General features: G+C 45.2%; 97 protein-coding genes and 16 pseudogenes (1 of these 113 running past the window's edge). 75 read left to right on the forward strand and 38 right to left on the reverse strand.

The features are described 5' to 3' along the window. Window positions 1-147 precede the first annotated feature (147 nt). Window positions 148-819 carry a phosphatase PAP2 family protein gene (locus ACWGOO_RS10160; protein ID WP_452483016.1) on the forward strand — a complete coding sequence of 224 codons (672 nt, stop codon included), beginning with the start codon at window positions 148-150 and terminating at the stop codon, window positions 817-819. Between the two features lie 119 nt (window positions 820-938). On the opposite strand, the gene ACWGOO_RS10165 is transcribed toward ACWGOO_RS10160, so the two are convergent. After that, window positions 939-1,544 carry an undecaprenyl-diphosphatase gene (locus ACWGOO_RS10165; protein ID WP_452483018.1) on the reverse strand — a complete coding sequence of 202 codons (606 nt, stop codon included), beginning with the start codon at window positions 1,542-1,544 and terminating at the stop codon, window positions 939-941. Between the two features lie 146 nt (window positions 1,545-1,690). Between ACWGOO_RS10165 and ACWGOO_RS10170 the strand changes: the two genes are divergently transcribed. Then, window positions 1,691-2,404, forward strand: a complete 714-nt coding sequence (locus ACWGOO_RS10170) for a response regulator transcription factor (protein WP_452483497.1) — start codon at window positions 1,691-1,693, stop codon at window positions 2,402-2,404. Next, window positions 2,401-3,777, forward strand: a complete 1,377-nt coding sequence (locus tag ACWGOO_RS10175) for an ATP-binding protein (protein WP_452483020.1) — start codon at window positions 2,401-2,403, stop codon at window positions 3,775-3,777. The genes ACWGOO_RS10170 and ACWGOO_RS10175 overlap by 4 nt, the downstream gene beginning before the upstream one ends. 82 nt (window positions 3,778-3,859) lie before the next feature. On the opposite strand, the gene ACWGOO_RS10180 is transcribed toward ACWGOO_RS10175, so the two are convergent. Beyond that, on the reverse strand, window positions 3,860-4,336 hold the full coding sequence (locus ACWGOO_RS10180) for a C40 family peptidase (protein WP_452483022.1): 477 nt from the start codon (window positions 4,334-4,336) through the stop codon (window positions 3,860-3,862). A gap of 350 nt (window positions 4,337-4,686) precedes the next feature. Here ACWGOO_RS10180 and ACWGOO_RS10185 point away from each other — a divergent pair, with 350 nt between their 5' ends. Beyond that, entirely contained in the window at window positions 4,687-5,712 is a 1,026-nt protein-coding gene (locus ACWGOO_RS10185; protein WP_452483024.1) for a glycosyltransferase, read from the forward strand. 15 nt (window positions 5,713-5,727) lie between these two features. Continuing rightward, entirely contained in the window at window positions 5,728-6,450 is a 723-nt protein-coding gene (locus ACWGOO_RS10190; RefSeq protein ID WP_452483026.1) for a succinylglutamate desuccinylase/aspartoacylase family protein, read from the forward strand. Between the two features lie 132 nt (window positions 6,451-6,582). Here the strand turns inward: ACWGOO_RS10190 and ACWGOO_RS10195 are convergent, their stop codons facing one another. Both ACWGOO_RS10195 and ACWGOO_RS10200 read right to left on the reverse strand, forming a co-directional pair. Then, on the reverse strand, window positions 6,583-7,926 hold the full coding sequence (locus tag ACWGOO_RS10195) for a sugar phosphate nucleotidyltransferase (RefSeq protein WP_452483028.1): 1,344 nt from the start codon (window positions 7,924-7,926) through the stop codon (window positions 6,583-6,585). 20 nt (window positions 7,927-7,946) lie between these two features. Continuing rightward, complete coding sequence (locus ACWGOO_RS10200; RefSeq protein ID WP_452483030.1) at window positions 7,947-8,828, reverse strand: DUF6492 family protein; 882 nt, start codon at window positions 8,826-8,828, stop codon at window positions 7,947-7,949. Between the two features lie 210 nt (window positions 8,829-9,038). On the opposite strand from ACWGOO_RS10200, the gene ACWGOO_RS10205 reads away from it, so the two are divergent. From ACWGOO_RS10205 to ytfJ, 3 genes are all read left to right on the forward strand, one after another. Further along, on the forward strand, window positions 9,039-9,872 hold the full coding sequence (locus ACWGOO_RS10205) for a YheC/YheD family protein (protein WP_452483032.1): 834 nt from the start codon (window positions 9,039-9,041) through the stop codon (window positions 9,870-9,872). A gap of 118 nt (window positions 9,873-9,990) precedes the next feature. After that, window positions 9,991-10,698 carry a DUF421 domain-containing protein gene (locus ACWGOO_RS10210; protein ID WP_452483034.1) on the forward strand — a complete coding sequence of 236 codons (708 nt, stop codon included), beginning with the start codon at window positions 9,991-9,993 and terminating at the stop codon, window positions 10,696-10,698. A 233-nt stretch (window positions 10,699-10,931) separates the two neighbouring features. Beyond that, window positions 10,932-11,336, forward strand: coding sequence for a GerW family sporulation protein (gene ytfJ / locus ACWGOO_RS10215; RefSeq protein ID WP_452483036.1), 405 nt, complete (start codon window positions 10,932-10,934; stop codon window positions 11,334-11,336). Window position 11,337: 1 nt separating this feature from the next. Here the strand turns inward: ytfJ and ACWGOO_RS10220 are convergent, their stop codons facing one another. The 3 genes from ACWGOO_RS10220 to ACWGOO_RS10230 form a co-directional block, all read right to left on the reverse strand. Then, window positions 11,338-11,622 carry a hypothetical protein gene (locus ACWGOO_RS10220; RefSeq protein WP_452483038.1) on the reverse strand — a complete coding sequence of 95 codons (285 nt, stop codon included), beginning with the start codon at window positions 11,620-11,622 and terminating at the stop codon, window positions 11,338-11,340. A 138-nt stretch (window positions 11,623-11,760) separates the two neighbouring features. Continuing rightward, window positions 11,761-12,081 carry a hypothetical protein gene (locus ACWGOO_RS10225; protein ID WP_452483039.1) on the reverse strand — a complete coding sequence of 107 codons (321 nt, stop codon included), beginning with the start codon at window positions 12,079-12,081 and terminating at the stop codon, window positions 11,761-11,763. A 161-nt stretch (window positions 12,082-12,242) separates the two neighbouring features. Continuing rightward, a complete protein-coding gene (locus ACWGOO_RS10230; RefSeq protein ID WP_452483041.1) occupies window positions 12,243-12,458 on the reverse strand; it encodes a hypothetical protein in 216 nt (71 codons plus the stop codon). 158 nt (window positions 12,459-12,616) lie between these two features. On the opposite strand from ACWGOO_RS10230, the gene ACWGOO_RS10235 reads away from it, so the two are divergent. The 3 genes from ACWGOO_RS10235 to ACWGOO_RS10245 are packed head-to-tail and all read left to right on the forward strand — an operon-like array spanning window position 12,617 to window position 17,832. Beyond that, window positions 12,617-17,293 carry an HAD-IC family P-type ATPase gene (locus ACWGOO_RS10235; protein WP_452483043.1) on the forward strand — a complete coding sequence of 1,559 codons (4,677 nt, stop codon included), beginning with the start codon at window positions 12,617-12,619 and terminating at the stop codon, window positions 17,291-17,293. Between the two features lie 37 nt (window positions 17,294-17,330). Continuing rightward, on the forward strand, window positions 17,331-17,594 hold the full coding sequence (locus ACWGOO_RS10240; protein ID WP_452483045.1) for a DUF5132 domain-containing protein: 264 nt from the start codon (window positions 17,331-17,333) through the stop codon (window positions 17,592-17,594). 13 nt (window positions 17,595-17,607) lie between these two features. After that, complete coding sequence (locus ACWGOO_RS10245) at window positions 17,608-17,832, forward strand: hypothetical protein (RefSeq protein WP_025686429.1); 225 nt, start codon at window positions 17,608-17,610, stop codon at window positions 17,830-17,832. A 68-nt stretch (window positions 17,833-17,900) separates the two neighbouring features. On the opposite strand, the pseudogene ACWGOO_RS10250 reads toward ACWGOO_RS10245, so the two are convergent. Both ACWGOO_RS10250 and trhO read right to left on the reverse strand, forming a co-directional pair. Then, window positions 17,901-18,064: pseudogene (locus tag ACWGOO_RS10250) on the reverse strand (AEC family transporter); the annotation flags it as partial. A 191-nt stretch (window positions 18,065-18,255) separates the two neighbouring features. Then, a complete protein-coding gene (gene trhO / locus ACWGOO_RS10255; RefSeq protein WP_452483047.1) occupies window positions 18,256-19,149 on the reverse strand; it encodes an oxygen-dependent tRNA uridine(34) hydroxylase TrhO in 894 nt (297 codons plus the stop codon). 841 nt (window positions 19,150-19,990) lie between these two features. On the opposite strand from trhO, the gene ACWGOO_RS10260 reads away from it, so the two are divergent. From ACWGOO_RS10260 to ACWGOO_RS10270, 3 genes and pseudogenes are all read left to right on the forward strand, one after another. Next, window positions 19,991-20,092: a hypothetical protein gene (locus ACWGOO_RS10260; protein ID WP_452483049.1), complete on the forward strand. Its 102-nt coding sequence runs from the start codon at window positions 19,991-19,993 to the stop codon at window positions 20,090-20,092. Window positions 20,093-20,145: 53 nt separating this feature from the next. Next, window positions 20,146-20,826: an adenylate kinase gene (locus ACWGOO_RS10265; protein WP_452483051.1), complete on the forward strand. Its 681-nt coding sequence runs from the start codon at window positions 20,146-20,148 to the stop codon at window positions 20,824-20,826. 345 nt (window positions 20,827-21,171) lie between these two features. Beyond that, window positions 21,172-21,435, forward strand: a pseudogene (locus ACWGOO_RS10270) (proline--tRNA ligase); the annotation flags it as partial. Window positions 21,436-21,574: 139 nt separating this feature from the next. On the opposite strand, the gene ACWGOO_RS10275 reads toward ACWGOO_RS10270, so the two are convergent. After that, window positions 21,575-22,339 (reverse strand): spermidine synthase, encoded by a 765-nt coding sequence (locus tag ACWGOO_RS10275; RefSeq protein ID WP_452483499.1) that lies wholly within the window; start codon window positions 22,337-22,339, stop codon window positions 21,575-21,577. 27 nt (window positions 22,340-22,366) lie between these two features. After that, the gene (locus ACWGOO_RS10280; RefSeq protein ID WP_452483052.1) at window positions 22,367-22,741 is read right to left on the reverse strand and encodes an alkaline phosphatase family protein; all 375 of its coding nucleotides are present in this window, start codon (window positions 22,739-22,741) and stop codon (window positions 22,367-22,369) included. A gap of 378 nt (window positions 22,742-23,119) precedes the next feature. Here ACWGOO_RS10280 and ACWGOO_RS10285 point away from each other — a divergent pair, with 378 nt between their 5' ends. Both ACWGOO_RS10285 and ACWGOO_RS10290 read left to right on the forward strand, forming a co-directional pair. Beyond that, entirely contained in the window at window positions 23,120-23,788 is a 669-nt protein-coding gene (locus tag ACWGOO_RS10285) for a response regulator transcription factor (RefSeq protein WP_452483054.1), read from the forward strand. Continuing rightward, on the forward strand, window positions 23,788-25,194 hold the full coding sequence (locus tag ACWGOO_RS10290) for a HAMP domain-containing sensor histidine kinase (RefSeq protein WP_452483056.1): 1,407 nt from the start codon (window positions 23,788-23,790) through the stop codon (window positions 25,192-25,194). Before ACWGOO_RS10285 ends, ACWGOO_RS10290 begins: the two co-directional genes overlap by 1 nt. 65 nt (window positions 25,195-25,259) lie before the next feature. Here the strand turns inward: ACWGOO_RS10290 and ACWGOO_RS10295 are convergent, their stop codons facing one another. Next, window positions 25,260-25,871 (reverse strand): undecaprenyl-diphosphatase, encoded by a 612-nt coding sequence (locus ACWGOO_RS10295; protein ID WP_452483058.1) that lies wholly within the window; start codon window positions 25,869-25,871, stop codon window positions 25,260-25,262. A gap of 226 nt (window positions 25,872-26,097) precedes the next feature. Here ACWGOO_RS10295 and ACWGOO_RS10300 point away from each other — a divergent pair, with 226 nt between their 5' ends. Further along, the gene (locus tag ACWGOO_RS10300; RefSeq protein WP_452483501.1) at window positions 26,098-26,817 is read left to right on the forward strand and encodes a YebC/PmpR family DNA-binding transcriptional regulator; all 720 of its coding nucleotides are present in this window, start codon (window positions 26,098-26,100) and stop codon (window positions 26,815-26,817) included. Window positions 26,818-27,151: 334 nt separating this feature from the next. On the opposite strand, the gene ACWGOO_RS10305 is transcribed toward ACWGOO_RS10300, so the two are convergent. Beyond that, the gene (locus ACWGOO_RS10305) at window positions 27,152-28,873 is read right to left on the reverse strand and encodes a hypothetical protein (RefSeq protein ID WP_452483060.1); all 1,722 of its coding nucleotides are present in this window, start codon (window positions 28,871-28,873) and stop codon (window positions 27,152-27,154) included. Window positions 28,874-29,150: 277 nt separating this feature from the next. Next, window positions 29,151-29,813 (reverse strand): annotated as a pseudogene (locus tag ACWGOO_RS10310) (hypothetical protein). A gap of 322 nt (window positions 29,814-30,135) precedes the next feature. Between ACWGOO_RS10310 and ACWGOO_RS10315 the strand changes: the two are divergent. The 3 genes and pseudogenes from ACWGOO_RS10315 to ACWGOO_RS10325 all read left to right on the forward strand — a co-directional run. After that, a pseudogene (locus ACWGOO_RS10315) lies at window positions 30,136-30,522 on the forward strand (sensor histidine kinase). After that, window positions 30,471-30,860: a sensor histidine kinase gene (locus tag ACWGOO_RS10320; protein ID WP_452483062.1), complete on the forward strand. Its 390-nt coding sequence runs from the start codon at window positions 30,471-30,473 to the stop codon at window positions 30,858-30,860. Before ACWGOO_RS10315 ends, ACWGOO_RS10320 begins: the two are co-directional and overlap by 52 nt. Before the next feature lie 12 nt (window positions 30,861-30,872). Continuing rightward, window positions 30,873-30,971, forward strand: a pseudogene (locus ACWGOO_RS10325) (DNA-binding response regulator); the annotation flags it as partial. A 137-nt stretch (window positions 30,972-31,108) separates the two neighbouring features. Here ACWGOO_RS10325 and ACWGOO_RS10330 read toward each other — a convergent pair. From ACWGOO_RS10330 to ACWGOO_RS10350, 5 genes are all read right to left on the reverse strand, one after another. Next, window positions 31,109-32,077 carry an NlpC/P60 family protein gene (locus ACWGOO_RS10330; RefSeq protein ID WP_452483064.1) on the reverse strand — a complete coding sequence of 323 codons (969 nt, stop codon included), beginning with the start codon at window positions 32,075-32,077 and terminating at the stop codon, window positions 31,109-31,111. Between the two features lie 161 nt (window positions 32,078-32,238). After that, window positions 32,239-32,838 carry a COG4705 family protein gene (locus ACWGOO_RS10335; RefSeq protein ID WP_452483503.1) on the reverse strand — a complete coding sequence of 200 codons (600 nt, stop codon included), beginning with the start codon at window positions 32,836-32,838 and terminating at the stop codon, window positions 32,239-32,241. 165 nt (window positions 32,839-33,003) lie between these two features. Beyond that, window positions 33,004-34,197 carry an oxalate decarboxylase family bicupin gene (locus ACWGOO_RS10340; RefSeq protein ID WP_452483066.1) on the reverse strand — a complete coding sequence of 398 codons (1,194 nt, stop codon included), beginning with the start codon at window positions 34,195-34,197 and terminating at the stop codon, window positions 33,004-33,006. A gap of 88 nt (window positions 34,198-34,285) precedes the next feature. Beyond that, window positions 34,286-34,765, reverse strand: a complete 480-nt coding sequence (gene ybaK / locus ACWGOO_RS10345; protein ID WP_452483068.1) for a Cys-tRNA(Pro) deacylase — start codon at window positions 34,763-34,765, stop codon at window positions 34,286-34,288. Between the two features lie 82 nt (window positions 34,766-34,847). Beyond that, entirely contained in the window at window positions 34,848-35,183 is a 336-nt protein-coding gene (locus ACWGOO_RS10350; RefSeq protein ID WP_452483070.1) for a ribosomal protein L7/L12, read from the reverse strand. A gap of 382 nt (window positions 35,184-35,565) precedes the next feature. On the opposite strand from ACWGOO_RS10350, the pseudogene ACWGOO_RS10355 reads away from it, so the two are divergent. The 6 genes and pseudogenes from ACWGOO_RS10355 (at window position 35,566) to aguB (ending at window position 41,789) form a co-directional block, all read left to right on the forward strand. Then, window positions 35,566-36,461: pseudogene (locus tag ACWGOO_RS10355) on the forward strand (ROK family protein). Window positions 36,462-36,496: 35 nt separating this feature from the next. Continuing rightward, the gene (locus ACWGOO_RS10360) at window positions 36,497-37,105 is read left to right on the forward strand and encodes a DUF1349 domain-containing protein (protein ID WP_452483072.1); all 609 of its coding nucleotides are present in this window, start codon (window positions 36,497-36,499) and stop codon (window positions 37,103-37,105) included. Window positions 37,106-37,506: 401 nt separating this feature from the next. Then, window positions 37,507-38,925 (forward strand): glycoside hydrolase family 1 protein, encoded by a 1,419-nt coding sequence (locus ACWGOO_RS10365; RefSeq protein WP_452483074.1) that lies wholly within the window; start codon window positions 37,507-37,509, stop codon window positions 38,923-38,925. A gap of 203 nt (window positions 38,926-39,128) precedes the next feature. Continuing rightward, the gene (gene yfcE / locus ACWGOO_RS10370; protein WP_452483076.1) at window positions 39,129-39,680 is read left to right on the forward strand and encodes a phosphodiesterase; all 552 of its coding nucleotides are present in this window, start codon (window positions 39,129-39,131) and stop codon (window positions 39,678-39,680) included. Window positions 39,681-39,851: 171 nt separating this feature from the next. After that, a complete protein-coding gene (locus ACWGOO_RS10375) occupies window positions 39,852-40,883 on the forward strand; it encodes an agmatine deiminase family protein (RefSeq protein ID WP_452483078.1) in 1,032 nt (343 codons plus the stop codon). Window positions 40,884-40,913: 30 nt separating this feature from the next. Continuing rightward, complete coding sequence (gene aguB / locus ACWGOO_RS10380; RefSeq protein WP_452483080.1) at window positions 40,914-41,789, forward strand: N-carbamoylputrescine amidase; 876 nt, start codon at window positions 40,914-40,916, stop codon at window positions 41,787-41,789. Between the two features lie 102 nt (window positions 41,790-41,891). Here aguB and ACWGOO_RS10385 read toward each other — a convergent pair whose 3' ends face one another. Next, entirely contained in the window at window positions 41,892-42,368 is a 477-nt protein-coding gene (locus ACWGOO_RS10385) for an ATP-binding protein (RefSeq protein ID WP_452483082.1), read from the reverse strand. A gap of 86 nt (window positions 42,369-42,454) precedes the next feature. Beyond that, window positions 42,455-42,598: pseudogene (locus ACWGOO_RS10390) on the reverse strand (IS5/IS1182 family transposase); the annotation flags it as partial. Between the two features lie 216 nt (window positions 42,599-42,814). Here ACWGOO_RS10390 and ACWGOO_RS10395 point away from each other — a divergent pair. Next, window positions 42,815-43,405, forward strand: a complete 591-nt coding sequence (locus tag ACWGOO_RS10395) for a hypothetical protein (RefSeq protein WP_452483085.1) — start codon at window positions 42,815-42,817, stop codon at window positions 43,403-43,405. Window positions 43,406-43,749: 344 nt separating this feature from the next. Further along, window positions 43,750-43,995: pseudogene (locus ACWGOO_RS10400) on the forward strand (4'-phosphopantetheinyl transferase superfamily protein); the annotation flags it as partial. Window positions 43,996-44,013: 18 nt separating this feature from the next. Here the strand turns inward: ACWGOO_RS10400 and ACWGOO_RS10405 are convergent. Continuing rightward, window positions 44,014-44,747, reverse strand: a pseudogene (locus ACWGOO_RS10405) (IS5 family transposase). A 355-nt stretch (window positions 44,748-45,102) separates the two neighbouring features. Between ACWGOO_RS10405 and ACWGOO_RS10410 the strand changes: the two are divergent. Next, window positions 45,103-46,695, forward strand: a complete 1,593-nt coding sequence (locus tag ACWGOO_RS10410) for a sensor domain-containing diguanylate cyclase (RefSeq protein ID WP_452483087.1) — start codon at window positions 45,103-45,105, stop codon at window positions 46,693-46,695. A gap of 412 nt (window positions 46,696-47,107) precedes the next feature. On the opposite strand, the gene ACWGOO_RS10415 is transcribed toward ACWGOO_RS10410, so the two are convergent. Beyond that, on the reverse strand, window positions 47,108-47,527 hold the full coding sequence (locus tag ACWGOO_RS10415) for a VOC family protein (RefSeq protein ID WP_452483089.1): 420 nt from the start codon (window positions 47,525-47,527) through the stop codon (window positions 47,108-47,110). Between the two features lie 269 nt (window positions 47,528-47,796). On the opposite strand from ACWGOO_RS10415, the gene ACWGOO_RS10420 reads away from it, so the two are divergent. Beyond that, window positions 47,797-47,994, forward strand: a complete 198-nt coding sequence (locus ACWGOO_RS10420; protein ID WP_134914697.1) for a DUF3934 family protein — start codon at window positions 47,797-47,799, stop codon at window positions 47,992-47,994. A gap of 139 nt (window positions 47,995-48,133) precedes the next feature. Further along, the gene (locus ACWGOO_RS10425; RefSeq protein ID WP_452483091.1) at window positions 48,134-48,826 is read left to right on the forward strand and encodes a pseudouridine synthase; all 693 of its coding nucleotides are present in this window, start codon (window positions 48,134-48,136) and stop codon (window positions 48,824-48,826) included. A 126-nt stretch (window positions 48,827-48,952) separates the two neighbouring features. Here ACWGOO_RS10425 and ACWGOO_RS10430 read toward each other — a convergent pair whose 3' ends face one another. From ACWGOO_RS10430 to ACWGOO_RS10450, 5 genes and pseudogenes are all read right to left on the reverse strand, one after another. Beyond that, entirely contained in the window at window positions 48,953-49,210 is a 258-nt protein-coding gene (locus ACWGOO_RS10430; protein WP_452483093.1) for a hypothetical protein, read from the reverse strand. A gap of 66 nt (window positions 49,211-49,276) precedes the next feature. Then, complete coding sequence (locus tag ACWGOO_RS10435; protein WP_452483095.1) at window positions 49,277-49,579, reverse strand: helix-turn-helix domain-containing protein; 303 nt, start codon at window positions 49,577-49,579, stop codon at window positions 49,277-49,279. 550 nt (window positions 49,580-50,129) lie between these two features. Next, window positions 50,130-50,787: pseudogene (locus ACWGOO_RS10440) on the reverse strand (MBL fold metallo-hydrolase). A 161-nt stretch (window positions 50,788-50,948) separates the two neighbouring features. Continuing rightward, a complete protein-coding gene (locus ACWGOO_RS10445; protein ID WP_134914815.1) occupies window positions 50,949-51,155 on the reverse strand; it encodes a hypothetical protein in 207 nt (68 codons plus the stop codon). A 57-nt stretch (window positions 51,156-51,212) separates the two neighbouring features. After that, window positions 51,213-51,701 carry an ATP-dependent Clp protease proteolytic subunit gene (locus ACWGOO_RS10450; RefSeq protein ID WP_452483097.1) on the reverse strand — a complete coding sequence of 163 codons (489 nt, stop codon included), beginning with the start codon at window positions 51,699-51,701 and terminating at the stop codon, window positions 51,213-51,215. A gap of 200 nt (window positions 51,702-51,901) precedes the next feature. Between ACWGOO_RS10450 and ACWGOO_RS10455 the strand changes: the two genes are divergently transcribed. Together ACWGOO_RS10455 and ACWGOO_RS10460 are read left to right on the forward strand one after the other, a co-directional pair. Further along, window positions 51,902-52,627: an RNA polymerase sigma factor gene (locus tag ACWGOO_RS10455; protein WP_452483099.1), complete on the forward strand. Its 726-nt coding sequence runs from the start codon at window positions 51,902-51,904 to the stop codon at window positions 52,625-52,627. A 43-nt stretch (window positions 52,628-52,670) separates the two neighbouring features. Then, the gene (locus tag ACWGOO_RS10460; RefSeq protein ID WP_452483101.1) at window positions 52,671-52,865 is read left to right on the forward strand and encodes a hypothetical protein; all 195 of its coding nucleotides are present in this window, start codon (window positions 52,671-52,673) and stop codon (window positions 52,863-52,865) included. A gap of 296 nt (window positions 52,866-53,161) precedes the next feature. Here the strand turns inward: ACWGOO_RS10460 and ACWGOO_RS10465 are convergent, their stop codons facing one another. After that, window positions 53,162-54,274, reverse strand: coding sequence for an alpha/beta fold hydrolase (locus ACWGOO_RS10465; protein ID WP_452483103.1), 1,113 nt, complete (start codon window positions 54,272-54,274; stop codon window positions 53,162-53,164). A gap of 146 nt (window positions 54,275-54,420) precedes the next feature. Here ACWGOO_RS10465 and ACWGOO_RS10470 point away from each other — a divergent pair, with 146 nt between their 5' ends. The 9 genes and pseudogenes from ACWGOO_RS10470 to ACWGOO_RS10510 form a co-directional block, all read left to right on the forward strand. Continuing rightward, window positions 54,421-54,996: a TetR/AcrR family transcriptional regulator gene (locus tag ACWGOO_RS10470; protein WP_452483105.1), complete on the forward strand. Its 576-nt coding sequence runs from the start codon at window positions 54,421-54,423 to the stop codon at window positions 54,994-54,996. Between the two features lie 133 nt (window positions 54,997-55,129). Then, the gene (locus ACWGOO_RS10475; RefSeq protein WP_452483107.1) at window positions 55,130-55,567 is read left to right on the forward strand and encodes a MarR family winged helix-turn-helix transcriptional regulator; all 438 of its coding nucleotides are present in this window, start codon (window positions 55,130-55,132) and stop codon (window positions 55,565-55,567) included. 67 nt (window positions 55,568-55,634) lie between these two features. Continuing rightward, entirely contained in the window at window positions 55,635-55,940 is a 306-nt protein-coding gene (locus tag ACWGOO_RS10480; protein WP_452483109.1) for a hypothetical protein, read from the forward strand. A 181-nt stretch (window positions 55,941-56,121) separates the two neighbouring features. After that, on the forward strand, window positions 56,122-56,751 hold the full coding sequence (locus tag ACWGOO_RS10485; protein ID WP_452483111.1) for an alpha/beta hydrolase family protein: 630 nt from the start codon (window positions 56,122-56,124) through the stop codon (window positions 56,749-56,751). A gap of 48 nt (window positions 56,752-56,799) precedes the next feature. Then, on the forward strand, window positions 56,800-57,867 hold the full coding sequence (locus ACWGOO_RS10490) for an alpha/beta hydrolase family protein (RefSeq protein ID WP_452483113.1): 1,068 nt from the start codon (window positions 56,800-56,802) through the stop codon (window positions 57,865-57,867). Between the two features lie 314 nt (window positions 57,868-58,181). Further along, window positions 58,182-59,657 (forward strand): protein adenylyltransferase SelO, encoded by a 1,476-nt coding sequence (locus ACWGOO_RS10495; protein WP_452483115.1) that lies wholly within the window; start codon window positions 58,182-58,184, stop codon window positions 59,655-59,657. A 226-nt stretch (window positions 59,658-59,883) separates the two neighbouring features. Then, complete coding sequence (locus ACWGOO_RS10500; RefSeq protein ID WP_452483117.1) at window positions 59,884-60,321, forward strand: GNAT family N-acetyltransferase; 438 nt, start codon at window positions 59,884-59,886, stop codon at window positions 60,319-60,321. 98 nt (window positions 60,322-60,419) lie between these two features. Continuing rightward, window positions 60,420-60,836 (forward strand): Rrf2 family transcriptional regulator, encoded by a 417-nt coding sequence (locus ACWGOO_RS10505; RefSeq protein WP_452483119.1) that lies wholly within the window; start codon window positions 60,420-60,422, stop codon window positions 60,834-60,836. Window positions 60,837-61,229: 393 nt separating this feature from the next. Further along, a pseudogene (locus ACWGOO_RS10510) lies at window positions 61,230-61,448 on the forward strand (transposase); the annotation flags it as partial. A gap of 633 nt (window positions 61,449-62,081) precedes the next feature. Here the strand turns inward: ACWGOO_RS10510 and ACWGOO_RS10515 are convergent. Further along, window positions 62,082-63,237 (reverse strand): annotated as a pseudogene (locus tag ACWGOO_RS10515) (IS110 family transposase). Between the two features lie 394 nt (window positions 63,238-63,631). Between ACWGOO_RS10515 and ACWGOO_RS10520 the strand changes: the two are divergent. The 3 genes and pseudogenes from ACWGOO_RS10520 (at window position 63,632) to ACWGOO_RS10530 (ending at window position 64,538) form a co-directional block, all read left to right on the forward strand. Further along, entirely contained in the window at window positions 63,632-63,760 is a 129-nt protein-coding gene (locus ACWGOO_RS10520) for a hypothetical protein (RefSeq protein WP_452483505.1), read from the forward strand. Window positions 63,761-63,765: 5 nt separating this feature from the next. Beyond that, window positions 63,766-63,915 (forward strand): annotated as a pseudogene (locus tag ACWGOO_RS10525) (hypothetical protein); the annotation flags it as partial. Window positions 63,916-64,061: 146 nt separating this feature from the next. Further along, window positions 64,062-64,538 (forward strand): L,D-transpeptidase, encoded by a 477-nt coding sequence (locus ACWGOO_RS10530; protein WP_452483121.1) that lies wholly within the window; start codon window positions 64,062-64,064, stop codon window positions 64,536-64,538. Window positions 64,539-64,575: 37 nt separating this feature from the next. On the opposite strand, the gene ACWGOO_RS10535 is transcribed toward ACWGOO_RS10530, so the two are convergent. The 4 genes and pseudogenes from ACWGOO_RS10535 to ACWGOO_RS10550 form a co-directional block, all read right to left on the reverse strand. Continuing rightward, complete coding sequence (locus tag ACWGOO_RS10535; protein ID WP_452483123.1) at window positions 64,576-65,433, reverse strand: hypothetical protein; 858 nt, start codon at window positions 65,431-65,433, stop codon at window positions 64,576-64,578. A 430-nt stretch (window positions 65,434-65,863) separates the two neighbouring features. Continuing rightward, on the reverse strand, window positions 65,864-66,529 hold the full coding sequence (locus tag ACWGOO_RS10540; protein ID WP_452483506.1) for an MBL fold metallo-hydrolase: 666 nt from the start codon (window positions 66,527-66,529) through the stop codon (window positions 65,864-65,866). Then, a pseudogene (locus tag ACWGOO_RS10545) lies at window positions 66,527-66,819 on the reverse strand (ATP-dependent Clp protease proteolytic subunit); the annotation flags it as partial. The gene ACWGOO_RS10540 and the pseudogene ACWGOO_RS10545, both read right to left, overlap by 3 nt. Before the next feature lie 1,800 nt (window positions 66,820-68,619). Next, entirely contained in the window at window positions 68,620-68,964 is a 345-nt protein-coding gene (locus ACWGOO_RS10550) for a DUF6713 family protein (RefSeq protein WP_452483508.1), read from the reverse strand. 195 nt (window positions 68,965-69,159) lie between these two features. Here ACWGOO_RS10550 and ACWGOO_RS10555 point away from each other — a divergent pair, with 195 nt between their 5' ends. After that, the gene (locus ACWGOO_RS10555) at window positions 69,160-69,357 is read left to right on the forward strand and encodes a hypothetical protein (protein ID WP_452483125.1); all 198 of its coding nucleotides are present in this window, start codon (window positions 69,160-69,162) and stop codon (window positions 69,355-69,357) included. A 62-nt stretch (window positions 69,358-69,419) separates the two neighbouring features. On the opposite strand, the pseudogene ACWGOO_RS10560 reads toward ACWGOO_RS10555, so the two are convergent. Further along, a pseudogene (locus ACWGOO_RS10560) lies at window positions 69,420-69,695 on the reverse strand (stalk domain-containing protein); the annotation flags it as partial. 32 nt (window positions 69,696-69,727) lie between these two features. Beyond that, entirely contained in the window at window positions 69,728-69,901 is a 174-nt protein-coding gene (locus tag ACWGOO_RS10565; RefSeq protein WP_452483127.1) for a hypothetical protein, read from the reverse strand. 289 nt (window positions 69,902-70,190) lie between these two features. Here ACWGOO_RS10565 and leuC point away from each other — a divergent pair, with 289 nt between their 5' ends. The 20 genes from leuC to ACWGOO_RS10665 all read left to right on the forward strand — a co-directional run bounded on the left by leuC (window position 70,191) and on the right by ACWGOO_RS10665 (window position 95,391). Then, complete coding sequence (gene leuC, locus ACWGOO_RS10570; RefSeq protein WP_452483129.1) at window positions 70,191-71,615, forward strand: 3-isopropylmalate dehydratase large subunit; 1,425 nt, start codon at window positions 70,191-70,193, stop codon at window positions 71,613-71,615. 21 nt (window positions 71,616-71,636) lie between these two features. Continuing rightward, window positions 71,637-72,239, forward strand: coding sequence for a 3-isopropylmalate dehydratase small subunit (gene leuD / locus ACWGOO_RS10575; protein WP_452483131.1), 603 nt, complete (start codon window positions 71,637-71,639; stop codon window positions 72,237-72,239). A gap of 226 nt (window positions 72,240-72,465) precedes the next feature. Then, window positions 72,466-74,043 (forward strand): N-acetylmuramoyl-L-alanine amidase, encoded by a 1,578-nt coding sequence (locus ACWGOO_RS10580; protein ID WP_452483133.1) that lies wholly within the window; start codon window positions 72,466-72,468, stop codon window positions 74,041-74,043. Between the two features lie 315 nt (window positions 74,044-74,358). After that, window positions 74,359-75,858 (forward strand): N-acetylmuramoyl-L-alanine amidase, encoded by a 1,500-nt coding sequence (locus tag ACWGOO_RS10585; protein ID WP_452483135.1) that lies wholly within the window; start codon window positions 74,359-74,361, stop codon window positions 75,856-75,858. A 44-nt stretch (window positions 75,859-75,902) separates the two neighbouring features. Beyond that, window positions 75,903-76,553, forward strand: a complete 651-nt coding sequence (locus tag ACWGOO_RS10590) for a GerMN domain-containing protein (RefSeq protein ID WP_452483137.1) — start codon at window positions 75,903-75,905, stop codon at window positions 76,551-76,553. A gap of 214 nt (window positions 76,554-76,767) precedes the next feature. Then, on the forward strand, window positions 76,768-77,436 hold the full coding sequence (gene nth, locus ACWGOO_RS10595) for an endonuclease III (RefSeq protein ID WP_452483139.1): 669 nt from the start codon (window positions 76,768-76,770) through the stop codon (window positions 77,434-77,436). A gap of 64 nt (window positions 77,437-77,500) precedes the next feature. Continuing rightward, complete coding sequence (locus ACWGOO_RS10600) at window positions 77,501-77,773, forward strand: NAD/NADP transhydrogenase alpha subunit (RefSeq protein ID WP_452483141.1); 273 nt, start codon at window positions 77,501-77,503, stop codon at window positions 77,771-77,773. A gap of 102 nt (window positions 77,774-77,875) precedes the next feature. Further along, window positions 77,876-78,421: a glutathione peroxidase gene (locus ACWGOO_RS10605; protein WP_452483143.1), complete on the forward strand. Its 546-nt coding sequence runs from the start codon at window positions 77,876-77,878 to the stop codon at window positions 78,419-78,421. A gap of 193 nt (window positions 78,422-78,614) precedes the next feature. Further along, complete coding sequence (locus ACWGOO_RS10610; RefSeq protein ID WP_452483145.1) at window positions 78,615-82,298, forward strand: dynamin family protein; 3,684 nt, start codon at window positions 78,615-78,617, stop codon at window positions 82,296-82,298. A gap of 240 nt (window positions 82,299-82,538) precedes the next feature. Further along, entirely contained in the window at window positions 82,539-82,727 is a 189-nt protein-coding gene (locus ACWGOO_RS10615) for a hypothetical protein (protein ID WP_452483529.1), read from the forward strand. 184 nt (window positions 82,728-82,911) lie between these two features. Further along, window positions 82,912-84,096, forward strand: a complete 1,185-nt coding sequence (gene purT, locus ACWGOO_RS10620; protein ID WP_452483147.1) for a formate-dependent phosphoribosylglycinamide formyltransferase — start codon at window positions 82,912-82,914, stop codon at window positions 84,094-84,096. Beyond that, window positions 84,089-84,550: a GNAT family N-acetyltransferase gene (locus tag ACWGOO_RS10625; protein ID WP_452483149.1), complete on the forward strand. Its 462-nt coding sequence runs from the start codon at window positions 84,089-84,091 to the stop codon at window positions 84,548-84,550. The genes purT and ACWGOO_RS10625 overlap by 8 nt, the downstream gene beginning before the upstream one ends. 617 nt (window positions 84,551-85,167) lie before the next feature. Continuing rightward, window positions 85,168-85,905: a CAP domain-containing protein gene (locus ACWGOO_RS10630; protein WP_452483151.1), complete on the forward strand. Its 738-nt coding sequence runs from the start codon at window positions 85,168-85,170 to the stop codon at window positions 85,903-85,905. 250 nt (window positions 85,906-86,155) lie between these two features. Beyond that, a complete protein-coding gene (locus tag ACWGOO_RS10635) occupies window positions 86,156-86,836 on the forward strand; it encodes a TIGR00266 family protein (RefSeq protein WP_452483510.1) in 681 nt (226 codons plus the stop codon). Window positions 86,837-87,076: 240 nt separating this feature from the next. Further along, entirely contained in the window at window positions 87,077-88,024 is a 948-nt protein-coding gene (locus ACWGOO_RS10640) for a GDSL-type esterase/lipase family protein (RefSeq protein WP_452483153.1), read from the forward strand. Further along, window positions 88,024-89,100, forward strand: a complete 1,077-nt coding sequence (locus tag ACWGOO_RS10645) for an ABC transporter ATP-binding protein (protein WP_452483155.1) — start codon at window positions 88,024-88,026, stop codon at window positions 89,098-89,100. The genes ACWGOO_RS10640 and ACWGOO_RS10645 overlap by 1 nt, the downstream gene beginning before the upstream one ends. Beyond that, window positions 89,093-90,082, forward strand: coding sequence for an ABC transporter permease (locus ACWGOO_RS10650; protein WP_452483157.1), 990 nt, complete (start codon window positions 89,093-89,095; stop codon window positions 90,080-90,082). Before ACWGOO_RS10645 ends, ACWGOO_RS10650 begins: the two co-directional genes overlap by 8 nt. Before the next feature lie 99 nt (window positions 90,083-90,181). Beyond that, complete coding sequence (parE, locus tag ACWGOO_RS10655) at window positions 90,182-92,161, forward strand: DNA topoisomerase IV subunit B (protein ID WP_452483159.1); 1,980 nt, start codon at window positions 90,182-90,184, stop codon at window positions 92,159-92,161. A gap of 22 nt (window positions 92,162-92,183) precedes the next feature. Next, window positions 92,184-94,646 carry a DNA gyrase subunit A gene (gyrA, locus tag ACWGOO_RS10660; RefSeq protein WP_452483161.1) on the forward strand — a complete coding sequence of 821 codons (2,463 nt, stop codon included), beginning with the start codon at window positions 92,184-92,186 and terminating at the stop codon, window positions 94,644-94,646. Window positions 94,647-94,920: 274 nt separating this feature from the next. Next, entirely contained in the window at window positions 94,921-95,391 is a 471-nt protein-coding gene (locus ACWGOO_RS10665; protein ID WP_452483163.1) for a MarR family winged helix-turn-helix transcriptional regulator, read from the forward strand. Between the two features lie 228 nt (window positions 95,392-95,619). On the opposite strand, the gene ACWGOO_RS10670 is transcribed toward ACWGOO_RS10665, so the two are convergent. Then, entirely contained in the window at window positions 95,620-96,366 is a 747-nt protein-coding gene (locus ACWGOO_RS10670; RefSeq protein WP_452483165.1) for an RluA family pseudouridine synthase, read from the reverse strand. Between the two features lie 8 nt (window positions 96,367-96,374). Next, complete coding sequence (locus ACWGOO_RS10675; RefSeq protein WP_452483167.1) at window positions 96,375-97,238, reverse strand: class I SAM-dependent methyltransferase; 864 nt, start codon at window positions 97,236-97,238, stop codon at window positions 96,375-96,377. Between the two features lie 763 nt (window positions 97,239-98,001). Here ACWGOO_RS10675 and ACWGOO_RS10680 point away from each other — a divergent pair. From ACWGOO_RS10680 to ACWGOO_RS10720, 9 genes and pseudogenes are all read left to right on the forward strand, one after another. Further along, window positions 98,002-106,875: pseudogene (locus tag ACWGOO_RS10680) on the forward strand (amino acid adenylation domain-containing protein); the annotation flags it as partial. Window positions 106,876-107,262: 387 nt separating this feature from the next. Further along, on the forward strand, window positions 107,263-107,721 hold the full coding sequence (locus ACWGOO_RS10685; RefSeq protein WP_452483169.1) for a flavodoxin: 459 nt from the start codon (window positions 107,263-107,265) through the stop codon (window positions 107,719-107,721). Window positions 107,722-107,741: 20 nt separating this feature from the next. Beyond that, window positions 107,742-108,560 (forward strand): hypothetical protein, encoded by an 819-nt coding sequence (locus tag ACWGOO_RS10690; RefSeq protein ID WP_452483171.1) that lies wholly within the window; start codon window positions 107,742-107,744, stop codon window positions 108,558-108,560. Between the two features lie 361 nt (window positions 108,561-108,921). Continuing rightward, window positions 108,922-109,575 (forward strand): HlyD family efflux transporter periplasmic adaptor subunit, encoded by a 654-nt coding sequence (locus ACWGOO_RS10695; protein ID WP_452483173.1) that lies wholly within the window; start codon window positions 108,922-108,924, stop codon window positions 109,573-109,575. Window positions 109,576-109,590: 15 nt separating this feature from the next. After that, window positions 109,591-111,111: a DHA2 family efflux MFS transporter permease subunit gene (locus tag ACWGOO_RS10700; protein ID WP_452483175.1), complete on the forward strand. Its 1,521-nt coding sequence runs from the start codon at window positions 109,591-109,593 to the stop codon at window positions 111,109-111,111. A 65-nt stretch (window positions 111,112-111,176) separates the two neighbouring features. Beyond that, a complete protein-coding gene (locus ACWGOO_RS10705) occupies window positions 111,177-112,643 on the forward strand; it encodes an efflux RND transporter periplasmic adaptor subunit (RefSeq protein WP_354453139.1) in 1,467 nt (488 codons plus the stop codon). Window positions 112,644-112,892: 249 nt separating this feature from the next. Beyond that, complete coding sequence (locus ACWGOO_RS10710; protein WP_452483177.1) at window positions 112,893-113,735, forward strand: STM4015 family protein; 843 nt, start codon at window positions 112,893-112,895, stop codon at window positions 113,733-113,735. Window positions 113,736-113,753: 18 nt separating this feature from the next. Then, on the forward strand, window positions 113,754-115,091 hold the full coding sequence (locus ACWGOO_RS10715) for an STM4014 family protein (RefSeq protein WP_452483179.1): 1,338 nt from the start codon (window positions 113,754-113,756) through the stop codon (window positions 115,089-115,091). Beyond that, a protein-coding gene (locus ACWGOO_RS10720) for an STM4013/SEN3800 family hydrolase (RefSeq protein WP_452483181.1) crosses the window boundary here: on the forward strand, window positions 115,088-115,343 show its 5' end (the start). It continues 527 nt past the right edge of the window; 256 of the gene's 783 nt are visible here — the first part of the coding sequence; it begins with the start codon at window positions 115,088-115,090; the stop codon falls past the right edge of the window. Before ACWGOO_RS10715 ends, ACWGOO_RS10720 begins: the two co-directional genes overlap by 4 nt.

Here is a 115,343-nt window from a genome sequence, read left to right on the forward strand (position 1 = left end):
CTAGCGACTCGCTTTGATAAATTGACATGCACCTTCAAGGCTTTTTTGACGTTGGCCTCGATTATGATCTGGCTTGCTTAGGTTTGAATACACGCCCTAATACGCCGTTTTATCACGAAATGAATATTACGGAGGATAAATAACATCATGAAGCAAACGCAAACGAAGCTGCCTGTTTCCTTGGCATTACTTACCTGCGCAGTATGTGCGCTCGTTTTCAGTTTAATCGCATTGTGGGTCAGTGATCAACAAGTGCGGTATTTTGACCTTAGAATTATTACGGTCGTGCAACAGCTGGAATCGCCTGCTATGACTCGCTTCATGGAATTTTTCACCACCATAGGGAGTGAGGCTCCGGTTATTATCATTCTGCTGATCGCCATGTTTGTACTGTACAGATTATTGGGACATCGTAGAGAGCTGCTATTTTTATCCATTGCTGTGTTGGGCTCGGTGCTGCTGAATACGGTACTAAAAATACTATTTCGGCGCGAACGCCCCGAGATTAACCGTATTATTGAAGCCAATGGCTACAGCTTTCCCAGTGGACACTCCATGACTGCATTCACAATGTACGTAGCGCTCACTTTCCTCATCTGGAAGCATATCCCTTCCAGGCTGGGCTGCATCCTGCTTGTTGCGGTCAGCACGCTACTGATTGTAACTATCGGGACAAGCCGTATATATCTTGGGGTGCATTATCCGAGTGACGTACTGGGAGGCTATTTTATGAGCGGCAGCTGGATGGCGGCTTGTATCTGGTTTTATCAGCGTTATGAGCAACGTATGCCTCCGCTTCGCTCCAAATCTACAGCATAGCTGGAATTGCAAGCGTACGAACAGGTATGGAAAAAACAAACGAGTCGACCAAGAAATAAGTTCTTGGAACGACCCGTTTGTTTAAGGTGAGTTAGATATTGAATCCAGAATCATGTCAGCTAGCCTCTGACTTGCTTGGCAGGTTTGAGCCCTAGCTTTTGCTCCCATTTTTCATAAAAAATAATGGCCGCCTGTATGAAGATGGCAGGAAGCTTTCGTTTTCGAATGAATGCATGCACGCCGATGGCGCATCCTGTTCCAATGAGTGCGCCTGCCAAAATATCCGAAGGATAATGTACTCCCGTCCACACTCGGGACACCGCAATGAGTACAGCCAGTATAACCCAGAGAACGCGATATTTTTGATAATGAAGCCACAATATAGAAGCCAGAGCAAAAGCCCCAAGTGCATGATTGCTCGGAAATGAAGCGTTGGCATCATGATGGATAAGCTGGATCACAGAATGTCCGACAAAAGGCCGATCTCTGTAAAACAAATGTCCAAGCCCCCAACTGATCACAAAGCCGATACATACAGTTACAACAGCCTCTAACACCATCATCCGGTTGGGCATTTTAAAGGTGAACCAGTATATGAGTAATGCCACCCCAAATAAATATGGTGCATATTGCGCCATAAAACGCATCAATCCATTCAAAAAGGCAAGGTGTTCGGCCAACTCATTGATCCAGTGAAACAATGCATAGTCCACATTAATTAACATGAATAAATTACTCCTTAATATCAAAAAATTGAATTACAAAGTTATATTATATAGGGACCAGACGGCTAAAAGCTTAAAATCAAATAAAAAATAAATGTCATTTCCATTTCCCATTTATTTTTTCTATGAAAAAAGGTGATCTTGCGGTGGAGAAGTCGGTGCTGGTGATCGATGATGAAGAGAAAATTTCCAGACTGCTTCAATTGGAGCTATCCCATGAAGGCTATATGGTCGAAATTGCCCAAAACGGCAGAGAAGGACTGGATAAGGCTTTAACACGCACCTGGGACATTATTATTCTGGATGTGATGCTGCCTGAGATGAACGGGGTTAAGGTGTTAAGGGAGATACGGAAAGTCGACACACTTACACCTGTCATTATGGTGACAGCGCGTAACACAACACCTGATAAGGTTTCCGGTTTGGACGAGGGAGCGAATGATTATATTACGAAACCCTTTGAAATTGAGGAGCTGTTGGCGCGGATGCGGGCGAGCATGAGACATCAACCGGAGCCAGGGGCTATTCCACCGCATGAAGAGAACAAGCCCCCGTCCCGGCTTCAGGTCGGTGGTCTGGTGTTAGACCGCAAGACACGATCTGTGATGCGTGAAGGGAACCATATGGAGTTAACGCCCAAAGAGTTTGACCTGCTTCTCTACCTCATGGAGCATCAAAACCAGGTATTGCAGCGGGATCAGATTATTCAGGACGTGTGGGGCTTTGAGTTTGTCGGCGATACGAATGTCGTTGATGTGTATATCCGGTATGTCCGCAAAAAAATCGACCATGGCTACAAAAAGAAGCTGATCAAAACCGTACGTGGTGTAGGATATTGCATCAGGGAGGAAGACCATTGAAGCTGCGGACGAAAATTACTTGGCTTGCTTCTATTTTAGTCCTCTCCATTCTCCTATTTGTAGACGTAACGGTTCATCTGCTGTTTGTCAAAATTGCGACCCGAAATGAAAGAGAAGTGCTGCAAAATAAATGGACTGAAATCATTGCCGAGGCCGGTCCGACCATGATTCTGAAAAATGCATGGAGCCCCGAGCTAAAGGACGAGCTTTCAGGGGATACGATCCTGAGAGTTTTTGATCAGAAATCCCGCTTATTGTATGAAGTCAGCCGCCAGTCCCACTTCAAGCTGGGTAATATACGTTTTAACCCTTCGCAAAGCTCGGAGCTGACGGATGTACAAGGTCATAAAATTTTGGTCATCCATCTCCCGGTTCTCTCCCCGGAGGGCAATCAGTGGGGAACGCTGGAAATCGTGGAAAAATGGGATGCGCTCGAGACCAATCTCGATATTCTGAATACGATCCTAATCACATCGACCGTAGGTGCTATGTTACTTAGTTTGGTAGGCAGCAAGATTTTAGCGAACGCCATATTGCTGCCTATTTCGAGCAGCATTCAGACGATGCAGGAGATTGAAAGAAGTCTGAAGTTTAAAAAAATCCCTGTTCGCAGTCATAATCATGACGAATTGTCCCAAATGACCGCTACTTTCAACCGAATGATGGGCAGGCTGGAGGAAAGCTTTCAAAGCCAGCAGCAATTTGTCTCGGATGCCTCGCATGAGCTGAATACGACACTTATGATTATCGAGGGCTACGCCAATATGCTGCGGCGGTGGGGCACGCGTGATGAGGATATTTATAAAGAATCCATTCAATCCATCTATGAAGAAACACAGCGGATGCGCACCATGACACAGCAATTGCTGGCCTTGGCTTCCTCACAGCAGGGAAATCCCGAACCGCATGAACGAATGGAGCTAGTTGGCTGCTGTCAGCAGGTAGTGGCTCATCTCAAGACAGTACATGATCGGCAAATTAACATTGTTATGGATGAACCGGAAATCTGGTTGAATGCCAATCTTTCCAAAATCAAGCAGTTGCTGGTTATCTTGCTCGACAATGCGCTAAAATACAGCTCGAATGCAATTGAAATTATTTTGTCCACAGAAGCAAATCATGTCCACATTCGAGTCAAGGATGCTGGAATCGGGATACCTGAGGGAGAGGTCAAGCGGGTGTTTGAACGATTTTACCGGGTAGACAGCTCCCGACACCGTAAAACCGGAGGAACGGGGCTTGGGTTGCCTATTGCCAAGGCAATTACAGATGCCCATCAGGGCACGATACGTATGGCGAGTGTGGAGGGAAAAGGAACCGAGGTCATCGTCACACTGCCACAGAGGCAACAGCAAGGGCTGTCCCTCCAGTAGACATATCTACTCGCGGAACAGCCCTTTTGTTGATCCTAGTATAGTGTAAGTGAATGAATAAACAGCCTTTCGAGTGCTTGTCCTAGAGGACACGGCGTGCTGTAGTGTAATGAGAATTCCACCATCCTGAATTCAGATCGGTAATCGTTACGCCGCCTTTACCAAACGTGTGCAGAATCTTGCCATCTCCCATATATATCGCTACATGGTGAATGGGCGAATAGAAAAAGACCAGATCGCCTTTTTGAAGCTGGCTGCGTGGCACAAAGGTACCAACGGTCGATTGTTGTCTGGATGAGCGTGGAAGATTGATGCCATTTTGTCCAAAAGCATATTGAGTGAAGGAAGAGCAGTCAAAAGAATTTGTGTTGCCTGCTGGCGCTCCATGCTGATAACGTACGCCCATGAACTCGGAACCCGTAGCAATAACCCGATCAGCTGTGTTCGCGGAAGCCGCATGAGTGGTATCCGGTCCTACAACAAAGCTCCCTGCACTGAAAACCAAAGTCATAGTAAAGCAAATGCCCATCCATAATTTTTTAGTAGTATGTTTTTTCATGATGTTCCTCCGTTGTTTCGTATTTTGGTGATGTCCTGAAATGACAATAACATAAATAAAATATCCGCAATTTACCATTCAAGGTTACAATCCTGTTACGCCAACGCTTTGTCCTGATTTATTAGAAAACGATGAGAATTTTCTCCTTAATTCTGGATTGACAAAATACACAGCTTCCCCTTATCACTGGGCCTGTATGACAAAAAGCGACTTGCAGATGATTCGCACAAGCAATGATGCAAAATATACATATCTATATACTACATTTATAACTTGTACGGGAGTAGGCTCAAGCTCCCGTCTTATTGTAAATAGTCACACTGTATTTCCGGTCAGGAAGGGGAATTCACATGGCTCCAAAGCAGGATAAAAAGATCAAAGGCCAACGTCTGACCATTGTTCAGGTCATTTCTAACTTTCCAAATGCACAGCCAGTGCCCTCCATTAAGGGAGGTACGGAAAAGGTTGTGTATGAATTAACAGAGGAACTGGTAAAACGGGGGCATCATGTATCTCTTTTTGCCGCCCGTAGGAGTAAGAGCAGCGCCCGGTTGATTACCTATCCCAAGGGCTTGAAGCATGTTCAAATCCCCCAATTCGTACTCCGGCACATGCCTCCCGGAACGCAAATGATTCATGATCATACCTTTCGTTCGGCTATGAAAAACAGGAAGTTACCTTGTCCAACGGTATGCACGGTTCATCTCCCTGTGAAGAAGCACGGCAACAATCCGGTATATGTCAGCAAGCGGGCACGGCAGTTGATGGGCAAGGGCAAAGGCTATTATGTATATAACGGCATCAATACACATGATTACGAGTTTAGCAGCGAGAAGCGCGGCTACTTGCTGTTCATGGGCAGAATTATACGAGATAAAGGCGTTTTGCAAGCCATTCAGGTTGCTGAACAAACCGGAAAAAGGCTGCTGATTGCCGGGCCGATCAAAGCCCCGGTTTTTTTCCGTCAAAAGATTCAAAAACGAATTCAGCGCAATCCCAATATCCGTTATGTGGGAGCAGTGGGGGGCCAACAGAAGCAAAAACTGCTCAAGCACGCGGAATGTTTGTTGTTTCCGACATTGTGGGAAGAGCCGTTTGGACTCGTAATGGTGGAGGCGATGGCCTGCGGTACACCCGTGCTGGCTTTGAAAAACGGTTCGGTTCCCGAGGTGCTGGCAGGCTTTCCACAACTGATCTGCAAATCGGTTGGCCAGATGGTACGAAAGGCGCGGCAAAAAAACTATCCGTCTCCAGCCAAGCTTCGCTTGTATGTCACGCAAAGATTTACAAACAAGCAGATGACCGATAAATATTTGAAACTGTACCGTGAAATCATCCGCCGGGAAGGAAAGAAGAACAGGGCACCGAGAGCCTAAAATGAGGTGGAGGGAATGAAGGTCAAAAAGCATATACTCGGGAAGGGTTCCTCCTGGGCTACTCCTTATTATATAGCCACAGAGGGACAAGTCGGGCCGCATGTGATGGTGGTTGCGGGCATACACGGCAAGGAAATCGCAAGCATCCGGGCGGCTGAGAGGCTGGTAGAGCTGTTGAATCAACAGAAGCTACAGATCAACCAAGGTAAGCTCATTATCATACCCATTGTGAACCAGGAGGCTTACTGCAAGCGGATCAGAGGGGTGCCTGATCTGAACCGGACCTTTCCGCGTACAAAAAAGCAGGTGGGCACGCATTCGCTGGCAGCGGCTGTTTTCGAATTGGCACAAAAGCATCGACCCGAGTGGTACCTGGATCTGCATGAAGCCAACGGATTATCTCAAAAGGATGTGAAGGTACTTGGTCAGACGTTGATTACCAATAGCGGCAATCCGGCGGTCCCTACGGTGCACCGGATTATAAAGCGAATGAATTGTTCCATCAAGGTGAAAGACCAACATTTCAACATTCGGCTGCGCGAGCTTCCAGGTTCTTCTCGAACAGCGGTAGCCCGTATTTTAGGATCACGCTCGGTTACCGTGGAAACAGGCTGGAGTCTGCCCAAGAAAGTACGCATAAACTATCAAATGCAGATCGTACAGCATTTTTTGAGAGAAGCCGGAATGATGAAAACTAACGAAGTATATTTATCCGCTCAGGTCAGAGGTGTAACCTAGCCAAATAAACGTTACAACACAAAATCGCTCCTGAAGCAAGGGAAGTTCGGTTCCCCTTACTACAGAAGCGATTTTTGGTATGTCATTTTGGTGAAGGAGTAGTGACGTTACGCAAGTTGTTTTTTAGTGCCGTCAGGAGTCAGATTTATAGAAGGCATTCACCAGGCTGTTGCCCAAACGTACCTCAACCAGTTCCAGTGACGTATCCAGATTGGCCCTGATGGTGTGATGCGTATCTGTCGGGATACTGAAAACGGAGCCGCTTGCTGCCGAAAACCGTTCTCCATTTAGCATGACTTCTCCCCGGCCGGAAACAATCGTCCACACTTTAAGCCCGCTGCCGTGGATACGGCCGTTCAAGCGTTGATCTGGCAGTACCGTCAAGCGTATAGCCAGGATATCGTTCAGGCTGCGGTGATCGAACTCGTCCAGCACGCGGTAGCTGCCCCAAGCGGTTTCACCATGCAGAGGATGTAGCGGAAGCGTCCCTAGCTGCTCCTTGATCGCATGGGCATGGCCCTTGGCGGCAATGAGGATGCCATCAGGACTGGCAGCAGCGATAATATTCTTCACGCCAATAACGTGAAGCGGATAGGGAAGCTCATTGACGATATGCGTCCCATCAGCGAGACCGCTGATTTTCCCACGCCCGATCACCCGGCTGCCGAGCTGCTCTGTTAACGCCTGCCAGCTACCGATATCGCGCCATTCACCATCGTAAGGCAGGACAACGGCATGTTCGGCACGCTCCGCGACCTCCTCGTCGAAGCTGCGGACCGGAAGGTCGTCGTACATTGCGCATAGCGCCTTATCATTCAGCGGCAAATCGCAGCGCTTCATACAGGACAGCATATACCGCAGCGTAAAAGCGTAGATGCCACAGTTCCACAACGCTCCTTGGCTAATAAGCTGCTTAGCCCCGGCAAGATTCGGCTTTTCCGTAAAGCGGGCAACCGACGCATAAGAAGCCTTATGCATCCGTGTCATCTCCTGATCCGGCACGATATAGCCGTATTGGTCAGAGGGATGGGTGGGCCTTGTCCCAAGCATGGCCAGATCGGCTCCACTATCAAGCAACAGGTCAGGAAGCGCCGCTACACTGTGGAAGAAATCCTCTCCTGCAAACATATCCGCCGGAGCGATACAGAGAATTTCGTCCAGTCCTGTGCCTCTGGTGTGGTAATAAGCTGCTGCCAGCGCAGCAACGGTGAAGGTTCCCCGTTTGGCAGGCTCGCCCAGAACAGGCAGACGGTCTTCCGTATGGCGAAAGGCCAGATTTACCTGATTCCGGTGAGCCAGCAGCAGGGCAGAGGCATCCAGTCCGGCCACAGCAAGCTGACGATACACTCGGCCAAGCATGGATTCTTTCTGCCCGTCCGGGGCAGGCAACAGCCGGAGAAACAGCTTCGAGCGGATATCGTTGGACAACGGCCACAGCCGTTTTCCAGCACCGCCACATAACAGTACGATGCGCACAGGCGCTTCCTCCTTCGATTTCAGATCCATCTTGGATCATGATTTGCAATCCTGATGAGCGCTATCGTCTTCATAGATGCTTCGTTTTTTGTTTTAGCTGCCCGTTGGTACACCTTGCGTTGATGAAAAGATAAGGAACGATAGCTCTTAGCAAATGCATCCAGTTGTTTTTGTGACAGGGAGGTCGCTCGATTATGAAGCGATGTATTGAGTGACTTGCGTAAAATCATTCGGGAGGGTTCACTGCTGTAGAGGTGGTTGGCATATGTTTCATATTCGGAAAATCCAAACTGCTTCGTCCGGTCTATACTGCGGATAATCGCTTTGTACCAGGGAATCCCGTGTCGGGCTTCAATGACTTGTTTGAGCCGGGTGAGCCGCGCTTTTTCAAACAGCATATAGTGGGTAACAAAAGACTTTGGTGAAGGGGCCTTAACGCCCATCAGCTTGTGGTAGGTGCGGAAATACTCTGGCTGACTCCAGCTGCGATAGTAAAATATCGTTTTGCCGTCTTTGCGGAACACATGTGGACGAATCAGGACGGTATCTGCGTCAATGACAAGGAAAAAAGAAGCTTTGCTGATTTTGTCACCGTTCATTTTAAGCAATTGCTGATACAGCCAGCCTGAGCGATCCCAGCGCGCTGTTCCGTAGCGAATATCCTTTTTCGTGATGGGCAGAACGGTCTTTTCGTCTACAAACGTACACTTCTTGCGTGTACACAGCTGGCGGAGTCCGGCACTTTGCGGTGAAATGATATAAATGGTTCCAATCCGGTGCTGCACGTGACGGCGCAGGCTATCAATCACCAGTGGAAGCGTGGCGATATCCTTATCAATTGCAGGAATCAGAACATCTATCGTTAGGGAAACTTTCCGTTGCCCATCCGATTGCGCTGACATGTTATTCACTCCCTATTTATGCAAAATGTACGCGTTCGCGTCTTATTTTATTGTATGTACGGACAGGCGCTTTCGACCGGGCAAGGTCAGTAGCCCATTTATACGCGGGATAGGGCGAATGGAGCTTTCGGATGGGAATTTGGTGCATACGATGGATTGATCTTTTCATACAGGAGCGTTCTACCCTGACAGCAGAGAGGAGAGGGGCAAGTGAAATTTTCACAAGCGCAGACATTGTGCAGCAAGTGGCACAAAACCAAATTGCTGCTCCAGCATCGCGGCATCAAGCCTTTTATACCGGATACCCGCAAATACAACAAAGCAAATTTGAAGTCGATGCTAGAGCAATACGGCATGGTTTATGTAAAACCTGAGCGAGGCACGTTTGGCAAAGGTGTGATGAGAGTAGAGCAGGAGGAAGGACAGCGTTTTGCCTATCAGTATGAGGAAAAGCGTCTGGAGTTCAAAAGTTTGGATGGCCTGTTTACCAGTTTGTCGAAGAAGTCGGGAAAGCAAAGCTATCTCATTCAAAAAGGCATCCATTTACTTCGGCATCAGAAGCGTTATTCTGATATCCGGGTGATGGTGCAGCGCAATGCCAAAGGGAGATGGGAATCTACCGGAATTATTGGTCGGCTCGGTCATCCCCGCAAAATCGTGACAAATTATCATAGCGGCGGCACGCCGATGGCACTGGAGCAGCTACTGGAATCCCATTTAACCAAAAGCAAGCAGGCTGAACTGATAAAAAAATTGAATGAACTGGGCATCACCATTGCGACACATCTACAAAAAACATATCCAAATTTCCGGCAAATTGGAGTGGATATCGGGCTGGATCGTGGCTTTACCCCGTGGATTATTGAGGTGAATACGAAGCCGGACCCGTATATTTTTAACCAATTAAAAGATAAGTCTATGTATCGGAAAGTGTTAAGTTATTGGCGACTTGCCAATGAAAAGAAGAAAATCACAGTCCCGGTCAAAGACAAAGACGAAATTAAAATCAAAGATAAAGACCTTAAGAAAGCAAAAACTTCATGACGAAGAATGAATTTCTTAAATAACATAGCTTAAAAAAACAACTCAACGAATTCGATGTAATGAAAAAAGTGGAATTGGAAAAGCTATATGAAAACAATGAGAACTGAGGTCTCGGTGTATGGAATTATGGGAAACAATGTTAAGGTCTGTATTAGCATTTACCATCATGATGCTTATAGCACGTATATTGGGGAAACCCACCATTGCGCAAATGACCTATCATGATTTTGTAGCTGCCATTACATTGGGCGCGATCACCGCGAATATTTCCTTTAATGACAAAATAAGCATTTGGATCTTGCTAACAGCCACACTCACCTTTACCGGAATTGCTTATTTGCTGATGGTTTTTGCAATGAAGAACCGGAAATTGCGAAATTGGTTTTCGGGAAAACCAACCGTGTTGATTCAAGAAGGAAAAATTTTGGAGAACAACATGAGAAAACTTAAGATTACGCTGGATACACTGAATCAGGAGTTAAGAGAAAAAAATATATTTAATATTCAAGATGTCCAGTATGCCGTGCTTGAACTGAACGGGAACATTTCTGTGTTACCAACACCGGATAGTATGCCTGTAACCAGAAAAGACTTGCATTTGAACGTTCGTTCCGAACAGACTTTTCCCATTGAATTAGTCATGGACGGGAACATCATTGATGCCAATTTGAAGCAGAATGACATAACAACAGAGTGGCTACTTTCGCAGGTAAAAAAGAAGGGATTCTCTATTGAAAATATCAATTATGCCGTAATCAGTTCTGATGGAAATATATATTTTGATGAGTATAAGGATCAAATCAGAAATCCTATTGATAGAGAATGATGTATTAGCGACGAACCTGAGCCTTCCTCGGGAAATAGCGAACAAGCTGTCGCATAAATCGGTGTTCATCTCTCCAAAATCCTAATAGCATAACAACTAAACAGCCCGTCCCTGCTCCCGTATGTAGAAGGGGAGCAGAACGGGCTATTATGATCCTTATACCGAACGCGGTTTATTCTTTTTCAATCCTGACTACAATGACATAAGAGAATCATTGTAGAGAGGTGAATGGAATGTCAGAGTCCCCATTACAATCTTTTGTCAAAACGGCGATGGATCATTTAAAGGGCATGGTAGACGTTAATACGACCATTGGAGAACCGATTGCCGCGTCTGACGGCACCACTATCATACCTGTTTGCAAAGTAAGCTATGGTTTTGCGGCAGGTGGAAGCGATTTGGACAGGCACAATCAGGAATCCGCAAGGGTGATGCCATCATTCGGCGGAGGTATGGGCGGAGGGATGTCTGTAACACCTCTCGCAATTTTAATTATCGGCAAAATGGGCATTCAAACGATCTACCTGGATAACTCTCCTACTGTATACGACAAGATTTTGGATATAGCACCACATATTTTGGATAAATTGCACAATTTTATGAAGCAATATCAAACAGGAGGAGATAACAGTCAGTGAATCAGGGCAGCTGTCGGGCTTTCTTATTATCGTTTAGCAATGGCAATAAATATTGGATGACGACAGATTGATGTTCTTCATTCAATAGCGGGCACCTTAATTCAATCCGCTTGTCCATATTTCTAGTCATCCAGTCCGCACTGGATAGCCACAATTGGGGCGTGCCGGCATTCTCAAAATAAAAAATTCGGGAATGCTCCAAAAATCGCCGACACGGCGCACGCCTCCATCTGCTTATCCTTTTTTTCTGAATAATAAATACCGTATTTTTTGGAACAATTGCCATGTGGCGCTGAGGCGAATCGTGATCATGTCGGGAATACTCTCATGTTCGTTCTTAGTCATGATTGTCAGGTTCCTCTTATTATTAAAATGGGGAAAACTCGCTAAACGAAGTTAGCGAGCTATATGGATATTTTTTTATTTATTCGTGAGATGTTGTCGTCTGCATTGCATCCGCGACCGGGCTCGTTATGGACTCGGTTAGTTTCGCTGCAGATTGTGTAATGTTGCTGACCAAAGGGTTGTTAGTAAGCACACTGCCTACTTGCATTCCAACGGTTTGGCCCACACTGTTCCCTAACAACCCACCAACAACGGACCCAAGGACTGTCCCTACTCCTGGTAGCAACGAAGTTCCAAGGATAGCCCCATACTCAATACCGGCCATGACGCCGAGTGCTCCTGTCAGATTCCCCGATGTATGAACCATATATTCTTTGTTATCCATTTCTCCTTTCGTCAAGCTAATGGTCTTCTGCAGTTGGGTTATACCTCCGGAGATAAGACCTCCCCATAATGAACCACCTTGAAGCATGCTGATCTCTCCTTTGTTTATTTTTTTGTTACTCCGGGATAGTAGTTCCCGATTATGCATTTTCTAAATCATCAAAGATTTACCCATTGTTACGGAAGAAAAGGGTGTTCTGTATTCTTTTCTTCATTTTTCGCTGTTTCTACGGATTGTAGCTCTCTAGTGCCGTCTTTGACTTGATCCGCGAGATCAAGCACTATTCCTGCCCCTTTAACGGCAAGTTTGCGTGCGGCTTTTCGGGCCTCGGGGGACACGGCAAGTGCTATGGCCGCCGCAGCGAAAATAACACCAAGCGGTGATTTGACCACAATACCCTCTCCTTAAAAAAGTTGTTAATAAATTAATTCCATTATATGAATTTTTTATACCAGGTTACATCAAGGAAATAAAACGCATATTTTGGTCAATATTGCTAACCATAAGCAAAGTCGTTTTTTGATTTTTAATATGAAGAGGGAGGTTAAAGATGTTAGCGCTGCGAAACAAAAACAGATTTCTTCATGTCCTTCCGGGAAGGATACGGATGGAAATTTACGGCTTGCAGGGAAGCAAATCTGCCGCCGAGCTTTTAGCCAAAAGCCTAACCACTTGCAGTGGAATTTACAGAGCGGAACCCTGTACAGTGACTGGCAGAGTGCTGCTCCTTTACGATGTAAAGCTTGTTTCTGAGCAGCACATTTTGCATATACTACGCGCAACAGAAGAACGGATTTGTTCGCCTAATCTAACAGCCCACCCGGATATCAGGAACCAGGCTACCGGGTCAAAGGAAGCGAAGCGGGAAGCTGCCGCTACCCAAGCTGTATCGGATACTCCTGACGATCTGTGGAGTACCCCTACAACGTCCAGTGCCAATACAGGAAATTCCTGTGAAAAAATTCCTGTATCACTGGCTATTTCCATGGGCGGCTTGGCCGTGCTGGGAATCAAGCAGGTCTTTTTCGGACGTTCGGCACTGGCAAGAAGTCCAGCGCCTTTCTTTTTATCGGCGCTCGTATCTGTCGTAACCGGCTACCCTTTTCTCAAACGAGGCATTCAGACCTATTCGGAAAAGAAAAAAATAAACTCCGATCTTATTTTAGGTACAAGCGCTTTCGCCCTTGCGCTTATGCGCGAGAATCTTGTAGTGCTTGCGGGACTCAGCATTTTGCAATATGTGAACTGGAAGCGAAGCCGCTCTGTTTTAAATGGACAGCAAGAGGCTTCTTTGTCACCGGAAATTCAAGCATATAGCGAAAAAGCAGGCAGATTAGGATTTATTGGAGCCGGAATGACTTGGGCCGTTACGCGGAATCCGCTTCGAGCAATCGCCGTGCTTCTGGCTGCAAATCCGCGGGTGATGACCGTACCTGCACAGTATGCCTGGAAACAGGCCGAGCTCGTTTCAGGAGAAAGAAAATACGTCGTTCCCGAAAAAGGATCATTATCCCAACTTGCTCGAACGAAAATAATTGTATTCGAAGATTCGTCACTCCTGTTTAACCGTCCAGAGATTGAAGAAATTCAATGCATTGTGGAGAAGGAGCAAGATGCGGATAGAGCGATATGTTTGGCAGCTTCATTAATGGAAAAAACAGAACATCAATGGAAAAAAGAGGTGTTCAGCAAGGCGAAACGAACTTGCCGGACGATCCGCACTGCTTTTCATGTGGAAGAAGAGCTTGAGGGTATAAAAGGAAAGGTGAATGATAGGCAAGTTGTCATAGGCAGCTATAAATATATGCAGGAGCACGGTGTGGATTGTAGTGCCTATGAGTTGAAATCAAAGAGGCTTACAAGAAAAGGATACGAAGTTCTTTTGGTTGGAAATCAGGGGAACGCAAGAGGCGAATGTCTTGGGTTAATTGCCAAACATCGTCAATCACTGGTCAATGAAAACGGCGTTTCCGCGTCTTTATTACGCGAAAAAGGCTGGCAGCTCGGTCTGCTGGATAACAGCTTGCATATCAGTGCTGAAGAACTTGCCCAATACCGCATGGATACTAGCTGGTCTTCTTTTGAGCAAGGCGAAGTGGTTGAACGGATTGCAGTGCTCAAGCAGCAAGGCGAAGAGGTTTTATTTGTCACCGGTCTGGAGCAAAATCCGCTCCATGAGTTTTATAAAGAAGCCGGAATCCAGACGATTTCCATTCATGAGCTGCAACATATTCAGGAAAGCGCTCTGTATGCCGAGAAAACAGAGCAAATCGTAAACGAGCATGTTTCAATTGCTAGAAAATGGAATATTGTAGGGTCCGCTTTTGCTACGTTAGGTATGATCAGTGCCCCAGTGGCCAATTTGATCGGAGATGCTTTATCGCTTGTGTTTATATCCAGAACGAAAAACAGAAGTGAAGCCTTGCCCTCTCCACGGGAAATAGCGTATAAGGACGAGGTTGCGGTCGCTTCCGAAGCTTTTACCTGGCATCAACTGCTTAACGAACAGATCATCGCGAGGTTTCAAACCAACCTGCAAAGTGGGTTAACCTCTGATCAGGTACTTTCTATAAGAAACCAATATGGTTCAAATCGGCTTGAGAGTAAAAAACCTACTCCTTGGCTCATTTCATATTTGGGCCAATTCAAGGAATTCACAACTCTGATCCTCCTTGGGACAAGTGGACTGGCCTTTCTTACGGGTGGAATGTTCGATGGACTTGCAATGGGGGCAATCCTGCTCGCGAATGCTGCAATTGGCACGATTCAGGAACGCAAAGCGGAAAAAGTTGTGGACAAGCTGAATCAATTCCAACCCCCGATATGCAAAGTCATCAGACAAGGCCAGCACGTAGAGCTAAACGCTGTGGAATTAGTGCCTGGCGATATCGTTTCGCTGGAAGCAGGGGACCGCGTTCCAGCCGATATCCGGTTGATCAGCTCATGGAACATACGAGTCAACGAGTCGGCCCTGACGGGGGAATCTCTTCCCGTCGAAAAGAATGAGTCCCCTTTGCCAGAGGATTGTGCTTTATCTGAGAGAACCAATATGCTCTTCATGGGAACCGACATATGCGGAGGCAAGGGAACTGGTATTGTTGTACAAACCGGGATGAATACCGAGATGGGGCATTTAATGTCGCTTCTGAAGCAACAGGAAAAAGAAGTGACCCCTTTACAGGAAAAAGTAACGTCAATTAGCAAAAAATTTGTGAAAGGCGCTCTCATTGTGGGTGGACTTGTATTCGCAATTGGTATGCTCCGGGGCATCCCTTTTCCACAAATGATTTCGACTTCGATCACACTGGCGGCTTCTGCCATCCCTGAAGGACTTCCGGTTACCATCACCATTGCCCTCAGCGCAGGCATCTTCCGTATGGCGAAGAAAAACGCGCTGATTCGAAAGCTTTCCTCATTGGAAACATTAGGAAGGACCACGGTTATTTGCACGGACAAGACAGGGACGTTAACCAAAAATGAAATGACGGTAAAAGCGCTTTCTACCGCCGATCGCGCGTGGATTGTAACAGGCGAAGGCTACGAACCGACGGGAGCATTGGAGGAGTTGGCTCCCGAGGTTGCTGCTACAGCGGCAGGACTCAAAAATGCAGGAAGTTACGAAAACCCCTCAACCCATCCTGATTTGACTCGATTGCTGCAAATCTGCTTGCTATGCAATAACAGCAAGCTTGAACAGCAGGAAGGACAGTGGGTGACTAAAGGCGATCCGACTGAGGGAGCGCTTTTGACGCTCGCAGCCAAAAATGGACTGTGGCTTAACGATATGACCCATTGGCATCGAGGGCATGAAATTCCATTTGATTCTAAAACCGCGAAAATGAGCGTGGTTTGCAAGGACGTTCAGACGGAGCAGGAATGCTATCTCTTTTCCAAAGGAGCCGTTGAGACGATTCTCCGCCATTGCAATCGATATCAAAAAAACGGGGAAATATTGCCTCTATCCGAAGAACAGAAGCAGCACATTATGCAGCAAAATGAAAAATTTTCAGCCGCAGCGTTGCGCGTGCTTGCTTTTGCGTATCGACCTTTGGATGGGAGCGTCGACAACGAGTCCATTAATGACGAACGTGAGTTAATTTATGTCGGCATGACCGGTATGATGGACCCTCCCAAACCTGAAGTGGAACAAAATATTCAGGAAGCTTTTGCACTCGGGTTAAAACCTGTGATGATCACAGGCGATCACCCGATTACCGCCATTGCCATCGCGAAGCAACTCGGAATTTACAGTGATGCACAGAGTGTTGTAACGGGACATGAGCTTGACCGTTTATCGGATGAAGAGTTGAGCCAGATTGTGGAGCAAGTATCCATATTTGCTAGAGTCACGCCTGAGCACAAGCTTCGGATTGTAATAGCGCTGCAAAAAAGCGGACAAATTGTTGCCATGACTGGCGATGGCGTCAACGATACGCCTGCTATCAAACAAGCCAACGTTGGTATCGCAATGGGAAGAACAGGAACGGAGGTAACGAAAGAAACGGCGGATATGGTGCTGACGGAAGATCAATTTGGCACGATTCTGGAGGGGGTTAAGGAAGGACGAACCATTATCAGCAATATTCGTAAAGCACTCGGCTGTTTATTAACCGGAAATCTGGCCGAGATTATCGTAACCAGCGTCGCCGTGATGGTGGGATTGCCGATTCCTTTGGTTCCTATTCAAATTCTGCTGATGAATTTGTTGACTGATGCTTTGCCAGCAATGGTTCTTGCTGTAAATCCGGGCCAGAAAACGAAGCAGCAGAAACGAACGGATTTCATTGATAAAGACCTGTACCAGAAAGTGATTACCAGAGGGGTTCTGCTGGGATTGGGATCGCTCGGCTTATATGCCGCAAGCCTTGCAGTCGGTGCGCCCATGCCTGTGGCTCAAAGCGTTGCTTTTGCAACATTGGTCGTGGGGCAATTAATACAAACCTTTTCGTGGCGGCAGGAAGGCTCTGAAGAAACGGTGCGCGATTGGACAAAAGATCGCTTCTTGATCGGGGCACTTTGCGTTTCCTGGCTTGCTCTACTAGGAGCCCTATATGTCCCACCATTGACCGGGTTTTTCCATACCGCCCGTCTGCCGCTGCGATATTGGGTTCCCATCCTTGGCGTAGCCGGCTCGGTATCTCTTTTGTCCAAACCGATTTTGGCTCTGATTTCAAAAAAGCAAGCAATCAGGGCTATTCCTGCAAACGGCACCTACGCTGTGGCTTAAACGGTCGCAGTAACACTCAATTACAAGGAGGATCACGATGCTGCAAAATAACTTTGACAAAATTGTAATCGGCACTGCGCTCGCCTTTGCCGCTTCCGCTTTGCTTCCCATTGCTAAAACTACTTTTCGCCCTCTTGCCGAAGCAGGTATGCAAGGAGGAGCCAACTGGGTCAATCGGGGCAAATCTTACATTCAATTAGCGCGGCAGGAAGTGGAAGATATCATTGCCGAAGCCCAATTTGAAAGAATGAAAAAGCAGCTTGACCAAGAAATCGCATTGCTTGACGATACCCAAAAGTGAGGAGAACGGATAGATGAGCGAACAAAATATAGATAATCATTTACGCGAAGCTTTAACGCACCTGGAATCGGCCTTAAACCAAAGCGTAAGATGCGTGCTTGAAAACGATAGCGCGAAAAAAGAAATAGGCTTAAAGTGGGAACGATTTCTTGGGGAATTTATGGGACAAATCCGGGAAAAGGGGAAAAAATCAAGATTAAATCTGCTGGGCTGGATCAGTTTTCCTCGAATACGCTAACCAATTGTTTGCAGCCTGAGGTCGACAGCAGGCTGCATATTGGATTCTCTACACCGTAGAGAGTCTTTTTTTGGTGATGCATTGAATTTTTCTGCTAAAATGACGGCATTCACCGCAACGGCATCGAGGCCAGTATGAAAAGGACGGAGATCAAAAGTCCCGAAATCCCGAGTACCAGCATGGCGAGACAAGCCGCGAGCGGGGAGAGCAGCAGTTGGATCGTCAGTCCTGCGTTGGTATTGACCAAAATCATCTGCAGCTTTCAAGCCCGTCCAAGATGAAAATACGATCAAGGCCATAGGAATACGCTATGAAGCTTTCCGCAACTGTTTTGAGCACAACAAAAGGGATGTCCACAGCCATGTCGAAAGGCTAGTAGGAACATCCCTTTTTTACGATGAAACCAATTATCTGCTGATATGCTTATGCAGAAGCTACGGTTTCTGCTTTGGTCCGGCAATCGTCAGAGCAATAATGTTGATGCTGCTCTTCGCAGTCTGGACATACGATATGCTGGAGATTGCACACCGGACAGTTGATATAATGATCGCTCGGCGTTTCACAATGGAAGCACTTGCCGACAATGACATCTCCATCTGTATGGTTGATCGGGATCGAGATGCGTTCATCAAACACATAGCATTTACCGTCAAACAAACGTCCTTGGACCTCCGGGTCCTTGCTGTAAGTTACAATACCGCCATCCAGTTGGCCTACATCGTTAAAACCTTCTTTTATCAGAAGACCGGACAGCTTCTCGCAGCGGATGCCGCCCGTACAATACGTCAGTATTTTCTTGTCCTTGAACTGGCTCATATTGTCGCGAATCCACTGTGGAAATTCACGGAAAGATTCGACTTCCGGACGAATGGCGCCACGGAAATGACCGATGTCATATTCATAGTCGTTACGTCCATCCAACACAACCACATCTTCACCTTGAAGCTGCTCATAAAACTCCTTCGGTGATAGACGCTTGCCACTGATTACGTTAGGGTCCAGCTCATCCTCATGGCGCAACGTAACAAGCTCCTGACGATGGCGTACAAATATTTTCTTAAACGCATGACCGTCAGACTCATCTATTTTAATAACGATATCGTGGAATTTCGGATTGGCGCGCAAATTGCGGATATATTGCTCGGTTTGCTCTACCGTACCAGACAGTGTTCCATTGATTCCTTCCTGAGCGATCAAAATTCTTCCTTTGACGCCCAACTCCTTGCAGTAAGCCAGATGCTCTGCCGTAAAGGTGGCAGGATCTTCAATATTGACATATTTGTAAAACAACAAAATTCGATAAGCATGCTCGCACACGTAAAATCACCCTCTGATTCAAGTCAAAGTTTTTTAACATACAATTTTAAATGTACCACATTCTTTAAGTTAGTCAACTTATTTGTATAAAAAGTGGGAATGGAAAATAAAGAGGAAGGTAACGAGCGACAAAAGTAAGGGCTTACATTATAATAGTACCTTAGTGACGAGGTGGATTTTGGCAACGCATACACCGCCCATGGGTGGAATAGCTGGGATTGCTACGGCGCAGCAGTGTGTGAGGAGGAAGTTACAATGATTGATCTGAAATATACTCTAAATGAAATCGCTTTTAAAGTAGATAGTAGCGCCTCCAAGTTCCCATATGCATCTTAAGGACTAATTTGATGGACTCGACATTATTCTCAGGAATTTGACATTCGAAACGTTAATTTTATAAAGCGACAATTTCAACACTAATAATTCTAATAAAAGGAAATTCATGATAAGTAGATCATATAATGCGAACAGACTCACGAAAGGAATCAAGTAATGAGTATATTCAACTGGAAACAGCCTATTCGCAGCTAATGCGAACGGCGTAACAGTTTGATCAGGAGAAGGCTGGCAGGCTGTCTGAGGATCTGTATAACAAAACCTTGATTACCAAGCAGTTTGTGACAAATCATTTGGAATGTGATGTAAATTCAAGGACCTCTTCTTTGAACAAAGGGGGGACTGCTGGGACGGCTGTATCGGGATGTCCGGGCAGGTACATTCCACCCGCCGCAGGAAGATTTGCTAAAAGAAATGCTGGCAGAGCGATAGCTGGGCGTCATGAGAACTAAATCCAGATGGCTGTAGCTCAAGAGATAGGGAGGGATGCACATGCAGAGTTGGATTGGATTCCATCAAGGCAGTGTCGATGATCGTGGAGCTGGAAGAACGGCTTAATATTATGTTCGAAGAAGAATTGCCAGAGCTTGATGTCCGAACATCATAATATGCGCAAATGTTTGAGGCCCAATCAGAATGGTATAAGGAGCAGGTCGCCTGATGAATAACGCAAGAAATGTCGTCGTTTTTCTGCTGCTGTTTCTGCTGTATTTTCTTTTAAAAGTAGGGTCTTTCGTAGCAGGCTTACTTTATCGACTGATCCACCAAATGTTGCCCTTACATCCGGAGTTTCGTAAGAAGCTTCTTGCCGTGAAGCACGCCAAACGCATTATGGTGATCGGCTCGCCGGGGAGTGGCAAGACCCATTTAGCCAAGCGTCTCTCTTTATGGACTCATATGCCGTTCATATCTCTGGATGATATGTATTGGGGGCCGGAGTGGAAGCGGAGCACGGATGAACAATTTTTTAAACAGCTGGGCGAAGTGCTTCATAGAGACGAGTGGATCATTGAAGGGAATTATCATGATCGTTATTTTACCGAGCGGCTCCAGCGGTCCGATACCATCATTGTGATGGATGTCAGCACGTTGGAGGCGATTACGGGGGTGATGACACGTTCGCTTAACCGTTTTCTATTCTCTAAGGAACTGCCCAAAGGAGTAAAGCAGAAGGAGGTTCGTATTTGGGATATTTCGCCCCGGTTTGTCCGCTTTGTTCTGGGCTTTCGCAGGCGTGTCCGTCCTAAAATCTGGCCTGTAATTAAGCAATATGGCAACCACCGGAATTTGATTATTTTAAAATCTAAATATTGTTCAAGTTCCTGGATGAATTCCAGATAGGAGGTTTGTATGAAAGTTGATCTGAATTTCGATTCATTATCCGCCGAGCATCAGCTCATTCTATAAGGGATTCAAAAGCAACTGGATGCATCGCAAATACAGCTCCTCGACAAGTTGCTATAGTAGGATTTGAACTGGATGGAAGTGATGGGGCAATTATTTGCGCATCGAATATCCGGTTATTTTATAGTCATCTGACTCACGGAGCAAAGGGATTCCCTTCAGAAAAGAAGCGATTGCTCTGCGTATTAACGACTTAGCATAGGTGGTACCACGACACTTTCGTTCCTGACGGATGTGTCTTTTTGCGTACTTTTTATCGTCTATACAAGGAGGTAGCCACACATGCGCCAAAGTCGATTATTACTGACAATATTACGTGAATCGCCCACAGAAGCCGAAGTGATCAGTCATCATCTTATGTTACGGGCAGGATTTATCCGACAACTCGCAGCCGGAGGTATAGCTACATGCCACTCGGAAGACGTGTTTTCCGAAAAGTGGAGCAAATCGTACGGGATGAAATGGATCGTACAGGGGCTGGGGAGCTGGTTAATGCCTGCATTGCAGCCTGCCGAGCTGTGGCAAGAATCAGGGAGATACGATGTGTAGTGGATTTACGCAACGTCATGGAAGGAGAACCATGTCCTCGCTGTGACAAAGGGAAGTTGAAGTTTCATCATGGAATTGAGATTGGACACGTGTTTAAACTGGGCGGCGTATCTTTAACAACAATTACTGTATAACATCAAGTATCTGTGTCTTGTAGAATGTGACCTTCTCCAAGTGCAATCTCATAAAAGCCTGCCATATGACGTGCCTGAAACCGGATTGGCTTGTCCCGGCCTATCATAATGATATTTTGAATGTCGGCAGCGCCTTCCGAGGGGAGGGAGAAAGCTGTGATATAAGCGAATTCCTCACGCAACGTTGTATGAATGGCATTCATCAGATGATCGTGCTCACTTTTGCCCATTAAGTTCATAATCATGGAGCCTTCGGAATCCAGTTTTTCTTTGACCAACCTGAAAAATTCCCGGGATATTAAATGCGGCGGCGTTCCCTGATCTGTGAAGGCGTCCAAAATAATATAATCATAAGCATCTGGCGCTTCCTTCTCCAACAAGCGGCGTCCATCACCAACAGTCACATTGTCCTTGTCGTATCCAAAGAATGTTCGACTGAACTCCACGACTTGTGCATCTAGCTCGGCAATCTTAAAGCGTTTTTCTGTAAAATGACCCGCAATCGTACCTATACCATGCCCAATCACAAACACGTCTTCAAATGACGGATCGTTCAGCTCCATCAGATGGATGATTGCTCTCGGATATTCGAACAGAATGCGTTGCGGATGATTCAAATCCACCGCGCCTTGTACGGCTGCATTTGAAAACTGCATCACCCGGAATAATCCCTTTTCACCATACAACTCTGTGGTGTCGTATACCGTTATTTCATGATGATTGCTCAACTTTTTATATAGTACATCCAAGTGATCTATCTCCTTCAAGTCATACTCCACCACCATATTAGACATTTATGAGCCTGTTGTCCATATATTAAGCGGCGGGGCCGTTCTGCTCTTGCCAAGCAGCTCCAATCCGTATAATTGTTCAATCATGCGCAGCATGGAGAAATGATTGCTTTTCTCGTTGTAGGGGCCGTTTTTCAAATGAGGACCTATGATCATAGTCGGGATTTTGTTGTTACTGCTCATGTCATCTTCGTCCCATGTTACGACTAAAAGACTGTTATGCTGCGGTGCCCAGCGGGCATAAGAGGACAAGTGGGCTTGCAACCATTGATCCGCTTCCCGGATCGTGCCGTCGTGCATATCGTGGTTCATGTTGGGAATGACAAAAGAAACAGTCGGCAACTGATTAAAATTTTGCGGAAAGCTGGTTAAAGGCATATTGATCGAGGCAGGCAGGTGGCGGCATTGGACTGCGTTGTTTCAGACTTGACGGGTGTGACCGCCAAAGCCGAGGGTTGAACGCCCTTAGCATCAGAACGGTTCGTAAACCAGTCGGAATGAGACATTATACAAAAGGCTGCCGTTAGAGCGATGGCGGTCAACAGTATTTTCATTTTCAACAGAAGAACCTCATTTCATGATAAATTGATCACAGAACTGTGTTCATAGATTCATGATTAAGCTTACTCAGGACACATTAAAATATCATGAGAAAAATAAAACGAAAAGATCATTATTTTTTAATGTACATAGAGTAAACTGGTTTCTATATCAAGCATACTAGGAAAAGACGCCCCAAGCATAGAAAGGATAGCTATGAAGAAGATACTGCTGATCGAAGATGAGAAAAATTTGGCCCGTTTCATTGAGCTGGAACTAAAGCATGAATCTTACGAGGTAACCGTCAAGTATGAAGGGCGGAAGGGGCTGGAGTCTGCGTTAAGTGAGGAATGGGACATCATTCTGCTGGATTTAATGCTCCCAGGCCTCAACGGAATCGAAGTATGTCGACGGATTCGCAAAACGAAACAAACTCCGATCATTATGCTGACCGCCAGAGACGGTGTGATGGACAAAGTGATGGGACTGGACAGCGGCGCAGATGACTATATCCCCAAGCCTTTTGCCATTGAAGAGTTGCTGGCACGGATGCGTTCTTTGCTGCGACGCAGTGGCTCTGTGGAAGAAACCAATCAAATTATCTACAATGGACTAGTACTGGACAGCGAGGCCCGCATTTTGACCAAAGACCAGCAGATTATTGAATTGACGAAGCGTGAATTTGATCTGCTGTCCATATTAATGCAGAATATTGGGCGCGTCATGACCCGGGAGAGATTACTGGAACTCATATGGGGCTATGATTCGGAGGTGGAGACGAATGTCGTCGACGTGTATATTCGTTACCTGCGAAGCAAAATCGACGAGCCTGGGGAACCGAGCTTTATTCAGACACTACGCGGATTGGGGTACGTAATTCGATAATGGAAACGGTAAAATCCATATTCTCCCGGCTACCCATTCGTTGGAAATTGGCGGTGTGGTCTTCGTTGCTGCTATGTATTTTGTTTGTTTTATACAACGGCGTCCAATATTTTACGATTAACCAATGGATGGTCAGTGAGGGAGAAGTGAGTATCCGCAAGAGTATGAATGAAATCCAAAACTTTTTTCAGCAAAAACAGATGTCCGCGCAGGAAATAGTAAACAGTCGACGCTTTGTTGAGGATATGAATGATCCGCATCAAATGATCCGCATTTTGAACCAGCAAGGAACCCCACTATTGAGCGTCAGCGACAAAATGCCTGAGGATTGGTTTCCGCCGCAAACGGTGCAAAGCACCCGGATTATGACTGCATGGCATCTGGAAGATCAGGTCTTGATCATGCGTAGTCCGTTGAATTCAGGTCGCTTTAAGGGAACGATTGAAATCATCAACAATATGGAAAATTTAGAGAAGGTAAGTGACAAAATAAAAGGTGTCATGATTGCGGGTGGTATAGGAGCTATTATTTTAAGCGCCTTAGGAGGAATTTTTCTTTCACGCCAGTTAATCCGGCCGATTCAGTCCATGACAGACACGATGACAAGAATACGGAAAAAAGGGCTGCATGAGGAACGTGTGCAAGTATCCGACAATAATGACGAGCTGTCAAATCTGGGAAGAGTGTTTAATGGGCTGATGGATCAATTGGAGCGATCTTTCCAACAGCAAAAGCAGTTTGTTGAGGATGCCTCACATGAATTACGCACACCCATTTCGATTATTGAAGGCCATATCTCCTTATTGAACCGCTGGGGCAAACATGATACGGCTATATTGGACGAGTCGCTCAGTGTGTCCGTTCAGGAGCTTGAGCGTTTGAAAGGCATTGTAAACGATCTTCTGGAGTTAACCAGGGCCGAATCGGGAACTTTTGAACAAAATGTGCCTGCAATAGATATCCGTCACACCGTTCAGTATACGCTTACCAACTTTGCCATGCTGCATCCTGATATGATATTCCGGGAGGAACTGACTCCCCTCGAAAAGTTACAGATTCACATCACGCCTCAGCATCTGGAACAGTTGTTACTGATCGTGCTGGATAACGCCGTTAAATATGCGGGCTCTTCGAAAGAAATCCTTGTAACGGGGACGCTGGAACGAAACGAGGTTTATATTCATATTACCGATTACGGAATCGGAATTCCGGCGGAGGACTTGCCATATTTATTCGACCGATTTTATCGGGTGGATAAGGCCAGAAGCCGCGAGCAGGGCGGGACAGGTTTGGGCCTTGCGATAGCCAAGCAACTGGTCAAGCGATATAACGGTGACATTAGAGTAAGCAGTATTGAACATATCGGGACAACCGTAACGCTTTGTTTTCCAATATATAGAGTCTAAATAGGTTAGATAAATCAAAGAAGCTCCGTAAGCCATATCCATGGTTTATGGAGCTTCATTCACACTCAAGCATCGTCAGCTTGTGGTTTGTTTGATCTGTTCCAGATTTTATGTTCCATTTTTTCGTACAGGTTCAAGCAAGAGTTTACCAGTTTCCGAGGACGTTTGAAGCGCTGGAGCAGATATCGGGTACTAATTGCACACAAGGTGCCGATCAGCGCACCAGCCGCAATATCTGACGGGTAATGGACGCCAGCCCAAATACGGGAAAAACCGATAAGTAAAGCTGCGGAGAGCCAGAACAATCTAAACCTCTTACCGTATAGCCAAAACGTGGCCGCCAGCCCAAAAGCTCCAATGGCGTGGTCGCTCGGGAAAGAGGCGTTGGCCGGATGCTTGATTAGCTGAATGACGGCGTGAGTAACGAAGGGACGATCCCGGTTCACAAGATGCCCGATGATAAAGCTGATCCCCATGCCCAGACATACGGATACCACCGCTGATATGACCATTTTCCGGTTGAGTTTATTTCTTGAAAACCAGTACAGGAGCAAGGCCAAAGCGAACACATATTGGGCATCTTCGGCGAAAAAACGCATCAGCCCATTCAGAACAGAAAAGCTGTTCGCTTGTTCATTAATGAGGTGAAAAATCTGATAGTCCAGGTTAGATAACATATTAGGGATTACTCCTTTTCTTATGTGATTCAAAAGTAGAAAGTAACATGATCTTAACTCTTGAACATGGGAGCACCTTTAGATGAAAATTAGAATTCCATGAGAAAAGGACATTTTTTTATCACTAAATCCTTTGAACTTGTTCAAGCTTCCTTTAGGAGATATAATATACAAGGATATAATGAATACCGTTGTGTATATTCATATAGAAAGAGAGCGGGATATTATGGGACGTAAGTGGAACAATATTAAAGAAAAAAAGGCATCCAAGGATGCAAATACGAGTCGTATATATGCTAAATTTGGCGTAGAAATTTATGTAGCAGCCAAACAGGGCGAGCCTGATCCTGAATCCAATCGGGTTCTCAGAGTCGTGCTAGAACGTGCAAAAACGTACAATGTGCCGAAAGCGATCATTGACCGGGCAATTGAAAAAGCAAAAGGCGCAGGAGATGAAAACTATGTTGAACTTCGCTATGAAGGCTTCGGACCCAACGGTTCCATGGTCATTGTAGATGCACTCACCAATAACGTAAACCGTACGGCATCTGATGTACGTTCTGCTTTTACTAAAAATGGCGGTAGTCTGGGTGTAAGCGGATCTGTAGCCTATATGTTTGATTCGACGGCGGTTATTGGTCTGGTAGGTAAAACTGCAGATGAAGGGTTGGAGCTGTTGATGGAGGCAGATGTAGAGGTGCGTGATATCATCGAAGAGGATGAGGCTGTTATCGTGTATGCTGAGCCTGACCAGTTTCATGCTGTGCAGGAAGCTTTCAAGCAGGCGGGAGTTACAGAATTTACAGTGGCTGAACTTACCATGCTTGCCCAAAATGATATTACTCTTCCAGAAGATGCACAGCTTCAATTTGACAAATTGATTGATGCACTAGAAGATTTGGAGGACGTTCAGCAGGTTTACCATAATGTAGATTCTGATGAATAGCTTCAAGCTGAACAACCTGAATCCGTGAATTTATAAAAACATCGTATTCCGATACGGTGTTTTTTAGCGTATTTGCAGCAAGTTTTATGTAAATATGCAACAGGCCTTCTTTTGTTGAACTACGCTGCCATGCTGGCGGAATTGGATCAAAGGATACGTGAAAATGGGAGTGAAGATCAAGTTACCAATACTGTGGAGCGTGTTCACTGGGCGCAGCCCGATCTCATTTGAGCAGTTTGTGCAAACCCATGTAGGCACCCGGAAGTACATGTAGGGGCGTCTCAATCAGATCGGATAGTCTGGTTGAGACGCCCTTGTCAGTTAGCGGCAGACTTTACATAATGCTTGATGTTACCTTCCAGCTATTGAAATTATAGGTCCGTCTCTCTCCGCCATGAACCAAATCGAGTTTACTTCCATTATAATTCTGATGCATCCACGGATTATCCAGCAGAGGCCAATTAGCATAATTGACTTCTGCACCCTGAATTTTACGTGAGGTGGCATATACGATTTCCATTTCTTTACCTGTTAATCCTTTGTAATAGACTCGTGGATTGGTATCGTTAATACCGCTGAAATCCACTACGGTTTTCGTCAGCACAGCCTCAGCAAAGTAGTCAAGCTCTCTAATGCCAGAATCGCCTGTGTAGTCCATGAGAGGTGCTGTTTCAACGATGACCGCATTTTTTGCCCCGTCACTTCGCAAGGCTCTCTGATAACCTCCGTATTTCCACGATTCCGTGTCATAAGGCCACTCGTAAGGTTGTGCCGTCCTGACAGCCATCAGCATTTTACCTGTATGGAAGAATACCCAGCCGTTCTTGTTGGATGGGTCCTGTTCGATCGTTGCTTTGATTCCGTTATATGAAACAGGGCCGTCGATCCATGTATTTGAATTTGTGATATTGTATACCGCGATGAGTGCACCGTCGTCCTGAAGCACTTCCTCCATATTCGTTCCGCCAATCCAATATTCGGAGTTCGACGGATTCAAGTTAATCGGATCACTGAGGTGTTGCTTCATGAAGAACGTATTGGGTTCGTCATTGTATGTATCTCCCACCCACTTGATGCCCCAACGATGAAGCTGGTGTTGTGCGAGCCGATTGTCCTTTTGACTAAATACGGCGTAATCCGGGGTAATGTAGCTTGTCTTATACGGTTTGTTACTGTTTCTAGGCATCCGTTCCTTATGTGTGTAAGTTGTAGAACGGGCTGTCGCTATACGCTTGAAAATGTCTGGTAACTCGTAGCCCGCAACCGTAAATGGAATCGTGCTAAATTTCAGTTTGGTTTCATTGCCGAGATATATCGGCTTACGACTGTCTCCAAACAACATCCACAGCAGCATTGCACTCTCATCGAGTGTATATCCCGGCTCTTGCTGCGCATTATATGTTCTGGCCTGACTGGTCACCCAGTACCCATGCAGCCACTCTCCTACGATACTGGCAAAATACCACTCCAATGTCATTTTGGCCATATTCTGCAATGTCTCGTCTTTCAAGTGTTCGGTAATGAACAATAGCGGTCCTACATGATGGATAAAATATGTTGGGGAGTCGTATTCAAAGTATCCCTGTTTTGTAATTGTGGGAAGTTCGGACAGCAGATAGCTTCTGGAGATGGTAGCATACTTCACCGGATAATCCGGCCATTCTTCCGCTCCGACAACCCCGACTGCGGCGTACATGAGCCGTTGATTTTCTGTATTTCCCAACAGCGCTGTCCCATCGGCATTCAAAATGTTAAAACTGAGCATTTTTGCTTTTACTTTATTCTTTAATGCGGGTGTGTAATACTCTTTATACTTCATATAAGCTTCCATTACGTTAATTCCCCAGAACATGTCTTTGCTCCGATCCAAATGAATGTTGACGTAGGCAAGTCCAGTGCTGATATCTCCTTTAGAAAATTTTGCCATAGCTGCATAACCACCGACCTTTCGCCCCTGATCGTACTCATTGTAAGGGTAGTCCAATGCTGCTACATCGTCGATTACGATCTGTTTGCGCTCCTGTAGTGAGCCTGTTAAAATCTCATTGTTAAACATAATTACATCCGCTCCTCTGATAATGGAATAATAACGAAAAAATAGTATGACTTTAGCAATTTGAGAGAAAGAAAAACCTAAACATAAATTTGGCTAGGACTTGCCGATTCTAGTTGTTAGAAGAGATTATTTTTTGTGATTATAAGGTATTTGGTTATTTATATCAATATTTAACTATATTTTTGTTGTGAAAATGTTGTATCAGAGTCAAGGTGCAATCTACACGGATCATTCCGGCTACGTCCCGGGTACGTTTTCTTCTATGCTTTTTAGCAGATTATGATGATGGTTGGGTTTGATCTATTCCGGATTTCGTCAGGTAGATCACCAAGGCTAAAATAGTCCCGAGAAAAATCACGCTGGTTCCAGCCGTACCCAGGCCGAGTCCGCCATCGGTGGAGATTGCGACAGATAATCCCCAAGTGAGGCGCCAAGAGGCCGGGTCACAATGTACGCCATCCAGAAGGACCACACGGCATTGAATTTAAATCGGTAGCGGGCAATCGTTACGATACCAATCAGTGACGCAAACATAAGCGCTGACCTCCAATAACCTAAGTCAAGGCCCTCTGATATAAGATCACCAGCCGCAGTACCCAAGGCAAAGGTAAAGAATATCGTTGCCCAGTAGAATATTTCACGCCTGGTCGTGTAAATAGAATGAATGGATAGGTGATCTAAACTGAAATAGAAGTGTGACGAGTAAGAGAACAACCGTGACCACAGTTGTACGAGTCAAGCCCCAATGTAAATTAAAGTTAAGAAAGTCGGCAGCGGTTTCTCCCACGGTAGTCGTCATAATCTTAATAATCCAAAAGAAAATGACGACCTCCGGCACCTTGTTTAGCATTTGCCAGCCTATAGATGGGTTAACCAACTCCTCTGTGGAAATGGGGATACTTTCGCTTTTCATGTTCTGATTCCGATCCTCTTGTTTCATTGATAATCCTCTTCATGTTTTGGGAACCTTCTTAAATGCTTGTCCCTCCTGAACAATGTACATAAAGAACATGAAACGATAGTGAGAATTATATGTGAAAAACCATAGAACATTTAAGCTTAGATTAGAAACTGATTAGGAATGAGGAATTTCAATGTATCCAATGCTCCATCTAGGGGAGGAGGGAGTAAATCAACCTGCAGATGGATTCTAAAGCGACTCCGAATGGCTTAAACTGGTTACATGCAGTTGAGATAAATAAGGAATGTGGGGGGATAACATGGGCAGCTATGTCATCATTTTGGTTATCGTCGTTTTTTTAATGCTGAAAGAGAAAGAAATTCGCCCGTCCCGCTTATGGATCACACCAGCGTTGTTCGCGTATCTAACTTTTTCAAGCATGACCGGAAAATATGCTGTCCTGGAAGAACGAAGCCGGATATCCCATGATCTTCATGATAGCATCGGACACGGTTTAACCTCCGTCATAGTTTAGCTTCAGGCATTGCCTTATATGATGAAAATGGATGCCGCTGAAGCCGAGACAGCTTTACGGACCGTTTTGGAGGTGGCACGTAGCTGTCTTCAGGAAGTGCGTTCCGTCGTGCACCAGATGGCCATCGATAAAACGGGGCTTGGTCTGGTTACCCTGCGAGTTTGGTTAAGCAAGTTCAAGAGCAGGTCGAATTTCATATCAGCTTCTCCGTAGATGGACGAACTGGAAGGTGGGAATCTACCATATCTGAATTACTGTATCGGATTCTTCAGGAGGCACTCACCAATGTTATTCGGCATGCACAAGCGTCCCGCGTTGATATTACAGTCTCAGAACATACAGGGAAATTGACAATGATCGTAACAGATAGTGGAGGATGGACAGGGGCCAATCAGAATCATTCAGGTTTTGGGCTTTCAGGCATGAAGGCACGATGCGAACGGGCAGGGGGATCTTTAGAGATTCTAATGGCTGAGCCGTATGGAATGCAGCTCGTGATTCAGGTGCCGACGGCCGTTGGGAAAACTGAAATGAAAGGTGAAGAGGAATGACAGGACCATTGAACGGTTAAGACACATGTTCATCGAATTCTTCAAAAATGCGCGGTCGAAGACCGCACGCAAGCGGTTGTATTTTCCATTCGTATCGGGATTGTAAAGTAGATAAACACAGAGCATTCATTGGACTCCACTCGTTGACATTACCGATATGGTGTTGCGCGTGACCAGACGTTCCCCGATATCATTGGAGCAGTTTGTTAAAACCTATGCGGACACCTGGAACTAAAGCTCATTATCCTTTACAAGATTTCTCTTGCAGTGACATACCGGGTTAACCAATAAGGATCTTTCCAAAAGGTAATTGTTACACCGGGTGGGGATTTATACGTGTTGAGCATTTGTCCATTTCCGATGTCCAAACCAACATGACCGATACGGTTATCTGAATAACGGTCTCTTCTAAAAAAGATTAGATCACCGGCCTCGATCTGGTTCTGGTTAATGCTTCTGCCTGCTCTTGCCTGGGCACGGCTTGTTCTTGGCAGCACTACACCGTTCCTTCCAAAAATATATTGTATATATGAAGAGCAATCAAACACTCTGGTCCTTGGATAGGGGCCGGCGCCGAATCTATACGGTGTTCCCCTCAGTTGTCTGCCCAAGGCAATTATGGCAGGTGCTAGTTCCTGATTCTGTTTGGTCTTCACCTTTTTCTTACGTGATGCCTGGGAAGTGAGGGTATTGTTAAAACGGATGGTAGGTATGGTTACTTTGGTTCCGGGCGTAATGGGTTCTTTCAAATTCTTGTTGACGGAGAGGAGCCGCTTGACTGTTGTGTTCAGCAATCTGGCGAGTAATTGGAGGGTATCTCCTTTGGCAGTAATTAAAAACCGCCCCGGCTGGCGAACAGTTACCTGTTTTGATTTCATGTTCAAAACAAGATCGACGTTAAATAGACGGTTGATTGAAGGGAAGCTTATAAAACGCTGCTTGTTGATGATTAAGAAAGGGTCTATTTCAAAGGAAACACCTTCCCGTCGGGCTGTAGCACCTTGTATGGGGATGGTAAGGAATTGGGAACCGTCCGTAACCGACAGGTCTTTCCGATTTGATCTTAAAACATCATACTCGAGAATCTCCAATACACTGCTAAAGGGAAGATAGTTTATTTTATTTTGGTTTATTAAGCGTACACGGTTGAACACTCTTCTTCTTCGTACAAAATAATCTCTTTGGAACAAGACGAGTTTTATTTCAAGCTGCTTCACGTCGTCTGCCACCTTTACGAAAATTTTATACAGTATATGATTAGGGAAGGGATTGAGTCCGCCCCAGTTATAATGCTACAAAGTAGCTATGGATAACTAATAACGGTACAAGGATGCAGTCGGCGGTTTGGGACAGCTCTTTATATCTGTTCGTTAAATGATTAACTTGCGTTTAACTCCGGTGTTTGTTTCATTTTAGAAGCATTTAGAGTAGTGTAGATAATTAAGGCTATAAGAATTGTAACCAGTACCAGCGAAGATCCCATAGTACCTAAATCCAATCCTCCCTTTGCGTGGGATTTGGTAAGAAGGTCTCCAAATGTCGCTCCAAAAGGACGTGTTAATACAAATGCTAGCCAGAACAGAAAAACTCGTGAAATATTTGTAAAATAAGTTAATAGCAGAATCACACCCAGCAAGCTCCCTATTAAAACCGCTCCTCCTACAAAACCAAGACCGGAGCTATCCGCCAAAAAATCACCTAAAGCAGTACCTAAAGTGTTTGAGAACAAGATGGCAATCCAATAAATCACTTCTACTTTCCGTGTAGTAATATTATTGACGTTCAATGATCGCTCACTAAAATACCAAAATGAAAAAATGGCTAACAATATGCATACTAAAATTAATGATCCCGCTGCATAACCCAACCCTAGGCTACGATCCATGTAGTCTGACATGGTCGTGCCAGCAGTACTCGTTGTAAGAATTACAGTCCAATAAAGAAATGGATGGTATTTCTTAGAAGAAAGTTGAAAAATCTTTCATTTCTCACTCCCCGAATTTTAACAGCCTTTTATTTTTATAAGTGCTATTTGCTTTAATATATCCGGAGATAATTAAATTCACATTAGAAAGCAGTAAGAAATGCATGAGGATATGCTTTTTTCTGAGTGCACGGACAAGATGCACGTTCACCGGATTCTTCAGAGTTCATCCTTTGGATAAAAAGAATAACCGGGATACTTGACGACGGGCCATTTTACCTTCCGTAAATTAGAGATAACATCAGCGCCAACATTTAAATTGCTTTGAATGAGCTCTGTGGGGGTAAGAGCCATCCATTGGTTCAGGGAAACATCAGCAAAGCGGTCACTTTTAAACATTTCAAGAAACCATAGCGTGCTCGAGCCTGTATTTTGAATGTAATGACCATAAGCAAAAGGTATATATCCAACATCCCCGGCTCTGAAATCAAACGTGCGCGCCGCGCCATTTCCGCCAAAAACAGTCATTCGGCCTTGCCCGGTAAGATAGTATTGCCATTCGTCATTATTGGGATGCCAGTGCATTTCCCTCATGGCACCAGGCTCAATCTCAACAAGAGCAGCGGCGATCGTTTGAGATATCGGAAAATTGGAAGAATCGACGATTCGTACGCTTCCACCCGGTGTTTTGATGGGGGGCTGAGCGAGTAATTCATATTTAAAGGATTGGGGCAACGTACCATAGGGAGAGGGAACCGCCTGACTTTGGATTGATCCGGGAACGGCATCCTGATATATGTATACTTGTTCTTGAGGAATGGACGAAAAATCAGCTTCAGGAACGCCGAAATTGGCAGACAGTACATCTTTTGGAGTATGTGCAAACCAATCGGAGATGGATAACGTGTTCAGATCAGAGAAGTCCCCGTCGTCAAAAACCAGCAAAAATTCGCAGCCTTCCTCAAGACCTTGTATTGAGTGTGGAATGCCGGGTGGGAAATACCAGAGATCACCAGGGCCCACATCAGCAACAAAATTTCTTCCTTCTTGGTCGACGGCTGTAATACGGGCACTCCCCAACAGCATATAAGACCATTCCGCCTGCTGGTGCCAATGAAGTTCGCGTACGCCGCCCGGTGTCAAACTCATATTAACTCCGGCAAGAGTTGTGGCAATGGGCAGCTCCCTTGCGGTTACTTCTCTTGACCATCCACCGTGATTCAACTGCATATGGGCATCTGAAAAAGAAAATCTCATGTTCGGAATGAGTCCATTATCTGTTACGGGCGGAACCAGCATGTCGGGATTTTGCAAATCCCTCATCACATCCCGGGGACCCTTGTCGATGCCTCCAGCGCCATCACTTCTGATGGGCTGCGGCACTCTGGTATTTTTCGAGCAATCATTATGCATTATTTGATCTTCCTCTCCAAGTTGTGGCTTCATCAATCTTAGAATAAGAGAAAATCCGCATAAAGATTTTATGAATTCTTGGAGGGTTTTATGCTTTCTGAGTCAGATCTGCAAACTGTGCATCCATGAGCTGGGCTAAATCCTGCGGACTTAACTCCAGTTGGGTTCCAATTTTTCCGGCGCTCACAACAATGGTTACCAACTCTACTGCGGATTGGTCAATAAAAGTAGGATAGAGCTTTTTCATTCCTATGGGAGAGCAGCCACCCCGGATATACCCGGTATGCTTTTGTAGTTCTTTGACTGGAAGCATTTCGATTTTCTTTTCTCCCGCTGATTTGGCAGCCTTTTTGAGATCAAGCTCTTTATGTACAGGAATCACAAAAACAAACAGATGTTGTTTGCTATGTGCAACCAACGTTTTGAAAACAGCTTCCGGGGCTTTTCCGATTTTCTCAGCTACGTTCATACCATCTATTTTTCCATCCTGATGATCATAACTCAGGATTTTGTAGTTTACATTCTGTCCATCCAATATTCGCATCGCGTTTGTTTTGCTCGTAATCATCTTATTTCGTCGTCCTTTCTAAGCTCTTGCCGAGGCAATTGTTGCAATCCTATACCCCGGCGGAATTATTTGGCTCTCATTATTAGAGTCGTTCCAAACCATCTACATAGTCCTTTGCTTCCTTTAAAGAGAGGTCTCTAGCTACTCTTAGCTCTTTTATCGCCTGAATCTTTTTTCCTTCCCTAATCAGCAGGAGCAGCCTTTCATTGATATCCTTCGAAACTACTGTGTTTAGCACATGTGGTGGCGCGGCAGCGGTTGTGCCTGACAGCGATATTCCCGACATTCCAGAGCGATTCTCAAGACGCTCTACATCGGATTTCAAATCATTAAGCCGAGCTTGCAAGCTATAGACTTTGATCAAAAGTATGACGGAAATAATCAACGCGATCAATGCTATAAATTCCATAGTTGCCACTAAAGTTCCCCCTTTTTCACTTGATTTTATCCCAGAGATGCCACACTGGAATCTGCTCAATATAAATAGTATAGCATGATGATTTACGTTATATTATCTGGAATCGCTGAATTTACATGAGTACGGAGTGGGGAATATTCTTGAACCTGTTGCTACTCCCAATCCATGGAAGGCTACGAATTGAATTTCTAAAGACAGAGCGTTATATTACAGCTTATTGTAATGCTTTTAATAAGTGCCGGAAAAGGAGAGGATTCAAATACTGCCAGTCTCCAATAATGCAATCCGAGTCAAACAAATTAATGTGGAGTTAGTCAAAAATACATTGAAGTCTCTTGAATATGCCACCAAATCGTCCATAGCGAGCATAACAGTACTCAGTGTGGCTACCTGCGGTAATATTCTGAAAGAGCTTCTTCTAACCGGGGAAGTGTTAGAGACAGAGCTGGAGGAAGCCCGGCAAGGCAGTATAAATATAACGCCGATTATTCCTATATTCTCTGTTTAAATGTGAAAACGGAAGGCGGAGTGGATTCTCTTACTTTATGCGGTTGCCAATTTGCTGGGCGAAATCATTGTAGAGAAGGCCTCGATTGTGCCTTATATTGATTATGAGGTCATAGAGAACCAAATTGGAGAACTCATTAACATCTATGGAAATGTCAAAGCGGTTGGCATTGGTATTCCTGGGATTGTACATCAAGGGGTTATCGGTGTGTGTGATATCGATCCGCTCATAGGAATTCCTCTCGGTCCGCAGCTTCACAACAAATACGAACTGGAAATCAACATTGAAAATGACATGCATTTAACAGTCTATGGATTTTATAAAATGCAAAATTATGATGAAGACAAAACCTTCGCGATTGTTACTTTTCCCAAGGATAATTTCCCGGGAGCGGGGTTTATTGTCGACGGACACCTGCTAAAAGGAAATACCAAATTTGCGGGGGAAGTTTCCTTTTTGCCCTTTGATACGACAAGGGAAGAACAACTACAGCAGCTCAAAAATGCTCAGGGGTTCGTTCCTTTGGTGTCAAAACGATAACTTCCATTATCGCAATTATTGATCCTGTATCTATCACTTTAACCGGAGAATTATCCAAGCCGACTCTGTTGGACGATATTTATAACGGTTGTCTAAAAGATATACCCAAGGAACATATGCCAGAGATTTTTGTGAAAAGCGATACGAATGACGAGTACATGAACGGGTTGATTTCGGTGACCCTCGAAAGTCTGACGTACAATTTGCAATTGGTGAAAAAAAGAAAATAGGGTATTGCTCCATTAAACAAGAGAGGATGAGATTAATGACTCAAAAAGCAATTTCATGGGATGCAGGAGCCTGGACTAACCCTCCTGTGTCATCCCTGCAAGAAGGCCAATTCCTCAAAGTTGAAGCCAGCGAAGGAAGCGATTACTGGGAAAAAACCTTATATGGATTCGAACGCAGTAGCGGGCATTCTCTGCTTGCAGCGTGGGAAGGAGATTCTGCTATAGAGGTCACGTTTCAGTTGGGCTCATTTACTGAGCTTTATGATCAGGCCGGAATGATGCTGTATCAAGGACCGGGAAAATGGATTAAAGCTGGCATTGAATTGAATGACGGAATTCCTCAACTGGCTGTCGTTGTCACAGACGGTTATTCCGATTGGTCATTATCTCCTGTGCCTGAATGGGTGGGGGATAACGTGACGATTCGTGCTTCACGGATTCATGATGCAGTGATCATTAGAGCGCGGACAGATAATGATGGCTGGCGCACCGTGCGCGTGGCACGTTTTCCTTACGAATCTGGACAACAGGCCGGTCCTTTTACGTGTGCTCCGACCCGATCCGGCTTTCAGGTTACTTTTACACGCTGGATAAGCACTGAACTGGATCTCGATATTCATACAGACCCGCCCATAGAAGAATAGTCATTTTTCTGAATTATAAGAAAGTAAAGGGGCTTATCTACTTTGGAAATATCGGAGACAATACAATCATAGGTTCTGGAAGTATAGTCACCAAGGATGTACCAGCCAACGTTATTTCATTTGGGAATACATGTAAATTTTTCGTGAGATTATGAATGAGGATAAGCAGCAATTAATTCCCCCACGCCCCAGAAATTAAGGTCTGGAAATGCTTCACGAAACTCAGTCATCATTTTCTTAACAGCTGAAAAAAGCAGCTCTTTTACGGGTCATCTCTATTTTAAGCACGAGGTCTTAATCGAGTACGAAAGATATAAAAACACTTGACATGTAACGCGTTACAAAACTTAGTATTGATATAGAGGTATTTTATAACACATTAGTAAAGGCGGAGAGAAAACATGAGTACACAGTTTCCAAAAGATTTCCTGTGGGGCGGAGCAGTTGCTGCTAACCAGCTCGAAGGCGCTTATCAAGAAGAAGGAAAAGGCTGGTCTATTCAGGATGTAACCCCTTGTGGTGGTTGGGGACCAGTTACGGATATGCCAACCGAGGATAATATGAAGTTGATCGGTATTGATTTTTATCACCAGTATAAAGAAGATATTAAACTTTTTGCAGAAATGGGTTTCAAAGTGTTCCGGACTTCCATCGCTTGGTCACGGATTTTTCCTAAAGGCGACGAACTGGAACCCAACGAACAAGGCCTGCAATTTTATGATGATTTGTTTGATGAACTTCACAAATATGGAATTGAACCACTCGTTACATTATCTCACTATGAAACACCATTACATCTGTCCAGAGAATATGATGGTTGGGTAAACCGCAAGCTTGTTGATTTTTACGAGCGTTATGCTACAACAGTATTTAACCGTTACAAAAATAAAGTGAAATACTGGTTGACTTTCAATGAAATCAACTCCATTCTGGAAGCTCCATTCATGAGCGGAGGCATTAGCACACCAAAAGACCAGCTTAGTGAACAAGATCTTTATCAAGCCATTCACCATGAGCTTGTAGCTAGTGCAAGAGCGGTAAAAATCGGTCATCAGATCAACCCGGATTTCAAAATCGGCTGTATGGTGCTGAGTATGCCTACTTATCCGCTGACACCTAATCCAGACGATGTGATTGCTGCGATGGAATTTGACCACAGAAATATGGCGTTTGCTGATATTCATGCCAGAGGTCAATACCCAGGCTACATGAAACGTTTCTTTAGAGAAAACGGAATCTCCATTCACTTTGAACCAGGCGATGCAGAAGATTTGAAGCATACGGTTGACTTTATCTCGTTCAGTTATTACATGAGCAGTTGTGAGACGGCTGATGAAGCTAAAAAAACCAAAGGTGAAGGCAACATTCTCGGCGGTGTTAGCAATCCGTATCTCGAGGCAAGCGAGTGGGGCTGGCAAATCGATCCTCAAGGATTGCGTTATGTACTCAACACGTTCTATGACCGCTTCCAAAAACCATTATTCATTGTGGAAAATGGTTTGGGTGCCGTTGACGAGCTTATCACCAACGAAAAAGGCGAGAAAACCGTTGAAGACGATTATCGGATCAACTATCTGAATGATCATCTGGTTCAAGTTGGGGAAGCCATTGACGACGGAGTAGAAGTTATGGGCTATACGTCTTGGGGTTGTATCGACGTTGTCAGTGCATCGACTGCTCAGCTTAAAAAACGCTATGGTTACATTTATGTGGATCGTCATGATGACGGTAGCGGCACACTTGAAAGATACCGTAAGAAATCGTTCTTTTGGTACAAAGATGTTATTTCGACCAATGGTGCAAGCTTGCGACGGAAATAAAATGATGCTTGCTTGATCAGGGCAGCTATTCAACGAAAAAGGATGTTATACAGCGACCGCTTCCTGCTATTGTACAGGGAAGCGTCGCTTAGTTTTTTTATCACGATCAAGCCTTTAGCTGATAATTTTATTACTGACTAATGATTGTCAGAAAGGCTATGATACGGTAAGGAGCACGTATATTGAGAAAGGAATGAACCATTATGAAACTTATGTTTGTATCGGATATTCACGGCTCGCTGCACTGGTTACAACTGGCACTGGAAAAGTTCAAGGAGGAAAAAGCGGACCGTCTTGTCCTGCTGGGGGATTATATGTACCATGGACCGCGTAATCGGCTACCGGAAGGCTATAATCCGGCGGAAGTTGCGGCTGTACTGAATCAGTACAAGTCGCATATTGCAGTAGCTGTTCGCGGTAATTGCGATTCAGAAGTGGATCAGATGCTGCTGGAGTTCCCGATGATGGGCGATTATGCTTTTTTGTACCATGAAGGCCGTCGCATCTATGTCACGCACGGACATGGCTTCAGCATCGGAAACTTACCACCACTGGAAACGGGGGATGTATTCATCCAGGGACATACTCATATTCCGGTAGCGGATGTGGAAAAGGGTGTCTTTGTGCTGAACCCCGGTTCGATAGCATTGCCGAAGGAAAACTATCCTCCATCCTATGGGTTATTAGAGGGAGTGCAATTCACGGTTAAGGATTTTGATGGCGACACAATTAAAACGATCACATTTTCAACGTGATTCATTTTTAGCTTGAATGGAATTTGTTCAAAACTTTTTCGATCTGATTGAGACTAAGATCATATTATTGTATGATAGGAACGGAGTCTGTCCGTCTTGTTTATTATTATACAAAATTTAACATTTATAGATAAGACTCAATATTATGATGAAGAAAGAGAGTTTCAACACATGCAAATTAAGGATTCACATTATAAGATGCCGCCTGAATGGGCGCCGCATGAACGTACGTATATTTCCTGGCCTGTACGGTCTTCCATGGTTTACCCGGATATGCATACCGATGTATGCAAGGGCTACGCTGGAATTGTACGCGCCATGGCTGAGTTTGAACCAGTTACCGTGGTCGTAAATCCAGCTGATCTGGAGAGTGTCCGGGCGCTTGAGCTGGGAGTACGAGTGGAACTGCTACCGATAGAGCATAACGATGCGTGGCTGCGTGACAACGGTCCTACTTTTGTAACGAATGAGCATGGACAGTTAGCAGGTGTGAACTGGAAGTTCAATGCCTGGGGCGGCAAATACGCTCCGTGGGACCTGGATGACCAGGTAGCGCCGCAAATTTTGGACAAGCTTGGATTACCGAGGTTTGATGCACCGCTTGTCATGGAAGGCGGCTCACTGCACGTAGACGGCGAAGGCACACTGATTACAACAGAAGAGTGTTTGCTGAATTCGAACCGCAATCCGGAATTAAGCAGGGAAGAAATCGAACGGTATGTGTGCGAGTATACAGGCGTTGAGAAGATTATCTGGCTGAAACGTGGACTTAGTGGCGACGAAACGGATGGGCATGTGGACAATATTGCTTGCTTTGCTGCTCCCGGTAAGGTCATTATGCAAGTATGTGATGATCCTATGGATGAAAATTACGAAATTACACAGGAAAACCTGCGTATTCTGGAGCAGGCAACGGATGCAAAAGGCCGCAAGCTGGAAGTGATCCAAATCGGGCAACCGCCGCGCGTGGATTATGACGACAGTCGGTTGACGTTGAGTTATATCAACTTCTACTTTGTGAACGGCGGCATTATTTTGCCGGTGTTTGGCGGCACTGCTACTGAAAGCGACCGCGTAGCCGAGCAGGTGCTGGCAAACGTATTTCCGGAACGTACCATTCGTACCGTGGACGGCATGGCGGTCATTCGTGAAGGCGGTAATGTACACTGCACTACCCAGCAGATGCCTGCTGTAAATAATTGAACTATATAAACATCCAAGAGGAGGACTGACGTGAGAAAAGTAAAAGTGGCGGCAACCCAAATGAGTTGCTCTACCAACATTGATGAAAATATAAGCAAAGCTGAGAAGCTGGTGCGTGAAGCGGCAGCACAAGGCGCGCAAATTATTTTACTGCAAGAATTGTTCGAGACCCCGTACTTCTGCCAGAAGGAAAAGTCCGATTATTTTGCATATGCAACCGAGTTGGAGCATAACAAGGCGGTTAACCATTTTAAAAAGATTGCCAAAGAATTGCAGGTGGTGCTGCCCATCAGCTTTTATGAGAAAAAAAACTATGCCCGCTACAACAGTCTTGCTGTGATTGATGCAGACGGTGAAGTGTTGGGTAAATACCGCAAGAGCCACATCCCGGATGGCCCCGGTTATGAGGAAAAGTTCTATTTTAATCCAGGTGATACCGGCTTTAAAGTGTGGAATACACGATATGCTAAAATTGGGATAGGCATTTGTTGGGATCAATGGTATCCTGAAGCTGCCCGCTGTATGGCGCTGATGGGTGCAGAAATTTTGTTTTATCCAACGGCAATTGGTTCGGAACCGCAGGATTCTTCCATTGACTCCAAGGATCACTGGCAGACGTGCATGCTTGGTCATGCTGCTTCCAATCTGCTGCCAGTTATTGCTTCCAATCGCATTGGAATGGAGACAGATGAGGACTCCAGTATCACGTTCTACGGCTCATCCTTTATTGCCGGGCCACAGGGTAACAAAATTGCAGAAGCGGGTCGCACCGATGAGGAAGTGCTTACTGCTGAATTTGATCTGGACGAGCTGGAAGTGGGGCGGATTGAATGGGGCATTTTCCGTGACCGCCGCCCGGAGCTATATAAAACGATTGCTACCTATGACGGTGATTTAAAAGTATAATCTTTATACGAACATAGACAAAGTTCCCCTTACTGGCAAGCCAAGGCGTTTCCCTCATTTGGATTCGCCCGGCTTTTCGGGAAGGGGATTTTAAGTTTGTAATCATAAGTTTTCATTAATGTTCATTTCTATTCCGTTTCCAGCATCATCATCATGCCAAATAAGGCGAATGACAGTGCCTTTCTCCAAAGTTGTTTCCACCGTAATTTGACCACCCAAGGCTTCGATCAGCCCTTTGGATATGGCCATGCCTAGGCCTGTTCCATTCAACGCCGCAGAGGTAGCGGTTCCACGGTAGTAACGCTCAAACAATCGGTTTACTGTATTTTCATCCATTCCCGTACCATTATCAGCGAACTGAATGGTGAGTCCCTTGCCACCTTCGCCCGGTATAACCGAGACGATAAGCACCGTATCCGGCGGATTATGCAGCAGAGCATTGGCTACCCAATTGTTAATGATTCTTTCCAGCCAAGGAGTATACAGCCTAACGGTTACGTCAAAAGGAGCGGTGCAACAAAATGACGGATTGTAATATGAAGTGCGACACCTGCTGGAAATCAATAAAAAAGGGCCCATGGCCTGATTCGTGTAGAATGAAAGTTACCACACCAGCATTCATACAAGGAGAATCGGTCCATGAGTTATTCATAGCCCATAACCGAATCGTGGTCTTGTCCTGGCGTCAATTCGAAACGTAGCGGATAGCCAATCGCATCCACCATCACATGAATTTTGGTGGTTAATCCTCCGCGCGAACGTCCGATGGCTTGCCGGTTCTGCTCCCTTTTGCGCCCACGCGGACGATGGTGGATCGATCATCACTTGTGGATCAAAAGGGATTACAACAAGATGAATTAATCAGTTTGGAGTTCTTTATGGCTGAACAAAATAAATAAAGACGTTTCTGGGAAACTGGAAATTATACTCAAGCTGAGTCTCCTATGAAGCCTCGGTCTGTGGGATGGGATTCAGCTGACAACTCGGTGTTTTTGGATACAGAAACGTTATACGAGAGTTAAATATTGAAACGTGAAGGCATGAATATGGATACAATAACCTTGGAATTTCATAAAATGAGAACTACTAAAATGCGAAATTTAAGAAATCCAGAAATATTTAAAACGTGGTATGATAATTATATTAAGGAATATGGAGGGGGGATTATGAAAGATTATGGGATTCATTTTTCTATGTTAGGTCTTTTGTTATATGCATTACAGTTGCTTCCTAATATTATATGGAAGCTTGTTCCTCCAGCAAATAATGTGCTCACGAAAAACACTTCTGCTTATAATATATTGAATGTTATAGAGGGAATGTTTGGAATGATGACAGTTATTCTAATGGTTGTTCTGATAAGTAAAGGCGAAGGAAGAAACAGTAACTTTTATATTGGACTGGCCATTCTGTTTTTGGCAATCTATTATATTTCTTGGATATTCTATTTTAATGGGGTGGTTGCTCCGTGGTTACTCATCTTAGGAATTGCTTCCATGCCGCCTTTGTATTTCTTTTTTGTCGGTCTTTGGATGAAAAACTATATCCTTCTTATTCCATGTGCTATTTTTGGAATTGCCCATATTTTGATTACGAGTATTAATTATTTGAGATGATGGATTATCAAGCCAAGTGAAACAGTTCTTCTAAGAGGGTTTCCACTCACAAACATTTTGGTGGTCTGTGGTTGATAAGATGGAACGCCTTCTCCAAGGTTTGATAATGACAAGATTAGAAGCGTTCTGGTGTACCTTTTACTGAGAATTGGTCTGTTGAAAGAGTTCTACTACAAGGACAAACCTGATCTGATACTTCATGAAAACGGAAAACCTGCATTGGCTGATGCTTCGGAAATCAAATTTAACATGTCCCATTGCAAAAAAGCCGTTGCCTGTGCCATTTCAAAATATAAGGTTGGGATTGATGTTCAGGAACTCGTTGCTACGACGAGGGGCTAGGGAAAACGGTGCTTTCTCTCCGCGAAAAAAAGTTTGTAGAACACAGTGCTGATAAGAATGCAGTTTTTACACGGCTATGGGCGCAAAAGGAAAGTTACGGCAAATATTTGGGCTGCGGGATCGTTTACGATCTGAAATCCACGGAATTTAATGATGGTAGTTGGGTTAAAAATAGCAACGAATGTGTGACAACAACAGAAGAGTTTGCGGATTTTGTGATGGTAACCTATTCACTAGGGCGTGTCTGAAAACTCCATATAAAGGAGCTATTTCAACAAGATCATGGCAGAAGCCAAAAAGGCAAAGCTCAAAAAGTTTCGAGCAAGCTTGTCATAGCGTGTTGCAATCCCGCGGAATTGTTTGAGTTTGTTGAAAAAACATTCCACAACATGCTGTTCTTTATAGTGGTACAAGTCGCAATTCCAAGGAGTTGCCGTATTCGACTTGGGAGGGATGCAGAACGTTGCGTCTTGCGATTTAATGTACGTTCGAATGTCAGTGGTTCCGTAGGCTTTATCGGCTAAAACAACGCTTTCGGACAGCGTTACGCCAGAGAGAACTTCAACCGCCACTGTGCAATCATGGATATTTCCAGGCGTTAAAAACAGGCGAACTGGATTACCCAGCGCGTCCACTACTGTGTGGATTTTGGTGTTTCGCCCCCCTCGGGAAAGTCCGATTTCTGGATTGGTTTCGGCGTTTTCAGCCCCTTTTTAGCCCCCGCCGCATGCTGATGAACTTTGCAGGAGGTGCTGTTAATCGATACATCCTGTAAGTCCGCACCCTTGCTCCACAAACGAAAACGAGAATACACGGTTTTCTAAGGACCGAATCGTTCAGGCAAATCACGCCAAGGAGCACTTGTTTTGACTTTCCAAAGCATTCCATCCAGCATCACCCGATGGGGTCTCGAGGGTCTGCCTTCTCCTCTGTTTTCAGGCGGCAATAAATCTTGTATCCGTTCCCAATCTTGGTCTTTGATTTCGTGGCGTCTTAGCATCTTTATACAAGCCCTCCGTGATTTCGTCCTTGTAAAATTAGGCTACGGTTTCACTTTTGAAGCAATATCTAGTTTTCAGACACGCCCTAATGCAAATCTACTTTTTATGATATGAAGGGCGTGGTCAGTTGAAGAAGCTAAGATTATTCATAAGAAGCCGCGTAACTCGCATTTTTTTGTTTTAAGGATATATGTTCTTGTCCAAAGGGAGAGACAAGAACATATATCCTTAGCCGAAAAGGGTAAGAACTTGTAAACATTTCCAATGTGGTTCACTGATTCATTGTCGAAGAATATCTTAAATTGCTGTATTATAGATTTGACAAGTTTATAGGAACAAAGGAGGGGGGATACTTTGCTTATACTGAGAAGGGATGAGCTTCGTCAAAGTAAAAAGCTCAGTCTCACATTGTTGCTAACGGGCTTGGTGGTGCTGATGGTTCTGCTAACCTCGAGTATTCTTCTGGTTGGCTCCTATGAGTCTCAAAAAAAATCATTGACAGAGACGACGCTTCATTTAAATTACTCCCAAGCTGACAACATTTCCAAGACGATGAATTCTTTATTTCAATCCATGCGTGGCAGCTTGGAATACAGTGCCGATAAACTCTCCAATGTCGATGCCATGACTTCGAAACAAGTGGACGATTATTTAGAGCTGATGCGCAACAGCAGCAATTTCTTCAATTCTATCATAGTGATTAATGCCAATGGGTTGATCTGCAACTTAGTACCGACTGGGTTGGGGAGAGCGGGCAAGCATATCACATCAAAAGTTGGTCTGGAAGCTTTGGCGACCCCAAAACCTTTCATTTCCTCCCCTTACATGACTTCAAGCACTAAGAGACTAATCGTGTTTATGAGTCAACCGATTTTCAGCAGAACCGGTACATATCTCGGTATTTTGGGAGGCACGCTTTATCTGCAGGAGAACAATATCCTGTCTAAGATTTTTGGCAATAACAACGTGGACAATTCGGGTTCTTATTATTATATTGTCGATTCGAAAGGACATCTGCTGTATCACCCGGACAAGCAGCTCATTGGGGCGGATGTCAGCAACAATAAGGTTGTGCAGAAGCTGATGAAGGGGGAAAGCGGGAAACAGCAAGTACGCGATATCAGTGGCGTGGAGATGCTTGCCGGTTACTCCAGTGTTCCGGCCAACGGATGGGGAATTGTGGTCGTGTCGCCGATTGGTCTAATCCATCATCAACTGATGGACCACATTCGGACAATTCTGTGGTATTCGTTGCTTCCTTTCATCATACTGCTGATGGGCGTCATACTCGTAGCATTCAGATTGGCCCGGCCTTTTGTCTATCTGGCAAATCTGGTGAGCAAGATGGGCAAGGAAAAGATTGTATTGCCAGAAGCGAAGCCAAATTGGAGCAGGGAGGCCGATTTGCTCACCAAGGCTGTATTACTTGCCGTAACAGATATTCAAAAGCAGACGGATCAACTGACTCAGGAAGCCGCGACGGACGCCCTGACCGGCTTAATGAACCGAAGATCCCTTGAATATACGATAAGTCAATGGATAGCTTCTGGTTTTCCGTTTTCGCTCATTATGCTGGATGTAGATAAATTTAAATTTATAAACGACACCTACGGCCATCTCATCGGTGACGAAGTGCTGAAACATGTTGCCGAAGTTATAGTTACCTCGCTTCGCCCGGACGATGTCTGCTATCGCTACGGCGGCGAAGAGTTCGTGATTCTGCTGGATGGCACAAGATCCGAGGAGGCCTTCAACGTAGCCGAAAGAATCCGTCGGGATTTGAAACAAAGCAGGGCTCCCATTCCGATACGAGTTACGGTTTCTCAGGGTATAGCCAATTACCCTTTGCATGCGTCAGAGCGGGAGGAGCTGCTAGAGAAGGCGGATCAGGCATTGTACCTGGCCAAGAGCAGAGGAAGGAACAGAACGATAGTTGCTGAGGGTTAAAACGATTCCTCAAATCGCTTTCAATCAGCAATTTGGGCGGATAGTTTACTTACGTGGATATCAAGGTACAACCGTCTTTTCTTCAAAAAGGAAGCTATGTTAATGATGCATCTTTGGGTTCAACAATTAGTTTTCTTGGCTTTAGAACATGTAATTGTCAAGAATACTGATAGACGTCAAGTCGAGTTTTATGGGAACAGATATTGAAAAATGTAGATCAGCTCAACCATAAATATTATACTATTTTACATCTAAGTATATTTTACCCATTCAGAATAGTGAGGAGGCAAAAATACTTCATAGAATGAGTATACAAGATGAGCTATAACATAAATCAAAGAGATGTAGGACTTTTTTATAGTAGAAGAATTCCACATCCCTTTATTTTATGATGTTCTAAAGCACTGCTTGTTCAGTTTTCGCCATCATAATTAAATAGCCATTCAATCCCAAACTTATCTTTGAGACTCCCGTAACATTTGCTCCAGAATGTTTCTTGAAGCTCCATACTCACGGTTCCCCCTTCTTTTAATTTATGAAACAGCGATCTAATTCTCTCTTCATCCTTATTGACAATGGCAAGGCTGATGTTGGTTCCAGCAACAAAAGGCATATTGGGAAAAACATCTGAAAACATAACATTACTTCCATCAATATTAAGCCGCGTGTGCATGACTAGGTTTTTCGCTTCTTCTGGAAGAGGAAACTCGGGGTTAGGCGGAGTTTGCCCAAACGTCATAATTCTTGGTTTTTCCGTACCAAAAACCTCTGCGTAAAACTCTGCTGCCTCACGACAGTTCCCATTAAAATTAAGATAAACATCAACCGACATATGCTTCGCTCCTTTAAGACTAAGTATTTTACATTCTATAGTTTCATATTTCATTATTACCTGTGCATAGGCAAAAATACTACAAACTCATGAATAAATCTAACGTGTATCGTTTAGAAGGACAGGATTATGCGTATCTTTATTGTGTACAGTCTCTGGCCAGAGGAACAAGGTTATTTGTCGCTATTTTTAAAACAAGCAGGCATTATGTCCAAAGTAATGGTATGATAGCTTAGTTAAGTCTGAACGAATACTATTGGAGTGATTATATGGGTGCAAAAAGTAAGGGCGGCGGAACAGGAAGAGGTACAGGTAGTAAGGGCTGGACACGCTGGAACAAAACAGCGAAGCCCGTCAGGGTAAAAAGCGCTTCTACAGGCGCACCGGGAAGCAAAGCGACAGGTGGCGCAAAAGGCGGTACTGTCAAACCAACCAGAAATAAAAGCGGCGGCAGCAGTAGCAAATAAGCCGGGCAAGCATAGTGCAGTCCTAAAAGGCGAACATCTGATTAAGCAAGAACAATCAGGTGTTTTTTTAGTCGGAAAAATAGTACAACCTTCATAGTTCCATTTAGAACCCAATACTACAACCATAAGCAGGTGGATTATGCGAATTAACAAGTACATAAGTGAAACCGGATTTTGCTCACGACGGGAAACCAACAGATTGATTGTAGCAGGTCGAATCACAATAAATGGCAAGGTTTGTGAAGCAGGGGCGGATGTAGAGCCACAGGATATCGTGCTTATCGACGGGAAAGCCATTCCTATTCATCATAGTGGATCTGTATATTTAGCTCTGAATAAGCCTGTCGGCATTGTTTGTACGGCAGCGGAACAGGTGGCGGGTAATATTATTACGTACGTCAACTATCCTTCACGAATTTTTGCCATCGGTAGGCTGGATAAAGCGTCGGAGGGATTGATTTTATTAACCAACGACGGAGGGATTGTGAATAAAATGATGCGTTCCGAGCATGGACATGAGAAAGAATATGTAGTAACCGTGGACAAACCCGTTACAGACGAGTTTACAGGGGCCATGTCTCGCGGTGTCGAAATATTGGACGTCATCACCAAACCCTGTGAGGTATATTGGCAAAGCGAATATGAGTTTCGAATTATTTTAACCCAGGGCCTGAATCTGCAAATCCGTAGAATGTGCAAAGCTTTGGGATATAGGGTGCTGAAGCTGGAGCGGATTCGAATCATGAATATTACCTTGGATAAGCTGGATCGGGGGCAATGGAGACACTTGGATGAGGGAGAGCTGGGATTGCTTCTTTCGAAACTGAAATAGAACTATTGCCTGGACGAAAGAACAATATAGTTGCAAAGCAAGACGATTCAGATGGAAAAGTGGCTTTGGTAACAGATGCCGCACACGTTGCGGATTGAAGAATAGCTACCACTATTTTATATCGTGTCATTTACTTTGTAGTATAACCTTGAAAAGGAGCTGATCGTCATCCATATCTCTCAACATATACTGCTTGGCGCTGTTTAGAGCCAGGATGCCGCTCGTGAAGGTGCCTGCAATCAATTCGACCTTGTTCTCATAAGCTACGAAGTCGCCTGCGGCGAAAACGCCGGGGATGTTCGTCGTCATTCCGTTTCCAACCTGCAAGTTCCACTCACCAAGGTCCAGACCCCATTCCCGTATAGCACCGTATTCGCATTTCATCGTTCGGTATCCCTCATTAATGATGATTGAAGTATTTGACGGGAAAGAGGGTTTAATATAGGCACTTCAAAAGAATGAGGAGTCGATTATAAAAATTTTAAAGGTAGCTCCTTCATGTGGAGTTACCTTTTTGTTATTTCTAAAAGGAGCTAACCTGCCGGGTAAGGCTTTTTTTTGTTTCGTTCTGTTTAACAAGTAGTCTGTGCTTGTGTTATGGAAATTAGCGAGTTTGATTAGAATCCTCGTAGGAATGTCAACGTCACCGCGTTCGTAATTGCTATATATTCGCTGACTACAATTCAAATATTGTGCCATTTGAGTTTGAGTCAAATCTCTATCTTCACGCAAATCTCGGATTCTTTGGTACATCTTACTCACCTCCAAACCAAGAATATCTCAGCGAAATAATCGCTATTTAGCCGGAGGATTACCATTTAGATTTAGAGCAAGAAGGGACGCAGTCGAGAGGGTATCCATTTATTGTTTGAAGTAATGATTTTGAAACTAAACATATTTACGAGAGATTACCTTGATAGTGAATTGACTGAAATAAGATATATTTTTCGAATATTCAACAGAAGATAAGGTTTTAAAAGGGGGGATTTTTTATAATTAAGAGGGAGCAGTATTTGATAAATATAAGTCAGAGGTCATCGGAATTAAGTCGTCTTATTCCGTATCTAAGCAATTTGAGCTTGCGCAGCAACGGCTATTCAAACGAACAGTCAGTTATTAGGGGTCACCTCACGAAACGGAAAAAAAATTTTACGCTAAGCAATTCGTTACATGAAAAAACCGGACCCTTTACGATCTACAAGGGAATCCGGTTTCGAAATCGTAGCTAGAGTGAAGTTCAACTAACGTTCTTCGTTAGCGGAACAACATCGGTTCACCAAAAGATAATTTGCTGAAACTTTAACTATAATTCTTGGCTAAGTCCTAATATCTGATCATTAACATTTACATTACTTAACCGCCCGTGATAACAAACCACGGATGCAATGTCCAGATCTAAATACTTTTTCAATGAGAGACGAGCTGCATTCATATCCGGTGTGGTCGGGACATGAATTCCCTCGAGAATCCCGTTTACACTGTACATCGAATTCCCGGCAATGAGAGTCTTACTTTGCCTTAAATAAAGGCTGATATGACCGGGAGTATGCCCAGGAGTATGGATGACGCGAATCCTGCCGCAATACGGCAGTTCCTGACCATCTATTAAGGTATCGTCCACTTTGCCCTTCGGGGGATTCTCAAGGTGACCATCTTTTAAAAGAGGTATCTCCCCCTGAATATACGGCTTATCCAGTTCGTGAGCATATACTTTAATATGATGGCCACACTCCTGCAAAATCTCGAGGATACTGCCTGTATGATCCACATCCTGATGCGTCAAAATCACAACTTTCGAACGACACGCCTACCTCTTCCATGGCCACGCGTAAATCTTCAATTTGCCCTGGGAATCCTGTGTCTATTAAAACAGCCATTTCCTGATCCCACAAAAGAATGGGGTGAATCATATTCCCATGAAAATCTAGATGAAGCATTTCTACTCCCTTTGAAATTTCCATAATATCGAGCCTCCGTAAAATGAAATTTATACATAAAATAATATTAAAGTCCTCACCCTTGAACAATCGCATGCCGGTTGAGAAAGACGCCACCCATGCGGCTCGCCGATCCGATCGCACGACTTGTTGAATCGGCGAGTGCCAGTAATGCTATAAAAGGATCATGGGGCGAATCCAACTCTGTAGCGTTGCCGTTCTTTAATGTCAATGGATACGGTGCGAATTGACGTAATAGGAATAACAAGAGTCTGATATTGCGTAAGGTATTTAACGAACTTGTCGTCAATCTGATCCAATACCCCGTCGCATACATGGGTCCCATCTATAAAATGAATAGTTACTTCCTTGCCTTGTAAGCTTGCTAACATGATATCACCTCATATTTTCTTGAAGTTTCTTGCGGATCATTAGGGTTTGAGCATACTCTATAAAGAAGTTATCACTTGATCAATAACACCATATTCCAGTGCCTCCTGAGCGGACATGTAAAAATCCCGGTCCATATCTTTTTCGACTTTTTCAAAAGATTGCCCGGTCCGTTCAGCTGTGATACGGGTTGCCTTTTCACGAGTCCATAAAATTCGTTTTGCGCTGATCGCAATATCGCTGGCCTGCCCTTGTGCGCCTCCGTGCGGCTGATGAATCATAATCTCACTGTTCGGCAGCGCCGAACGTTTCCCTTTGGCGCCCGCCAGCAACAGGATCGCGCCAAACGAAGCAGCAAATCCCGTACATATCGTGTGCACATCGGGTTTGATGTACTGCATCGTATCATAAATGGCAAATCCTGCGGAAGTAGAGTCGACGGCTGCCCCTACAAACACAATACGATCCTTTAATAGTCTGGAATAGATATCGTACGATCTTTCACCTTGAGCGGTTTGCTCGACAACATAAGGAACATAAACACTCATTTTTGATACCCCCAATTTCCTGGTTCAGTTGATTTCTCCTTGTAAACGAACCGAGACCGTAAAAAGATACGGAGGTTTCAATGGAAAAACGATTTGCGTAAATGGTGTAACTTTTACAACCACTTGTTCGTTTACATTGGAGGTAGCAAAAGGCTTTGCTCTAGCAAAGGAACAGAATAAGACCGTGGAGGAGAAGGCCTATGAGCATAGATGATTCTATACAAATGGCAGACAATATAATGAACATCGAGAACTTGGAGGAATTACAGGCGGTCCTGAAACGTTACTGTCTGTGGCTTACGAAATCAAATTGGGATGCGGAAGAACTGGCGCAGGACACTTGGGTAAAAGCATTAGGAAAGTTAAATAGCTTCGAGCATACAAATCCCAAAGCGCTTTTGCTGCGGATTGCTAAGAACACCTGGATTGATGATATACGGAGAAAAGCAGTCTTCACTCGGATATTGAATAAGGAACAAGCGAAAGTAACCGTACCGGATAATGAATCTTTTGAAATTGAGATAGCGTTGCAGTCCTTAATGAAACATTTATCTCCGCTTCAGAGAACTGTTTTTTTGCTGCGAGATGTGTTTGGATATTCGATTCGTGAGACATCCGACATGCTCGAAACAACGGAGGGAGCGGTAAAAGTTGCACTCCACCGGGCACGAAAATCGCTTGGAGCAGTCAAGGAGGATCTCCTCAAAGGAGAGTTATCCTTACCGGAAAGTGAAAACTCGAAGACTTTTCTAAGGACGTTGACGGCGGCATATCAGATGGGAGATATTGCAGCAATGGTTATGCTCTCCCATCAGGATGTAATGGAGCCGGATGTGGTGATCGGAATCGCCAATAATAAGCTGCTCTGGAGTCTCGCTTCAGTAAAACAAACGGATTCCCATACAATGAGTATGATGGCTGCATAGTTTGCGAAGAGAAATGCGGAGCTGATAATAGAGGTTGTTTCTGATGAAACAAGTTCCAGCCAATCAAATTTACGAACAGATTTATCGGGACTACAAGCAGCAGGGTGAAAATCAGGCTGCGCAGGAACAGATGCAGAGCACAGCCACTGATGGCAAAGAGTCCATTGTGGCTGTGCGGAAAAACGATGTCGGCGATCATTGCGATTGTACATGTGGACATAGTTGGACCGCTCATTAAACAGCGCAAAGAGATTGAAGCTCTCGGTTGGGATGTTCATGTTCTTGATCGGCTCGATCATACACTAGCTATGCAATCTGCCAACGTCGTGCCTATCGTACATTCTTGGTTAAACTCTAAGTTAATATGTAAAGCGCCTGGTGAATGGTCCGAAACGGCTGGCAACCCAGAATTCGAAAGCCAATGTACATCATATGATTGCAATAAAGTTAAAAATGGACCGCATAGGCGATCCATTTTATTCCTGTTTTCTTGACTATGCCACTATATCGGATGAATACTGTACTATACAGTTTTTATAAGAACTTTTTCATTTCATTAAATGCTAACTCCCTATGACCTGCTTGACAGTGTTGTTCGCCACCAGTTTCTTTCGTAAATACTTTGGTTGTAATGGAAGCAGCATTTACTAATTCTTGTTGAATTTGTGCTAGTCGGCTGATAGGTACGTATTGATCATCTTCTCCAGCTAATAAAAGAACATCTTGATTAATGAATGGTCCAATCCCGTGCATCGTGTGCTTTTCAAAATTTTTAATGAGATCAAAAGACGTTGATTCACCGGTGTTTTCCATCCCTTTGGTAATCTTCCAATGTAAATCAATATTGTGAGCCATCATCTTTTCAAGTAATGAATTCACTTGATCGACTTCATTACGATCGACTAGCTGCATCATACTCTGATAAGTTTCTTCTGGCATTCCCATTTTCAAGGCATCTAAACCACAATAGAAAATGTTAAAAGCAACTACTTTATCGATTCTCTTTTCGAAGGCTGCTGCACGCATAGCTAAATATCCTCCCCAAGAAGTACCCACGAGGCTTACACGATCTAATTTGAAATAATCAATCACCGTTGATATTGGCTTTTCCCAGTTGTGAATAAATTTAAGACCGTTTTTTAATGCAGTTCCTTGGCCTGGACCATCGAATACAATAATATTGTAATCAATTCCTTTCATAAAATTCATCATTTTAAGCATCTCTTCCATGTAAGAATCATACCCACCAAAGACAAGTAATGTTTTTGTAGCTCCAGGTGTCAATAATTTTACAGCAGGAAGATAGGAGTCCTCATAAGGAATCTTGTAGGCTTCATAATCAAAATCATGAAAGCCTTTATAGAATGTTTCTCTATATTTTTGATACATTTTTTCTTTATTGGGGTCTGTGGGTGCAAGATAAAATTCTGCAGCTTGATAGTAGACTGAGGCTAAGTCATAGTCCTTGCTATCTTCGCGTTTCTTTGCAAAATATAGCCAGGCTTCATACCAGCTATGGGTATCGTTTAATTTCGGAATCATTTTTTCCAAGTCAGCTTGTGCTCGATCATCTTCTTGATAATAATCATTGATAAAACGGTTAATTTGAAAATTGAATTGTTCGTTAGTTACATATTGTTTAAACATATATTTTCCTCCTTCAATTTGGGTATGTGCTTACTATAGAGTATAGTTACTACATAAAAAATAATTAATATCGTATAATCTGTAGGATATCTTACACGTTATACTTGAAGTGTTCGAAAACTTACACAAAAGGAGCAAATGGTTAAATGAATGAAGATATCAGAATTTATAAAACAAAAATAGCTATTGAGCGAGCTTTAATTGAATTACTCCAACAACATGATTTTAAAGATATTACGATCAAAAAAATTTGTGATCAAGCTCTTATCGGACGTTCTACTTTTTACAGTCATTATTTGGATAAGTACGACTTGCTAGAAAAAATAGTTAAACAGTATACTTCTGATTTTAAAGTTGAGATTGAACAGCGTTTTGATTCAATGGAAGAGGGCAAGGTGGCAAATGCCATAGAACTTGTAACCGATCAAATGATTAAAAATAAGTTGGAGATCTCAACATTGTTAGCAGTTCATGAAGTAACAGCTGATCTACGTAAGGAGTTTGAACAAATTTTGTTTAGAACTTGCTTAGATTATTTAAAGCAACAGAATTCTTCAACTTCGATCGCGTTGGAGTATTTAGCAGAACTATATGCTGCTAACTCCATGATGTCTATTCATTGGGTTTTGAAAAATGGCAAAGATGCAAACATCATTCTTCTTTTAGATCAAATGCAGGAATATATTTTTAACCAGATAAAGTCTGACTTGTATAAAAGCTAGTACGCGTGGAGTGAAGCTTTTATCAACATATCATTGATGGGTTACAGGAATTTTTTTGCAAAGATAAGTCTTGACAATATTAGTTGCTATAGCTATTATGGTTATGATAATAAAAATAAGGCGGGTTATACAAATGACCATTCAATATGACTACACACAATTGATCGGATTTAAAATTATTAAGGGAGAAGTTCTCATAAAGAGAAAGCTTCTAAGCGCCTTCTTGGATAATGGATATGACATCACTTTTGAGCAATGGACCGTTCTTAATGTACTGTATGCAGAGCCGGGCCTGATTCAAAGTGAAATTGCAATTAAAACGTACAAAGACAAAACAAATCTGACCAGAATTCTGGACGTTCTTTCTAAAAAAGACTATATCGTAAGGGAGACCCATGACAAAGACAGGAGAAGTATCCGCATTTACCTGACTGATGCAGGAAAAATGATGTTTCACGATCTGATTCCTTGTGTGAAGTCCATTAACGAACAATTTCGGGAAGGCATATCAGACGAAGAATTGGAAGTATTTATGAACGTCCTTAAAAGAATAAGTAGCAATGCAGAGTAATTTTTTTAACCATATAGTTGTTATAGCTATTATAGATAAAGCAAACAAATTTTGAGGAGGAATTACTTTGGTGAAGTTGTCCCTGCGAGAGAAGTTTGCATTTAAGTTTATCTTCAATGAAAAGAATGTGTATCACAGATGGTACGGAAGATTCTTATCTTTCGGAATTGATTGGGGAAGGTTGAAAAGAGTCGTCGCCAGAATTCCAAATTGGATGCAGTGGTGTGAAGAATGGACGAAGGAAGGGGATGAGCTCTATAGAAAAGCCGAACAGGCCTTAAATGAAGGGTATAGTACTAAGGCCCAGGCATTGTTTCATGCGGCAGTAGGCTGCTATCTGCTATCATGTTGGCCAACACATCTTCTTTATTGATTCCAGTCAGAAAGAAGGATCTCAAGAGAAGGCAAGAAGAAGCTACAAACAGGCAATACGTTTATATGAAGACAAAGATAAACCAATCCGGATTGAGATTCCGTTTCAAGGTGTGAAAATTCCTGCTTATTTGCGGCTTTCAGGAACTCCGAACCAACCCTTGGTTATTTTTGTGAATGGAATGGATAACATTAAGGAAGCTGAAGGCCATTCCCACGGCACCATTTACAGACAGCATGGGTTCAATTTTATTACTTTTGATGGCCCCGGGCAGGGAGAACTGTGGAAGGACATGAAATTTGATGTCAAAGAATATCACAAAGCGGTTTCAGCAATTATCGACTGGTCGGAGAAGCAGCAGGATTATCAAATCGATACTCAAAAAATCGCCCTGACAGGCTTTAGCTTAGGAGGATATTTAGCCCCGGTGTCTGCGGCATATGACAAACGAGTCAAATGCGTGGTAGGTAACAGTGGGCTGGTTTATATCGGTGGTCTCCAAGGTTTAAAGCAATTGAATCCGATCTGGCAGCGTGGCGTCACGTATATGACTGGATGTAAAGCTGTTCATACATTTGATTGGGACATTGAAATGGCTCCGAATCTGCAAGTCCCTCTATTGTTTTATCATGCAGGGATGGATGAAGTGATGCCCTCTCCAAAAATTCATTCAGCAAAGATGATGAAATGGGCACAGGGAGACAAGCAACTTAAATATTACGAAGACGGGGAACATTGCACCATGAATTATCTGGATGAAGTGTTCCTGGAAATGATTGACTGGCTTAAACACAACCTCGAAATGAACTGAACGAATACAATCGGGATGAGTTAATCAATTGCAGAGGTGGTTAATGACATGGATAAAAACCAGCAGGAACTTCATGCCACGATTCGAACTGTACCCATAGAAAGGGCAGTTACCAATGGATTTGATTTAATTGATTATTTGAAACTTATGGAAGAATGCCGGCAGGGAAGAGACTATGTTGACACATGTTTTGAGATTGCAGAGACTGCTCAATCGCTTGCGGAAAAGGCTTTAAAAGATGGCCATATTTTTACTGCAAGAACATTCTTCTTAAATGCAACAGCAGCATATAGAGTCGGACAATATACAATGATTCATGACACGGAAAAAAAGCTGGATAAGTATCGCAAATTAATCACCTGCTACAGCGAAGCGGCAAAATTATATACTCCACAAATCGAGAAAGTTGAAATTCCATACAAGGGATGCCAAATGGTAGGTTGGTTGAGAATGCCTGAAAAAGCAAACGGTCGGGTACCCATTGTTATTTCTATCGGAGGTGCTGATGGATGGCGTGAAGAGCATCACAATTACAGCCATTTTTACTCCGAACGAGGAATAGCCTATCTAATGATTGATGGTCCCGGCCAAGGTGAAACAAGATTATTCAATAAACTGTATATGGAATTGAACAATGAAGAAGCTCTAAATGCAATAATTGAGTATGCTTTCAAGGATCCACGTTTTGAGAAAATCGGGATGATCGGTTATAGCTTTGGAGGATACTTGGTTGCCAGAACTGCAGCAATTAGTGACAAACTGAATGCTTGTGTTGTTAATGGGGGCTCATACTCTCCCAAAGAAATACTGTCCTTCTTGCCACACTTTGCAAATGTATTTTCTGCTTTGACTCATAAAAAGGATCAGGGCTTGGAACGGTTTATGAATGGCATGACCATGGAAGGATACGCTAACCGGATCAAATGTCCGCTTTTTTTGAATCATGGAAAGCTTGATCCCTTATTTTCAGCCTCCGGTATCCAAAGAATTTATGATGAGTCTATTTCTGTGAATAAAACAATTAAACTATGGGATGATGGAAACCACTGTGTAACCAATCATGCAACTGAAGTTATTACAATGATAACGGACTGGTTTATAGAAGTATTGTGTTGAAAATAACCACTAACGCCTTTTTTTGCTCTGAGAAGGATTTTAAATGATTTGACCATCAGAATGAACTACAACTCTGACCAAGTTAGCGTTATTTCAATAACATCTTCGGTGTTGATAAAGTCACACTCGGATCAACGGGCTCATATTTTGGGGAGATTTGCATTAAATTTGAACATGATTTATTCTGGGAAAATAAAGTATTAGACTGATGATCCAGCATTAAGCTGCGGGCCGAATATGGATAGGTGATAATAAATGGGCAGAAGTATACACTAGAAGGACAACCAAGATACGATAAAAGAAAAGGAGATATTATGACGGAGAAAAAAGAAATAAAAGATACAGGGTGGAACTTCGACAACAGTTATACTCGTCTGCCGGAAACATTGTATACAAGGCTCAAGCCAACTCCTGTACGCTTACCGAAACTGGTCGTTCTTAATGATCCGTTGGCAAAATCTCTTGGGTTGAACGGCGCAGCGATGCGAAGCAAAGATAGCGCTGCGGTTCTTGCAGGCAACGAAGTTCCCGAAGGTGCTGAACCTCTTGCTCAGGCTTATGCAGGACATCAATTCGGGCATTTTAACATGTTAGGAGACGGCCGGGCAGTGCTGCTTGGCGAACAGATCACTCCCCTGGGCGAGCGGGTGGATATTCAGCTTAAGGGCTCAGGCAGAACGCCATACTCCCGCCGGGGCGATGGCCGGGCGGGACTTGGGCCAATGCTGCGCGAATATATCATCAGTGAAGCTATGCATGCGCTTGGCATTGCTACCACCCTCAGCTTAGCGGTGGTTACAACCGGTGAGTCATTAATCCGGGAAACCGAGCAGCCGGGTGCCGTTCTGACCCGTGTGGCGGCCAGTCATCTGCGCATCGGAACCTTTCAATACGTCGCAGCATTGGGCAATGCCCAGGATCTCCGGTCCCTGGCAGATTACACATTGCAAAGACATTATCCGGAGGCTTACGGTGACGAGAACCGTTATCTTTTCCTGCTTCAGGAAGTGATCAAACGTCAGGCAGAGCTGATTGCCCAATGGCAGCTCGTCGGCTTTATTCACGGGGTGATGAACACCGACAATATGGCCCTTAGCGGAGAAACCATTGATTATGGTCCTTGCGCCTTCCTGGATGCCTATGATCCTGAGACGGTATTCAGTTCCATTGACGTTCAGGGCCGTTATGCCTATGGCAATCAGCCCAGTATTGCCGCTTGGAATCTCGCGAGATTTGCTGAGACCCTCCTGCCGCTGCTGCATGACAACAAGGCGCAGGCTATAAAACTGGCCGAGAATGCAATTTCAGATTTTACAGAGATGTATCACCGTAATTGGCTCATGGGGATGAGGGCGAAGCTGGGTATTTTTAATGAAGAGTTGCAGGATCTATCTCTTATTGAAGGCCTTCTAGGCATCATGCAAAAGTATCGTGCGGACTACACCAATACCTTCCGTGCCTTAACTTTGGGCAAGCTTGAAGATGCAGTTCTGTATGGCACTGAGGAATTTGCCCAGTGGCATGAACAGTGGCAGGCGAGACTGGGTAGACAGCAGGAAACGAAAGCCTCTTCGCAACAACTGATGCGCAGCAGTAATCCTGCGTTAATCCCACGCAACCACCGGGTAGAAGAAGCACTGGAAGCTGTGGTGAAACAAGAAGACTACAGTGTGATGGAGCGGCTTCTTGAAGTTCTTGCGAATCCTTACGCGTACTCTCCCGAACAGGCTGATTACTCAACACTGCCTGAGGTATCCACCCTTCCTTATCGAACCTTTTGCGGTACCTGATTTGGAAACTTTAAAAGGGCATGTACTTGAGCCCTTTTTTCTTTTTGGGTATTTTTAAAGGGTATTAGACTTCTGCGGAAGGTTAATTTAATAAAGAGGTGTTCAAAACAATGACTAAGGCCCATCAGTTAACCATAAATACGCTCACTCAAGACGATATACAGTCTGTATGTCAGCTTTTTAAATATTCAATCTCAGATGCCTTGAAAACGAAGAACTGGGTCATTTGCAAGATGATATTCAAAAAGAAGTTGAAAATAAAAAACAAATGGCAAATGCTTCTCTGAACCCGGCGAATTCGGATACATACTTCCTTGTTGCTAAAATAGTTGGGGCGGTTGTCGGCACGATTTCCTTTGCACCCTGTGGTGAGGATATTCGATCATGCACCGGAAAACAGCTCAATGATGTGGGTGAGCTGGGGAGTTTATACGTTTTGCCAAGCTATCAGGGCCAAGGTGTGGGCTCGGCATTGATTAAAGAATTGATGGTATATCTAAGAAAGCAAGGGATTGATCAGTTTTGCCTGGACAGTGGTTACAAACGTGCGCAGACAAGATGGCTGCGGAAATTTGGAGAGCCCTATAAGGCAGTTAAGGACTACTGGGGACCTGATTCTGTTCACATGGTTTGGTTTTGCAAAGTGAGTGATTATATAGTATGAAGCTCGTGAGCTAACTCAGAGATTGAGTATGCGTTGAAAACTAATGATAAAAGATATATAGTATATTCAGAAAAGCTTATAGTTAGGATGAATTGAAAATGGCATACTCTACAGCCTTATCGCAAGGAATTTCAATATTACTCTATATTCACGGTATCACAGAGGAGAACTGTTATAACTTTTTATCTACCAAAGTGATTTCTGAACAATTAAATATCCCTGTTCCAACAACTGTTAAGGTAATCCGAAACTTGAACAACGCCAGGCTAACGATTGCTAAAGAAGGAGCGAAGGGGGGGATACTTCTGGCAAGGCCTCTATCAAAAATGACCTTATTGGATGTTTTTCTAGCCGTTGAACCTGGAAAAGCTCTATTCAAACTCCATACAGATGTAACACTGCAAGGAAAACAAGTTGACGAAGTAAAACAAAAGATCATCGCTAGTCTACAAACAGCTGAGCTGGCCATGCAGAATTATTTGAAAGAAGTAAGGCTAACCGATTTATTGGACTAAGAAAAACGGTTACCTTCTCTTTTTTAAACTAACTATATATAATTTATATTTAGTATATTGTGTATTGTTTGATATTCAAGAAAACGAAAGGAGCAGTCCAATGAATTTAGAGACTAAAGTAGTAGAAGCGATTAATGGCGTTAAAATCCCCAATTAGGTTTTGGGGTTTACAAAATAACTAAAGAAAGAGAGTTTTACGACATCTTTTGCATGCTGTGGATGGCATGTCGAGCATTGGTTTTACAGGAAAACTGACAGAAATTCATGCGGCCATTTTTCACACACTGAAAGTAAAAATGTCTTTGGCCATCAAGTTGTGCAACTGATGATGGCAGAGAACAGACGGCTTACCCGTATGATTTCAGCTTATATCACAAAGAAGAAGCCGTAAGTAAAATTGATTTGTCGGTAGATTTATTACGACAAGTACCGGATTTACAGCGTCCAACCTATGTGCTCTGTGATAGCTGGTACACATCCAAATCCCTTATCGAAACAGCCCTGTCACAGGGGCGGCATCTCATTGGCGCACTCAAAACAAACCGTACTCTTTATCCACAAGGCATCCGGATGCAAGCGAAACAATTCGCAGCTTTGGCATTGTTCTTCTAGAGTTATTAACATGATTATTTCGAGTTAAGCTTGTCTTTGACTGTTTAATTTTCGATCTTATTGACATGATACCACTCCTTCAATTCATGATGAAATAATATACACAAGAAATGATGAACAATTTTTAGTCAAATTTATCATTTTTGTTAATGTTTTGCTTACAAGTTGAAAATAAGAACAGAAGGGGGGGAGATTGGAACTGTAGGAGCGATAGCATGAGAGTGGGGAGAAGGTAGCTCAAACGAACTTGCCCTCAAAACAAAATTTCCAGAACAGATTACAAATTAATTGAAGAACTTTCGGATTTACATGATGTTTTAATTTCCTTATGATCCGCTTCAGCTTATATTGAGGGTTATAACATGGAAACATTAATGATGATTGAAGTATTTGACGGGGAAGAAGGTTTAATATAGGCAGTTCAGAAGAATGAGGAGTCGATTATAAAAATTTTCAAAAGGTAGCTCCTTCATGCGGAGTTACCTTTTTTTCTGTGAAAATCAAAACGCTCGCATGATCGAACTTCGTCTTTGATTAGGTAGCAGTTTTCGTAAAATGACCAATAGGATGCCCGGCCCTTTCGTTTTTAAGGGCTTATGAATACGAACGATTGAAGTTGGCTATACTGCTAAGTTAGCTTGCGGGTAGGATGGATTTTGGTCCGCCATCCATATAGGGCTGCTTGTTTTTAAGTATATGGTAAGCAATGACCAGAATCTTCCTCGCTGTAGCGATACACGCTTTTTTTTTTGCCACGCCGAGAAGCGATTTTCCAGAACTTCGTAGATAGCTCGGTGTTTCGGGAGCGAGCGATTGCCCAAGCCGCTTCGCATAAGGCTACTTTTGCATGAGAATTGCCTTTTACGCTTTTTGTGCTTTTTTTACCCGCACTTTCATGGTTTCCGGGAGCAACGCCAGCCCAGGAGGATCAATGCTCTGCAGACGGGAATTGATCCATGTCGACGCCAATCTCGGCCATGAGTGCAGCCGCCGTAATTCGGCTCACACCAGGGATCGTTTGCAGTAGTTCATATTCCTCCCGGTAGCTTTGCAGGTGTTCGTCTATTTTACCGTCCAGGCTGTCCAAGGATTTCTCCAAAAACTCAATATGCTCCCAGCAATCCCGAATCAGCTCCAGTTGGTGTGGGGTAATCGTGCCGAACAAGGAATCCTGAACTTGCTGCTTTTTGTTCTTAATGGAGCCTTTCACGCAAGCTTCGACATCTTCGGTATCCACATAACCCTGACTTACCAGACGACTCAGCAAGTTACGTCCTGATACGCCGAACACATCTGAAATGACCGTACCTAACTTGACATTGCTGGCTTCCAGGTATTTTTGAATGCAGTTCTTTTCTGCAGTTAGGTTGCCTACACGCTTTTTACGCAAGCGGCATAAATCCCGCATTTCCCGCAGATCCTCGGATGGAATGAAGCTGGCTTCAATTAAGCCAACCCGAAGTAATTTGGCAATCCATTCGGCATCGCACACGTCGGTTTTACGTCCAGGAACATTCTTAATCCGCTGCGCATTGGCCAGCGTGACGTCAAAGTATCCTTCCAGAATGTTATAAACCGATTTCCAGTAGATGCCCGTACTTTCCATCGCTACATGGGTGATGAACTTGGACTCAAGCTACCCCAGCATTTCAAATCATTGCTTGGTTAGGGTACCAAAGGTTCGAACTTCGCTTTGTACGTTGCCCTCAGCGTCGGTATTCAGCGTGCAGACAACAATGGTTTCCTGATGAACATCCATGTCTGCACAGTTTTCCAGTAATACATCCATGTTTCGTATCCTCCAATTGGAAATGTTACATGGTGATGGAGGGACTCGAGCTTTAGTATTTTTCTGTTCGCAGTCTTCGCAAATGGGCTTTGCGAGCTGCAGCGGTTTGTACACAGAGTCCATCCTTACGGTTTATTTGACGGGGTAATTCCACCATAGAAAGCAACGTACTCGTTCACCATGCTACTACCAGTATGGGGTGTTTCTTTCTCGTACAAACCTTGCTACCATTTTCATGCTAGATTTGCGAACGAGAGATCATGAATTTTTAAGCGAGCATAACAGCTTTCAAACAACATCTTTCGCTGAACATAGTGAAAATACTCTATTTATCTCTCAGTTAATTGACACACTTCCCCCTAATTTAGGTAGATCGGTTATTCAAAAAATTTATATGCAAGATAAGACGGAAGAACAAGTGGCAAAAGAATTACACATTACACAACAGGCGGTGAGCAAATGGAAAAGGAAAATACTCAAACGATTATATCAGACGCTGACTTCAAATAACTACTACATTTAGCAAAAAAAGGTCATCCTTATGCAATGTATAAGATTATTCAATTCTATAACGATGACATTAATAAGGTATGTGAGTATATTAGTATACCTCGTGAGGATGCTATTCAAAGCATCATTACTGATTTTTTAGAAGAATTGAAGAGTATCAAGGAATAAAATTAAAAAAATGGTTGTAGTTATCGACCTTAAATTACCTATATATATGAGAGTGATTGATACAAACATCAAAAGAATGTGGAGCCATTCGGATGTTTGCGACTCCATCAAATCCCTCAAATAAAAATTTACGGAGGCGTTTAACAATGGGTTATCACATTATTGCTAATTTTCCATCAAACCGAAATTACAAAGGAACACTGAACGTTTATAATGATAATGGTAGTTTGATTTTTGGGCCTGTACAAGCTTTAGGTCGCGGAACGAATGACCCAGCAAATGGTAACGATCATTCCAACTGGAGACTTAAAAATGCAGATGTTCCTACGGGTGTAGCTAGAACAGTTGTTTACGCTAAGGGTAGTTCTGATCGTTCTTACGGCCCTTATAAGCGTGTATGGCTGAATAAGGCAGTAAGTGGAAACTTCCTGACTGCCACAAACAATGGGCGCGACGAAATCATGATTCATGGTGGGGACCCTGCCACAAATAGTTCCCAGACTTGGTATCCCTTGCGTCCAACATACGGTTGCATCAGACTTTCTAATAGTGACCAAAGATCACTAATTCAGGCGCTTGAGCAAAACGGAAGCTCCGGTAAAATCACAATAAGCGAGAGCTAAAATTTAAAGGGCGGGATATATCCCGCCCTTTTTTGCATTAATTTGTTTTGTATTTATCAAGTTTGATCCATTTTTGAAATTCACTCTGGCTAATTTTCTTGACAAGTTCCACTTTTTTGCTGTCCAATGAATATCTGTATAATTTCTTTTGATCAGATGGATACTCACTTATATAGTCTAAATTTTTCCCATTTTTATGCCATAGAATCAGACCTGTACTAATATAATCCGTTTCCTTAGGGAGGTAGATAAAGGCATCCTTCTTCGTGTTATAAATAGCTATGGCACTACTGGATGTGTCACCATACGAAAAGGCAATTTGGTCTTCTTTCGGTGACCAGTTATAAGCATTAATGGATTCTATATTTTTCTTGCCTTTGCTCATCAATAAATTATTTAATATTATGGATTTCCCAGTTTTAAGATTGGCCAATAATAATGTATATCCTGCGCTACGCTGTGCCTGTATAGCCAACCAAGTATTAGAAGGAGATACTGCTACGCTTGTAATGTCCAGCAATCGACCATCAAGTTTATCCGTTGGAACTGTGAATTTTTTATCTCCTTTCGTAATAACAAATGAGTTTATAACATTTTGTTCAAAAGTAGCCGCATCTTTTAATTTTATTTTATTTGCCGTTAACGTAATATTATTCTCTTTCCAAACAATTTGGCTTTGGCTTACATTCTTTTCAAATTTGGTTATGGATTGATACAAAGAAGAATTTAATGAACTCTCTTTAGAAGGGCTTTGAACAGATACCTTGGAGTTCGGTTGACTTTTGGTGGCGGCAATCGCTAAGTTACTGATATTCCCCAGTAACGTGATACTTAACAGAAAAACAGTCGCGCACTTAATATTTACATACTTCATTCTAACAGCTCCTTTATTCATTAGTTTGGTCTTAATTTTCGCTTGACTTCTGTTACAAGCTTCTCCAAAAAATAAGCTTATAAATATATAGACGAAAAAAATGGAATTTTGTTTCTGTTTCTTCATGTTTCATAAATATAAGTCAGAGGCCATAGGAATTAAGTCGTATTATTCTTATAACTATTAAAAGTAAAGATAGTTCTCTGTAAATTTGAATGATGTTATGATGTATTAACGAATTTAAATAGAGGTAAAATATGACAACGATTAAAGTGACACTCGAATAACTTATATCCGTATCTAAGCAATTCGTTACATGAAAAAACCGGACCCTTTATGATTAACAAGGGAATTCGGTTTCGAAATCGCAGCTAGACTGAAGTTCAACTAACGTTCTTCGTTAGCGGAACAACATCGTTTCACCAAAAGATAATTTGCTGAAACTTTAACTTTATAATCCTTGGCTAAGTCCTAATATCTGATCATTAACATTTACATTACTTAAACCCCCGTGATAACAAACCACGGATGCAATGTCGAGATCTAAATACTTTTTCAATGAGAGACGAGCTGCATTCATATTCGGTGTGGTCGGGACATGAATTCCCTCGAGAATCCCGTTTACACTGTACATCGAATCCCCGGCAATGAGAGTCTTACTTTGCCTTAAATAAAGGCTGATATGACCGGGAGTATGCCCAGGAGTATGGATGACGCGAATCCTGCCGCAAAACGGCAGTTCCTGACCATCTATTAAGGTATCGTCCACTTTGCCCTTCGGGAGATTGTCAAGGTGACCATCTTTTAAAAGAGGTATCTCCCCTTGAATATACGGCTTATCCAGTTCGTGTGCATATACTTTAATATGATGGCCACACTCCTGCAGAATCTCAGGAAGATTTCCTATATGATCTACATCCTGATGCGTCAAAATCACAGCTTTTAGTTTGTCGAACGACACGCCTACCTTTTCCATGGCCACGCGTAAATCTTCAATTTGCCCTGGGAATCCTGTGTCTATTAAAACAGCCATTTCTCGATCCCACAAAAGAATGGGGTGAATCATATTCCCATGAAAATCTAGATGAAGCATTTCTACTCCCTTTGAAATTTCCATAATATCGGACCTCCGTAAAATGAAATTGCCGCCCATGCGGCTCGCCAAACTAACAAGTCACGAAAGGATTGCGCCAAATGAAGCAGCAAATCCTGTACATATCCTGTACATATCGTGTGCACATCGGGTTTGATATTCTGCATTGTATCATAAATGGAAAATCCTGCGGAAGTAGAGTCGACGGCTGCCCCTACAAACACAATACGATCCTTTAATAGTTTGGGATAGATATCGTATGATCTTTCACCTTGCAAACGAACTGAGACCGTAAAAAGATACGGAGGTTTCAATGGAAAAACTATTTGCTTGGCAAGAAGAAGCTACAAGAAGGCAGTCCGTTTATATGACGACAAAGAAAAACCAATCCGGATTGAGATTCCGTTTAAAGGTGTGAAAACTCCTGCTTATTTGCGGCTTAAGAAATTCCAAACCAACCCTTGGTCATTTTTGTGAGTGGAATGGATAGCATTAAGCTGAAGGCCATTCCCAGGGCACCATTTACAGACAGCTTGAATTCAATTTTATTACTTTTGATGGCCCCGGGCAGGGAGAACTATGGTAGAATGAAATTTGATGTCAAAGAATATCACAAAGCAGTTTCAGCAATTATCGACTGGTCGGAGAAGTAGCAGGATTATCAAATGAATACTCAAAAAAATCGCTTTGACAGGCTGTAGCTTAGGAGGATGTTTGGCCCCGGTGTCTGCGGGATATTTTCCAATAGCCTGCTTGAAGGTATTCGTGCTTCTTTTCGAACAGTAACCTTCATTTCAGGGAATGGCTTTGTCTTTTCCTTAATCTGTCGGAGCATTTGAAACTTGGCGATGCTGTATTATGAGGGATATTGTATATAGATCCAATAGCGTTGCATAAACGTAATATAATTAATTATTAATGTTCTAATAATACACTATTTATAAAATTATTACATTTACTTCAATGCTCTCAACGAAAAAAAGTAACCGGTGTTTGAGAGCAAGTAATCCAATCCATTTGCTGAAGAAGTTCTGGCGATACCTTGTTATTTTTCCGGGAAAGTTGAGAGGTGCTGATGGAGTCTATTCCAAGTTCGCTGTGGAACCCTTCATGATGCTGAATATCGGCCACAATATTTCGTAAACCCCGATGTTGCTAAAGCTGAGCGTCGATGAAAATGAGAAGATAGGCTAAGGTATCAAGCTTCTTCACATATCGATCATCACCAAATTCGAGTGTCCAATCCGAAATTAATTTACGATTTAAGGGTGCTACCCATTTACCAAATGACGAAAAAAGTGTATCCTTGTCCAAGTGTGATCTCCTATAGTTAGGGATTTGGACAGGATGACCTGCTCCCCTAATTATGGAGATTTTTTTATGGAGTGGACAACAAGTTTTTAGCATTTATAGCATGATTTACATATTTATTGATCAATAATTTTTATGCAACGCTATTCATGTTATATATAGATTCAAATCCTATATGTAAATATTATTGATAAAGTCTGGTTAGACAATGTTGAGAAAAATGGATTTTCTGATCGTCGCAGCTAGCTTTCTGTTTAACGCAAATGGGCCTAATCATGCTTATGACCAGCACCATAGTATTCAGCTTCACGATACCATTGGAGGATACTAAACAAAGAACAAAACAATCCCCGCTAACCTTAACTGGTCGAAGGGGATTGTTTTGCCTATTTAATTTAAGTTACTCAAATAGCGGTAAACTGGCAAATCGACAGAGTCGGCGTAAAGTGGATAATGTAAATTAGGTAACTTTAATTGGATACATGTAAAAAGCACTGCTAACCTTAATTGGTAGGCAGAGCTTTTTAGTTGAAGAATTGCTTATAGACGGACATTCTAGGTGGAACTGGTATGAGTTCACTTTTTAAATGTTCGTAGAAAATAAAGCTTTGTTAACTACAATAAAAGAATCAACAGTGGGCTAAGAAGGGAAAATAAAGCCCTAGACTGTCGCTGTTTCATTGAACTAACGTTTCCCGTAAGCGTAATATGAAATTAATTTTAACTGATAACAATTTAGGTTTCTTTTGCCACAAATCCAACTCGAAAGACTGGTTATTTACTCCAGTAAGAAACGGATTACGTCAATACATTATCCCAAGAAGATGTAACAAACTTAATAAGCCCATTGGATATATAATTAATCTTGAGTATGAGTTCTTAAAATTATTATTTGGATGCCTCTCAAAGAAAAAATGAGCGATCGAGTGAAAAATTAAAAATAGATCTAATATTACGAAAGATAAAAGTTGTTGATTAATAAATGAAAACAATAAAAAAGTATATAGCGGTAGATGCAAAATGGTAAATACTTTAAATGCGCGTTTATCTTCCATATCTTTTAGGATTATAAACATTCTCCATTCTTTAGCTCTTATGGCATCCATTTCGTGCAAAAGTAGTAGGGCAAAATTAATTGAAAAAATCATTAGTAAAATTGATGACAAAGTTACACCTCACTTATTGAATATACTTAGAGTTAATCATACCTCACTTTAAGTGAGTTCTGGTACAATCATTAAATAATTACGTTTCGAAACATGGAGAGTTCCATTAAACTGCCCGTTAGCTTAACGTCGTCGTTCAGTCTACAACTATTCGGTAGGCCGTAGATGGATGCCACTATGAAGGAAATGGAGATAAAAACAGGAAGGCGTACAGAGGACATTCGAGCAGAGTTACTGGCTCTTGAGAAGGATCACTATATCTCGTGGGAGGACAAGAGCCACTTGCGGGATATCGTCATCATAGAGGGCTGGGAGTGTGGACAGAGTAGACCTATGCCCACAGGAAACGATGAGAGGTATTTTAGAGAATATTAAAACTCCGGATTGCTCCGAGGATCTTAACTATTGCATTGATGTAACCTTACCTGTGCTTTTATCTACATATAGCCAGAAGTATGTTGCTGTGTGTGCGATCTCAGGTGGAAGGCTTTTATATTAATCGGTATCGCTCCAATCCAGGCGTACTGTTCTGAAGGGTTAATGCCAAATGGTCTCCCAAGCGCTTGGGAAATTGAACGTAGCGGAAGATAAGTTACCCCTTTGTATGTTTTAGAGCTAATAGGCATGCGAATTTCTTTTGCACTGATATAGATATTTTTAGCTCCGAGTGTGAAAGTGATAGTCTTCTGTCCATTTGAAATTTTTATTCGTTCGGAAAAGTTAGAATCAAGTACTACTGAATAACCTAATTGCTTAACAACGCGACGACTGGAAGCATAAGAGAACCATTTTCAATACGCGGGCCGGGCTGCAATGACTTTTCCATCGACATACGATAATTTGTTTCTTCGGCATTAATAGTCGGTATCGCTCCTAAAAACATGATGAGCGCTACAAACATGATAATGAGCCTTTTCACAATATATCCTCTTTATTAATTTTTTTAAGTAGTCTATCAGACTTAGGAATATTTTTCTCAATTAACCTCCCCAAATCACTCTATCCAGCCCCAAACTGCAAAAAATAAAACCCATATATACCAACGATTAGCCCATATCGCCTTATCCAGCCTTATAGGCCAAGACTATCACTTCTATAGATATCATATCTTGGATCAATCAAGCATGCCGTGGTATATTGTTGACATCCAAGAGAAAGCCGAACAGCCTTCTCTACACTAGATTCGAAAAACACAGGGGTGAATGTTGATGAGCAAAAAGACCATGTTCGAGAAAATTTGGGATAACCATGTCATCTATCAGGAAGAGGGAAAGCCGAGTATTTTGTACATTGACCTTCACCTAGTACATGAGGTGACCTCGCCGCAGGCGTTTGAGGGGCTTCGTCTCAGCGGACGCAAGGTGCGTCGTCCAGAGCTTACATTTGCGACGATGGATCATAATGTGCCGACGAAGGATCGTTACAATATAACGGACCCGATTTCCAAGCAGCAGATTGATACATTGACTCAAAATTGCCGTGATTTCGGCGTCACTCTGTATGATCTGGATACGATTGATCAAGGTGTCGTTCACGTTATGGGGCCGGAGCTTGGTCTGACTCATCCGGGTAAAACAATTGTTTGTGGTGACAGCCACACTTCCACGCATGGCGCGTTCGGAGCGCTCGCATTTGGTATTGGAACCAGCGAAGTAGAGCATGTAATGGCAACGCAATGTCTCCAGCAAGCCAAAGCAAAAACAATGGAAGTTCGCTTTGTGGGGCGACGCAAGCCGGGTGTGACAGCGAAGGATATGATTTTGGGTGTTATTGCTAAATACGGCACGGATTTCGCAACTGGTTATGTTATTGAGTATACAGGTGAATCCATCCGCGAATTGAGCATGGAAGAACGCATGACCGTGTGCAACATGTCCATTGAAGGCGGAGCCAGAGCGGGTATGATTGCGCCGGATGAAACAACCTTTAACTACTTGCGTGGACGTGAACATGTAGCGCAAGAAGCTGCTTTCGAGCAGGCGGTTGCTGAGTGGAAAGAGCTTGTTACAGATGAAGGCGCTGAGTTTGATATCGTGCTGAAGTTTGATGTAGATGCTTTGATTCCACAAGTAACTTGGGGTACTAGCCCCGGTATGGGTACAGATATTTCCGCTACCGTACCGATTCCGGCAGAATTGCCGACAGAGAACGAACGTAAAGCTGCTGAGAAAGCGCTTGAATATATGGATTTGAAGCCAGGCACACCGATCACGGATATTGCGATTGACTATGTGTTTATCGGCTCATGCACGAACGGGCGGATTGAAGACTTGCGTGCTGCGGCTGAGGTTGCAAGGGGCTACCAGGTATCTGACAAAATAACGGCAATCGTCGTACCAGGTTCAGGACGTGTGAAAATTCAGGCCGAGCAAGAAGGATTGGACATCATTTTCAAGGAAGCAGGCTTTGAGTGGCGTGAAGCGGGATGCAGTATGTGTCTTGCAATGAATCCGGACGTGCTTCAACCGGGGCAGCGCTGTGCGTCGACCTCCAACCGTAACTTTGAAGGACGTCAGGGACGTGGAGGACGGACTCACCTCGTATCTCCGGCAATGGCAGCCGCTGCCGCAATTCATGGACATTTTGTCGATGTACGGGACTGGAAATTCAAGCAGGAAGCAGTAGTCCGCTAGGATACGGAGGAGGAATTTACAATGGAAGCATTCACAACTTTAAAAGGGATTGTAGCACCCGTGGATCGGGTGAACGTGGATACAGATGCTATTATCCCCAAGCAGTTTTTGAAACGAATCGAGCGTACAGGATTTGGACAGTTTCTGTTTTACGAGTGGCGTTTTGATGAAGATGGACATACAAATCCTGATTTTGAACTGAACAAACCTCGCTATGCAGGGGCATCCGTTCTGGTCTCTCGTGCCAACTTTGGCTGCGGCTCCTCCCGTGAGCATGCTCCGTGGGCGATCATGGACTATGGATTTCGCTGCGTAATCGCACCGTCTTATGCGGATATCTTCTATAATAACTGTTTTAAAAATGGTATTTTGCCGATCAAGCTGTCTGAGGAGCAAGTAGAGGATTTGTTTCAACGCACGGCGAAGCATGATAACTACCAACTGAACATAGACCTAAATGAAAAAACAGTTACCGATGATTATGGTCTGCATATTGACTTTGATCTGGATGAGCATCGCCGTCAATTTTTGCTGCAAGGTCTGGATGACATTGGTCTGACGCTCCAGCATGAGTCGGAAATTCTGGCTTATGAACAGAAGCGTGCTGCGAAGCAAGGCGCATAATTCCAGCTCAGTATGAGTTTGTAGCATTAAAATGAACTGGTTTGTTGGATAGAAAGCCCGTACTGGCAATTCTTTTGCCTGCGGGCTTTCGTCATGTTCATAAGATAAATTGGTAAATAAGGGGTTGACGGTTCGACTCAGCATGGTATGGTAAATGTAAAATGGCTGAAGGACTATGCTTATGCAGTAGTACAAAAAAATACATATCTAAGTTAGGGGAATGAGGATGAAGAAATATGGTTGGTTGATACTGGCGGCTATCTTAATTTGGTTGTGGCCGTCCTCCTCTCATGTGAATGCGGCTGGAGCAGATTTATTTTTAGATGGAAAAAGGATAGAAGCGCCTGCAGATGCCAAGCCTGAAATGGTCAATGGAAAAGTGATGATTCCGCTACGAGTGGTTGGTGAACAGCTTGGCTATCAATTCAAATGGGAACCACAAGCCTATAAAATCTCAATCCAAAAAAACAGCACGGATATGTCCATGTATGTGGGCCGTACATCAGCTGATGTAAATGGAACAACGGTTAATTTGGATGCGCCTCCTGTAATGCGTGGCAACTCCACCATGGTTCCGCTGCGCTTTGTCGGGGAGCAAATGGGACTGAAGGTAGATTGGAATAATAAAAATAAATCCGTGAATCTCAGTCAGAAAGTGACAACTCAGCTGACAGAAAAACAGTCTCAATCCCAAAAATCGTCACAAACGCAGGCACAGAACACGAGTACACAAAAAACGTCTTCGTCGACAACAACGACTACAAATCTCGCTGGATCAGACAAGCTTACACAGGATGCACTCTCATCATCTAAGCAGCAGGATACAGAACAGCTAAAAGCAAATACGCTGCTACTTCAAAACATTACCTTTCAAGATGAAGCATTACAGATTTCATTGAACAGGGTTGTAACGCCTAAAGTGACCAAGATGACGGGACCTGATCGCATTGTTGTAGATCTGGCAGAAGCTGCACTGGCTTCCGAGCTTTCTCAGCAGTTTCCGGTTCGCAGCAGCGATGGATCACGAGTGCTGACGAATAGTGATAGTAAGGATGTGCAGGAAATCAGGTTTGCTCCCGCGGATGGACAAAAGGGCGGCGTTCGTATTGTTATTGCTTTAAACCAAGTACGTGATTACGAGCTTTCAACAAACAGCACAGGTAAAATCACCCTTCAATTGCGTGAACGCGGTGTTGATCAGGCTGTGACACCAACAAACAGCGACGGACGGAAAATTGTCGTCATTGATCCAGGGCATGGTGGCAAGGACGCTGGAGCAGGCAGTGTGACTGGAAGGCACGAAAAGGAGTTTACATTGGCTGTAGCGTTAAAGGTCAAGCAGCTTTTACAAAACGATCCTGATATTCAGGTGGTAATGACCCGTGATGGAGATACGTATCCTACGCTGGATGAACGTCCCCGACTTGCAAACGATCAGCGGGCAAGCGTGTTTGTTTCGATCCATGGAAACAGTATGCTAGCCTCCAATAAAGGAAAAGCCAACGGCTCCGAAACCTACTATGCACGTCAGGAAAGTCTGGGACTGGCAACGACGATGCATAAGCATCTTGTAGCAGCTACCGGATTTAAGGATAACGGTATTAAGGTGGCGAATCATGTGGTGACGAGAAAGTCCCAAATGCCAGCTGTGCTGCTGGAATGTGGTTACCTTAGTAACCCGTCTGATGAAGCGGCTATGTTCTCGGAAGAAACACAGGAAAGGGTTGCGGAAGGCATTGTTGGCGGTTTAAAGGAATATCTGAGGACTGTTACTGGCAATGACACGAGTGAATCTATCAACTGATCATTTTGAGAATTTTAAATTAGATCGTATGAAACTCAACAAAAAACTGCTTTTCATCCCTAGCTATGTTTAGGGAGAAAGCAGTTTTTTTGTAATCGGTCAATGATTTTAGCCGGTAAAGCGAATGAACTATATTTTTAGCTAAAATTCGACAAAACTAGTTCTTTGGCACGTATATTTCTGTTATGATGGGATATATTCGCAACTTTTGGTGTGGAATAACGTCTAAAAGGTTGTCTGATATTACATAAGCGCGTATATCAGTTCGCCGCACCGGAGCATGTGGCAAAAAAATTATGAATGGAAGGGTGACGAATGAAGAAATTTGGTTTTTTGTTATTATTATTTGTCTTCATGTGGGCGATTCCGGGTTATGGACATGCGGCTTCGAGTGAAACACAAATCTATCTTGACGATCAACAGTTAAGTGTCCCGAGCGGTGCTAAGGCACAAGTGATTAGTGGAAATACGATGGTTCCGCTACGCGTAATTTCTGAAAATTTAGGTTATGACGTGACATGGAAGCAGCAGGCGCGAACCATAACGATTGAGAAGGACAGTACCTCGATCCGAATGATAATCGGAAGCAAGACGGCGACTGTCAATGGAAGCGACATTAGTCTGGATGCTTCGCCTCTGCTGCGTTCCAATTATGCCCTTGTACCGCTTCGCTTTATCGGCGAGCAAATGGGACTGGACGTAAAATGGGACAGTAGCTCCAAGTCCGTAAAATTATATACCCGCAGTAGCGGGTCGGGAAACGGAGAATTTACTCCTTCTAAATCCGGGAATAGCAGCACAGGTACAGGAAGTGTAACTGTACCAATGAATAATGCCAGCTCAGGTGTAATGCAGGTACAGGGAATCAGTTTCAGCCAAAACCGCTTAACCATTACGACTACGGGTGCAGTGAAGCCAAAAGCATTTACAATGACGGCCCCTGACCGGGTAGTTGTGGATTTGCCGGCTACTGCGTTTGCTGACAACTTCGGGGCTCAGCAAAAGCTGGACAGCAATTTGAATGGTTCACTGGATATTCAGGATGAAACGGATGTATCCGGTATCCGTTATGCTTTATTCCAAAAGGAACCTTCAACGGTTCGCGTTGTGATTGATCTGAAGCATGCCATGAATTATACCACATACAATGATGGCTCAAATCGTGTTAACGTCGATCTGGCATCGAAGGATTCAGTGAATACAACATCTGATGCTACCTTGCCAAATGGTTCACAGCCGGATGATACACAGACCTCACCAGTTAACAGTAATGGCAAAAAAGTCGTTGTAATTGATGCAGGTCATGGAGCAAAAGATTCCGGAGCCGTTGGGGCTTCAAGAAAAAATTACGAGAAGACCTTCAACCTGGCGATGGCTCTGAAAGTAGAAAGTATTTTGAAGCAGAACCCTAAACTCGAGGTTGTGTTAACACGCAGCGATGATACGTTTTTGGAGCTTAAACAGCGTGTAAAAGTGGCTGAAAATCTCAATGCCAACGTATTCGTGTCCATTCACGCCAACAGCAGCGGCAGCTCTGCTTCCAACGGTACAGAGACGTATTACCAACGTAGTGCAAGCAAAGCGTTGGCCAACGTCATGCATAAGTACTTTGCTCCAGCGACAGGTTTGACAGACCGGGGCATTCGTTATGGCAATTTCCATGTCATTCGGGAAACGACGATGCCTGCTGTTTTGCTTGAGGTAGGATATCTCAGTAATGCGAAAGAGGAAGCCACACTGTTTGATGGAGATTTCCAAAACCGGGTAGCTCAAGGGATTGCAGATGGCATCACAGAGTACCTTGGTGTAAAATAAATCTTCAACAAATCGCTTGCCTACGCCAAACAAGGGGGGGACATATGAACAAGAAAATCGTAATCGCAGGTCTGCTGGCAATGTTTGCTATTGCAAGTGCAGGCTGCGCCTCCAAGCAGACAGCCGCTCCTGCGGCTCCATCTCAGGAAACAAAAACGTCTGCGGCGCAAAATAGTACACCAGAACAAACGGCCCCTGATGCATCGACTAAGTCTGCTAAAAATAACGGAGCGAGTCAGACACCTGCATCCTCGTCAACCGGGCCTACAAATACCAAGACGGATACGGTAAAATCAGGAGACCGCCAAACTCAGCAGATCACGGTGTACTATACGGATACACAAGAGACAGGCTTGAAGGAGCAGAAAAAAGAAATTACCTACCCAAGCGAGCTGGAAAAATTCCAAAAGGCGTTTGAAGCTCTGCAAAAGAGTGGGGATTCTGTTCTGATACCGTTATGGTCCGAGAAAATTTCCGTGCACAAGATCAAATTGGACAACGGAGCATTGACCTTTGATATTTCCTTGCCGGATGAGGCTCGTCTGGGTGCTGGCGGCGAGGAATTGGCTATCGACGCTTTGAAGAAAACGATGTTCCAGTTCAAGGAAGTCAAAACGCTGGATTTGCTCGTAGATGGTCAATCCCTGGAATCCTTAATGGGACATGTAGACCTGGATCATCCTATGACACGTTAACAGATCAGACTGTATGAAAATTTCTTGGAAATTACACACTTTTTACGTGCAATCTGTGATAGTTAATGATAATATAGGAGTGTATTTCTCGCCTATGCAGGCAGTCATGCACAAATAGTATTCGTTTCTTTCCGGATGATTATTTAGAGTGACCGTCTTGATGCGGGCTATCCCGTATCAAGACGTTTTTTTTGGTGGTAGGAGGTAGGATTCCGTGAATGCAGCAACCGCACGTCATATATTGGACACCATCGGTACAATGTTTCCGGATGCTCATTGTGAGTTGAACCATGACAATGCTTTTGAATTAACGATTGCTGTGTTATTGTCCGCTCAATGCTCCGATCAGATGGTGAATAAAGTAACGGCAGACCTGTTTCAAAAATACAAGACACCCGAGGATTATTTGGCTGTTCCCATTGAAGAGCTGGAGCAGGATATCCGCAGAATCGGCTTGTACCGGAACAAGGCTAAGCATATTCATAACCTGTGCCGTATATTGATAGACCAGTACGGGGGAGAAATACCATCTGAGCATGATGAGTTGGTCAAGCTTCCCGGTGTTGGACGCAAGACGGCTAATGTCGTTGTGTCCACCGCTTTTAATGTACCAGCCATTGCGGTAGATACGCATGTAGAGCGTGTCTCCAAACGACTGGGCTTTGCGGGATGGGACGACTCAGTGCTAGAGGTGGAAAAAAAGCTGATGAAAAGGGTACCTAGGGACGAATGGTCCTTGACCCATCACAGACTCATTTTTTTCGGCCGCTATCACTGCAAAGCACAAAATCCTCAATGTCAGGTATGTCCGTTGCTCGATGTATGCAGGGAAGGCAAGAAACGTATGAAAACGTCCCGGATCAGGAAAGATAAGGAACGTTGAGCTTAAAGACCCGACAGAGATTACTGAGGGTTTAACCATTTAAGTGTAGAAAAGGATGAAGAGTATGAAATGTATTTCGGTATATACAGACAATTTTGAGGATTTTTCCGATATTTTTGAGCAAATCGTAACATCGGAGTTTACTGAAAATGAAGAGCGCGAGCTTGAAGGAATCACGGTCAGCCATTCTGGTGATGTACCTGAGCATTATCTGGAGCGTATGTCTCAGAAGCCAGAAGTAGTCGTAATGAGGGACAAATCCCGCGGAATTACGATTTTACAGCATGGTCAAGTCTTTGAAATTTTGCTGCCAGTGCTTGAGGCGGCAACAAATTAAGTTCAATTAGCGGACATGCTTGCATGTTCGCTGTAGGCGGCCCGGCTGGTCTAACCAGCCTGAGCGCGCATGGTGTGTAACTTACAGAGGAGTTATTCTTAAATGAGCATTTATGATTATTCAGCCGTTGCAATGAACGGCAAGGAAATCTCCCTTAGTGATTTTAAAGATAAAGTGGTGTTGATTGTAAATACGGCCAGCCAATGTGGGTTTACATTTCAATATCAGGATTTGCAGCGTCTGTACGATCACTATAAGGATAAAGGTTTGGTGATTCTCGGCTTTCCGTGTAATCAGTTTGCCGATCAGGAGCCGGATTCCAATGACAGTGTGCATACATTTTGTACCCTGAATTATGGTGTCTCGTTCCCCATGTTCCAAAAGGTGGATGTACGTGATAAGCGGGCTCACCCGTTGTTTACATATCTTTCCTCGTCGTTGCCCTTTGAGGGCTTTAATGAAACGCATTCGGTTGCCAAAATACTTATTCCTTTAATTCATGAGCGTCATCCTGAATACTTAGCAGGAGATTCGATCAAATGGAATTTTACAAAATTCCTGATGGATCGGAACGGGAAAGTGGTCAAACGCTTTGAGGCAACGACGGATCCTCTGGATATGGAAGAGGATATTGAAGCTTTGCTGTAAGATCAGTTTTGGACAGAATGAGATGAACTTATGGGTACTATGGATAAAAAGGCGGTTTTCCAAAGTCATGTACATGGCGAGGAGCGCCTTTTTTTAACATCTTTTTTAATTGTGATGATTCTCACAGCGCCTAAGTAATGCTACAATAAAGCTATTTGAGGCAGCTAAGGGACAAGGAGTGGAAATATAACTTATGATGAAAACGATTACAGAGAATGCTCGGGAAGAAATGAACACGATAGAACAGCTACGGGATTTTTTGCGTACAGCCGGGGATGAGGAAGGAGCAAAAGCTGTAGCTGACCTGCTGGAGAAGGCGGATGCAGAGGAACTGACCATTGCATTTTGCGGGCATTTTTCCGCTGGGAAATCGAGCTTGATCAACAGTCTGTGCGGCAAAACAGTGCTGCCATCCGGGCCGGTTCCTACCAGTGCTAATGTGGTGTCCATCCGCAACGGACGTTCGAGAGCACTAATTCACCCGGCCAATACTTCAGAAAATCCGGAGCCGGAGGTGCTGGAAGCCTCTCTGTATGAGCTGGATGAATATTGTAAAAATGGCGGAGCTTACGAATCGGTTCAGGTATGGGAGGATGTCCCGATGTTAGTTGGTGGAGGGGTATTGTTGGATACACCTGGTGTCGATTCTACGGACCACGGTCATGCACTGGCGACACATTCAGCCTTACACTGGGCGGATATTGTTTTTTATGTGATGGATTATAACCATGTTCAATCGGAAAATAATTTGTCCTTTGCCAAAAGTCTGTCGGATTGGGGCAAGCCGTTATATTTGATTATTAACCAAATAGATAAGCATCGAGAGCGAGAGCTTTCATTTACACGTTATCGTAGTGAGGTGGAGGCCAGCTTTCATGCTTGGCAGGTTAATTACACGGATATACTGTTCACCTCCTTGAAAGAGCAAAACCATCCTTGGAACCAATGGGAAGAGCTGCCGTTGCTTATTAAAGCACTGTTGGAGCGAAAAACAGAGCTATTGTCGTACAGTTTGGTTTCCTCCATGCGCCATTTGGCGGATCAACATGTGGAGGTTGTACAGGCTGCCGAGGAAGAGGAACTGAACAAGTTGCTGGAAGAGGCAGGCGGGGAGGAAGCAATTTCGCGTCTGGATATGGAGATGGAAGTTCTGCAGCAAGAGGATAAACACTGGCAGATGCTACCGGAGCAGGAGCATAAACGGCTGCGGCAAGAGCTGGATCATGTACTGGAACATGCCTATTTGACACCTGCAAAGCTGCGTGAGGCGGCGGGCGAATATTTAGAGAGTCGCAAGCCGGGCTTCAGGGCTGGGCTATGGTTTGCCGGCGGGAAGACGGAGCGGGAGAAGGAAAATCGTTTGGAACGACTGACAAGTATGCTGGCTGATCAGGTAGAGGGTCAGTTGCTCCCCCATGTGCGAGAGTTGCTGCGTTCCTGGGGGGATGAGCATGGTTTGTGGTCGGCTGCGATGGAGCAGGAGCTGGACGAAATTCGCCCTGTGACGGATCGGAGACTGATTGAGCAGACGGTGAAGGAAACAGCGTTGTCGCCGGAGTATACGCTGAACTATTGTAAGGATCTGCGCAGCGCCGTCACGGCAGATTGCCGCCGTAATGCCCTGGCGCTGGCAGACCGCCTGCTGGCGCAGCTAGCTGTGCAGGCTGAAGCACGTCGCGCGGCTCTTGCGTCCGCGCGCACCGAGCTGCTGGCGCAGGCGGACGCGGCGGGCCGCTATCGCGCCCGCCTAAGCGCCTCGGCTGCGCACGCCACCGCGCTGCGCAGCTTGCTGCCGCGGGCCGCCGCATTCGGTGCGCTGCCCCGCGCGGCAGCACCTACGCCTGCGGCGGAAACCGCCGCTACGGCCTCGATGGCTTCGGCCGAGCCAGCGGTCGCTGCGCGTACCGTCGCCGCTGGCGCACACGCTGCATCGGCGCAGCCGCTTGCGGGCACGGCGGCAGCACAGCCCGCCGCCGGAGGCCGCCGCACGCGGCTGGATGCAGCAGCGTCCCGGTTGGAGGCCGCCGCTGCATTGGTGAGCCCGTACCCTGCCATGCAGGCGGCGGCACGGGATTTACGCGCTCGCGCCGCTGCGCTGGAGGGCGGGCGGTTCACGCTGGCGCTGTTCGGAGCGTTCAGCGCCGGGAAGTCCAGCTTCGCCAACGCCTTGCTGGGCGAAGCAGTGTTGCCCGTATCGCCGCATCCGACGACAGCGGCGATTAACCGGATTATGGCGCCCGCAAGCAAGGAGCGCCATGCCACCGCCGACGTCCATATGAAATCAGTGCACGCTTTGCGGGAAGATCTTAAATACTCGTTCCGGCTGCTAGGACTGGGAGAACCGGGTGCAGAGGGATGGCAGGATACCGTACATGCGTTGTCCCCGGAAGGCATTCACCCTGCCGGACGGCCCCATTTCAGCTTTTTGAAGGCTGCCGCAGCTGGATGGGAAGAAGCTGAAAGTTTGCTGGGCCAGCAGCTTCAAGTAAATCTGGAGCAATATCGTGATTTTGTCGCGTCTGAGCATAAGTCATGCTTTGTGGAGCATATTGACCTTTATTATGACTGCCCTCTGACCCGTCAGGGGATCGTGCTTGTGGATACGCCTGGAGCGGATTCAGTAAATGCGCGTCACACAGGCGTGACCTTCAATTATATGAAGCATGCGGACGCTCTTGTATTTGTCACGTACTATAATCATGCATTTACCCAGGGAGACCGTCAATTTTTGAACCAATTGGGCCGCGTGAAAGAGACGTTGGCGCTGGATCAGACCTTTTTTATCGTCAATGCAGCCGACCTAGCTTCGTCCGAAGAAGAGCTACAATCCGTGACTAGGCATGTGCAGGAGCAACTGCAAGCGAACGGGATTCGTAAGCCGCATATTTATCCGCTGTCTAGTATGCTGGCGCTAGAAGCAGCCGAGCAGGGAGAGGCTTCGCTGCGTGCAGTTTCACGTTTTGATGCGTTTGAAAATGATTTCTCAGCATTCGCAGCCGAAGAGCTGGCCGGATTATCCATTGCGTCCGCCATGCAGGAACTGGGGCGCCTGCGGAGCCGGATAGAGCAACACGCCGCCGATGCTAGATATAGCGTGGAGGAACGCGAAGGGCGGTTGGAGCGATTAACCCATATCCGCGAGGAACTGGAGCAAACGCTCCTGAGCCTGTCTGATAGCAGTGGTGCATCCGTGTTGTCTGGGGAAACCGATGAACTGCTGTTTCACGTACGTCAACGGCTGGCTTATCGGACTGGAGAGTTTATGGCGGAGGCGTTTCATCCGTCTGTCCTGCGGGAAGGCATGGGCGATCTTCGCTCAGCCTTTGCATCCTGTGGCCGTGAGCTGATGCGTCTGATCGAACTGGAACTGTCACAGGAATTGCTGGCAACCACGCTGAGGCTGGAAAAAACGGGACAAAGCCTGGTACGCAAGGTTATACAGCGGTGCGTAGAGGACGTGAACCATCAGTTGGAAGGACTGGATTGCACGATTCCTGAACCCGGAGAATGGGCTGTTCCCGAACTGATTGAAATTTCCTTGCAGGAGACCGTCCAGTGGAAGGAATATTGGAACAGTTTTAAAAATCCAAAGCTATTTTTTGAAGGAGCTGGCCGTGCAGGTCTGCAAACCAAACTGGAGTCGGTACTACGCGAGCGAATCGGGGAAGCTGTAGAGCAACAGCGAGACCGAATGTCCTCTTTTTACATTACGCAGGTACAGGAAGAACAAATGTGGCAGACGGCTCAGCTTCGGGAGCAGATGCTGGAGACGATTCGTGGTATGGAGCATGCACTTGCGGGTGGTGAACAGCCACAGGTTTGGGAAGAGCTTGCTAATCGGGTCGCTGCTTTGGAGAAGGAAGAATCGCTAACGTAATTCTTTCCACACATAGCCTAAGTTCATTTTTTCAAATACCCTAATCAGCCATCGAATAAAATTCCATCCATAGATTGCGGGCTACAGCCGCTTCATGGATCGTTTCAATTCCTTGTAATTTCTTAAGGATATAAATATGTACACAAGTATATCTTTCATCAGGACACCGGGTTGCAGGACAACCCGGTGTTTTATGCATGCTCTGCAAAGAAAGCAATACTGAGCAATTAGCCATATTCAATGATAAGAAAGAGATTTAATTTGTCTAACTACCCGCCAATTGCGAACCTTCCAATAGCACTTCAAGTGCTTTTGGAAGGCAGAACCTCTCTCATGGTTGTTCACCGTTTGTCCACCATTCGGAATGCCGATCATATCGTCGTGCTGGATCATGGTCAGATCCAAGAAGTGGGAATCATGAATAATTGATGAAAAAACATGGAATTTATCGGAAGCTGGTGGAAGCACGGTTCAGAATTTTGTAAAAAAAAGATCAAAAAATCGCGATTTTTGTAAATTTAAATGCGGAGCGCTATTGCATTCTTGGAGCTAAACCCTGAAAATAAGGATGAAATGAGATCAGAGCAATATTGTCAGAGGGGAAGAATTCAAGATGTGGGGTGCTCCTTTTTCTGCCGGGGCTAAAAAGATGCTGCTGCTGGGTAGCGGCGAATTGGGAAAAGAAGTAATTATTGAAGCTCAGCGGCTTGGCGTGGAATGTATTGCTGTAGACCGTTATGAACTGGCTCCAGCAATGCAGGTGGCCCATCGTTCTCATTGTTTGGATATGCAGGATGCTGAGGCGTTGAAAGCACTGATTCGCAAGGAAAAGCCCGACATAATTGTACCTGAAATCGAAGCTATTGCTACGGGTGCTTTGGAAGAATTGGAGCAAGAGGGATTTCACGTAGTTCCAACGGCCCGGGCCGCCCGTCTTACGATGGACCGGGAGGGCATTCGCAAGCTTGCTGCCGAGAAGCTGCAACTTCCGACCGCCGCCTACCGCTTTGCAGATCATTTTGAGCAGTTGCGGTCAGCGGTTCATGAGTTGGGCACGCCATGCGTGGTCAAACCCTTGATGAGTTCGTCGGGTAAAGGGCAATCTGTATGTCGGACACCCGAAGATGCGGAATCCTGCTGGAATACGGCGCTGGAAGGCGCACGTGCCAAAACAGCACGTGTCATTGTTGAAGCTTTTGTTCCGTTTGAAAGTGAAATTACGTTGTTGACCGTCAGATCGGTGTCGGGTACGACTTTTTGCCCACCGATTGGCCATATTCAGAAGGATGGGGATTATGTCGAATCTTGGCAGCCTCATGGCATGACGGACAAGCAGCTCTCAGACGCGGAGGACATTGCCCGTACGATTACGGATGAACTGGGTGGTTACGGATTGTTTGGCGTGGAGCTGTTTTTAACGGCTGATGGCGTCGTATTCAGTGAAGTATCCCCCCGTCCGCATGATACGGGAATGGTAACGATGATTACGCAGGATTTATCGGAATTTGCGCTTCATGTGCGGGCCATTCTCGGATTTCCGATACCGTCGGTCACGCTGCTAACCCCTGGGGCTTCGGCTACCTTGAAGGCAGAACGGGCTACACGGGATTTTGTAATCGGTGGTCTGCATGATGCATTATTGCTACCCCGGACACAGGTGCGAGTGTTCGGGAAGCCTGAAACCAAGCCGGGACGCCGGATAGCTGTGGCGCTTAGCGCTGCGGGAGATGTGGAAACAGCACGGAAGACGGCCAAAGAAGCTGCCAATATGCTGAAAGTGGAGGTAAATCATGTCTAACAATGTGATGATTCCAGTACTGACAATTCGTTCCGTAGATTTTGACGATTGCGAAGCCGTAACAGGACTGCTAAGAGAAGTCGGTTATCCGATGACTTGTGGTGTGATGAAAGAAGTTATGGGAACTACGCAGGAGGACTGTCAAGCGAATATGATGGTCGCAGAAATGGATGGTCGTGTTGTCGGCGTAATCGGCATGCATACGGCTCAAAGCCTGGCTTATCCTGATCCTGCCGTACAAATCACCATGCTGGTCGTGAGCAAGGAGTATCGCGGCGAGGGCATCGGCAAGCGCCTGGTGGCATGTGGTGAGGAGTGGGGACATGCGCAAGGAAGTCTCCATTTGTTCATTACCGGAGCGAATAACCGTATCAAACAAGTAGAGGCTCATGCATTCTACAACCGAATCGGCTTTGAAAAGCAAGGCTACCGTTTCAGCAAAAAGCTTAAATAATAGTCCTGTACAAGCCCGGATTATATCCAGAGCCTCATTACCCATAGATCAGTCCCGTCTAGGCTATTGCCGAGCGGGGCTCTTTTTTGTGCGCCATGCATGGCGCGTAACTAGGCGGTGAAAGTCCGATATGGGGGCTGACAGTTGCCAACCATTAGCCAAGAGCAAGGGTGCCCGCCGTGAGGCGGAATCTAAAGGAAGCTGGCGGCAAAATTCCGACCTGAGGAACACGAACCGCACCAGGCATCCAAAGTGGGATAAGCCTGCAAAACAGGCAAAATCCAATAAACTGTCCAGACAACATGGGGATATGCGAACACAAGAAAAGGCTACTGGAGAATATCCAATAGCCCCATCCTCTCGAAATCCCTCAGAAACAGTATCCTTAAAGACCACGGATTCTTATCCATTTCGGATTCAAAACGTAAACTTAGGAACCGCCGTATACCGAACCGTACGTACGGCGGTGTGTCAGCCAATGGGTAACCTTCCACCCGATTTCCAAATTTTATACCATTGATCCTGTTATGAAACATGATATACTGCTAGAGTAAAGATTACAAAGTTGTAACCAGGAACGTTCACAGCAAGACATTATACAACAAGGAGATGACGAAATGAAGAATATGTTGAAAAAAACACTGGTGATGGGAAGTTTAACCGCTATGTTATCCGCAGGATTCATCGTTCCGGCATCAGCTTCACCAGCCGACGATTTGTCTGCCCAACTACAGCAATGGTTCCAAGATAACGGTTATACGGTAAATACCTCTAACGGAACGACTACGGTTACAAAGACCGTCATTCAGGATTTGTCAGGACAGGATCAAGCGAAAACAAAGACAACGAATCCTTGTTCCGACAAGCAAGTGGCAAAGCCGGCTAACTCAAAGGGTTCACAGCCTGCTACCAGCAAACTGTCGAAAGCTCAAAATACGAATTCAGGAGCAGGTCAGTCCGCCGGGTCGAATGCACAACTCAGTAAGTCTCAATTTGCAGCAGAAGTAGTAAAGCTGGTGAATAACGAGCGTAGCCAAAAAGGTTTGAGCCCACTCGCTTCTAACGCGAAGCTTACCGAAGTGGCCTTGGCCAAGGCAAAGGATATGAGTACAAACAATTACTTTTCCCATACATCTCCGACTTACGGCTCACCGTTTGATATGATGAAGAAATTCGGCGTAACTTATACGTATGCGGGTGAAAATATTGCGATGGGACAACAAACACCGCAAGAAGTTATGAAAGCCTGGATGAACAGTCAGGGACACCGTGAAAATATTTTGAAGGCAGAATATACACAAATCGGTGTAGCTTACTACAATGGATATTGGGTACAGGAATTTACACGTAACTAAAAGTCGATAATAAAAAGTGCTTCAAACGTCATTATATTTCTCGTGTATACCATTATGCTGACGATTTAAAGCTAAATTTAAGGGCCTGCTGACACGTTCAGCGGGCTTTTTACGTTGTTTTCCCTTCTAATAATGCTCTTAACTATTACTTTTGCTTATATGCAAGAACAGGCATAATTGCTGCAAGTATAGTATGATGACACCAAGCTATATTGATAACTAATAACTTATGGGAAAGTCAGGTGAACGAATGAGCTACGAAATTGTGCATGAAGGTGCTTTTGCTATGCTCAAGGTGCAGATGAACCCCGGAGAAACGATTAAAGCGGAGATGGGAGCTATGGTTTCTATGTCTTCGAGCGTGGACATAAAGGGGACTGTGGATGGTGGATTATTGCGCGGTTTAGGCCGGATGCTGAGCGGGGAGAAATTCTTTTTTCAGGAGCTGAGAGCATCTCGGGGGCCAGCTGAAGTGTTGCTTGCTCCCGCAAGTATAGGCGATGTACAAGCAGTGGAATTGGACGGTACGTATAGACTTTTGGTGCAAAAGGATGGCTTCTTGGCGTGTACGGAAGGCATTGAAGTCAGCACCAAAATGCAGAATCTGATGAAAGGATTGTTCTCGGGCGAAGGTTTTTTTATCGTTGAAATCAGCGGTCGCGGAACAGTGTTTTTGTCCTCTTACGGAGCCATTCATCCGATTTATGTTGCACCCGGAGAGGAGCGTATTATTGATAACGCTCATCTGGTGGCATGGCCGGACTATATGGATTACAAAATTGAAAAAGCGTCCAAAGGCTGGTTATCCAGTGTAACGAGCGGAGAAGCACTTGTATGCCGTTTTCGCGGCGAGGGGACGGTATTGATCCAAAGCCGAAATCCAGGCAGCTTCGGACAATGGATTAAAAGTTTTATACCCGATAGCAAGTAGTTTTTCGTCTATGTAGAGGTTAAGGATGAGCTGTACGAACCAAAAAGGCGTAATAAAAAGGATGGCACATAGCCATCCTTTTTAACATGCTTATATAAAAAAACGTTGTAAAATAGTATACTCTTCACAAAAAGTTTCACACTTATTTCACTTTAAAGGGTATAACTTTCTGCTTTCTTTTCACATGTATGCTTCATAACACTCAGAACTGTTTATTTGCAAAATGATATGAGAAGCTTTATGTTTATTTCACCAAGTAATCAGGAGGGAACACGAGTGAATTCATCAAAATGGATCTGGCGGTCTGTCGGTTCCATGTCCATCGCCGCCACACTGCTATTATTGTACGGATTTATTGCCGCAGTACGAAGTATTACGGCTCCCGAGCCGCTCGTTAGCACCAAACCTGTAAATTCAGGTTCAACGCAGATACAAAATGCGCCATCCGCTGCAACTCAGACGGGGGAGTTTCGGGTAGCTGCCATTGGAGATTCGCTGGCGAAAGGAACCGGCGATGACTCAGGCAGCGGTTTTGTACGACGGTCGGTGACCTTGTTAAATGATCAGGAAGGCCATAAGGCTCAGCTCATTAACAATCTGGGCATTAACGGGCTGACGACTCAAGGACTTTTGACCAAACTGGATGAGCCAGGCGTGGCTTATGTGTTGAAAAAGGCTAACGTTATTATCGTGTCCATTGGCGGAAATGATTTGTTTCAGGGGGCACAAGCTGCCCAAACTGGCAAAGAGCCACCTACGCTTAACGGCTTGCGCAAAGCTCTGCCTGATGCAGCCAAGCGTTTGCAAAAAGTGCTGATAAAAGTCGGAAAAATCAATCCGAAGGCTAAAATTATATACGTTGGACTATATAATCCATTCAGTGACCTGCCGGAAATGAAAACTCCGGGAAATCTCGTCGTGACGGAATGGAATTTGGCTGCTATGGCGATTACCAATCAAAACAGTAATATGACGCTGATTCCAACCTTCGATTTATTTCAGCAAAATTTGCCGGTTTATCTATCCTCCGATCATTTTCATCCTAACGGACAGGGCTATCAGGCAATTGCTGAGCGTATCGCTCAAGGTTTTGCGGTAGCAGCGGCCAAGGAAGGCGACAATACAGGGGATGGACAACTGTCTACGAGCAGTCAACCCGCTGATGTGAAGAAGGGAAGGAACAAGTGATGGGCATCCAATCTGTTGACAAGACCGAGACCGATGTAGCAAAAGACTCGACAACCACGGATGGAGCTTCCGGCTATCATTCCGACAACCAGATCGGCAGTGCAGACGGAGGCAGAAGCGACAACGAAACGGTTCTCTCTGTTCAGCACGTCAAAAAGCGTATCGGACGCAAAGTGATCATTCATGATGTAACATTCGACGTACGTGCGGGTGAAATTTTTGGCTTTCTCGGTCCCAATGGGGCCGGAAAAACAACGACCATCCGTATGCTGGTCGATCTGATCAAGCCTACGGAGGGCACCATTACTGTATGTGGTCATAATGTGAACCGTGATCCAGAACAGGCTTTGCAGCATATCGGTTCTATTGTGGAAAATCCGGAGGTGTACAGTTACCTGACAGGATGGGAGAATCTGGAGCATTTTGCCCGGATGCAGCCTGGCGTGGATGAACAGCGTATTCGTGAAGTCGTGGAGCTAGTGCGGATGGATCGCCGTATTCATGATAAGGTAAGTACGTATTCTCTCGGGATGCGCCAGCGACTTGGTATTGCTCAGGCATTGCTTGGCAGACCCAAGTTGCTCATTCTGGATGAACCGACAAACGGATTGGATCCCCAGGGGATCAAGGAAATGAGAGCTTTTATCCGTCTGCTAGCGGCAGAGGGCATGGCTGTATTTGTTTCCAGTCATTTGCTTAGTGAAATCCAGTTGTTGTGTGATCGTGTGGCCATTATAAGTCGGGGAAAGGTGCTAGCTGTTGGTAGTGTGCGTGAACTGGTTGAGGCGCACTCGCACATGGCCGTATGGCAACTGGAGCCTCGTGATCAGGGTCTTGCCCTATTGCAAAAATCTCCGCATGTGCAAATGATTACGAATGCCGATGAATTAATGGATGACAGCATTGTTGCAGGCAGCGGAGCCGATGCTATTTTTACAGAAATGGATGAAGAGCATATTGCGGAGCTGGTCGTACAAATGACAGCTTCTGGCATTTCCGTTAAAGGTGTAACCAAAATCAACCCTACACTGGAGCAGCTATTCCTGAAAATGACGGAAGGTGAGATTCTTGAATAACATTTTACCGCTCGTACAAAATGAAACACTCAAAATCATCAAGAAGAAACGATTTTATGTTATTTTACTTGTCTTGCTTGTGCTTGTGCCGATTTTTACGTACGCTCAGATGAAAGTGGCGGAAAATAACCGCGAAAAATTCGGCAATGACTGGCGACTGGAGCTGCGTCAGGCCATTACTGATAACCAAAATTCGCTGGGCAGCGACCGGGTTCCGGAGGAATGGAAGACCTACAGGCGAGTATTTGTCCAACAAATGCAATATTATCTGGAAAATGACGTAAACCCGAATGAGCCAAGTGGTGTAACCTTTACCAGAGAGTTTATGGACAATTCCATTAATTTGTTCGTTCCATTGCTTATTATGGCTATTGCCTCCGATCTGGTTTCAGGAGAACGGACGACGGGTACCATAAAAATGCTGCTGACCCGTCCTGTCAGGCGGTGGAAGGTGCTGCTGAGCAAGTTGCTAACGCTGTATATGTTCGTTTCGCTCATCATTTTGGCTGTGTTTGTGATCAGTTATCTTATATCGGGCTTGTTTTTTGGCTTTCGCGGCTTTAATGTTCCGGTATTTACGGGCTTCCGAATTGTTGGATCGACGGTGGATATGTCGGCGGTACATGCGATTCCGCAATGGCACTATCTTATGCTACAGGCAGGGTTGATCTGGTTCGTCAGCCTCGTGGTGGCTTCGCTTGCCTTTATGGTTTCGGTGCTGGTACGTAGTACGGCAGCAAGCATTGTGGTGATGATGGCTGCGCTCATTTCGGGCACGATTTTAACGAACATGGCCTCATCTTGGCAGAGCGCTAAATATTTATTTATGGTTAACCTCGAATTGACCGATTATTTATCAGGAAAACCCGCCCCGATTGAGGGGATGACCTTGCCGTTTTCTTTAGCTGTACTAGGGATTTGGGGGGCTGCGGCGCTGATTGTTTCATTCGCTGTCTTTACGAAACGGGATATATTGAATTAAAATGGACAAGGTAAAAGAAAACATCTGTTTGCATTTTTTGGTGAAAATCATCAAGAATAAGGCAAAACACGGTTACGATTAGACAAAGGGGGAGCATGAATGGTCGACAAAATCGACTTGTCTGCGGGAGCGTCCGGCACTCAGAACGGAGCTTCGGAATATGGCGTGGACGACATTCAAGTGCTCGAAGGGCTTGTGGCAGTTCGCAAACGGCCGGGCATGTATATTGGGAGCACCAGTTCTTCGGGACTACATCATTTGGTATGGGAAATTGTGGACAACGCGGTTGATGAGCATCTTGCCAAATTTTGCTCCCGCATTGACATTACAATGCATAAGGACGGTTCCGTTACAGTAACAGACAACGGGCGTGGTATTCCTACGGGAATGCACAAAACGGGAATTCCTACACCTCAGGTTGTATTTACCATTTTGCACGCCGGAGGTAAGTTTGGCGGTTCGGGATATAAAAAGTCCGGGGGTCTGCACGGTGTGGGCGCGTCAGTAACGAACGCTCTTTCGGAATGGCTTGAAGTGGAAATTTACCGGGACGGCAAGATTCACCGTCAGCGGTTTGAATATTGGCAGGACAAGAAAGGCGTGGAGCATGTCGGGGAACCGACCACAGGCCTTGAAGTGCTGGGCAATACCAACAAGACAGGCACGAAAATTACATTTAAACCGGATATTCGCGTATTCCAGGCAGGCATTCATTTCAACTACGATACGCTGGCCGAGCGTCTTCAGGAAATTGCTTTTCTGAACTCGGGTCTCCATATCCAGCTTAAAGATGAGCGCAGCGGGAAATCGGATGAGTATTTTTATGAGGGCGGAGCGAGTCAGTTTGTCGCTTTTCTGAATGAAGGCAAGGACGTGCTGCATGACGTCATTCACTTCAACGCGGAGAAGGAAGACGTTGAGGTGGAAATTGCCATTCAGTACAACGCAGGTTATACCGAAACGATTGCTTCGTTTGTCAACTCCATTCCCACACGCGGTGGGGGTACGCATGAAACGGGCTTCAAAACCGCTTACACCCGTGTCATGAACGACTATGCTCGACGTACGGTAATGCTGAAGGAAAAGGATAAGAATCTGGAAGGCAACGATTTGCGCGAGGGAATGATGGCCGTAATCAGTGTCAAGATGGCTGAGGTTGAATTCGTCGGTCAGACAAAGGATCAACTGGGCAGCGCTTCCGCACGCAGTACAGTGGATGCGATTGTATCGGAGCAGATACAGCGTTTTCTGGAGGAAAATCCGCAGGTCGCGCAAACGTTAATCAAAAAGGCAGTACAGGCGTCCAGAGCGCGTGAAGCAGCACGTAAGGCTCGGGACGAAATGCGTTCTGGCAAGAAACGCAGTGAAAGCTCTAATCTAAACGGCAAGCTATCGCCTGCGCAGTCCAAGGATTTTACACGAAACGAATTGTTTATCGTGGAAGGTGATTCGGCTGGAGGATCGGCGAAGCAGGGACGGGATTCCAAAATTCAGGCTATTTTGCCCTTGAAGGGCAAGCCGATGAATCCGGAGAAATCCAAGCTGGCGGATGTTATGAAAAATGATGAGTACCGCGCGATTACAGCAGCAATCGGGGCGGGGGTAGGAACAGAGTTTACGCTGGAAGACAGCAATTATTCCAAAATCATTATTATGACGGATGCGGATACAGACGGCGCGCACATTCAAGTGCTATTGCTGACGTTCTTTTATCGGTATATGAAAGAGCTGATTGATGCGGGACGCATATTTATCGCTCAACCGCCATTGTATAAGTTAACCCGGAAGTCGGGTAAGCTCGAAACAGTACGTTATGCCTGGACTGACGAGCAGCTTGACAATTACTTAAAGGAATATGGACGGAATTTTGAGCTTCAACGCTATAAAGGACTCGGGGAGATGAATCCTGATCAGTTATGGGAAACGACGATGAATCCCGAGTCACGTACCTTGCTGCGCGTCCAGATTGAGGATGCAGCCAAGGCTGAACGCCGTGTGTCCACATTGATGGGTGACAAAGTTGATCCGCGCAAGCGCTGGATTGTGGAAAACGTAGATTTTACGGAATATGTAGAGTAGTGCTATCAAATGAGGTGTATACATGAGCTTATCGGAGCAATTTTTGCCAGCTTTTCTGGAGGAAGTGGTCGGTGACCGCTTTGGCCGATATTCCAAATATATTATTCAGGATCGGGCGATACCCGATGTGCGGGATGGGTTAAAGCCAGTACAGCGCCGGATTCTATACTCCATGTACGATTCTGGCAACACACCGGATAAAGCATATCGGAAATCTGCCAAAACCGTCGGTGATGTTATGGGTAATTATCACCCCCACGGTGACTCGTCGATTTACGACGGAATGGTGCGGATGGCGCAACCTTGGAAAATGAGTCACGTACTTGTGGACGGTCACGGCAACTGGGGTTCCCAGGACGATGACCCTGCGGCAGCTATGCGGTACACGGAGGCCCGTCTGTCTCCGATCGCGATGGAAATGTTGCGTGACATTGAAAAACGCACGGTTATGTTCAAGGATAACTTTGATAACTCGGCCAAGGAGCCCGTTGTGCTTCCATCCCGTTATCCAAATCTGCTAGTAAACGGCTCCAGTGGGATTTCGGCTGGTTTTGCAACTGAAATTCCGACACACAGCTTACGCGAAGTCATTGACGCCAGCATAGCCGTGATGGAAAAGCCGGAGATTGAGCTGGAAGAGATTATGACCTTTATTAAAGGCCCTGATTTCCCGACTGGCGGACTAATTATGGGTGGCGAAGGCATTAAAGACGCTTATCGTACAGGCAAAGGACGTATTTATATCCGTTCCAAAACGGAAATACAGTCTTTGCGCGGAGGTAAGCAGCAGCTGGTCATTACGGAGATTCCATATCAGATTGTTAAATCAAGGCTCGTAACTGCCATGGAGAATATCCGTCTGGAGAAAAAGGTCGAAGGGATTGCCGAGGTTCGCGACGAGAGTGGACGGAACGGTCTGAGAATTGTGGTGGAGCTGAAAAAGGAAGCTGATGCGGAAGGGATTTTGGCTTATTTGCTGAAAAAAACCGACCTTCAGGTGGCGTACAACTTCAACATGGTAGCTATTGTGAACAAAGCGCCGCATCAGCTTGGATTGAAGTCCATTTTGGAAGCGTATATCGCCCATCAGCGCGAAGTTGTCACACACCGTATCCAGTTTGAGCTGGAGAAGGCGGAGGATCGTGCCCATGTGCTGGAAGGTTTGGTCAAGGCGCTGAACATTCTGGATGAGGTCATTGCGGCCATTAAAGCTTCCAAAAATCGCCAGGACGCGCAAAATAATTTGCAATGGATGTTTGGCTTTAGCGAACGTCAGGCAGATTCTATTTTGACCTTGCAGCTCTATCGTCTCACAAATCTCGAAATCACTACGCTGGAAAAGGAATTAAATGAAATCCAGAAAAAAATTACACAGTACCGTTCTATTTTGGAAAGTGATCGCAAGCTGATCAGTTTGATTCGCAAGGAACTGCTGGAAATTCGTGAAAAGTACGGCATTGAGCGTCGTTCGGACATACAGGGTGAGGTTGAAGAAATTAAGGTAAATCTGGAAGTCATGGTCGGGGCAGAGGATGTATTGCTGACTCTTTCCAAAGACGGCTATGTGAAGCGTACAGGCATGCTGTCCTTTACCCGTTCTGGTGGGGAGCGTTCAGCTTCCGGCGTTAAGGAAGGAGATTATGTCACCCAGTTGCTTGATGTCAACACACTTGATGTGTTGCTCGTCTTCACTCAGCGCGGACAATATTTCTTATTGCCTGTGCACCAGGTGCCGGAGTACAAGTGGAAAGAGCCGGGAACTCCGATTGTTAACGTGATTCCGTTAACCAAGGATGATCGGATCGTGAGTGTCATTCCGATCAAAAACATGGAGGAAATCGGCAAAAGTCTGGTGTTTGTAACGAAGAAGGGGCAAGTGAAGCGAACAGAGCTGAAGGAATATGCAACGAAACGTTCCAGTGCCGTAGCAGCCTGCAAGGTAGCCGGGGACGATGAAGTATTATCGGTAACACTAAGCGACGGTACCCGGGATATTATGCTGATTACCCGTGCGGGGATGAGCATACGCTTCAAGGAGCAAGAGGTTAATGCGATGGGCCGCGTCTCGGCTGGTGTTAAAGGTATACAGCTGGCGGAAGGCGATAAAATTGTCACAGCGCTGTGGGTGGAAGAGGATGAAGGAGAAGTACTGGTGCTGACTGAGTCCGGTTATGGCAAGCGCACGCTTCTGCTGGATTATCCTGCTCAGGGACGAGGTGGTAAAGGAATCACCACCTTTGAATTCAAGGAAGGCAAACGAGTACGTTCGAACGGAACCCAAATCGTGGCTGCCTTCTATTGCCGTGAAGCTATTCAATTATTTGCGATCACAGCAGAAGGACAGAAGATGTCCTTCCTTTCGGAAAAAGCTCCTTTGACCGACCGCAAGGATACAGGCAAGCTGCTGGCTCCTGTGGAGAAGAAGGACGAAATTGTAAATGTGCTGCCGCGTAGTGAGCCGCAGATTTCACAGTCCATAGATTAACAGGAAAGTCAAGCGCTTTTCAGCTCGAAAAAGAGAGGTTCTCTCGTGCCATTCCGGCACGAATGAGGACCTTTTTGCCGTCATGCTGTCGAACCTTGACCAGCCTCCAAAACCGAAGTGAGACTTCCTTCCCCTTTTCATTTGATGCTCCAAAAACGGCAGGAAACCAGGTCTGAATGGCGAAAATTTAATGTGATGAAATACAATCCGGACGGTGGACCATACGGTAACTTTGATGCTTTTACTGACCCGTTATTCAAAGGAGTGAGGCAAAATGCAAACGACCGAATTTGCGAAAATCTGGTCCAGAATGGCTAAGGATTACAAGGTTCATATGGAGCAGCAATTGGCTCCATCATTGACTGAGGCTCAGCTTACGGTGCTGGAGGTTTTGAACGAATACGGCCGTATGAAACCGTCTCAACTGATCCCGTATCTCGCAACCACACCTGCGGCGGTTACAATGCTGCTGGACCGGATGGAGCGGAATCGCCTAGTCACCCGCTTTAGAGACGTAAAGGACCGTAGAATCGTATGGATTGTCATTTCGGATCAAGGGAGAGAAGAAGCGGAACGGGGATTGCAAATAAGGGATAATTTTCTGGGCTCTGCACTAAACCGGATTTCGCAGCATAATCAAAATTTGCTGGTTTATCTGTTGGGTAAAATCACTACAAAGACGAAAACGTCTGCATCGGCAAGCGAGGCAAAGGAAGTAAAGGAACAAATAGAGCGAGCAGAGTAAGCGAAACATGGGTTGAATGAAAAACAGCATACATGAACAGACTGTCTCTTTAATATTCTAAACAAAAAACGCGGATAATGGTGGTCTCCTCGTCATAAGGACGGGAGGGCTATCAGATTTTTAACAAAAAAGAACCCGCAATGCATGTTTATTTGATTACATGCGTTACGGGTTCTTTTTGTATATTGAACTTGAAGTATTAAAAGCTGGATAGCAGGACTTGCCTGTTCAATTTTCAGTTTTGAGCATACTTTCATAAAGCGATTTGGGCCACTCACTCCATGGGAATTGGGCTGGAGGGAATGAGTGGAAGCTCATGTTCTCCTTGCTAACAGGATGCGATGCCCCGGCAAGCAGGGACCAGAGCGCCAACTGTTGACCCGGGCGGCTCAGGTTGCCACCGTATTTTTGATCCCCGTATAGAGGACAGCCGATAGCTTGCATCTGTACACGAATCTGATGCGAGCGTCCGGTGTGTAGCTTAATTTGTACAAGACTGAGTCCATCTGCTTGTCCAAGCACTTGGTATTCTAAAATGGCCTCCTTGGCCCCGGCCGTGCCGGGACGAACTGCCTGAACCGTGTTAGTACGGCTGTCCTTTAGCAGGTGATGGGTCAGACGGCCTTGTGAGGTTGCGGGAACACCACTTAAAACCGCTGCATACATTTTGCGGAAACTACGGCTTCGAACCGACTCTGACAGCCGAGAAGCGGCCTTGGACGTCTTGGCAAAGATCATGGCGCCGCCTACAGGCCGATCCAATCTGTGAACCAGTCCTAAAAAGACATTACCAGGCTTATCGTGTCTGATTTTGAGGTCTTCCTTGAGTAAAGACAGCAGATCAGGATCACCGCTGGCGTCCTCTTGTGTTGGAACGTTGACAGGCTTCACAACGGCCAGAACATGGTTGTCCTCATATAGAACAGGGATATTCGGCTGTGCATGCCCGTGTCGGGTAAGTTCATCTGGAGTCATAAGAGGAATTAAGCCTCCCAGCGTCCGAGAATACCGCAAGGTAAATTCAATCCCGAGCGGGTGATCGGCAATCCGATTTCACCAGCGCTGATTTGTCCGCCGTACTTTTGTTGCATCGTCATGCTCAGCATGTTGCGCAGTACGGTAGGCGAAATCCCTGTGGTATAGGAGTTAATCAGCATGAATAACGGTTGTTCGGAAATGATGCTCATACAGGATTCCAGAAATGGATACAGGCTTTCTTCCAGCTTCCATGTTTCTCCGTTTGGTCCGCGTCCGTAAGAAGGAGGGTCCATAATGATCGCATCATATCGGTTTCCCCGGCGTTGCTCCCGCTGCACGAACTTGAATACGTCGTCTGTGATGAAGCGCACCGGACGGTCGGCTAAACCGGACAATTGCACGTTTTCCTTCGCCCATTGCACCATGCCTTTGGCAGCATCCACGTGGACAACACTCGCTCCAGCATACGCTGCGGCAGTAGTGGCTCCCCCAGTGTAGGCGAACAGGTTCAATACCGAAATCGGTCTGCCTGCGCCTTTGATTTTATCCATCATCCAGCTCCAGTTCGCTGCTTGCTCCGGAAAAAGACCGGTATGCTTGAAGCTGGTCGGTTTAATGTGGAATTTAAGCGGCCCGTAGCTGATCGTCCAACGCTCGGGAGTAGGTTTGTTCATATCCCAGCTACCGCCCCCGGAGGAACTGCGGTGGTAATGTCCATGAACATCGCGCCACTCGGTTGTTTCCTGGGACAAAGGCCATATAATTTGCGGATCAGGCCGCCGCAGGACAATATCGCCCCAACGCTCCAGCTTTTCGCCGCCGCCTGTATCTACTACTTCATAATCTTTCCATTCTTGTGCTACATACATGTACAATCCATCCTTCAGCAGTCAATTCAGGATTAAGGCAGTCCTCTGCTCAAAAATCCCCATATGGAGTCTATTGTACAACAAACCTCAGCAACAATCGAATGATTCCATGGAGAAGCTGGTATTGACAGTTATAGATCCCAGCGTTTTTTGTCGTTTTATGGCGGTTAGTGATATTCAAATATTTGTTATGCTGCAGAATTGTTTATTTTCCAAGTTATTTATTTTCAAGGTATTTAAAAGATGTTGACATTTTTCAATTTTATATTTTATTATGTGATAAATTGTTATATATAATGTTTTCTTATCGAAGATAACAATTTATATAACCTCGACGTTTTTCATCAATTATATCTATGTTACTGGAATATTTAGTTCTAAACTTAAGATTTTAGTCCCCCCCAAAATTTTAACACTTCATAAGTTTATACACTTAAATTACAACTTATTTTACTCACACCACGATATGAAATTTAACACTTCTATTCTGTTTTAAATCTTTTATTAAATTTTTGATTGTGCTATTTAACATCGGAACAACTATCCCCATATATGCATATTAACGCCTGAATGGTAGGGACATTGTTGTTTTACCATACTATTGTAAGGAGGAGAATTTCATGGTATAGAGGATTTACAGTTGTGAATCGTCTATTGAATGGCTACTGATATTTTGGGAAATGAACTGGATTTGGATGAGATTCAAAGATTATAAAAGCAATTTTATGAGAGTCTATAATTATTTGTCCACGGGAGGAATCCGATGAGTAACAGCCTTGAAATCGAAAAAGTGGCTAATTTGACTCCTTTGCAGGAGGGGATGCTCTTTCATACAGTGATGGAGCCGGAATCACAGGCGTATTATGAGCAGGTGCGGATTACCATCCGGGGAGTGCTCAACTTGGAGGCTCTGCAAAAGAGTTTTCAGACTCTGGTACAGCGTCATGAATCGCTTCGTTCGAACATTTACTATAAAAGTGCCTCGCGCGCGCGGCTCATTGTGTTTAAGGAGCGTGAGGCAACCCTTCATTATGAGAACTTGACGGATATCTCTGAGGTAGAGAGAGCTGAAGCGGTTCGTAAATATGCAGACGCAGCCCGGAATGATCGTTACGATCTGAGCAAAGATTTGCTCGTCCGTCTGACCGTGCTTCAAACCCGGACGAACGCATATACGCTGCTTTTAAGCTTTCACCATATTATTATGGATGGCTGGTGCCTCGGAATTGTAAAGGAAGAGTTGTTCGGTGCTTATGAAGCGCTGAAAGCGGGGAAACCTGTGTTACTACCTAGACCGCATTCATTTACCGACTATGCCCGCTGGCTGGATAAGCAGGATAAGGATGCGGCGAAGGAGCACTGGCGCTCCTTACTGGACGGCTATGATCAGCTAGCCGTGCTACCGACTTTACCAGTAGCCCGTGCGCTTCAGGCAGACGACGGGTACTCTTTGTGCAAGATCAAAACACCGCTTGCGGGAGAAACGACCCGTCAATTACGGGCTGTAGCCGAATGCAATGGGGCGACCCTCAGCAGCCTGTTTCTGGCTGCGTGGGGAGTAGTTTTGGGAGGTTACAACCAAAGTGAAGACGTCGTCTTTGGGACGGTTGTTTCTGGTCGCCCCCCTGCACTTAAAGGTGTCGAACAGATGTTAGGACTGTTTATTAATACCATACCTGTACGAATAAAATTGGAGGCGGCACAGTCATTCTCACAACTCCTTCGTGTAGTGCAGCAGATGGCCGTTCAATCACAGACATACGACTATTGCTCACTAGCTGAAATTCAGTCTCAGTCGGCGCTCAAGCAGCAACTACTGGATCATTTCTTCGTATTTGAAAACTACCCGTTTGAGGATATGATCGGCCAATCTGATCTGGAGGAACGGCTTGGATTCATCGTGGAGGACGCCCATTTGTACGAAGAAACACCTTACCATTTCAATATTGAAGTGGAAGATGGAAAAGGACTGAACTTTATACTTTCTTACAACAGTCATGTCTATAGCGATGAAGCCATGACACGATTAGCTGGACATCTGGAACATGTGCTCGTGCAGATTGCGCATACACCGGAAATCCTGCTGCGGGACATCCTTTTGCTGACCGCTACAGAAGAGACGGAACTGACGAAGGTATGGAGCGGACCCGTTGCCGAATATCCTGTCGGGACGCTTCATGAGTTATTCGAGGCACAGGCAAAGCGGATACCGGAGCAGATCGCTGTGATTTATGAAGAAACTGCGCTGACCTATCGTGAGTTGAATGATAGGTCGAATCGACTGGCCCGTACACTACGTAGTCATGGTGTGACAACAGACCGCTTGGTCGGTTTAATGGCTGATCGGTCAGTGGATATGATCGTTGGCATTCTCGGCATCTTAAAGGCCGGGGGCGCTTATGTGCCCATTGATCCAGCATATCCAGAAGAACGCATCCGCTACATGCTGGACGACTCGGGAGCAGATCTGTTGTTGACACAAAATCATCTGGTGGAGAACGTAGCCTTCGACGGTAAGATATTGGTGCTAAGTGGGGAGCCGTCGGTATATCACAAGGATGGTTCAAATCTGGAGCCAGTATCTGGCCCTAACGCTTTGGCCTACATGATTTACACCTCAGGAACGACCGGGCAGCCGAAAGGAGTCATGATTGAGCAAGACAGCGTAAGCAATCTTGTCCATGCTTTGGCTGAGCGCGTGTACAGCCGTTATGACCAACCTTTACAGGTGGCGTGGCTGTCAGCGTATGTGTTTGACGCCTCAGTACAGCAGATATTTGCAAGTCTGCTGCTAGGCCACACGTTGCACATCGTTTCGCGCGAGGTCAGTTTAAATGGGGAGCAGCTTATCGCCTACTACCGAAAGCACCAGATCGACCTATCGGATGGCACGCCAGCACATTTGTACATTTTGAGCGAAACCATCTCGGTAACGGAATCGCCAGGAGTAAGGCATTTCCTGATTGGTGGCGAGGCGTTGCAGGTGCAGTTGGTAAACGGATTCCTGCATAAATGGTCCGGGTATCATCCAGCCATTACGAATGTATATGGCCCCACAGAAACGACGGTAGATGCAACCGCTTATACGATTGAAGGGTCAGAAGACCTGAATGTCCTTCTGGAAAAAGGAGTACATACATTATCCATTGGAACTCCGCTAGCCAATGAATCGGTGTACATTCTGGATGCACATCACAAACCGGTGCCGATTGGTGTTGGTGGTGAGCTGTACATCAGTGGTGCAGGTGTAGCGCGGGGGTATTGGAATCGTGCGGAGCTGACGGCAGAGAAATTTGTGGCCAATCCGTTTGCGGATGGAGAAATAGGCTATGAACGGATGTACCGTACAGGCGATTTGGCGAGATGGATGCCAGATGGAAACATCGAGTTTCTGGGCCGAATCGACCATCAGGTGAAAATCCGGGGATATCGGATTGAACTGGGCGAGGTCGAATCGCAGTTACTGAGAGTAGAACGGGTACGAGAAGCGGTAGTGATTTCCCGTGCAGACGAAACAGGACAAATGCTGATGGTGGCGTACTACGTCGCCGGGCAGGAAATCGGCGCAGCCGAGTTGAGAAGACAGCTAGGCCAGAAAATTCCAAGTTATATGGTGCCATCGTACTTCGTACAACTGGAGCGTATGCCTTTAACCCCGAATGGTAAAATCGACCGCAATGCACTGCCAGCACCGGAAGGCAGCCTGCAGAGCGAAGTGGAACATATCGCAGCACGGACGTGGGTGGAATCGAAATTGGCTCAAATCTGGCAGGATGTGCTGGGCTTGACGCAGGTTGGCGTGAAGGAAAACTTCTTTGAAATTGGCGGACATTCACTACGAGCGATGACGCTGGTCTCAAAGATTCATAAAGAATTGGACAAACTACTTCCGCTACGTAGTATTTTTGAAGCTCCAACGATTGAGCAGTTGGCGGTTGTGATTGAAATTATGGATCAAGTGGCGTACGCATCGATTCCGGTGACGGAAGAGCGTGCCTACTACCCGCTGTCCTCCGCACAAAAACGGATGTATGTGCTGCATCGGATCGATCCGGATGATGTAAACTACAACATGCCCGCGGTGATCCAGGTGAGTGGCCTGTTGGATGTGAAACGGGTGGAAGAAGCGTTTCGTCAGATAATTTTGCGCCATGCGACCCTTCGTACTAGCTTTGAATTGGTGAACGGTGAGCCTATACAGCGGATTCAGGACACGGTACCATTCGAAGTGGAGTATATGAAGATAGAAGAACAACAGACCGTAACGGATGTGCTTGCTATAGAGGCAAAAATAGAGACGCTTGTTCGCGCCTTTGTGCGTCCATTTCATTTGCAAGCCGCTCCGCTGTTGCGAGTAGCATTGGTAGATCTAGCCGTACAAAAAATAGATGAAGAACCGCAGCATCTTTTGATGGTCGACATGCATCATATCATCTCTGACGGTATGTCGACGGGGGTTTTGACCAACGAATTTGTTCAATTGTATAGAGGTAAGGAGCTATCTCCGTTGCGTATTCAATACAAAGACTACGCCGTATGGCAGCAAAGTGAAGCACAACAGGACTGGATGAAACGTCAGGAAGCATATTGGCTCAATACTTTTCAGGGCGAGCTGCCTGTGCTGGATCTGCCAACTGACTTTGTACGCCCCGCGGTACGGAGCACGTCCGGCGACACGGTGATGTTCGGATTGGAGAGCGAAGTTAGCGAACGCTTGAAAGAACTGGCAGCACAAACCGGCTCCACGCTGTACATAGTACTGCTGGCAGCATACACAGCACTGCTGTATCAGTACACGGGGCAGGAAGATATTATTGTCGGCACCCCGATCGCCGGACGTCCACATGCCGATTTGGAACCCATCATTGGGATGTTTGTCGGAACCCTCGCACTACGCAATTATCCGACCGCAGAGCAGACGTTCCGTAGCTACGTAGAAGACGTAAAAACACGTGCCTTGCAAGCCTACGAGCATCAGGACTATCCGTTTGAGACACTGGTGGACCAATTGAATGTCAAGCGGGATATGAGCCGGAATCCACTGTTCGATACGATGTTTGTGCTGCAAAACACGGAGCAAAGCGAACTGAAGCTCAAAGACCTGAGCTTTCGTCCATATGAAATGGAGCAGACTCCAGCTAAATTCGACCTGACGCTGGAAGCGAGCGAGGAAGAGGCGGGTATCCAATTAAGATTGCAGTATGCGACTACACTATACCAGCGGAAAACGATAGAGCAGATCACGCGCCACTTTGTGCGGTTGGCTGAAGCAATTACGGCGAATCCGGATACGACACTGGGTGAGCTGGAATGGATCACACTACAAGAAACGGTACATGTATTGAAAGCACATCAAGACCGTAAGAAAGCCTCACGTTACTGGGACGAATACCTGGGAGGGTATGAAGAGCAGGTTCGTTTGCCACAGGCTAAAATGTCAGGTAAGGCAGGATATCAGGCGGAGCGTTTAGATTTTGATCTGGGCGCAAGCCTGACTGCCGGAATTCAGCAGATTGCCCAGCGTGATCAGGTGACGATAAGTACGTTGGTACAAACCGTTTGGGGCATTTTGCTCCAAAAATATAACGGTACGGATGATGTCGTGTTTGGCAATGTGGTTTTAGACAGTACTTCGGATATGCAGAATGCCGAGCCCAAGATCGGTTTGTCCCTTCTGAATCCGGTGCCCGTACGCATCACCAGCAACGAGGGCAGTCTTTTTTCCGATGTGATGAAGCAAAATCAGGAAAAATCCAGGGTTTCCCTTCTTTATTGCACATATCCACTGGATGATATCCAAGCGCTGACGGAGCTAAAGCAGGATTTGATCAACCACAGAATCATTTTTGCAAATGCTTTGGCGAAGGAACAAATGGAGCAGCGGGATGACGGTAGGGAGGCCGGCTTCAGCATTTCGGGGATCGAGTCTGTTGAGACAACGAGCTATGACTTTAACCTGTTGGTACGATCAGGGGAAACAATCCAAACGAGCTTTTGCTACAATGCACGGGTATTTGGGTACGAAAGTATAGAGCAAATTCAGGGGCATTTGTTGCAATTGCTAGAGCAGGTAGTGGCGAACCCGGACATCCGGGTGCATGAGCTGGATGTGGTGACTGAGTCGGAGCGAGAGCAAATCGTTGGTATTTGGGGTGATACAACGGCAGAACATCCACGTGAGCAAACGATTCACGAGTTGTTTGAAGCGCAAGCAGCGCAGACACCAGAGCAGGCGGCATTGTTCTTCGAGGGAGAGCAACTGACTTACCGCGAATTAAACGAGCGTGCAAATCGCCTGGCTCGTACCTTGCGGAGTCTTGGTGTGACGACAGACCGTTTAGTCGGTCTGATGACCGAGCGTTCGTTGGATATGGTCGTGGGCATCTTCGCGATATTAAAAGCGGGAGGCGCATACGTACCTTTAGATCCAACGTATCCAGAAGAGCGTATCCGCTACATGCTTGACGATTCCGGAGCGGACATTTTATTGACTCAAAGCCGACTGGCGGAAAAAGTGACCTTCGACGGCAAAGTGCTGATACTGGACGGGGGACAGGCGGAGAACGCAACGGCTGCTGTGAATGCTCTTTTCACAGAAACACAGGCAGCTACATCAAATGAAACGGCTCAGAATCGCTTCATCTACACGTCCGTGTATCACGAGGATGGTTCCAATCTGGAGTCCGTGTCTGGCTCTAACGATCTGGCGTATGTGATCTATACGTCAGGAACCACAGGACAACCGAAAGGAGTTATGGTGGAGCATCGTGGGCTGTGTAATCTGAAAACGTATTTCGATCAGACGCTACACATAGGCTTGTCAGACCATACGCTGCTATTCGCCAGTTATTCGTTTGATGTCGCTTGCTGGGAAATATTTCAGGCGTTGTTCTGTGGGGCAACGTTATACGTACCGACGATGGGAACGATTTTGGATTACCAGGAGTTTGAGCAGTATATCGCTGAGCACCGAATTACAGTTTTGATGTTGCCACCGACATACGCGGTGTATCTGGAACCGGGGCGAATGCCGAACCTGCGTATTCTCCTTACAGCGGGATCGGCGGCAACGACGGAGCTGGTGAACAAGTGGAAGGATGGGGTGGTGTATTACAATGCCTATGGCCCAACGGAAGACTCGATCATAACGTCAATCTGGCCCTTACCCGAAGATTCAAGCGCAGTTGAGGTGATTTCTATCGGACGTCCGGTGCCGAACCACCGGGTATATGTCGTAGATGTACATGGACATTTAGCACCAGTAGGTGTAGCAGGAGAATTGTGTGTTTCGGGAGACGGATTGGCGCGCGGATATCTGCATCTTCCTGAGCTGACGGATGAGAAATTTATACCGAATCCGTTTGCGGACGGAGAAGCGGGATATGAGCGGATGTACCGGACGGGGGACTTGGCGAGATGGATGCCGGACGGAAACATTGAGCATCTGGGGCGCATAGACCACCAGGTGAAAATCCGGGGCTACCGGATTGAGCTGGGCGAGGTTGAAGCCAGTATGCTGAAGGTAGAGAAGGTACAAGAGGTGATCGTGTTGGCCCATGAGGACGAGCAGGGGCAACATCAACTCGTCGCATACTATGTGGCAGAACAGGAGGTAAGTACAGGTGAGCTACGCAGATTGCTCAGCGAGAAACTGCCGAACTACATGGTGCCTTCGTTCTTCGTACAACTGGAGCACATGCCACTGACACCGAACGGAAAAATCGACCGTAAGGCACTGCCTGTACTCGAATGGGCAAGTCATTCGGATATGGGATACGTCGCTCCAAGAAATGAAGTGGAACAACAATTGGCGCACCTCTGGCAAGCAGTGCTCGGTGTAGAAAAGGTAGGCATCGACGATAACTTCTTTGAACTCGGAGGCCATTCTTTAAAGGCCATTCAGCTCGTCTCCAAAGCACAGGAATCAGGTATTCTGTTGGGTATACATCAAGTGCTGCAACATCAAACCATTCGAATCTTGTCCGATCTGTTATCTGTTGACGACGTTGATTCAAAGCAAGACACAGGAATTACGGACTTCATGGAAACCGAACAATGGATTAGCGAAACCTTTGGCGTACAGGCTATGATTGAACCTGTAGCTGCCAATGAGCGGAACTATTTGCTTTTGCATGTGCATCCATTCCGTGCAGATCAGGTGGATGAGATCGCAGCGACGATCTCATCCCATGTCCATCCCGACCTGCATCCCCATTATATTGTTCCAATGGGTAAGAAGGACGCAAGCCAAATGCTCAGAACAGAGCACACAGACATTGAACAAACAGATGAGGAACAAGAAAACAATCTTCAACGTCAGGCTGAGGAATGGATTCCAAAAATCGCCAAAATGAATGCGCACTGGAATGAAAATATACTTAGTACAGAGGTTATCCATCGTTTTTTGCTGGCACCTGCTCAGCATTACCATTTGCTGCATCCTGCCTCCTCAGGTACGGTGATCCGGCTGGACCGTTACGTGGATATGGAACGTCTGTCTACAGCAGTACGGCAGCTCATTCATCGTCATGAATTACTGAGAAGTGTGCTTGTACAATCCGATGGTGTCTGGCAATGGGAAGTACGGTCAACACCAGAGAACATTTCTGTACCTCGTGTGGATCTTTCAGCCTATCCGGTGCAGACACAACAGCAGCTTCTTTCATCCATCATGTCGAACCTGTATTTTGAACCGTATGAGCAGACACAAACTCTGCAATATCGGATACTGCTGGTTCAATTAAACCTGCGGGAACATCTGCTGTTGCTGCCATGCTCACACATCATTTTTGATGGTACGAGCGGCGTAGTTTTGCATAGCCAACTCCTTGAAGCATACGATCATACACAGCAGGCGGAGACAACGGAAACATTGCATTACCGGGATTATGTGGATCATATCCGTCAAGGCCCTCGGGAAATCTGTGATCAGCAAATTGTGGAGCAATTCAAGCTCCTATCGTTTGAGGACAATAATAGTCGCATCCATGAACGTACCCGGGAGTACAACAATGCAGAATCTACCCAGTACATTTGGGAACTGAGGATACATGATATTCCAACGAGAAATGGGGCTGTAGGCCTGTGGGATATTTCATTGCAAATGGCATTCCAGTTCTTTAGCAGCTACTTTCACATGTCAGAGGTCCCACTTTGGATGACGCAGTATGGAAGACAGTATGGGGAGCGGAACTACTTCGGATTGGTGGGAGAATTTATTGACCATATCCCCGTTTTATTCCAGAAGGAAGGGGCGACATCCTATGAAAACGATATTCAGAGGCAATTGGATGTTACCTCAACTCATCATTTGAACTTTTTAAATCTGATCTTTAACGAAGAGTTGGAACAGGCTTACCCACAATCAAGCAGTCTTCTAAAAAAGGGGTTTGAACAGCTGCCTATTGTGTTCAACTATTTGGGGGAAATGCGTGAAGATTTGAATATGCTCAGCGCTTTGAATACGAGGAAAGAGCAGGCTGGCGGGGGAAAAGTGATTTTCTTTGAGTCTACACATACAGAAAGTGTTCTTCAAATTACTTTGCTCCTTCCGTATAAGGAAAACAGCGCGGAACTCCATCGAATCTTCCAAGCTGCAAATGATAAGATTCTATCAGATCTGATCGTAACTCAGTAAGGAAGCGAGACGTATTCCTTTAAGAAAATCGATAGACGAAAAATGTCAGGGTCCTAACAATAGGGCGTGGCATTTTTCGTATGTCGCTCATGAAAGTACAGGGTAGCGTACAGCACTTTTGATGCAAAGGATTGATGGCTACCATTTTAAAATGAAATCAATCCCATAACCACTGAACAATGGCTGGATTACGCAGAGCTGACAGGCATAGAAGCCGTCGTCATTGACAACAACACGAACAGCCGCATGTTTTGCGGCTGTTTTGCGTATGTTTTACCAAGCATAAAACACTTTTTTGAAATTAATATTTGACAATGAGAATCATTATCAAATATTATTTGAGTAATAGGAAATGAATGCATTCCATACATCAAACAAAAGTGAGGGATGGACTTGGGTAAAATCATGATTGCTTATGCCAGTATGACTGGTAATACAGAGGAAATCGCGGAATTGATCGCCGAAGGCGTCCGCCAGGCAGGACATGAGGCGGAGTTGAAGGCTTCGTATGATTGCAGCGCGCAGGAACTGCTCGGTTATGACGGGTTCCTGTTGGGTGTATATACATGGGGAGATGGAGAGCTTCCTGATGAATTTTTAGATTTTTACGAGGAACTGGATGAGCTTGATCTATCCGGTAAAAAGACCGCTGTATTTGGCAGCGGAGATACATCCTATACACAATTCTGCGGTGCGGTTGACCTGGTAGAGGAAAAAGTCAAAGAACGCGGCGCAACTGTTATTCAGGAGAGCTTGAAGATCGAATTCAACCCACTGGACGATGAGAAGGAAAATTGCCGGGCTTACGGAAGACAATTTGTACGGGCTGGTATTGGGGTATCCTGAGAAGAGAGCGAGGGATAGGTATGCGCAACAGTGATAGCTTAAGCGGCTTTCCTCTTCTGCACGACTATCAGCTTGAGGAGATGTGGAGAACTCCGCAGTCTACCCGTCAATCGCAGGGAAAACGCGGGCGTGAAGGCTGGAATTGGAGGCAACGGGTTCAATATGTGGTAGGGCATGCGCTAAATGAATACTTCGGAATGGAAGTAGAGGTGCGGCGGGAAATCCCCGTCCAGTACATGCTGGAGAAATGGTGGCCCAAACAGCCAGCCGGCTTCGAATCGTTGTTCCATTACTGGGACATTAAAAATAAAGTGTCAGGCGAGCTGTCTAAAATTTGTGCGTTAAATAGGGACTTGTCAGTGCCGGTGATGTTGTATGAGCAATTTTGCACGCCGGTCCCTGAGCTTGAGGTCGACATTTCGCTTATTGTGCAGGCTGCCTGGCAACTGTCAGTTGGAGCCGATTCCTTACTGATTCAGAAGTACATCGTGGATTATAATCCCAACGTTATTCATACATTTCAACATTTGACGAATGTTTTTTGTTATTATGCATTTGGCGCTCTTCCGCAGCTTATTGAGGTCTACTGTTTGCTGGAAGGCAAAAAAGTCCGCTTTATCCCGGGTCCTGCTTCTTTACAGCAATCTCTGGATTACGTTCGGTTATTGCGGGATTCCAGAGAGGATATACACGCGACAACAGAACGATGTCGTTGCGGAGCCTGCATAGGGGAACAACGATCACAGGGCAATAGCAACAGGATGGATAAGAACAAAAAAGAGCAGCAGGAGGCCAAAAACCGTAAAGAACGGTCATTGGGACCTTTGCTTTTCTCTTAGTGTATTTTTTGAAACCCTTTAAATGTAAATAATACCTTTTTTGTTGGAATAGCCTTGGGAAACAAGGCTCTTTTTTATGAAAATTTTTTTGAAAAACTGAAAATTTATATTGCCTGAATAGATAAATATAACTATAATATTTCAATGTACGATATTTATATGAAAATATTTAAATATAAAAGGAGACGGTGTGTGAGCATAGACAAGGACTGCCTATGTACATAGATAATGTTCTTTCTTTTGCATGGTATGCTGCCATGTGCTTATTTTACGTTCACGGTTTGGTTTGATGGCCTAATATTTCAAAATTAAAATATTAGCGTTGAATAATAAAATTTTTTGGACAACAGGGGTGGAAGAAGTGAGTAAGAAAACCGTACTGCCAATTCTCATTGTACTGCTCATTCTAAGTGGTGGAGCTATTGGCTACTATTATTGGTATCAGGCAACACACTTTGTTAAGAGTGACGATGCGCGCATTCAAGCGGATCAATATAAGGTCATGCCGCAAATTTCCGGAGAGATTACACACATTGATGTGGAGGAAGGCGATGTTCTTCAGCGTAATGAACCGATTGCCGAGCAGGATGTATCGGGACTGGATTCCAGCATGATCAGCAAGTCCGTACTGCGTGCGCCGATCAACGGTACCGTCATTAAGATTTATTCGAAGGAGCATGAAATCGGTTCTCCGGGCAGTGCTGTTGCAACCATGGTTGATATGAACAGCCTGTATGTCTCCACGAATATTGAAGAAACCGATATTGACCGCATTAAACCGGGACAGCTTGTTGACATTACGCTTGATGCTGCAGGTGACAAGACGATCCAAGGCAAAGTTCGCAAAGTGGGCGAAGCCTCAAATGCGGTGTTCTCGCTCATTCCTGCGGTAAACACAAGCGGTAACTTTAACAAGGTGACCCAGCGTGTGCCTGTAGAAATTGCTGTTAACAAGCCGAAGGATATCAAGCTCATTCCAGGAACGAATGTGGAAGTTAAAATTCATACACCTTAAAAAGGAGGGGTCCATGTGGCTGCCAATGAAACTGCTGCTGCTCCTTCGACAGATTCTTCCAAAGAACGCTGGCTTGCTTTTTTTGCCATCGTTTTAGGCGCCTTTGTTGCCATTCTGAACAACAGTCTGATCAATGTCGCCATTCCTCGATTGACGACGGACTTAGGATCAACGACGACACGTATTCAGTGGGTTATTACAGGTTACACGCTTGCATCTGGTGTAATCGTCCCGATTACCGGATATATGGAGCAGCGCATCGGATACAAAAAGTTTTTAATACTTGCGCTCAGCGTGTTCTCGCTGGGAACGGGAATATGTATTTTTGCATGGAGTGATTCTTCCCTGATCGCAGCACGAGTGCTGGCTGGTCTGGGAGGTGGTGTGATTATGCCGCTGAGTATGACGATTATTTACAAAATCATGCCGCGTGAACAAATCGGTATGTCCCTTGGGATATGGGGGATCGCCGCAATGGCAGCACCTGCTGTAGGACCTACGCTAAGCGGATATTTAATTGAGTGGTTTAACTGGCGGTTCTTGTTTATTGTCAGTGTGCCGGTTGCTTTATTTGCAATTTTAATGGTCATTCTCCTAATCAAAGAGCCGTCTAAAGCAACACCGAAGCCGTTTGATTTGCCTGGTTTTTTGCTGGCCGCAACTTGCGCGGGAACACTCTTGTACGCACTGACAAACGGTCAGCATGATGGTTGGACTTCTTTTAAAATCGTATTTCTGCTGTTCGTCGCCTTTTGGGCACTTGTCTTTCTCATTTATGTAGAAAGCGGCAAAGATAATGCTGTAATTGAAATTTCATTATTCAAGAATTCAAGATTTACGATTAGTGTTATTGCCTCTAGTCTTGTCATGATGGGGATGTACGGAGGAACGTTCCTAACACCGTTGTTTTTGCAAAATATTCAGCGTGTGTCGCCGATTGATACGGGTATTATCCTCATTCCACAGGCAATTGCCATGGCAGTTATGATGCCTATTGCCGGGCGACTGTTTGATAAGTACGGAATTGTGCCTCTAGGACTTGTTGGTCTGACACTAACCAGCTTTATGACATATCATCTTCATCAGCTTACGCCAAATACTTCGCATGCTTGGTTGGAAACTGTAATGTCATTACGGGGGCTGGGAATTGGTATTTGTATGATGCCATTGTCCACGGTCGGCATGAACGCTGTTCATCCGAGCAAGGTAGGCAATGCATCTACTGCATCTAATCTGGTACGTACTGTTGCTTCAGCTATGGCTATTGCGGTGCTGACCGCGATCATGCAAAGTCGCTCGGCAGCTCATGCCCAACAAATTTCGGAGACTGTTACACCGGACGCGGCTCATGCGCTGCAAGCGTCGTTGGGCAGCTCATGGATGTCATCCATAAGTAGCTTAATCACACTGGATGCCACATCAAGAGGAATTGGGGATACGTTCCTCATTTCATCCATACCGCTGTTTTGCACGATTCCACTAATCTTTTTGTTTATTCAGAGGAAGAAAGCAAAGACACAGCCGGAAGCTTTATAAAGAACTACAAAATATCGACTGGATGGCTTACATTATTTCCACGGACAGAAAGAAAGGAAATTATCATGAAAATATTGAGAGTAGAAAGTACATTAGCGGCCTTAGTGCTCGGCGGCGCAGTGCTGGCAGGCTGCTCCAGTAATAGCGGAGCGGCGCAGGATATGGTCGTTCCTGTCAAGATCAGCCAAGCGCAGCAGGGTATCATTGGGCAAGGGAACATTTATACAGGAACGGTAACACCTTCGGAGACGGTGAATATCGTTCCAAAAGTGGGCGGTAAAGTAGTTGAACTGCCTGTGGATATTGGCTCAGAGGTCAAAAAAGGTCAAGTGCTGTTCAAGCTTGATGACAAGGACATGCGGAATAATGTAGCGAAGGCCCGCGCCGCAGCAGGTGCGGCAGCAGCAGGAGTGAGTTCTGCTCAGGCATCCCATGAATCGACGATGGTTCAAGCCAACTCGGGCGTAGTACAATCCAAAAGCGGCGTGATTCAGTCCCAAAGCGCAATCAATCAGGCGCAGGGAGCCATTAATCAGGCTACTACAGCCGTAGAACAGGCGACACACGGCGTCTCCTCGGCGGCCAATACGGTGAAGCAAACGCAGCAAGCGCTGGCGGATGCTCAGAAAAATGTAACGCGTACTCAAAGCCTGTTTGATGCGGGTGCGAGTACTCAAGCACAATTGGAACAAGCAAAAACAGCCGTTGTGAACGCAGAAGCGGCATACAACAATGCGCAAAACGCACAGGCTAATGCCCAGGACCAACTGGTGGCTGCTCAGAAGGCGCTCACTACGGCCCGTAACAGCTATGATTCAGCAAAAAACAGCTACAGTAATGCTAACAGCGGCTACAGCAATGCACAAAATCAACTGAAGGTATCTCAAAATACAGCGGTTATCGAGTCCAGCCAACAGTCTCTCAAGCAGGCACAGCTAAATGTGAGTATCGCTCAGGACGCACTCGACGATACAGTGATTACATCACCGATTAACGGTATTGTAGGTACGAAAAACGCAGAAGTAGGCGAAATGGTATCCGCTCAGGCTCCTGCACTGGTCATTGCCAACCTGAGTACAGTTAATACACTGATCTATGTACCGGCTGAGCAGATCAACAATGTAAAAGCAGGCGACAAGGTACAGGTACGTGTAGCAGCTTCCAATATTGTGACAACAGGTACAGTTAAAAATGTAAGCCCGTTGGACGCAAGTGGAAAAGGATATCCTGTGAAAATTTCGGTGGCTAATCCGGACGTGAAATTGAAATCCGGTATGCTGGCTGATATCAGCTTTGTCGCTGCGAATGCGCAAGAAGGTATTGTCGTTCCTACCGCAGCAATTCAAAAGGATCAAGGTAAGCAATATGTATACGTTGTGAATGGTGACCATGCGAAACGCAAGGAAGTGAAGACGGTTCAGACGACAGGCTCACAAACACTGGTTACCAGTGGCTTGAGCAACGAAGAGAATGTAATCGTGAATAATCTGGCGTTGCTGTCTGATAACTCACCGATCACCATTAGCCAATAATTTGGCTTCAAAATCTATTGTATTATATAGTAGAGATTTATTAGGGAGTATTAGCGCAGGGCAGACCGGAGTAATTTTACCGGGCTGCCCTGCTTTGATTTCATTGCGCACATTTTACATAGGATTGATGTCGATAGGGGTCTATTTTTGACGAACATTGGTATGATAGGATAGACTAAACTGGAAATAGATAGTTTACGAGATAGGGATTTATTACATTTTCAGATCAGTGATCGGAGGTATTATGAGATGGAAGTAAAGCTGGTTGTGGATTATGAAGCTTATGAGAATGGTCAAACGATGGCTAAGTCTATTGAAGAACTGGCAGTCAAGCCAGAGAGCGTGGAAATTACGGATTTGATTATTGGAGACTGGGGCGGAGCCTATGAACAATCGCCGGAGGATTTTATTCCGGTACTGGTAAAGCACAAAGATCAATTTCCGAAGCTGCGTAAGCTGTTTATCGGGGATATGGAATATGATGAGTGTGAGGTTTCGTGGATTAACCAGACGAATCTGTCTTCGCTGTTGGAGGCTTTTCCAGCATTGGAATCCTTTTATGTCAAAGGAAGTCAGGACCTGAGTCTGGAACCGTTGCGGCATAGCCATCTTCAGGAATTGGTTATTATTTGCGGAGGTTTGCCTGCGAGTGTCCTTCAAGAAATTCGTAATGCCGAGCTGCCTGAGCTGCGCAAGCTGGAGTTGTATTTGGGTGTGGATCAATACGGTTTTGACGGTAGTTTGAAGGATGTATTACCGTTCCTGAACGACAATCTTTTTCCCAAGCTTACCTATTTGGGGCTGAAGGATAGTGAAATACAGGATGAAATCGCGATTGCTGCGGCAAACGCACCTGTGATTGGACAACTGGAGGTACTTGATCTGTCTCAAGGCACGTTGTCCGATAAAGGGGCAGAGGCACTACTGGCTAGTGAAAGCATCCAAGGGCTGAAGCATCTGGATTTGAGCTATCATTATATGTCTGATGAAATGATGAAACGTTGGAAAAGCTCCGGACTGTCTGTAAATGTGGAAGATCAGCAGCAAGCCGACGAGGAAGATGATTGGCGCTATCCATCGTTGACTGAGTAAGTGAGGTGAGGCGGCTTTATGGTTGGGATCTCAGACAGCAATGTCAGCGAGCCGTTTATTTTGTTCGGCAATCCGGGGAATCGGCGGACCACAGGACTACAGGAGGCGCGAAGCAGATTGAGGCTGCCGCCCGCTATTGAAATTTCCTATAAAAATGTGCTGGCAGCCATCCGTGAGAAGCAAAGTCTGGGTGAGTTGATGGCCCGGATAGCTGCACAGGCTACGCCAGACAGCGTAAATGCTAGTGTTTATGTGCAAGAGAGCATTCGCCAGTTACAGACGGGGCGGGCGGACATGAGTCCGTTGCTTCGTCTGGATGCACCGGGTGAAAGCTTTGAGGTAGAGCGTGAATTGATTGCTTTGGGCGCCTCGGATGTGGAAGGAGACGATTCTTTGTTGCCTTGGGCGGAATCAGCACATGGCACAGGTATATCGGCTATAGAAGCGCGAGGCCTGCTGGAGCAGCACGGTCGTATTTGGCACCCGGCGCAATGGTTCCGGGGCTATTGTCGTCTGCTGGCGTGGCTACGGCATGAAGCAGCTCTGCTATGGCCTTCGTCGCGCTGGATGAATAAACCGGCGGAAGTGGCTGTGATGTTCGACAAACGGTGTTGCAGCGACGTATTGGACAAGGCGGGCATAAGGGTTCCGCCTGTGCTTGCATCATCATTCGGTACCTATCGTGATGTTGCTGATCTGCACGCAGCGATAAAGGAGAGCGGGGTTCACCGCCTGTTTGTGAAAATATTTTGCGGGTCCGGTGCCTCTGGTGTAATGGCCTATCAGGTGCATCCGCGGACACAGGTAGAGCTGGCGGTAACCACCATCGGAACGGAAATTGTACACGGACAGCGTGTGTATTACAATGCCGGACGCTTGCGCCGTTATACGGACAAGCAGGACATTCATGCCATCCTGGGCTGGCTATGCTCGGAAGGGGTGCATGTGGAGCGCTGGATACCTAAAGCGAGTCTGAACGGATGTGTTTACGATGTGCGCCAGCTCGTTTGTGGATCAGAGGCTTGTCATGCCGTTTTGCGTTTGAGTCGGAGTCCGATTACAAATCTGCATTTGCGCAATGAACGGCTGTTGCTGGAGGACGCTGGGTTGCCGCAGGATACGGCAGAATCGGTGCGGCAGACTGCGGAAGCCGCGATGAGCGCTTTTCCGGCCTCTATGGTCGCTGGGCTGGATGTGCTGGTTCCGGCGCATGGCGGTCGTCCATACGTGCTGGATGTAAATCCGTTCGGCGATCTGCTATACCGGGTGAAACATCAGGGCTGGAATCCATATGAATGGGAAATGCTGCAGCTCGCCAATAGGACTGTCGCTTCGGAAAGGAAAGACTCATTATGACCGATATGAATCAGATTGTCGGTTCTCATGATATTGTCATGATTACGCTCGACACGCTGCGTTACGATGTAGCCAAGCTGGAGGAAGAGAACTGTCCGAACCTGTGCGGCTCCGGGCCGTGGGAAAAACGCCATACGCCAGGCAGCTTTACCTATGCTGCACATCATGCGTTTTTTGGCGGATTTTTGCCTACACCGGCTAATACGGATAAGGCCTCTCACATACGGCTGTTTCATACAAAAGATACGGGAC

It is taken from the genome of Paenibacillus sp. NPDC055715 (assembly GCF_053617595.1).

Coding starts and splice junctions, on each gene's coding strand:
- ACWGOO_RS10435 (WP_452483095.1), bottom strand. CDS start 49,579: ATGTACCAAAGAATCCGAGATTTGCGTGAAGATAGAGATTTGACTCAA.
- ACWGOO_RS10265 (WP_452483051.1), top strand. CDS start 20,146: ATGAATAACGCAAGAAATGTCGTCGTTTTTCTGCTGCTGTTTCTGCTG.
- ACWGOO_RS10640 (WP_452483153.1), top strand. CDS start 87,077: ATGTTTATTTCACCAAGTAATCAGGAGGGAACACGAGTGAATTCATCA.
- leuC (WP_452483129.1), top strand. CDS start 70,191: ATGAGCAAAAAGACCATGTTCGAGAAAATTTGGGATAACCATGTCATC.
- purT (WP_452483147.1), top strand. CDS start 82,912: ATGTGGGGTGCTCCTTTTTCTGCCGGGGCTAAAAAGATGCTGCTGCTG.
- ACWGOO_RS10290 (WP_452483056.1), top strand. CDS start 23,788: ATGGAAACGGTAAAATCCATATTCTCCCGGCTACCCATTCGTTGGAAA.
- ACWGOO_RS10450 (WP_452483097.1), bottom strand. CDS start 51,701: ATGAGTGTTTATGTTCCTTATGTTGTCGAGCAAACCGCTCAAGGTGAA.
- ACWGOO_RS10675 (WP_452483167.1), bottom strand. CDS start 97,238: ATGTATGTAGCACAAGAATGGAAAGATTATGAAGTAGTAGATACAGGC.
- ACWGOO_RS10465 (WP_452483103.1), bottom strand. CDS start 54,274: ATGTTTAAACAATATGTAACTAACGAACAATTCAATTTTCAAATTAAC.
- ybaK (WP_452483068.1), bottom strand. CDS start 34,765: ATGATTACGAGCAAAACAAACGCGATGCGAATATTGGATGGACAGAAT.
- ACWGOO_RS10580 (WP_452483133.1), top strand. CDS start 72,466: ATGAAGAAATATGGTTGGTTGATACTGGCGGCTATCTTAATTTGGTTG.
- ACWGOO_RS10665 (WP_452483163.1), top strand. CDS start 94,921: ATGCAAACGACCGAATTTGCGAAAATCTGGTCCAGAATGGCTAAGGAT.
- ACWGOO_RS10420 (WP_134914697.1), top strand. CDS start 47,797: ATGGGTGCAAAAAGTAAGGGCGGCGGAACAGGAAGAGGTACAGGTAGT.
- yfcE (WP_452483076.1), top strand. CDS start 39,129: ATGAAACTTATGTTTGTATCGGATATTCACGGCTCGCTGCACTGGTTA.
- parE (WP_452483159.1), top strand. CDS start 90,182: ATGGTCGACAAAATCGACTTGTCTGCGGGAGCGTCCGGCACTCAGAAC.
- ACWGOO_RS10540 (WP_452483506.1), bottom strand. CDS start 66,529: ATGGAAATTTCAAAGGGAGTAGAAATGCTTCATCTAGATTTTCATGGG.
- ACWGOO_RS10585 (WP_452483135.1), top strand. CDS start 74,359: ATGAAGAAATTTGGTTTTTTGTTATTATTATTTGTCTTCATGTGGGCG.
- ACWGOO_RS10600 (WP_452483141.1), top strand. CDS start 77,501: ATGAAATGTATTTCGGTATATACAGACAATTTTGAGGATTTTTCCGAT.
- ACWGOO_RS10590 (WP_452483137.1), top strand. CDS start 75,903: ATGAACAAGAAAATCGTAATCGCAGGTCTGCTGGCAATGTTTGCTATT.
- ACWGOO_RS10615 (WP_452483529.1), top strand. CDS start 82,539: ATGATAAGAAAGAGATTTAATTTGTCTAACTACCCGCCAATTGCGAAC.
- ACWGOO_RS10455 (WP_452483099.1), top strand. CDS start 51,902: ATGAGCATAGATGATTCTATACAAATGGCAGACAATATAATGAACATC.
- ACWGOO_RS10685 (WP_452483169.1), top strand. CDS start 107,263: ATGGACTTGGGTAAAATCATGATTGCTTATGCCAGTATGACTGGTAAT.
- ACWGOO_RS10180 (WP_452483022.1), bottom strand. CDS start 4,336: ATGAAAAAACATACTACTAAAAAATTATGGATGGGCATTTGCTTTACT.
- ACWGOO_RS10710 (WP_452483177.1), top strand. CDS start 112,893: ATGGAAGTAAAGCTGGTTGTGGATTATGAAGCTTATGAGAATGGTCAA.
- ACWGOO_RS10190 (WP_452483026.1), top strand. CDS start 5,728: ATGAAGGTCAAAAAGCATATACTCGGGAAGGGTTCCTCCTGGGCTACT.
- ACWGOO_RS10415 (WP_452483089.1), bottom strand. CDS start 47,527: ATGTCGGTTGATGTTTATCTTAATTTTAATGGGAACTGTCGTGAGGCA.
- ACWGOO_RS10245 (WP_025686429.1), top strand. CDS start 17,608: ATGAGCGAACAAAATATAGATAATCATTTACGCGAAGCTTTAACGCAC.
- ACWGOO_RS10160 (WP_452483016.1), top strand. CDS start 148: ATGAAGCAAACGCAAACGAAGCTGCCTGTTTCCTTGGCATTACTTACC.
- ACWGOO_RS10630 (WP_452483151.1), top strand. CDS start 85,168: ATGAAGAATATGTTGAAAAAAACACTGGTGATGGGAAGTTTAACCGCT.
- ACWGOO_RS10670 (WP_452483165.1), bottom strand. CDS start 96,366: ATGACTCCAGATGAACTTACCCGACACGGGCATGCACAGCCGAATATC.
- ACWGOO_RS10490 (WP_452483113.1), top strand. CDS start 56,800: ATGGATAAAAACCAGCAGGAACTTCATGCCACGATTCGAACTGTACCC.
- ACWGOO_RS10425 (WP_452483091.1), top strand. CDS start 48,134: ATGCGAATTAACAAGTACATAAGTGAAACCGGATTTTGCTCACGACGG.
- ACWGOO_RS10385 (WP_452483082.1), bottom strand. CDS start 42,368: ATGGGCCCTTTTTTATTGATTTCCAGCAGGTGTCGCACTTCATATTAC.
- ACWGOO_RS10305 (WP_452483060.1), bottom strand. CDS start 28,873: ATGTTTAACAATGAGATTTTAACAGGCTCACTACAGGAGCGCAAACAG.
- ACWGOO_RS10715 (WP_452483179.1), top strand. CDS start 113,754: ATGGTTGGGATCTCAGACAGCAATGTCAGCGAGCCGTTTATTTTGTTC.
- ACWGOO_RS10375 (WP_452483078.1), top strand. CDS start 39,852: ATGCAAATTAAGGATTCACATTATAAGATGCCGCCTGAATGGGCGCCG.
- ACWGOO_RS10430 (WP_452483093.1), bottom strand. CDS start 49,210: ATGAAATGCGAATACGGTGCTATACGGGAATGGGGTCTGGACCTTGGT.
- ACWGOO_RS10280 (WP_452483052.1), bottom strand. CDS start 22,741: ATGCCTTTAACCAGCTTTCCGCAAAATTTTAATCAGTTGCCGACTGTT.
- ACWGOO_RS10240 (WP_452483045.1), top strand. CDS start 17,331: ATGCTGCAAAATAACTTTGACAAAATTGTAATCGGCACTGCGCTCGCC.
- ACWGOO_RS10495 (WP_452483115.1), top strand. CDS start 58,182: ATGACGGAGAAAAAAGAAATAAAAGATACAGGGTGGAACTTCGACAAC.
- ACWGOO_RS10365 (WP_452483074.1), top strand. CDS start 37,507: ATGAGTACACAGTTTCCAAAAGATTTCCTGTGGGGCGGAGCAGTTGCT.
- ACWGOO_RS10535 (WP_452483123.1), bottom strand. CDS start 65,433: ATGAATAAAGGAGCTGTTAGAATGAAGTATGTAAATATTAAGTGCGCG.
- ACWGOO_RS10210 (WP_452483034.1), top strand. CDS start 9,991: ATGGAATTATGGGAAACAATGTTAAGGTCTGTATTAGCATTTACCATC.
- ACWGOO_RS10645 (WP_452483155.1), top strand. CDS start 88,024: ATGGGCATCCAATCTGTTGACAAGACCGAGACCGATGTAGCAAAAGAC.
- ACWGOO_RS10360 (WP_452483072.1), top strand. CDS start 36,497: ATGACTCAAAAAGCAATTTCATGGGATGCAGGAGCCTGGACTAACCCT.
- ACWGOO_RS10300 (WP_452483501.1), top strand. CDS start 26,098: ATGGGACGTAAGTGGAACAATATTAAAGAAAAAAAGGCATCCAAGGAT.
- ACWGOO_RS10295 (WP_452483058.1), bottom strand. CDS start 25,871: ATGTTATCTAACCTGGACTATCAGATTTTTCACCTCATTAATGAACAA.
- ACWGOO_RS10555 (WP_452483125.1), top strand. CDS start 69,160: ATGAAGGAAATGGAGATAAAAACAGGAAGGCGTACAGAGGACATTCGA.
- ACWGOO_RS10285 (WP_452483054.1), top strand. CDS start 23,120: ATGAAGAAGATACTGCTGATCGAAGATGAGAAAAATTTGGCCCGTTTC.
- ACWGOO_RS10220 (WP_452483038.1), bottom strand. CDS start 11,622: ATGGCAATTGTTCCAAAAAATACGGTATTTATTATTCAGAAAAAAAGG.
- ACWGOO_RS10185 (WP_452483024.1), top strand. CDS start 4,687: ATGGCTCCAAAGCAGGATAAAAAGATCAAAGGCCAACGTCTGACCATT.
- ACWGOO_RS10690 (WP_452483171.1), top strand. CDS start 107,742: ATGCGCAACAGTGATAGCTTAAGCGGCTTTCCTCTTCTGCACGACTAT.
- ACWGOO_RS10610 (WP_452483145.1), top strand. CDS start 78,615: ATGATGAAAACGATTACAGAGAATGCTCGGGAAGAAATGAACACGATA.
- ACWGOO_RS10340 (WP_452483066.1), bottom strand. CDS start 34,197: ATGCATAATGATTGCTCGAAAAATACCAGAGTGCCGCAGCCCATCAGA.
- ACWGOO_RS10235 (WP_452483043.1), top strand. CDS start 12,617: ATGTTAGCGCTGCGAAACAAAAACAGATTTCTTCATGTCCTTCCGGGA.
- ACWGOO_RS10165 (WP_452483018.1), bottom strand. CDS start 1,544: ATGTTAATTAATGTGGACTATGCATTGTTTCACTGGATCAATGAGTTG.
- ACWGOO_RS10625 (WP_452483149.1), top strand. CDS start 84,089: ATGTCTAACAATGTGATGATTCCAGTACTGACAATTCGTTCCGTAGAT.
- ACWGOO_RS10470 (WP_452483105.1), top strand. CDS start 54,421: ATGAATGAAGATATCAGAATTTATAAAACAAAAATAGCTATTGAGCGA.
- ACWGOO_RS10200 (WP_452483030.1), bottom strand. CDS start 8,828: ATGTCAGCGCAATCGGATGGGCAACGGAAAGTTTCCCTAACGATAGAT.
- ACWGOO_RS10445 (WP_134914815.1), bottom strand. CDS start 51,155: ATGTTAGCAAGCTTACAAGGCAAGGAAGTAACTATTCATTTTATAGAT.
- leuD (WP_452483131.1), top strand. CDS start 71,637: ATGGAAGCATTCACAACTTTAAAAGGGATTGTAGCACCCGTGGATCGG.
- ACWGOO_RS10505 (WP_452483119.1), top strand. CDS start 60,420: ATGGCATACTCTACAGCCTTATCGCAAGGAATTTCAATATTACTCTAT.
- ACWGOO_RS10705 (WP_354453139.1), top strand. CDS start 111,177: ATGAAAATATTGAGAGTAGAAAGTACATTAGCGGCCTTAGTGCTCGGC.
- ytfJ (WP_452483036.1), top strand. CDS start 10,932: ATGTCAGAGTCCCCATTACAATCTTTTGTCAAAACGGCGATGGATCAT.
- gyrA (WP_452483161.1), top strand. CDS start 92,184: ATGAGCTTATCGGAGCAATTTTTGCCAGCTTTTCTGGAGGAAGTGGTC.
- ACWGOO_RS10530 (WP_452483121.1), top strand. CDS start 64,062: ATGGGTTATCACATTATTGCTAATTTTCCATCAAACCGAAATTACAAA.
- ACWGOO_RS10485 (WP_452483111.1), top strand. CDS start 56,122: ATGGATAACATTAAGGAAGCTGAAGGCCATTCCCACGGCACCATTTAC.
- ACWGOO_RS10605 (WP_452483143.1), top strand. CDS start 77,876: ATGAGCATTTATGATTATTCAGCCGTTGCAATGAACGGCAAGGAAATC.
- ACWGOO_RS10550 (WP_452483508.1), bottom strand. CDS start 68,964: ATGATTTTTTCAATTAATTTTGCCCTACTACTTTTGCACGAAATGGAT.
- ACWGOO_RS10635 (WP_452483510.1), top strand. CDS start 86,156: ATGAGCTACGAAATTGTGCATGAAGGTGCTTTTGCTATGCTCAAGGTG.
- ACWGOO_RS10520 (WP_452483505.1), top strand. CDS start 63,632: ATGCAAGATAAGACGGAAGAACAAGTGGCAAAAGAATTACACATTACA.
- ACWGOO_RS10475 (WP_452483107.1), top strand. CDS start 55,130: ATGACCATTCAATATGACTACACACAATTGATCGGATTTAAAATTATT.
- ACWGOO_RS10460 (WP_452483101.1), top strand. CDS start 52,671: ATGAAACAAGTTCCAGCCAATCAAATTTACGAACAGATTTATCGGGAC.